We start from the raw sequence: 113,942 nt of genomic DNA on the forward strand, positions 1-113,942 counted from the left end.
ATCAGGTTGATGCCCACAAGGCTTGCGATGAGGTAATTGATCACCGGGGCGCCGAGCGGATTTCCTTGCGCAAGCAGCGGAATACCGGTGCCGATCAGAGCCGCGAGAACCCCTGAGACCACGCCCGCGATGAGCGCGAGATACCACCGGCCGTAGGCGCCGACCCAGGCGAAGACCGCAGAGAAGAGCAACACGAACAGGGTCTGAGGCACGAAGAACGCATTGACCACCGGAAAGACCGTCGGGTCGAACCCCTTGAACACGAAGAACGCGAGCAGCATCGAAACGTGCGCGATGGCGGCGATGACGAGCGCCGAAACGATCGAAGCGACAATTGTGCGGGGGCGGAACATGGCGAAACTCTCTGGTGGGGTGGTGCGGTGTGGGTGGTGCGGAGTCGGTGGTGCGGTATGGATGCTACGTACTGGGGAGTCGCGGCGAGCGCGGAACCCCGAACATCCGGTGCTCAGTGAAAGAAGTGGCGCTCGCCCGTGAAGTACATGGTCACCCCGGCGGCGGCGGCCGCCTCGATGACCTCGGGGTCGCGAACGGAGCCGCCTGGCTGAACGACTGCCCTCACTCCGGCGTCGAGCAGAACCTGAAGCCCGTCGGCGAAGGGAAAGAAGGCATCAGACGCGGCCACTGAACCGCGCGCCCGATCGCCTGCCCGAGTGACAGCGAGGTGGCAGGAATCGACTCGGTTGACCTGCCCCATACCCACGCCGACCGAGGCGCCGTGCGAGGCAAGCAGAATTGCGTTGGATTTCACCGAGCGGCACGCGATCCAGGCGAATTCCAGATCGGCGAGGGTCTTAGCGTCAGCGGCCTCGCCCGAAACCAGTTGCCAGTTCGTGGTGCTGTAGCCCGCGAACGAGTCTGACTCTTGCGCCAGCAGGCCGCCACTGATCTGCTTCAGCTCGACGGCCGGGCGCGCGTGGTCTGCCGGCAGACGGAGGATGCGCAGGTTCTTCTTGGTTTGGAGGAGCTTCAGGGCATCCGGTTCGAAATCGGGGGCGACCAGCACCTCGGTGAAGATCTCTTTCACGGTTTCGGCCATGCCGAGAGTGACCGTTCGGTTGGCGGCGATGACCCCGCCGAACGCCGAGACCGGGTCGCACTCGTGCGCACGCCGATGTGCCGATGCGATGGGGTCGAGAGCAGATGACGACGCCACGGCGATGCCGCACGGATTCGCGTGCTTGATGATGGCGACGGCGGGTGCGGCAAAATCGTACGCCGCACGAATCGCTGCGTCGGCGTCGACAAAGTTGTTGTACGACATCTCTTTGCCGTTCAACTGCTCGGCCTGAGCGATGCCACGACCGTTCGATTCGAGGTAGAGCGCAGCGGCCTGGTGCGAATTCTCGCCGTACCGCAGCGCGTGCGACAGCGAGACGCTGCGCTCGATGAGCTTCGGAAAGCCGGCCGCAGGCAGCGGAGCCGTGGGGTCGAACACTCCCTCGACGGGCAGCGAGCTTGCGCCCAGTTGCTCGGCGAACCAGGTCGCCACTGCGGTGTCGTAGGCGGCCGTGTGCGCGAACGCGGTCGCGGCGAGCTTGCGGCGAGTGGCAAGCGAGGTGCCACCAGAACTCAGCGCCTCGAGAATCTGCGGGTAGGTGCTGGGCGAAACGGCGATGGCGACGTTGGCGTGGTTCTTGGCCGATGCCCGAACCAGGGCCGGGCCGCCGATGTCGATCTGCTCGATGACGTCGTCGCCCTCTGCGCCGCTCGCCACGGTCTCGGCAAACGGGTAGAGGTTCACCACCACGAGCTGAAACGCCTGAATCTCGAGCTCTTGTAACTGCGCGATGTGCGACTCGAGTCGCAGGTCGGCGAGAATTCCGGCGTGCACCGACGGGTGCAGGGTCTTCACGCGGCCGTCGAGCGACTCGGGAAACCCGGTGATCGAGCTGACCTCGGTGACCGCGAAACCCGCGGCGGCAATGGTCTTCGCCGTCGAACCCGTCGACACGATCTCGACGCCGGATTCACTGAGCGCTGCAGCGAGCTCGATGAGGCCAGATTTGTCGCTCACCGAGACCAGTGCGCGCTTGATGGGTACGAGATCGCGGTGGTGAAACAGTGACGGGTCGTGACGGGGGCCGCTCATGATGGGTTCTCCTGGTGTTGTCTGTTGCGGGCGGGTTCGGGCAGCACGATTCGGCGCTCGGCGATGCTTTCGACGGCGCTCACGATCACGTCGCGTTCGACGATCTTGATGCGCTCGTGCAGGTCGAATTCGGTGTCACCGGCCAGAATGGGCACCACGCGCTGCACGAGTACGGGGCCGGTGTCGACGCCCTCGTCGACGATGTGAACGGTGACACCGGTTTCGGCCACACCGGCGGCCAGGGCATCCCGAACCGCGTGCGCACCCGGAAAAGCCGGCAGCAGAGCCGGGTGGGTGTTGATCAGATTGGGCGAGAGCGCCGCCACGAACCGCGGGGGCAGGATGCGCATGAAGCCGGCGCACACCACCAGGTCTGGCGACCAGGCTTCGACCTGCGCCAGCAATTCGTCGCCCCATGACGCCCTATCGGCGAACGCCGTCGGCACGACCGTGAACGACGGCACCCCGAACGCCTCGGCATGCTCGAGCCCGGGCGCGTCATTGTCTGAGCCGACGGCCACAATGCGAGCGGGAAAGTTCGCGTCTGCCGCCGCCTCGAGAAGGGCGCGGAGGTTCGACCCTCCGCCCGAGATCAGAACGACAATCGAGAGCACCATGAAAGCTTAGCGGGGCGGCGCGAGGTTCTCCTGTGAGGGGGTGTCGGCCGACTCGGTCTTATCTGCGGCGGGGCGGCGAACGCCCGGCCTCTTCGATTCTTCTGCAGGGCTGGCCGGGCTGGCCCTGCTTGGCCGCGAGCGCAATCCGTTCGCGAACAGGCCGATCGACGCGGTGACACCGAAAAGCACGAACGCCCAGAGAAAGACAGCCCCGGGGTTCGGCCCCACGTCGGCGAGGCGGCCGGGGCCCAAGGCTCCGCCCGACCAGAGCGCCACGAGGGCGAGGATGCCCGCCGCGACGGCGCCCATGCCGAAACCGGTGCCGAGCATCCGCCCGGCCTGCCGCAGCGAGAAATCACCCGGCGTTGTCACGCGCGGGCGCAGGGCAGCCGCGACGAGCAGGCCGATGACAACCGGCACCACCAGCGCCACAAAGCCGAAGGCGGCGCCGTGCGGCAGCGCGCCGAACACCGGCAGCGACGGAATGAGCCCGAGTTGAGTGCCGAGCGGTGACACCGACGAGCCTGTGCCGAGCGCGAATCCAGGGCCGAGAAGCCAGCTCATCGCCCAGATGGCCAGGTTCGGCATGAATGAGACCTGCGCCAGTGTCAGTGCAGCGCCGCCCGCTGCGCCCGACTGCAGCGATTCGTAGAGAGAAATCACGGTGGAGTAGTTGACGAGAAGCAACAGCGCGACGGCGAGCGCACCGAGCGCGACCATCGCGGCCGCGATGATGGCCCCCCCGCGCAGCGCGACGGCGATGAGATTGCGGGCCTCGTCAGAAAGCCTGTCGGTCATGCCGAGAATCGCGTCAGCGAGGGGAGCATTCACTCGCACGAGCGTGCTCCATGCCCCGATGACCGCCCCCACCCCGTAGAGCACGGGCAAGAGAATGACCGTCTGCCAGAACGAGGCAGCGGCCGTCGATGACTGGGCGCTCGCCCAGATCAGGGCGGCGAGAATGCCGACGGTCACGATGCCGGTAACGGTACCCAGAACCGGATGCGGCGACTGGCCGAGACGGAGGCCGGAGCGCCGGCCCAAGAACACGGTGAGCAAGGCGAAACCGAGCGGAGCGATGCCGATGACGAAGGGAACCGCGGCCTGTTCGAGTCCGAGCTGCGCAGCGGTTTGGGGGTCGAGGGAGATCATCAGGTCGACACCGTTGCCGAGCATCCAGAAGTCTGCTGCGGCGCGCCAGAAGGCGGTCCAGTCAACGGCGAGATCGAATTGCACGGCCCAGAGAATGGTGAGCATCACGAGCGGAATGCCGAGGCCGATGGCGACCGAGAGCAGGGCGTCGAGTGCCGCCAAGAGGGCGGTAGTGGGTCTATTCATCAGTGCACAGTGATTTTCAGAATGATGACGATGACGCCGAGAAAACCGGTGACGAGAGAACCGAGTAGGCGAACCCACCAGACACTCCCCCGGTCAGCAAAGGCGAACCAGCCGAGGGCTCCGAGCAGAAAGACCGGAAGCCAGAGCGAGACCTGATATGCGGCACTCTCATCCATGATTCCCAAGGCACCCAGGAGAAGAAAAAGGCATGGGACTATGGCCGCATACAGCAATCCGGCTGCGGTGCGAAGGCTGTGCTTGAACGAGTCGGTCATGGGCAGACCGATCGATTTCGGTGTGCCGTAGTGAGCGATGCTCTCGGCGAAGACGTGGGCGATCCAGAACGCCAATACTGTGCCGACGGCGGTGATCAGCACGTCGAGATCGCTCTCGTCGTAGTGCGCGGTGCCGATGATGGCGCTGACCAGCAGGGTGCCGTAAATCGCCTGCGGAGTGACGATGGCCAAGCGAAAACGGCGCCACCGCGAGAGTTCCCCGGTGTCGCTTGTCGCCTCGGCAAAGGGCGCGTCAGCGCTCACGCGTCGTCTCCGATCATCATCACTACAAACGTAACGGCCCTCCACCGAAATGGAGGGCCGTTACCCGGGGGCGTCGAAACACCGCCGCTGAAATGGCAGTTCTGACGGGTTGAGTGGATGATCGTGCATCCGCTCAGCCCGTCGAGTACTACAGGGCCAAGTACACTTCCCGCAGCAGCGCGGCGGTCTCGCTCGGCGTTTTGCCGACCTTGACGCCGGCCGCCTCGAGGGCTTCTTTCTTGCCCTGAGCGGTACCCGCACCGTCAGAGACGATGGCGCCAGCGTGGCCCATGGTCTTGCCTTCGGGCGCGGTGAAGCCGGCGACGTACGCGACGACGGGCTTCGTGAGGTTGGCCTTGATGAAGTCGGCCGCACGCTCTTCGGCATCGCCGCCGATCTCACCGATCATGACGATGGCCTTCGTCTCGGGGTCGGCCTCGAACGCCGCGAGAGCGTCGATGTGCGTCGTGCCGATGATGGGGTCGCCGCCGATGCCGATGGCGGTCGAGAAGCCGAGGTCACGCAACTCGTACATCATCTGGTAGGTCAGGGTGCCCGACTTCGACACCAGGCCGATGGGGCCAGGGCCGGTGATGTTCGAGGGAATGATGCCCGCGTTCGACTTCGAGGGCGAGATGATGCCGGGGCAGTTCGGCCCGATGATGCGGGTGACGTTGCCCTTCTTCTTGGCCTCGGCCCAGAAGATGGCCGAGTCGTGCACCGGAATGCCCTCGGTGATGACCACGGCAGTGCCGATCTCGGCCTCGACCGCTTCGAGCACGGCGTCTTTGGCGAACGCCGGTGGCACGAAGATGACCGACACGTCAGCGCCGGTCTCCTTCATGGCGTCAGCAACGCTGCCGAAGATCGGCAGGGTGTGGCCCTCGATCTCAACGGTGGTGCCCGCCTTTCGCGGGTTCACCCCGCCGACGATCTGCGAGCCCGAGGCCAGCATGCGGCCGGCGTGTTTGGTGCCTTCAGAGCCGGTGAGGCCCTGAACGATGATCTTGGAGTTCTCGTCGAGAAAAATCGACATTCTTGTTCTCTTTCTACTTCTGCGTCAGTTTCAGGTGTGCGGGCACTTACGCAGCAGCGTGAGCGAGTTCGGCGGCCTTGTCGGCGGCCTCGTCCATGGTGTCGACCACGGTCACCAGCGGGTGGTTCGCTTCGGCCAGAATCGCGCGGCCTTCAACGACGTTGTTGCCGTCAAGACGCACCACGAGGGGCTTCGAGGCGTCGTCGCCCAGCGTCTCGAGCGCGCCGACGATTCCGTTGGCGACGGCGTCACACGCCGTGATGCCACCGAACACGTTGACGAAGACGCTCTTCACCTGCGGGTCGTTCAGAATCACGTCGAGACCTGCAGCCATGACCGCAGCAGATGCTCCGCCACCGATGTCGAGGAAGTTTGCCGGCTTCACGCCACCGTGGCGTTCGCCCGCGTACGACACCACGTCGAGCGTCGACATCACGAGGCCCGCACCGTTGCCGATGATGCCCACTTCACCGTCGAGCTTGACGTAGTTGAGGTGCGACTCCTTGGCCTTCGCCTCGAGCGGGTCGACTGCGCCTTGGTCGACGAGTGCCTCGTGACCCGCGTGACGGTAGTCTGCGTTCTCGTCGAGCGAGACCTTGCCGTCGAGCGCGATAATGTCGCCCTCTTCAGTGAGCACGAGCGGGTTGACCTCGACGAGCGTCGCGTCTTCGCCCACGAAAACATCCCACAGCTTCACGATGACGGGAGCGACCTTCGGAACGAGGTCGGCGGGAAAGTTCGCGGCAGTCGCGATGGCGGCGGCGGTCTCTTCAGAGATGCCCTCCAGCGGGTTCACTTCGATGCGCGCCAGCGCCTCGGGGCGTTCGACCGCGAGCTGCTCGATCTCCATGCCGCCTTCGTAGCTGGTCATCGAGAGAAAGGTGCGGTTCGAACGATCGAGAAGCACTGAGAAGTAGAACTCCTGCGCGATGCGAGCACCGCCGGCCACCATGACGCGCTTGACGACGTGGCCCTTGATGTCGAGGCCGAGAATCGACTTCGCAGCTTCTTCGGCGTCTTCTGGCGTCTTGGCTACCTTGACGCCGCCGGCCTTGCCTCGGCCGCCGACCTTGACCTGAGCCTTCACGACGGTAACGCCACCGAGCTTCTCGGCGGCGGCCTTCACCTCTTCGGGAGTATCAGCGATGATGCCGGGCAGAACCGGAACGCCATAGCTCTCGAACAGGTCTCTGGCCTGATATTCAAATAGATCCACGCTTGCTCATCCCATCCGCGCACAGCCGCAGCGTGCGCGTTGCCTGGTTTTTTGTAAAAACGATAGCCGGATGTCTTCGCTCCATGTGTCTTGAGATCGAGACATCTAGACCGTCAGACAGCCTACTCTCCACAGGTGAGTCCCTTTCGCAGCTCTGCACAATTGCGGGCCTTCTGCGGGTTCCGGATGCCCGTGGCTTTCATTCTGGTGACATGAAACGACTCGTCAACCTCTGTATCGCCGCCCTCGCCACCCTCGGCGTCATGGCCGCCGTGCTTTTTGCCGCCCCCGCCGCCCTTGCCCTTGCTGTTGTGGAGCATGCCTACGGGCACCTCTCCGAGACCGATGGGCGATGGCTGGGCTCACACCGGCTCGAAGACGGCAATCTCGGCCTCTGTCTTCAGCTCACCAAAGCGCCGCCCGAAGGCAGCAACATCACCTACGTTCCGGGCGCCGGCCTCAACTGGTACAGCACCGACGATTCGGCTCGATTGGCCTATCTCGGCCGGCAGTGGCTCCTCACCCACGACGCCAACGAGGCGTCGGCCGCACAGCTCGCGGCATGGACCATCACCGGGCTGAACGGGCACGACGACGCGTTTTACGCTCAACGCGCCAACGGCGACGCCGCGGCGGTGCTCGCCAGGGCGCGGGCGATGCGCACCGAGATCGACGGCCCGAACGGCGCCTCGAGATCGGTCACGGCGACTGTAGCGTTCGCCGACATCGCGGGTAACGGCGGGGCGGGGGCCACCGTGCAGAGCGATCTCTTCGTCGACTTTCTGGCCGGCGGCGTCACCCGGTTGCCAGCGGGTCTTCACCCCGGTTTCATCACCCTCACCGGAGCCACCTTCGACGACGGTTCGGTCGAACGGGTGGTGACGAACGGCGAATCGCTCGCCGTGCATCCGACGGCCGGCACCCCGACCTCGCACGTCACCGCGAAAGCGGAGTTCGGGGGTCTGCCCTACGGCAACGGTTTCTGGGCGGCCGAGGCTCCGAGCACCGTGCAGACCCTTCTGGTGCCGCAACCGGCGCTCGCCGTCGCCTCGGCGACGGCGAGCGCCGACGTCAACACAGACGCGCCGTTCTCCCCCGCGGTGGCCACGCTGACAAGCTCGCAGACGGCGTCGCCCGGCGCCGCCATTCACGACAGCCTCGACCTTTCGCTTGCAACCCCACCCACTGACCAGCCGAAGGTCGCTGCTGAGCAACCGATGGTAGCTGCTGAGCAGTCGACTGGCGCTTCGAGCCCCGAAATCGCAGTCGGTGACACTTCGAGCCCCTGGCCGGCGAGCGACGATACCTCGCAGCCGCTCGCCGCGTCTCCGGCCCTAGACCCTCTGGGCGCATCGCCGGCCACTGACTCTCTCGGCGGGTGGGGCACGTACACATCCGCCGATGGCCAGACTCTGCCGATTCCCGTCACGATTCGGAGCACGCTTCTCGGGCCGTTCGCTTCGCAGCCGACGCCTGCCGCACAGGCACCCGACGGATCGGATGTGGTATGCCGCGTCGAGACTGTTGCAGACGCCGGCCCCGGCTCCTATTCCACGCCCGATTGTGTGGTGACAGCCGCGGGATTTTACGTGTGGACGGAGACCATCGACCCGGCTGATACCCCGCTCGAGAAGGGTGGCGCACGGGTGAAACCGTGGGCATCGCCGTTCGGTACCGCAACCGAAGTCACCCTCGTGACAGCTCCGCCTCCCCCGCCGCCCTCGACGACTCCTCCGACACCCACCGCGCCGCCCACGGAGTCGACGCCGCCGCCCGCTCCCCCCGTCGTCACCCCAACACGTACGGCCGTGGCTCTCCCGCACGATCTCGCGTCGACCGGTGCGGAGGGTGTGCCGTGGTGGGTGGTGTGGGCGATCGGAGCCCTGATCGCAGCGGGCATCGCCACCCGTCTAGTGTCGAAGCATGAGCGTTTTCACCGACGTCGCCGCTGAGGGCATTCTGCTGGCCGGCGGCGGGCGAGCGATTCTCTTGCAGATCGCCGACCCCGCCGTCGGCGCGGGCGTCGCCGCACACAGCGACTTCGCTAACCGCCCGCTCGAGCGATTCGCGAACACCGTGACCTACGCCTATTCCACCGTCTTCGCTACCCCGGCTGAGCTCGCCGCGGTCGTGCGCCGCGTCAACGCCGCCCACGGCCCGGTGCACAGCACACCCCACATCCACGGCCCGGCGCGCAGCACACCCCACATCCACGGCCCGGCGCACAGCACACCCCACATCGAAGCGCCCGAGCCGACGCTCGGCACGACAGACGCCACTGCCACTGGCGTCGCGGGCGACAAGTCCGCTCCGCATGCCATCGAGGCCGACAGCTCGGCTCGCACCGACGCGGCGGGCGACACCGTGGCGTACAACGCGTTCGAGCCCGGCGCGCAGCTCTGGGTCGCCGCGACCCTCTACCAGTCGGCGATCACCGTGTACGAAAAGGTCTTCGGGCCGCTCGCCGACGCAGATGCCGAGGAGGTCTACCAGCAATACGCGGTACTCGGCACCGCGCTGCAGGTTCCCGCGGGCAGCTGGCCTGCCGACCGAGAGCACTTCGCCACCTACTGGTCCGACTCGATGGCCCGGCTGGAGGTCAGTGACGACGCGAGGCGCGTCGCGAGCGACCTGCTCCACCCTCGAACGGCTCCACTCATGCTGCGCTTGGTTTTGCCGGTGGTTCGTCTCGTTACCGCGGGCCTTCTCAGCCCAGAGCTGCGCAGGGCATTCGTCTTACCGTGGAGCCCTCGCCATCAGCGTCGATTCGACCGCCTGTTCGCGGCCACTGCCGTCATCTACCCTCGCCTACCCAGGGTGGTGCGCACGCTGCCGAAACGCCATTACCTCAGTGCCCTTCGGCGCTCGCTCACTGAGCACTAGCTGCGAGCTGCGACCCGCCGAACGCGCGGCCCTCTTCCACCTGGCGAGGCGCGCGACCTCTCAACGACCGCCGCGGCGCGTGTGGCGCGCGACCTCTCAACAACCACCGCGGCGCGTTTGGCACGCCACTCATCAACAACCACCGCGGCGCGTGTAGCGCGCCACTCATCGACCGCCGCCGTGCATCCGCTCGCGGGTCAGATCTTCTCGATAGGAGCGATCTTGATCAGCAGCTTCTTCGAACCCGCCGCGTCAAACGCCACGTGCGCCACACGTTTCGTGCCTTCACCCGTGACCGCGCTCACACGCCCCTCACCGAAATCGGCGTGCCGAATTCGGTCGCCCGCTTGCAACTCGAGGTCACCGTTGTCTCGCACCTGCGCGGTGACCCGGTTGGGCCACTCCACCTTGGCGCGGGGCAGCCCCGCACGGTCTTGGTCTCTGAACGAGAGCGAATCGCCCGAACGAATGGCACTGCGCGAGTTGTACGAACCCCCGCCGGGCCGGTTCGAGTTCAGCGCCCGGGGCTGCGTGCCACCGCGCGAATTGGCCATGCCCGGCGACTGCTTCCAGTCGATCAGCTCGGCCGGAATCTCTTGCAGATACCGACTCGGCATAGCAACGGCCGTCTCGCCGAACTGCGCCCTGGTCATGGCCAGCGAGAGGTAGAGCCGCCGCCTGGCCCTCGTAATGCCCACGTAGAACAGCCGCCGCTCTTCGGCGGGGCCGCCCGGCTCCGACGCCGACATGCGGTGCGGCAGCAGGTCTTCTTCGACCCCAGTGAGAAAAACCGCCTCGTATTCGAGCCCCTTGGCGGTGTGCAGCGTCATGAGCGACACCGTTCCGCTCGAGTCGTCGAGTTCATCCACTGCAGCCACCAGCGAAACCTCGGTCAAGAAGTCGAGCAGGCCGCCCTCGGGGTTGTTCTTCTGAAACTCCTTGGTGACCGCCACGAGCTCTTCGACGTTCTCAGCCCGTGCTTCGTCTTGCGGGTCACGGCCCGCTCGCAGGGTCTGAACGTATTTGCTGCGCTCGAGCAGCAGAGTGAGAATCTCTGAGACCGTCGCCGCGCCGTCTTCGCGCTCAGGGTCGAGCATCTCCGTCGCCAGGTCGAGCAGGTCGGCCAGGTCGAGAATGGCGCCGGTCACTTTCGGGCCGAGCCCCAGTTCGTTGGCGCGCCGCATCGCGTCTCGGTAGCTGATGTCGTTGTTCTCGGCGAACACCGCGAGCGCCGTCTCGGTGGCGGGCCCGATGCCGCGTTTGGGCGTATTGAGAATGCGCCGCAGGGCGAGGGCATCGCGCGGGTTCGCGACCGCGATGAGGTAGGCCAGAACGTCCTTGATCTCGGCGCGCTCGTAGAACCGCGTGCCACCGAGCACTCGATACGGCACCGCCGACCTGATAAAGATCTCTTCGAGCGCTCTGGTCTGTGCGTTGGTGCGGTAGAACACCGCGATGTCTTTGTAGGCCGTTCCCGAATCGCGTAGCTTCGCTATTTCGTCGGCCACGAACTGCGCCTCGTCGTGCCCGCTGTACCCCGTGAAGCCGGTGATCTTGTCGCCGTCGCCGATGTCGGTCCAGAGTTTTTTGTCTTTGCGGTCGAAATTGTTCTGAATCACCGCGTTGGCGGCGGCGAGGATGTTCTGGGTCGAACGGTAGTTCTGCTCGAGCAACACAACAGTGGCACCCGGAAAGTCGCGTTCGAACTCGACGATATTGCGAACATCCGCACCCCGAAAGGCGTAAATGGACTGGTCTGAATCGCCGACCACCGTGAGCGACGCCCCCGGCAGCCCCGCCGTTCGGTGACCCGAACTCGCAGCCTCTGCTTTGTTGGCCTCGGGCACCGGCCGGGTCAACTCGTGAATCAGCGCGTATTGCGCGTGGTTCGTGTCTTGGTATTCGTCGACCAGAATGTGCCGAAAACGCCGTCGATAGTGCTCGGCAACGTGCGGAAATGCCCGAAACAGGTACACCGTCTGCCCGATGAGGTCGTCGAAGTCGAAAGCGTTCGCCGCGTTCAGGCTGCGCGTGTACTGCCGAAAGATCTGCACGAACAGCTCTTCTTGCGGGTCGTTGAAATTCGCCGTGCGCGCATAACTATCGGCGTCGGCCAGCTCGTTCTTGAGCTTCGAGATCTTGCCCGCGACTCCGGCCACGGTGAACCCGTAGGTGTCTGCCTGCAGATCTTTGATGATGCGCTTGATGAGTGTGCGCGAATCGTGCGAGTCGTAAATAGTGAAGCTCTTCGTGAACCCGAAGTTCTCGGCCTCGCGGCGCAGAATTCGAACGCACGCGGAGTGAAAAGTGGAGATCCACATGCCCTCGGCCACCTGCCCGAGCAGCGCGCCCACCCGTTCGCGCATCTCGGCAGCAGCCTTGTTCGTGAAGGTGATGGCCAGAATCTGGCTCGGCCACGCCTCGCGGCTCTCGATCAGGCTGGCGATGCGGTGTGTCAGCACGCGGGTCTTGCCCGAGCCTGCTCCGGCGACGATGAGCAACGCGGGGCCACGGTACTCGACGGCCGTGCGCTGCTCGGGGTTCAGCCCGGCGAGCAGCGGATCTTCGTCGACTCCGCCGTCACGGGGGCCGCCGTCACGCCCGTCGGAATGGTGGCCGTCTAAAATGATCGGCACACTCGACGGCCGGCCCGCGCCAGCGCGCACGGCGGTTCGATCGTGTGATTCGTTGAGCGTGGTCATGTGGCCTCAATTCTACCCGCCGCCCCCGACACCGGCCCTCAGCTGAGACCATCCTCTGCAGGCACTCTCTCAGTGCTCGGCCAATTCGCCGCGCACGGCGACCGCGACATCAGGATGATCGGCGAATACTCCGTCGACCCCGCTCGCCATGATCGCCCCGAACTCCGCCTGCCACCCTCCCCACGCCGCCGGGTCGGCGCCCACCCGAAACCGTTTGTCGAGAAACTCGTTCTCTGGTCGCAGAGTCCAGGTGAACACTCTCAGCCCGGCGTCATGCGCGTGCCCAACGAGCGCGTGCCCCACGAGAGAGTCGCCGGCGTCGCTCGCGCCAGCGGAACCCGACGCGTCGGCCGCCGCTGGCGAGTCGCCTCTAGCCAGCAGAAGCGACTTCGGCACGCTGATGCCATCGAACCCCTCGGCCGCCACCTCAGCGACCCCCTCCCGCGTCAGATACGACGCATAGCCGCGGGCACCATCGCCCTCCTCGGCAACGAGATCGGCCGGCGCACCCGTCTCCTCGACCAGCAACACGCTCGCGCCCCAAACCCCGAGCGCGCGAACCCGCTTGAGCGCCGTGGGCTCGAAACTCTCCACCACGAGTCGGCCATCACCCCCGTTCCACCCCGCCGCGCTAACCTCGGCCGCGAACAATTCGGCAAGCGGCAAGCCGAGGCGCCCGAAGTAGTGGGCGTGCTTCAGTTCGGCGACGATTCCGAGCGGCCGCTGCCGGGCATCCGTCGCCCGATCGACCAACGCGAAAAGGTCAGCGAGCCGCAGAATACCGAACTGCCCGTCGAAGGCGGCACTCGAAGGCCGTAGGGCAGGCAGTCGTTCGACGCAGCGCAACGTCTGCAACTCGGCCCAGGTGAAGTCTTCGGTGAACCACCCCGTGAGCGCCTCTCCGTCGACGGTCTTGGTGGTGCGGCGGGCTTCGAACTCCGGATGCCCGGCCACGTCTGTCGTGCCCGAAATCTCGTTCTCGTGGCGAACGACGAGCACCCCATCGCGCGTCGCCACCACGTCGGGCTCCACGAAATCGGCCCCGAGTTCGAACGCGAGTTTGTAGGCTGGCGCCGTGTGCTCGGGGCGGTAGCCACTCGCACCTCGGTGCCCGATGACGAGGGGCCGCGCATCCACTCGCCCGACTATCGACGACCCTGAATCACCCACGCCAACAGCCTACGGCGAGCCCCAGCGAGGGCACAGGTGGCTCATTGTTAACGTTCGCGAACATCCAGCCAACACCTGGATTTCGCCGGTAGGTTTGTAGCACACGGTTTTACTGACACGAGGACTCCATGGCTATCGAGAACCCCGCATTTTCGCGTAACCCCGCCTTCAGCGGCAAAGCGCCGACCACACCGGTGGCGCCGATTTCGGCTGACGGCCTGCAGCAGATGTACGACGCCCCTGCGGCCACACCGTCACAGACCGGGCGCATCAGCTACGACGACGTGATCGTGAAGACCGCGCTGAACTTCGTGGTGCTCGTCGCTTTCGCTGCGGTCGGCTGGAACATTCCCGCCCTCGCGCTGCCCGCCGCGCTGCTCGGCTTCGGGCTGGCCATGATCAACATCTTCAAGAAGCAGCCGTCACCGCCGCTGATTCTGCTGTACTCGGCGCTCGAGGGCCTCTTCATCGGCGCCATTTCGGGCGTGTTCGAAGCTCGCTACCCGGGCGTGGTCGTTCAGGCCGTCATCGCCACCATCTGCGTGTTCGCGGTGACGCTCGTGCTCTTCGCATTCGGCAAGGTTCGCGCCTCGAAGCGTGCTACGAAGATCTTCTTGATCGCCATGGTCGGCTACATCGTGTTCTCGCTGGTCAACGTCGTGCTGATGCTGACCGGCCTCAACTCGAACGCGTTCGGGCTGTCGAGCGCCACGATCTTCGGTATTCCGCTCGGCCTCATCTTGGGGGTGTTCGTCACGATTCTCGCGGCCTACTCGCTGGTGCTCGACTTCGACCAGATTCAGCGGGCCGTCAAGGCCGGCGCCCCGCGCAACCAGAGCTGGTCGGCAGCGTTCGGCCTCGTGGTGACGGTCGTGTGGCTCTACCTCGAGCTGCTGCGCATGTTCGCCATCGTGCGCAATTAGCCCTCACTCAGATCACAAAAATCGCCCCAAACTTCGTTTTTTGGGGCGTTTTTTGTGATCCCTGCGGCATGCGGCGGGCAGGCCAGACGCGGTCAGTCGGTGATCGCCGCCGCGAACTGGGCGTTGTAGAGGTTCGCGTAGGCGCCCCCCGCGGCGAGCAGCGACTCGTGCGTGCCCTGCTCCACGATGTGCCCCGACTCCATCACGAGAATCAGGTGGGCATCCCGAATCGTCGACAGACGGTGCGCGATCACGAAGCTCGTGCGATCTGCTCGCAGCGCCGACATCGCCCGCTGCACCAGAACCTCGGTGCGCGTGTCGACCGATGACGTCGCCTCATCGAGAATCAGCACCGACGGCTTCGCCAAGAACGCCCGAGCGATGGTGATGAGTTGCTTCTCACCGGCCGAAACGTTGTCTGCCTCGTCGTTCAGCACCGTGTCGTAGCCGTCGGGCAGCGAGTGCACGAACCGGTCGACGTAGGTCGCCTGTGCCGCCGCGAGAATCTCTTCTTCGGTCGCAGACGGGTTTCCGTAGGCGATGTTGTCGTGAATCGTGCCGCCGAACAGCCAGGTGTCTTGCAGCACCATTCCGGTGCGGCTGCGCAGATCATCCCGAGTCATCGTTGAAATGTCGGTTCCGTCGAGAGTGATGCGACCGCCGTCGAGCTCATAGAACCGCATGATCAGGTTGACCAGCGTGGTCTTGCCCGCCCCCGTCGGCCCCACGATCGCCACGGTCTGCCCCGGCAACGCGGTGAGCGAGAGGTTCTCGATGAGCGGCTTGTCGGGGCTGTAGCTGAACGACACGTTCTCGAAGACCAGGCGGCCTTCGTCGTCGGCCGGAGTCGCGGCAGGCGATGGGTCGGGCGACTGGTCGTCGGCATCGAGCAGCTCGAAGACCCGCTCGGCCGAGGCCACGCCAGACTGCAGCACGTTCGCCATCGACCCCAGTTGCGTGAGCGGCTGCGTGAACTGCCGCGAGTACTGGATGAACGCCTGAACGTCTCCGAGACTGAGCGACCCACTGGCGACCATCAGCCCGCCGACGACGGCGATGGCGACGTACACGAGGTTTCCGACGAACATCATGGCCGGCATGATGATGCCCGACACGAACTGCGCGCCGAAGCTGGCCGTGAAGAGTTCGTCGTTCTTCTGCCGAAACACCTCGTTGATCTCGCGGTGACGCCCGAAGACCTTCACCAGGGCATGCCCGGTGTAACTTTCTTCGATCTGCGCGTTGAGTGTTCCGGTGTGAGTCCACTGCGCCACGAAGAGCTTCTGCGAACGCCGGGCCACCACCGTGGTGATGACGAGCGTCAGCGGAATCGTGACGAGCGCAATGAGCGCCAAGAGCGGCGAGATGATGAACATCATCGTGATGACACCGATCACCGTGAGCAGTGACGTCATGATTTGCGAGAGCGACTGCTGCAGGCTCTGCGAGATGTTGTCGATGTCGTTCGTGACGCGGCTGAGCAGCTCACCGCGCGGCATGCGGTCGAAGTAGCCCAGCGGCAGCCGGTTGATCTTCTCTTCGACGTCTTCACGCAACCGGTACACCGTGCGCTGCACCACACCGTTGAGCAAGTACGACTGCATCCAGCTGAACACCGACGAGAACACGTAGATGGCCAGAACCACCAGCAGAATCATGCCGAGCTGGGTGAAGTCGATGCCCTGACCGGGGGTGAAGGTGACGCTCTTCAGCAGGTCTGCCTGTTGCGACTGCCCGGCTGCATCCAGCCCGGCGATCGCCTGCGCCTGTGTGGTTCCTGTCGGAAACTGCTTCGACAGGATGCCCGCGAAGATCACATTCGTGGCATTGCCAAGCATCTTCGGCCCCAACACCGACAACGTCACGCTCACCACGGCGAGCAGCGTCACCACCACAATCAGCATGCGCTCGGGGCGGAGTCGGCCGATCAGCCGCTTCGCACTCGGCCCGAAGGCCTTCGACTTCTCGGCCGGCATGCCTGCCCCGCCGAACGGGCCACCACCGCCAGGCCCGCGCCTCGCGGGCGGGCGCGGTACGGCCGGAGCCTTTTCAATGGGCTGCGCTTCGTCGCTCATGCTGCCTCCTCGGCTGTGAGCTGCGATTCCACGATCTCTCGGTAGGTTTCGCTTCTGTCGAGCAATTCACTGTGGGTGCCGCGATCGACGATGATTCCGTCTTCGAGCACGAGTATCTGGTCGGCGTCGATGATCGTCGATACGCGCTGGGCGACCACGATCATGGTTGCGCCCTGAACGTCACGCCTCAGAGCTCGCCTCAGCCGGGCATCCGTCGCCAGATCGAGAGCAGAGAAGGAGTCGTCGAACACGTAGATCTCGGGGCGTTTGACCAGCGCTCTGGCGATGGCCAGACGTTGCCGTTGACCGCCCGAGACGTTCGTGCCGCCTTGGGCGATGGGCGACTCGAGCCCGAGCTCCATCTCTGACACGAAGTCGCGGGCCTGCGCGGTCTCGAGAGCTGCCCAGAGCTGCTCGTCGGTCGCATCGGGCTTGCCGTAGCGCAGATTGCTCGCGACGGTGCCCGAAAAGAGATAGGGCTTCTGCGGCACCAGACCGATGCGCCCCCAGAGCAGATCGGGGTCGAGATCGCGCACGTTGATGCCGTCGATGCGCACCTCGCCTTCGGTCGCGTCGAACAGGCGCGGCAGCAAGTTGACGAGTGACGTCTTGCCTGAACCGGTACTGCCGATGATGGCCGTGGTCTTGCCCGGCTCGGCTACGAAGGTCAGGTTGCGCAGCACGGGAAAGTCGGCACCCGGGTAGGCGAAGCTCGCATTGTCGAGCTCGATCAGCCCGTGCTCGCTCAGGTGCGTGACGGGCGCACTCGGCATGACCACCGACGAAGGCGTCTGCAGTACCTCGGTGATGCGGTCAGCGCAGACGGATGCCCGGGGAATCAGAATCGCCATGAACGTCGCCATCATCACGGCCATCAGAATCTGCACCAAATATGTCAGAAACGCCGTCAGCGTGCCGATCTGCATCGACCCGTCGTTGATGCGGAACGCGCCGAACCAGAGCACGGCCACGCTCGACACATTCATCACCAAGAGCACGGTCGGAAACATCAGCGCGAAGAGCCGCCCGGCCCGCAGCGCGGTGTCGGTCACCTCGCGGTTGGCCACGGCGAACCGATCGGTCTCGATGCGCTCACGAACAAAAGCCCGAACGACGCGGATGCCCGTCAACTGCTCGCGCAACACCCCGTTCACCTTGTCGATGCGCTTCTGCATCAGGCGGAACAACGGCACCATGCGAACCACGATCAGCGCGAGCACAACCAGCAGCACCGGCACCGCGACCGCGATGATGCCCGAGAGCGGCACATCGAGCGAGAGCGCCATGATGATGCCGCCGATGGCCAGAATCGGCGCGCTGACAAGCAATGTGCAGGTCAGCAGCACGAGCATCTGCACCTGCTGCACATCGTTCGTCGAGCGCGTGATCAGCGACGGAGCCCCGAACTGCGACACCTCGCGCTCAGAGAACTCGCCCACGTGAGTGAACACCGCGAGCCGCAGATCACGGCCGAGAGCCATGGCGAGCTTCGCGCCGAAGTACACCGCGATGATGGCGCACACCACCTGCGCGAGCGTGATCATCAGCATCAGCCCGCCGATGCTCAGAATGTAGCCGGTGTTGCCGGTGGCGACGCCGTTGTCGATGATGTCGGCGTTGAGAGTCGGCAGATAGAGCGAGGCGATGGCCTGCGCCAGCTGGAAAACGACGACCCCCACAATGAGCCGCCAATGCGGCTTCACATAGGTGCCGATGAGGCGAAGGAGTTTCATGCGTGGCCTTCTTTCATGATGCCGTGCAAAACGAAATCGGTGAGAGTGTCGGTGTCGATGGGCGAATCGCCGATGACGTGGGGCAGCGACGCCGAAAGCGCCACCATGCGAACGAACTGCGAAATCCGCTCGCCTGTGAACCGGAGCTGTGCTTCTTCGCCGTCGAGCAGATCGACGACGCGCAGCACAAAGTCGCTATTGGCACTGTGTTGGGGTTTTTGTCCGGCCAGGCCCAGCGCGTTCATCAATTGAAATATCGTCACGAAACGATTGTGCATCAACTCGATGAGCCTCCGCACCTTCGCTTCGAGCGGCAGCGTGCGGTCGATCGCCCGCATGTCACGCCTGAACGGCTCCGGATCGAGGTGAGCCTGAACCGCCGCGTCGATCAGCTTCTCTTTGTCACCGAACGCCCTGAAGATGGTGCCCTCGGCGATTCCGGCCGCCGCGGCGATCTGCGCGCTGGTCACCTGACGCCCATGCTCCATGAGCAGCGGCGTCACAGCCGCGATGATGGATGCCCGGCGATCCTCCACCGGCATGGGGCTGGCCCGCCCACTCTTCACCGCCGCCTGCGCCTCAGAAATCGCCATGCCGACACTGTAACTGAGTGAGCACTCACTCAGCAATAGGTGGAGATCTCCATTTCACTCACAAGCACCTTATTCGGCGGAATGAGGTGCTTCTGAGTCACATGGATTGGACGCGTGAGCGCCTACTCCCACTCGATGGTGCCCGGCGGCTTCGACGTCACGTCGAGCACGACGCGGTTTACGCCGGCGACCTCGTTCGTGATGCGGTTCGAGATGCGCGCCAAAAGGTCGTACGGCAGGCGCGTCCAGTCGGCCGTCATGGCGTCTTCAGAAGAAACAGGCCGCAAGACGATCGGATGCCCGTAGGTACGCCCATCGCCCTGAACCCCCACCGATCGAACGTCGGCGAGCAGCACCACGGGGCACTGCCAGATCTCGCCGTCGAGCCCCGCGGCGGTGAGCTCGGCCCGCACAATCGCGTCGGCCGCCCGCAGCAGCTCCAGCCGCTCGAACGTCACCTCGCCCACGATTCGAATTCCGAGCCCTGGCCCGGGGAACGGCTGACGCCCCACGATGACCTCGGGCAGCCCGAGCTGACGCCCAATGGCCCGCACCTCGTCTTTGAAGAGTGTGCGCAGCGGCTCGACGAGCGCGAACTGCAGATCTTCGGGCAGCCCGCCCACGTTGTGGTGGCTCTTGATGTTCGCGGTGCCGGTTCCGCCGCCCGACTCCACGACATCGGGGTAGAGCGTACCCTGCACGAGAAACTTCACCGGCTCACTCGCCGCGTCGGCCGCGGCCTCGAGAACGAGCGCCTCGGCTGCCCCTTCGAAGCTCCTGATGAACTCGCGCCCGATGATCTTGCGCTTCTGCTCGGGGTCGGTGACGCCGGCGAGAGCGTCGAGAAACTGCTCACGGGCATCCACTGTCACCAGGCGAACGCCGGTTGCAGCAACGTAGTCTTCTTCGACCTGACGGCGCTCGTCGGCGCGCAGCAGCCCATGGTCGACGAAAACGCAGGTGAGCTGGTCACCCACCGCTTCGTGCACCAGCGCGGCGGCTACCGCCGAGTCGACCCCGCCCGAGAGCCCGCAGATGACCTTGCCCGAACCCACCTGCGCACGAATCGCGGCGACCTGGTCGGCAATCACGTTGCCGCTGTTCCAGTCGGCCGGTATGCCTGCAGCGGTATGTAAGAAGTTCTCGAGCACGTTCTGCCCGAACTGGGTGTGCTTCACTTCCGGGTGCCACTGCACACCGTACTGCTGCTTCGCGTCGTTCGCGAACGCGGCAACGGGGGTGGATGCACTGCTCGCCACCACCGTGAAACCCTCGGGTGCCTTCGAAACCTGGTCACCGTGGCTCATCCACACCGTCTGGTCGACGGGCTGGCCGCCGAGCAGCACTCCCCCGTCGCCCGTAACCGCCATGTCGGTGGCGCCGTATTCACGCAGCCCGCTGTGCGCCACCTCACCGCCGAGGGTCTGCGCCATCACCTGAAAGCCGTAACAGATGCCGAGCACCGGAACACCGAGGTCGAAAATCGCGGGGTCGAGCCCAGGCGCGCCCTCTTCGTACACGCTCGACGGGCCGCCGCTCAGCACGATTCCCACCGGCGACTTTGCCGCAACCTCGGCCGCGGTGATGTTGCTCGGCACGATCTCGCTGTAGACGCTCGCCTCGCGCACGCGTCGCGCGATCAACTGCGCGTACTGCGCACCGAAGTCGACGACCAGAACCGGGCGAGCGGGCGACGCGGGCGCTGAAACTGACGCTGACGCTGACGGAGAAACTGACGCTGACGGGTTACTGATGGGTTGCCTCCGCGGTTCGGGTTACAACGGCAGCCTCACGGCCAGCCAGGTACGCCCTGATCTCGCGCGCCGTGCGGCCCTCGAGAAAGAACGAAAGAAACGGAATGACGCCGCCGAGAGCCAGCAGCAAGAAGCGGTTGAAGCCCCACCGCATGCGAGACCAGACCTGAAAGCACGAGAACAGGTACACCACGTAGAACCAGCCGTGCACGATGAGGATGCCCGTAGAAAGGTTCACACTGGTCACCGTGCCAACCGGCACGAACGCCAAGAACCCTTGCGGGCCGCCCAGCTCGACCTCGACGCCGATGGGGGTGTACTTCAGAATCATCTCGAGGCACAGCAGCAGCAGCAAGGTTCCGGTGATGATGGCGCAGACCTGGTAGAACTTCAGGGCCGAGCGAATGCGCGGAAAGTCCTTCTGTTTCGGCTCGAGGGGCATGACGTTATTCTACCTTTCGCAATGGTTCAGCTCTTCGCAGAACCCGGGCCAGGGGCGGCATACGCCTCTTCGAGTTCGGCCTCTTCTGTTTCGCGCTCCCACTCGTCTTTCACCAGTCGGTACCAGAAGAAAATGGCCGCGAGCGCGAAGATGACCCATTCGATGGCGTAGAAGATGTTCAGCCAGTTGAGCTGTGTGGTGCGCTGCGGTACCGGCGAGTCGATGGTCGTCAACCCGGCGATGGGCGTCTTTGCCACAACGTAGCCGCCGAACACAGTGTCGGTGTCGGAATAGTCTTTCCACGTGTTGATCTGCTCGGCCACCGACATGCCCGACGGCACGTAGGCCGACGAGGTCTTGCCCTGCGGGTCAGCCGGGCTCGTGCCGTCGGGGCCGACGTACCGGCCCACGAACGGTTCTGAGACGAACGTCGACGTCGCGTTCAGCTGATCGACCACAGACTCGGCTTGCGAGAGAGTGGATGCCCAGCCGAGCGCCACCGCAGCGTTGGTCGACGACGCCGAGCCTTGGGCCACATCGAGCTGGAGCCGGCCGACCACCCAGTACCCCTCGACCCCGCCGTTCAACCGCGACGAGACGATGGAGAAATCGGGGGCCACGAGCGAGCCCGTCGCACTGACCATCTGCCCGTCTTGATCTTCATACGTCGGGCCGCCCGCCGTTGCGAGTTGGGTCAGCGGTTCGACGGTTTCGGTGGTGGCGCTCAGGCTCGGCCCGTTAGAGGTGACGGCGCGCGAGAGTTGCCACTGCCCGAGAGCCGCGAAGATAGCCGCGATGACAAGCGCGAGAATCAGCGCCCGAATCCATTTCGGCCGCCGCATCACACTGAAGATGGTCAATACTCGTCGTCTTTCGCACTGGCGTCGATCTGGTCGGACTGGCTGTTCGCCTGCTCCACAACCCGATCAACATACTCCTTGGTAGCTGGGTTCTCGCCGGGTTCGAGCCCCGCGGTAGCCGCTTCGACGAGCGCGATCTCTTCGGTGCGCATCGCATCACGCGGCCGTGCCCCATCTCGTGCAGCGGCAGCGCGCTTCTTTTTCTTCGTTCCGAGCAGAATTCCGCCGATTTTGTCTGAATTCGACGCGATAATCGGCCCTACAACCGCCATCACCAGCACATAAAGCCCGGCGAACGACTGTATTCGGGGGTCGAGCCCCGCCGCGAGTGCCAGGGTCGCCAAGATGAGAGCAAACTCACCTCGGTTCTGCAGAATCACCGTGGCATTGATTCCCGCCTGCACCCCGAGCCCGTTGAGTTTCGCGACGAACTGGCCGGCGAGGATGTTCAGAACCATCGTCATGACCACGGCGCCGAGCACCGGCCAGATGACCTCGGGAAAGGTCGCCGGGTTCAGCGCGAGCCCGAAGTTCAAGAAGAAGAAAGCGCCGAACACGTCACGCAACGGAATCGCGATGGTCTCGATCTTGTTGCGGTACCGGGTCGCACCCAGCACAAGGCCGATCAAGAACGCCCCGATCGCATCCGTCACACCGAGAATCTCGCCAATGCCACCGAACATGATGGCCAGGCCGAAGAACAGAATCGTGAACAGCTCGTCGTCTTTGGTTCGAAAGAATCGAGACACGACCCGGCCCCCGAAACGGGCGACCGCGAACATCGTCACCAAGAACAAGAAGGCGATGCCGAGCTTCAGAATCACCGGCCAGATGGCAGTTTCGCCGCTCAACACGACCGAGACGATGGCCAGGTAGATGGCGATGAAGATGTCTTCGACCACCGTCACACCCAGAATCATGGGTGTCTCGGGGTTGGCGAGGCGGTTCAGCTCGATCAGCAGCTTCGTCACGATAGCGCTCGACGACGTGGCCGTGATGCCCGCGATGATCAGCGCTTCACGGGTGCCCCAACCCACCATGAAGCCGAACGCGAACCCCGCGATCATATTGATGGCGATGTACGAGCCGCCCGAAATGATCAGTTTGCCCGCGTTGGAGAAGAACTCGTCTTGATCGAACTCCAGCCCCAGGCTGAAGAGCAGCATGATGAGCCCGAACACCGCGATGAGCGCAATGTACGAGTTGTTGTTGAAGTCGATGGGAAAGAGGTTGAAGTGCGGGCTCGCTAGAAGCCCGACCACCATGTAGATGGGAATCGCCGGCAAGCCGATCATCTTGCCGAGTCGGCCTAGAACATAGGCGATGACGAAGAGGATGCCCAGAACAAGCAGGTCTGGGCCGAGGTGAACGACCCCGCCAGAATCAGTCGCGGCCGCAAGTGCGGTCAGCATCGCCTACCCCCCGGGTGGCGCGTCGACAGCGCTCTTGGTCTTGTAGTGGCCGGTGCGAAAGAAGTTGAACACTTTCGCCACCTTTTCGGGTGAACCGGCGACCACGAGCGTGTCACCGGGAAAGACCTTGAAGTCTGAGGCCGGGGCCGGGTTGGCCGATTCGCCGCGCACGACGGCGACCACAGTGACACCCACGACTCCGCGGTCAGCCGGGTCGCCGAGTTCTTGACCGGCGATGTGGTCTTCATAGTCGACCGTGAACCAGTCGATGCTGAGCCCGGGAATCTGGTCGAGTGCGGTCAGCGACTCGGTGATCTGCGTGCCGCCGAGCAGTTCGGCGAGAGTGCGGGCCTCGTCTTCGCTGAGCCTCAGCGATACCTTGTTCGATTCGGCACCGTCTTCTTCATCGGCGAACGTGATGAGGTCGCTGTGGCCCGAGCGATGAGCGATGACGCCGACCTTGCCGCCATCGTCTGTCACAAAGGTGTGCAACACACCCACCCCGGGCAGTTTGACCCGTCGTACATCAACCATGACTGATCTCCCTGACTGTGCTCATACCGATTGTGCTCATGCGTGATTTTCTGCCCTTCTATTCTACCTGAGGGCTTTCACACACCACCCGGCTGATGATCAGCCGGAACAGCTATCGAACAGCAACTAGCGCGAAGCGTACGGCGCCACAACGACCTCGATGCGCTGAAACTCTTTGAGGTCGCTGTAGCCGGTGGTCGCCATCGAGCGTCGCAGCGCTCCGATGAGATTCGCGGTGCCGTCGGCCACGGGTGACGGGCCGAAGAGAATCTGCTCGAGCGGCGCAACAGCACCCACGTGAACGCGGTTGCCGCGAGGCAGTTGGGAGTGGTGTGCTTCGGGGCCCCAGTGGTAACCGCCACCCGGAGCATCCGTCGCCCGGGCCAGCGCAGTGCCGAGCATCACGGCATCGGCGCCAACCGAGATGGCCTTGACGATGTCGCCCGAGGTGCCGAGGCCCCCGTCGGCGATGACGTGCACGTAGCGGCCGCCCGACTCGTCGAGGTAGTCACGGCGGGCTCCGGCGACGTCTGCCACCGCGGTGGCCATGGGCGCGTGGATGCCCAGGGTGGCGCGCGTGGTCGAAGCCGCACCCCCGCCGAAGCCCACAAGCACCCCGGCAGCACCGGTTCGCATCAAGTGCAGCGCCGCGGTATACGTGGCAGCCCCGCCCACGATGACGGGAACGTCGAGTTCGTAGATGAACTTCTTGAGGTTCAGCGGCTCGACGGTCTTCGACACGTGTTCAGCTGAAACGGTGGTGCCGCGAATGAAGAACAGGTCGACGCCGGCGGCGACCACTGTTTCATACAGCTCTTGGGTGCGCTGGGGTGAGAGCGCGCCGGCGACGGTGACACCGGATGCCCGAATCTCTGCCAGGCGTGCGGTCACCAGCTCGGGCTTGATGGGCTCGGCGTAGATCTGCTGCATGCGAACCGTCGCGCTTTCGGCCGGCAGCTGCTGAATCTCGGTGAGCAGGGGCTCGGGGTCTTCGTATCTGGTCCAGAGGCCCTCGAGGTCGAGCACGCCGAGGCCGCCGTGGCGACCCATGGCGATGGCGGTTGCGGGCGAGACCACCGAGTCCATCGGGGCGGCGAGCACCGGAATCTGAAACTGGTAGGCGTCGATCGCCCAGCTCACCGACACGTCTTGGGGGTCACGCGTTCGCCGAGACGGAACCACTGCGATGTCGTCGAACGCGTAAACCCTACGGCCTCGTTTCGAGCGGCCGATTTCTCTTTCCATACTCACCCGCCAATACTACCGGCGGGCGAGTGACACTCGATTTCTAGCGGCGGTAGTTGGGGGCTTCGACGACCATCTGAATGTCGTGCGGGTGCGACTCTTTGAGCCCGGCAGCGGTGATTCGCACGAACTTGCCGCGCGCTTTGAGTTCGTCGACCGAACGTGCGCCCACGTAGAACATCGACTGGCGAAGGCCGCCGAGCAGCTGGTAGGCCACGTTCGAGAGCGCCCCGCGGTAGGGCACCTGGCCCTCGATACCCTCGGGAATGAGTTTGTCATCGCTCGGCACATCGGCCTGAAAGTAGCGGTCTTTCGAGTACGACGTCTTTTCGCCGCGCGTCTGCAGCGCACCGAGCGAACCCATGCCCCGGTAGCTCTTGAATTGCTTACCGTTGACGAACACCAGGTCACCCGGGCTCTCGTCGCAGCCGGCCAGCAGTGAGCCGAGCATCACGGTGTCGGCCCCAGCGACCAGAGCCTTCGCGATGTCACCCGAATACTGCAAGCCGCCGTCGGCGATCACCGGGGTGCCGCTTTCGCGCGCAGCGAGCGATGCTTCGTAGACCGCAGTGACCTGCGGAACCCCGACCCCTGCAACCACGCGGGTAGTACAGATCGAGCCGGGCCCGACCCCCACCTTGATGGCGTCGACGCCGGCATCGATGAGCGATTGCGCTCCCGACCGCGTTGCGACATTGCCACCGATGATGTCGACACCGGATGCCGCGGGCTCAGCCTTCAGGCGACGAACGATGTCGAGCACGCCCGCACTGTCACCATTGGCGGTGTCGACCACCAAGACGTCGACACCGGCATCCACCAGAGTCATCGCGCGCTCCCACGCATCACCGAAGAACCCGATGGCCGCGCCCACACGCAGGCGGCCCTCTTCGTCTTTGGTGGCGTTCGGGTACTTCTCGCTCTTGTCGAAGTCTTTCACCGTGATGAGGCCGCGCAGCTTGCCCGCCGCGTCGACCAGGGGAAGCTTCTCGATCTTGTACTGGGCGAAAATGGCCACGGCGCCGTCGGGGTCGATTCCGACTGGTGCGGTGATGAGCGGAGCCTTCGTCATGACGTCGGCGACGCGAGTGGTGCTCTTCTCCCACGACGACACGAAACGCATGTCGCGGTTGGTGATGATGCCCACCAACACGCCCGACTCGTCGATAACGGGCAAACCCGAGACGCGGAATTGCGCACACAGCAGATCTGCCTCGGCAACGGTGGCATCAGCGGTGGTGGTGACCGGGTTCGTGATCATGCCCGACTCGCTGCGCTTGACCGTGTCGACGTTGGCCGCCTGGTCTTCGATAGACAGGTTGCGGTGGATGACCCCGAACCCGCCTTGCCGCGCCATGGCTATGGCCATGCGGGCCTCCGTCACCGTATCCATCGCCGATGAAAGCAGCGGTGCAGAGAGTGAGATGCGCTTGGTCAGACGCGACGTCGTGTCTGCTTCACTCGGGATGACGTCGGTGTGGCCGGGCAGCAGCATCACGTCGTCGTAGGTGAGCCCGATGAATCCGAACGGGTCGTTCTGTTCCATGTAATTTCTCTCTCCGCGCGCATCTTAACTACCGTGACAATTCTAACGGCGTGAACCGGCCTCATATTCCGTAGCCGTCTGAAACACGACCGTCACAAACGCCTTATAACGTAAGCTCACTTGCAACTCGAAGCACCCAACGTTGTGTGCTCGCTCCCGGAGGTTATGACTTGACGACACTCGTAGTGCCGCGAAGGCCCGACGGCCGCGCCAGACTGTGGCGCCTTGCTGCCACGATCATGCTGGCCATCGTCGCCATAGTGCTGATGGTAAGCCTCGGCTCGTCTTCTGCCCAAGCGGCCACCAGTGACCCGACCCCGGCGGCCACCGCCTCCGCCACGGCGGCGTGTGCGACCGATGCGGCTACCGGCTGCCTTCAGGGCACCATCAAGCTGCCCAGTGGCGACCCTGCTGTCGGCATCAAACTCGCCATCAAGGGCGGCAACCTCGACACCACCATCAGCACAGGCGCTGACGGAAAGTGGAGTCAAGCCATCACCGTTGCCGGGCCATACACGATCACCGTCGACACCACCTCGATTCCCGATGGTGCTGTGCTCGACTCGGCGGCCAAGAACCCCGCGACTGTGACGGGCGCGCTGAACAAGAACACCGGCTTCGTCTTCAAGATCGTCGGGGGCACCACGGCCGCCGACGGAACGACCACTCAGACGCCCGACACCGACACCGGCACGGGCATCACGTTCGACCGGTTCGCCCAACAGTTCGCGTCGGGCATCCGCCTCGGCCTGCTGCTGGCCCTCGCCGCGGTGGGGTTGTCGCTGATCTTCGGAACAACAGGCCTCTCGAACTTCGCCCACGGCGAGCAGGTGACACTCGGCGGGTTGCTGGCGTACCTGTTCGCGAACGTGCTCGGCCTGAACCTCATACTCGCGGCCATCATTTCGGTGGTCATCTGTGCGGCCACGGGGTATTTTCAAGACGCCTTGATCTGGAAGCCGCTGCGGCGGCGGGGTATTGGCACGACACAGCTGATGATCGTGACCATCGGGCTCTCGATCGCGTTGCAGTACACCTACCAATACTTCTTGGGAGCATCCACTGTTCGCATCGACCAGGCGAACCCGGTCACGGTCGATCTGGGGCCGGTGACGCTGTCGCAACAGTCGCTCATTTCGATGGGTATCGCGGTGATCGTGATCGCGCTCGTCGGGTGGGTTCTGGTGCGCACGAGAATCGGGCGGGCCACGCGTGCGGTGTCTGACAACCCCGCGCTGGCCGCCGCCTCTGGTATCGACGTCGACCGCATCATCAGACTCGTCTGGACCTCGGCGACCGCCCTTGCGGGGCTCTCTGGTGTGCTTCTCGGGCTCGTGCTGAACGGCGTGAACTGGCAGACCGGCCTGCAACTGCTGCTGCTGATGTTCGCCGCGATCACCCTCGGTGGCCTCGGCACGGCATTCGGCGCACTCGCCGGCGCCATGATCATCGGCCTCGTCGTCGAGCTGACGAACCTGGTGCTGCCGGGTGACTTCAAATACGCGACCGCACTCGTCATCTTGATTCTCGTACTACTCGTCAGGCCGCAGGGTATCTTCGGGCGCCGAGAGCGCATCGGTTAGAAGGGCTCGATCATGGATCAACTACTGCAAACGCTTTTTGCCATTCTCAACTCGGCCATCTCGCCGCAGACCGCTGCGCTCGCCATTGCGGCCATCGGGCTCAACATTCACTTCGGTTACACGGGCCTGCTGAACTTCGGGCAGGCCGGGTTCATGCTGATCGGGGCATATGGCTTCGCCATCTCGATCATCGCCGGGCTGCCCATCATTGTCGCCATCATCATCGCGCTCGTCGCGGCGCTGCTGTTCGCACTGATTCTGGGCATTCCGACGCTGAAGCTGCGTGGCGACTACCTCGCCATCGTGACGCTCTCAGCCGCTGAGATCGTGCGGATGATCGGGCGGTCGTCACTGCTCACCAACTTCACCGGCGGGTCGAACGGCATCACCGGCAACGAGTACCGCGGGCCCTTCACCGACCTTTCGTTCTTCGGAAACGGGCAGCTCGACCTCGGCCCGTTCAAGTACGACCTCACCGGCTCCAACGGCTGGTGGTTCATCGCCACCGCGTGGGTCATCGTGGGGCTGCTCTGCTTGTTCGTCTGGGCGATCATGCGGAGCCCGTGGGGCCGTGTACTGCGGGGCATCCGTGAAGACGAAGACGCTGTGCGCGCTCTCGGAAAGAATGTCTACAGCTACAAGATGCAGGCGCTGATTCTCGGCGGTGTGATTGGTGCGATCGCGGGCATCGTGTTCATTCTGCCCTCCTCGCTGCAGCCCGACAGCATGGGCCGCTCAGAGACCTACTTCATCTTCACAGCATTGCTGTTGGGTGGTGCCGCCACGGTCTTCGGGCCGGTTCTCGGCGCTATCGTGTTCTTCGCGATTCGGCTCTTCGTTCAAGGAATCGCGGGCCAGTTCATTCCCTCGTCGATCATGAACGGCCAGCAGACGGAGCAGTTCGCGTGGATCGTGATCGGTGTGATGCTCATGCTGGTCGTCATCTTCAGACCGCAAGGTATTCTCGGCAACAAGAAGGAGCTGAGCTTCGATGTCAAGTGATGTGCCCACCACAACCAGCACCATCACCGAAGCCGGCGCGGCCGCCAAGGCCAGCGTTGCAGGGGTCGACGCGGTGCCCGGCGTTTCGAAGCCCGACCCGATTCTGACGGTCGACCACATCAAGCGGCGCTTCGGCGGAATGACCGCCGTCGACGTGAACCACCTCGAAGTGCAGCGCGGCATCATCACCGCGTTGATCGGGCCGAACGGGGCCGGCAAGACCACGTTCTTCAACCTCATCACGGGCTTCGACAAGCCGAGTTCGGCGCCCCGGCTCATCGGTGGCCCGAAGGCCGGTGAGGCTGCAAAGACGACCTTCAACGGCAACGACGTGGGCAACACCGGCGCGACAAAGGTCGCCAAGCTGGGCATGGTTCGCACCTTTCAGCTCACCAAGGCGCTATCGAAGCTCACGGTCATCGAGAACATGCGGCTCGGTGCGAGAGACCAGCCCGGCGAGAACCTATTCGTCTCCGTGATCAAGCCGCTGTGGGCCAAGCGCGAGGCAGAGATCACGGCCAAAGCCGAAGAGCTGCTCGCCCGATTCAAACTGCTCGAGAAGCGCGACGATATGGCCGGCAGCCTCTCCGGCGGCCAGAAGAAGCTGCTCGAAATGGCTCGTGCACTGATGAGCGACCCGGTCATGATCATGCTCGACGAGCCGATGGCCGGGGTCAACCCGGCGCTCACGCAGTCACTGCTGGGGCACATCCAGGCGCTTCGAGACGAAGGGATGACCGTGCTCTTCGTCGAGCACGACATGCACATGGTGCGGCACATCTCCGACTGGGTGGTGGTGATGGCAGAGGGCAAGGTCGTTGCCGAAGGCCCGTCGGGCACTGTAATGGATGACCCCGCCGTCATCGACGCTTACCTCGGCGCTCACCACAACACCGACCTCGGCGACGACTCACTACTGACCGATGAGGTCGCCGAAGAGCTCGCGGCCGAAGTGCAGAACGAAAAGCTCACGGAAGGTGAGACCACAGCATGACCGACACACTCTCCGCCGCAGGCGGAACCGAAACCCGGGTTCCGGTGATGCAGGCGACCGATCTGGTGGCCGGTTACCTGCCCGGCATCAACATTCTGAACGGTTGCAACCTCGATGTGTATCCCGGTGAGCTGATCGGCATCATCGGCCCGAACGGCGCCGGCAAGTCGACCCTGCTGAAGGCCTTGTTCGGTCTCGTCAACGTGCGCTCGGGCTCGGTCACGCTCAAGGGCGAGAACATCACGGGGCACAAGGCGAACAAGCTCGTGCAGGCCGGCGTGGGCTTCGTGCCGCAGAACAACAACGTGTTTCCCTCGCTGACCATCGAAGAGAACCTGCAGATGGGGCTGTTCTTGCGGCCCAAGCTGCTGAAAGAGCGCCTCGCGGCCATCTTCGACATCTTCCCTGTGCTGGCCGACCGCCGCACGCAGCGGGCCGGTTCGCTCTCAGGGGGCGAACGACAGTCGGTTGCCATGGCCCGGGCCCTCATGATGGATCCGTCGGTGCTGCTGCTCGACGAGCCCTCCGCCGGCCTTTCCCCCGTGCGGCAAGATGAGACGTTCATCCGCACCCGCCGCATCAACAAGACCGGCGTCTCCATCATCATGGTGGAACAGAACGCCCGCCGCTGCCTGCAGATCTGCGACCGCGGCTACGTGCTCGACCAGGGCCGTAACGCCTACACCGGCACCGGTCGCGAGCTCGCAGACGACCCCAAGGTCATCGAGCTCTACCTCGGCACCCTGGCCAAAGACGTCGAGGCCGAGTCGGGACCCGAGGCCCCCGGCGCCATCTAGCTCCACGCCCCACCCCGCTCGTTCGAAAGGCCCCGCGCCCCGGTCATCCGGTGGTCTCGGGGCCTTATGCATGTCGGTGAGGTCGCTCTGATGCAGGTGCGGCAGCCACGCCGGCCTCAGCTGCGGCGCAACGACCGCACCAACGACGAAGCCCCCACACCGGATGACCGGGCGGGGGCTTCGGGGTGAGGCGAGTGCCTCAGGCGTTACGACCTAGTAGGAGGTCTGGCCTTCGATAGCCGACTGGAACTGTGGAACGTTGTTCGCGTCGAACTTGTAGATGCCGATGAAGGCGCTCGAGGGCTCGTTGTGCGAGTTGAGCGGCCCGATTCCGGACTGGCCGGTGTACTGAATCTCGGTACCTGCCGTGACTAGCGGAGCACACTCGGCGTATGACGAGCACTTCGTGCCGCCGTTCGCGCCAGAGACAGCCCCGAGCTGCTTGTTCAGGTCAGCAGAGACATTCGACTTGGCCTTCAGGGCCGCCAGAGCGGTCAAGATGGTCGCGTCATATGACTCGGGGGCGTACGAGAAGTCAGTCAGATCGGCATTCTCAGCGCCCTTGTACCATGACACCAGCTGGGACTGGAAATCGGTGCTCGGGTGAGCGCCAGGAATGGTGCCCTGAGCTCCGTTCAGCGTTCCGGGCTGGAAGTCCTTGCTGTAGTCGGCAGTGTTGCCGTCTGAGAAGTAGGTCTTCGACATGTTCCAGCCTTGAGCGACGAGCTCGGGCACGATCGACTTGGTCTCATCGAATGCGAGAACGACGATCGCGTCGGGCTTGGTGGCCAGTGCAGCCGTGACCTCAGCCGAGAACGTGGTCTGGCCGGGAGGGAACTCCTGGCCGGCGCTAGTGGCACCGTAAACAACTGATCCGCCTGCAGCTTCGATGCTCTTCTGGGTGAAGTCACGAAGACCTGTGCCGTAGGAGTCGTTGAACACGATGAAGGCGACCTTCGAGTTACCGTCACCGGTGATCAGCGAACCGAGCGCCGAACCCTGAACCGAGTCTGGCGGGGCGGTGCGGAAGTAGTACGGACCGTACCCAGAGAGCTTGGCCGAGGTGTTGGCCGGCGAGATCTGCGTGATGTTCGCTGACGCGAAGGCGTCGACGACGTTCAGCGAAACACTCGACGAAGCAGCACCGATGGCGACCGACGGCTTGGCCGTGATCAGCTTCTGGGCCGAAGCGGTCGAAACGCTCAGGTCGGTGGAGTCACCCGAGTCGGTGGCGAGAATACACGCCTGCTTGCCGGCCACACCGCCGGCAGCGTTGATGTCTGAGACCGCGAGGCCGACACCAGCCTGCTCCGGCGGGTTGAGGTAGGCAAGGCTACCGGTGATGGGGAGGATGGTACCAACGACCAGGTTGTTCGATGTTGTCGCATCACTCGCGCAGTCTGCCTCAGAGGCAGAAGCCGACGATGACGCCGACGAAGACGGAGTTGAGCTGCCACCGGAGGCGCAGCCAGAGAGCATGACGGCAATGATGCCTGCTCCAGCCACGATCGTCGTCCGGAGGGCATACTTGGATTTGATCATCCTGTGAACCCTTTCATTGTGCTCGCGAGCCTGGAGCCTCCGGGCGGAGACCCCCTCGCGTTCAATAGGTTCAAACCTAGGGTTTCTATGTTTCGAACGTGTTTTCTGTGTGTGCCGTGCGAATATCGTTAGCAATTCGTAACCCGGTATTTTGTCAGGTTCAGTCGCCGCTGAGAGTGCGAATGAGCTCTTAAACGCCGAACGGCCTGGGCACCGAAGCCCAGGCCGTTCGAAAAGCGGGTGTTAGCGAACGATCACAGCAAGAACGTCGCGAGCAGAGAGCACGAGGTACTCTTCGCCGTTGTACTTGACCTCGGTTCCGCCGTACTTCGAGTACAGAACCTTGTCGCCAACCGAAACGTCGAGAGGCACGCGGTTGCCGTTGTCGTCGATGCGGCCGGGGCCGACGGCTTCGACGACACCCTCTTGGGGCTTCTCTTTCGCGGTGTCAGGAATGACCAGACCAGACGCGGTGGTCGTTTCTGCTTCGACCTGCTTGATAACGATGCGATCCTCGAGCGGCTTGATGGAGACCGACACAGTTGACCTCTTCTTTCTTCGGTTCAAAAGTCATTTTTGGCACACTCACACTGAGAGTGCTAACTCGAGTTTAGGGGTTGAATTGGCACTCGGTCAACCTGAGTGCCAACGCGTGACGAGCCGCTCGCACCGCGCCTCGCGTCTAAACTGACCGCATGGAGCGAACCGACCTTGAACAGCTGATGACAGCAGAGGGTCTGCGCCTACTCGACTCGTTGCCGCCCTACACGAACGGTTCGAACATCGTTCGTTCGGTCGCCGCGTTACGCAAAGAAGGGTACTCGGCCGCACTGGTGGGCGCGGTGATGACCCAGGCGCGACTGCGCGCCAAGGCCAGGTCGAAGTTCGGCGAGTTCGCCGAGCGGATGCTCTTCACCGAGTCAGGGCTCGAACAGGCGACCCGGCTGAGCGTTGCTGCTTTGCACGCCGGCCGCTTTCGTTCGGCGGGCGTCACCCGGGTGGCCGACCTCGGCTGCGGTATCGGCGCCGACGCACTCGCCCTTGCCGCCCTCGACCTCAGCGTGACCGCCGTCGACCGCGACGAGGTCACAGCCGCCATCGCGGCCTACAACCTCGCTCCGTTTCCCACCGCCGATGTGGTGCACGGCGACGCCCTGACGTTCGACCTGGGCAGCGTGGATGCCCTCTATTTCGACCCCGCACGAAGAACCGAGGGGCACACGAACACCTCGCGCATCACCGACCCCGCCGATTTCAGCCCGAACCTCGATTTCGTTTTCGCGGCCGCGCGCGAACGCCCGACCGGAGTGAAACTCGGCCCCGGCCTCGACCGCGAGCTACTGCCGGCCGACGCCGAAGCGCAATGGATCTCGGTCGACGGGCAGGTAGTCGAGACGGGGTTGTGGTTCGGCGCGGTGGCCCGGCCGGGCATCCATCGCGCCGCTCTCGTGCTGCGGGGCACCGAACGAAACGAAATGACTGCGGCAGCCGACAGCGATGATGTAGAACCGGGGCCGCTCGGCGGCTACCTCTACGAACCCGACGGCAGCGTCATTCGGGCACGACTCATCGGCGACCTCGCCCGAACACTCGGCGCCCACCTGGTGTCGGCGCAGATCGCCTACGTGACTTCAGACACGCTCGTCGAAACGCCGTTCGCGTCGGCGTTTCGCGTGCGAGAGGTGTTCGCCTACAACGTCAGCAGTCTCAAGCGTGAGCTTCGAGCCCGCCGCATCGGCAGCCTCGAGATCAAGAAGCGAGGAGTCGACGTCGACCCGGCTGCGCTGCGACCGAAGCTCGCACTTCAGGGCCCAGAGAAGGCGACGCTCTTCATCACCCGCAGCGAAGGCAAGCACGTGGCGATTCTGGCCGACCGCCTGAGCTGAGGCGCGCTGGGGCGGCGACCGCAGGGCGACCGCCTGAGCTGAGTCGCGCTGCGGCGGCGACCGCAGGGCGCGCGATTCGCTGCCGGGCTTCGACCGCAGCACCGCCGTGGCGCGCGCTGCCCGCTGCGCGTCGCGTCGCGCGATCGACGCCTTAACTGCAAGGTGGCGCGAGGCCGAAGTCCCGCGCCACCTAGCGTGAATCTCTGTCGAATCAGTAGTTGTAGCTGTACGACGTGTTGATCTGCGCGATCACGAAGATGATGAACGCGATGATGAGGATGATCGACAGCGCGATTCCGGCGAACCCCGTGATGATGCCGGTGAGCCAGAAGCCTCGAGCGGCAGGCTCCCTGCGGCGACCGATGAAGCCAAGCACGATGCCCGCCACCGAGAAGATGAAACCACCGATGCCCCAGCTGAAGATGGAGATCACAAGGCCGAGAATGCCCGCGACCAGCGCGATGATGCTGAGCACGGGTGACCGCGTTCCGACGGGAGCGGCGTAACCGGCTGCAGGAGCACCGTACTGCGGCGCACCGTACTGGGGCGCGCCGTAACCGGGCGCCGCAGGCGGCGCGGGCGGAGGCGCGCCGTAGTTCGGCGCCGGCGGAGCGGCCGCGTAGTTCGGGGCCGGAGCGACGGGCGGAGCGGCGTAGCCGGGCGCCGGAGGCGCGGGCGGAGCCGGCGCGACGGGCGGAGCCACCGGAGGAACGGGAGCCGCAGGCGCAGCCGGAGCGGCCGGCGGAGCGGTGGGCGGCACGGGTGGAGCGACCGGAGGGGCTGCAGGAGCCGCGGGCGGCGCAGTCGGAGGAAGGTTCGGCTCGGGCGTAGCCGGAGGCGTGTCAGAGCCCGCGGGCGGCGAGGCGAGCGGAGCAGAATCTGGCAGACGCTCGGGTGTGTCGTCGCTTGATGGTGTGTTGGGATCGGTCATGATGACCCTTCCTTCCGATTGTTCGGTCTGAGGTGCGCTGAACTATCACCGAGCCTAGCGATGCAGCCACCCCCAGCGGCACCCCTTTGCCGAGCGATTACTGACTAGTAGGTGGTAACTGTCGTAGCGCTAGCCAAGAGAGCGACCCAGACGATAATGAGAATCACTCCCAGAATCAGCTCGATGAAACCGATCACGATGCCCGCGATGGCAAGCCCGCGACCACCTTCGCCGGTTCGCTTGATCTGGCTGAGCGCAATAAAGCCGATCACGATGCCGACGACGGTGAAGCCGACGATCGACACCACCAGCGAGACGATGGCGAGAATGTTGGTTCGGGGTGCGACGGGGCTCGGTGCGGCGCCGTACGGGGCGGGGCTGGTCATGAGGCAGTGCTCCATTCGAGAGATCAAAGACGCGCTGCCCATAGTGGCAGCGTACGTGACGAAGTGTCAACGACAATTACTACCATAGCTGATGATTCATCACCTTATCTGCGTCGAAATGTGACGCTACCGCACCTGAATCTCGGTGACAGGCAAGGTCGAATCGGCGCCGAAGTCGAGCGCCGAGGGAGCATGCCCGCGCATGATCAGCTGCGCGCCCAGCGCCGCTATCATCGCCCCATTGTCGGTGCAGAGGGCCAAGGGCGGAATACGCAGGGTCACCCCGGCGAGCGCCGCTCGCTCTTCGGCGAGCGCCCGAACACGGGCATTCGCAACGACCCCGCCACCGAGCAACAGCCGAGGAACACCCCGATCGGCGCACGCGGCGAGCGCTTTCGTGATCAGTACATCGGCAACTGCCTCGCGAAAGCTCGCCGCCACATCGGCGAGCGGAATCTCTTCACCTCGGTCACTTCTGGCCTCGACCCAGCGCGCGACCGACGTTTTCAGCCCCGAGAACGAGAAGTCGTAGCGGTGCGCGGCCATGTCTTTCGGCTGGCTGAGCCCACGCGGAAAACGGATGGCTTTCGGGTTACCCCCCACTGCCACACGGTCGATGTGTGGGCCGCCCGGGTACGGCAACCCCAGTACGCGCGCGACCTTGTCGAAAGCCTCTCCCGCTGCGTCGTCGATGGTCTCACCGAGCAACTCGACGTCGCTCACCAGATCGCGAACGTAGAGCAACGACGTGTGCCCGCCCGACACCAGCAGGGCGATGGTGGGGTATTCCAGTGGCTCCGAATCGGGAGAGACGAGGTCGACACCGACGTGACCCACGAGATGGTTCACCGCATAAAGCGGCTTTCCAGTGGCAATCGCCAGGCCTTTGGCGGCAGCGACACCCACCATGAGTGCGCCCGAGAGCCCTGGCCCTGACGTCACGGCGATTGCGTCGATGTCGGCGAAGCTCAGCTGCGCTTCGCCGAGGGCAGCGTGGATGGTCGGGGTGAGCGCCTCGAGGTGCGCACGCGCCGCGATCTCGGGCACGACTCCCCCGTACCGCGCGTGCTCGTCCATCGATGAGGCGATTGCGTTCGCCAGAAGCGTTGTGCCCCGCACGATGCCGATACCCGTCTCGTCGCACGAGGTCTCGATGCCGAGCACCACGGGTCGGCGGAGCGCTTCGCCGGTCAGGCCAGCGGCCGCGGCGGGTGGGCTGACGGTACTCATGAGAGCGGCTCCCGGGTCTGAAGTTCGAGCCGCATGACCACGGCGTCGACGTTGTCGGGCTGGTAGTAACCGCGGCGAATACCAATGGAGTGGAATCCGAGTGTCTCGTAGAGGTGCTGGGCGCCCGGGTTGTCGGCGCGAACCTCCAAGAACACGCGACGAGCTCCGCGACGAGCCGCCTCAATGATCAGCGTGGTCATGAGCGTTCGGCCGAGGCCGTGCCGCCTGGCATCCGGAGCGACGGCGATGGTCTGAATGTCGGCGTCGGCGGCTCCCTGAGTGCTGAGCAGACCGGCGTAGCCGCCCAGCGGGGCGTCTGGATGCTCGGGATGCTCGGCCACGAGGTAGTAGCAGTGCTTCTGAGCGAGGTCGGCACGCATCATCGCGGGGCTCCAGGCGTCGGTGCTGAAGGTACTCGTTTCGAGCGCCATTATCGCGTCGAGGTCTGCGGGTCCGGCGACGCGCAGCGCCCATTCTGTAGCGTGGAGGTCGCTCATCGCTGCGTCACCCGCTTCACGCCGGTGCTCAGCGTCACGTCGGGTGAACGCAGGTAGAGCGCCTGGTCGGCGGCGAAGGGGGCGCCCGTGCGCAGCATCTCGAGGGCGACCTGGCCGAGGGCGCCAGCCGAGACGTGAGCCGCATCGAGGGTTGCCGCGTGAACGTGCGGCAGGGCATCCGGTTTCGCGAGCCCCGGGCCGTCGATGCGCACGGGCGTCTGCCCCGAGAGATCGAACAGCGACCAATACACCTCACGGCGGCGGGCGTCTGAGACCACCAGCACCTCTCCCGTTCGCCCGGCGCCCTGGGCGGCGAAGGCAATGGCGTCATGGCTCACCACGCGAAGCACCGGCAGGCCGAGCCCGAGGGCGAAGGCGTTCGCTGCGGCGATACCGACTCGCAGGCCGGTGAATGGCCCGGGGCCCATTCCGGCGACGACACCGGTCAGCTGCTGCGGGCGAATGGATGCCTCGGCCAGCGCCTGCTCGATCAGCCGGCCGATCACCTCCGCATGTTTCATGGTGTCGAACCCGTTGGCTTCGCTGAGCACGACGGCGCGGTGCGGGGTGGCCTCGGTCACCGCGGCGGGGTGGTGGGCCCCGGCGGTCACTGTGCTGGCGGCCGTGGCCGACGACGCCACCTCGCGAGGCTCGCGGTAGTCGCCCTCGACGACGGCCACGCTGGTGCCTGCCGAGGTGTCGATGGCGAGCAGCAGCTCGCGGCGGTCGCTCATCGGTCTCCTCCGTTCTGCGCCGTGCGGCGGTAGAGGGTGACGCGTCGCGGTTCGACGGGTTCGTCGGCGCCGACGGTCTCTTCGGTGTCGACCGACGCGCCAGTGCCGCCCGGCTCGTCTGCCGCGAGCGAAGGGTCGGCGTCGGCGTGGTCAGAGCGTGTAGCCGGTTCGTCGGGGGCGGCTGCGCCGACGGCCACCTCGCCGCGAGGCCGCTCGATCACGAGTTCGAGGTAGTCGTCGACGATCGACTCCACCATGCCCGAGCCCCACTCCACCACCACGATCGAGCCGGCGAAGTCGATGTCGAGGTCGTCGAGTTCGGCCGCGCTGGCGAGCCGATAGGCGTCGACGTGCACGAGGGGCACACCGGTAGCGGCGTTCGGGTGGGTGCGCGCCAGTACGAAGGTGGGGCTCGTGACAGAGCCGCGAACTCCGAGGCCGGCGCCGAGACCCCTTGTGAAGGTGGTTTTGCCCGCACCGAGCTCACCGGTTAAGACGAGCACGTCACCTGCCCGAAGCCGCCGGGCGAAATCTACGCCGAACTGGTGCATCGCGTCGGGGTCGCCGATCATCCACTGCCCGACGACGCCGCCGCCGTCACCGACAGCGCCGCCAGCGCCGCCAGTGCCGACAACCACATCGTCGCGCACCACCCGAGCAGCGTCGACGTCGCCGGCGAGCGTTGCGTCAGACACGTACAAGCGCTCGACCCGCGGGCCCACCCGCGCCACTATTTCGTCGCCGATGGTGCGCGCGTACCCGGCCCACTCTTCTGCGGTCGGAATACTTTCTGGGCTACCGGCCGCCGCGCCCGTTCCGCCCGGCACACGGCCCTCGCCGAACAACACCACCTCGTCGCCGAGCGCAATCGCGGCGTCGCGGACGTCGACCACGAACTGATCCATCGCGATGCGGCCCACGATGGGGTACCGGTGCCCGTCGATCCACACCTCGGCGCCGTGACCGTTCGCCGCCCGCGGAACCCCGTCGGCATACCCCAGCGCAACCAGCACCAGCGTCGTGGGCCGCTCGGTGCGAAAGTCGAATCCGTACGACACGCCCTGACCGGCCGGCACGCGCTTGACCGAAACCACCGGCGCGACGAGGGTCATCACAGGGCGAAGGCCGAGCTCGAGAGCCGATTCGTCGTCGAATGGCGTCACACCATACGCAGCAATTCCGAATCGCACCATGTCGAGCCGGGCCTCAGGCATGCGAATGCCGGCCGAACTCGCCGCGAGGTGTACCTGCACGAACCGCGCGCCAAGCCCCTCGGCCACCTCGACAGCCGCCCGCAATTCACCCAGCGCGACGGCGTCATCGGCCGGAGACGCATCAGCCAGATGCGACCAGGCCGCGTGCAGCTTAACCACGCCGGCAGCGTCTGCGGCGAGCGCGGCACGAACCAGCCCCGGCCACTGCTCAGCGCTTGCGCCGTTGCGGTGCAGCCCGGTATCGATCTTGAGGTGCACGCGCGGGGCGACGGATGCCCGGGCCGCGGCAATGGCCTCGAGCTGCCACTCGGCCGAAATGCCCAGGTCGATGTCGGCCTCGGCGGCGTCGCCGAAGCGGGCGTCGGGCGCGTGCATCCACGCGAAAATGGGTGCCGTAACGCCTGCCTCTCGCAGCACCAGCGCCGCCGGAATGTCGAGCACGGCAAGCGACGACGCCCCCGCCTCGAGGGCCGCGAAAGCCATCGGCACCATGCCGTGCCCGTAGGCGTCGGCCTTGACGGCGAGCATCGTCTCAGCCGGCGTCGCCAGCGAACTCAGCACGCGCACGTTGTGCCGAAACGCGTCGAGGTTGATGAGCGCCTGTCGGCGCGGTGCGTCGGAGGGCGCGTGCGTGGTAGCCGCGTCTCCACCAGCCGCATGCCCGATGACCGCACCGTCTCCACCAGCCGCGTGCCCGATCGCCACGCCGTCGTGTGCCACACCGCCGCTCATGCGAGATACCGCCGCTCGAATCGCGGCCCGATGCGCGTCACGATCTCGTAGTTGATCGTCTCGGCGGCCTCGGCCCACTCCTCCACTGCGGGGTACCCCTCCGCGGGGTCGCCGAACAGCACCACGCGGTCGCCCACCTCCACAGCATCGTCGTGCATGTCGACCACGAACTGGTCCATGGCGATGCGCCCCGTCACCGTGTAAGTGTTGCCGTTGATCCACACCGGCGCCCGGTTCGAGCCCAGCCGCGGAATACCGTCGGCATACCCCAGCCCCACGAGCGCCAACGTCGATTCCGTCGTCGTGCGGTAGGTGTAGCCGTACGAAACACCACTCTCGGGCGGCACACGCTTCACCGCGATCACCCGCCCCTCGAGCGTCATCGCCGGCCGCAGCCCCAGCTCGGCCGAGGTCACCCCGTCGAACGGCGACAGCCCATACAGACCGATGCCCAGCCTGACGAGCGACAACCGCGTCTCGGCGAGCCGCAGCGCAGCAGCCGTTGCGGCGAGATGGATGATCGCCGGGTTCAACCCCGCGCCCCGCGCCTGCTCGACCGCACTTTCGAATCTCGCCAACTGCTCGAGATCGTCATCATCACTGGCATTCGACAGGTGGCTGAAGATTCCCACCACGCTCAAGACGCCGCCTGCCTCGAGCTCGGCCGCACGCGCAAAAACGGCCACCCAATCAGCTTCAACCGCGCCGTTGCGGCCGAGGCCGGTGTCGACCTTGATCTGCACCCGCGCCGGAGTCGCCGCGTGGTCGTCTCGCGTCTGCCGCCCCACCGCGGGCGTTTCTGCGGGTTCGCTGCCACTCGGTCGCCCGGCCAGCGCCTCGGCTCCATCGATGACGGCGTCGCCCGCGACCCGCCGCGCGGCGCCTGCGACAGCGTCGAGTTGTGCCACCGAGCTCACACCCACGTCGATTCCGTAACGAATCGCCACGTCGAAGTACGCCTCGGGCCCGTGCAACCACGCGAGAATCGGCTCGGTGAGGCCCGCTTCGCGCAAGGCAACACCCTCATCGACGTCTGCGACGCCCAGCCACGTCGCCCCGGCGGTAACCGCGGCGCGCGCGATCTCCGCAGCACCGTGCCCATAGCCGCCTGCCTTGACGACTGCCATGACGTCGGCGTCGCCGACCACGGCTTTCACCGCCAAAACATTGTGCCGCACTGCGGCGAGATCGATGGTCGCCAGTCGCAACGGATGCTCGCTCATACGTCACCCCGGGCATCCACTGCCCCGCCACCCGCACCACGCCGCCCCGCGTGCCGCGCAACTTCGCCCGGCCCCTCGGCCACCACGAACGCGCACGCCGAGTCGCCATCGTGACTCAGCGACAGATGCAGAATCGAGATTCCGTGCAACGCCACCTTCTCGGCAGCCTGACCCGCCAGCAGAAACGACGGACGCCCGTGTTCGTTCGACACGACCTCAACGTCGTGCCAGCGAAACCCGGTGGAGTCACCCACGGCCTTCACCAGCGCCTCTTTCGCCGCGAACCGCGCCGCTAACGACCGCACCGACAGGTCGCGTTCGCTCAGAGCGAACAGCCGCTCCTTGAGCGCCGGCGTGCGCTGCAGAACGCGCCGAAACCGGGGAACGTCGACGATGTCGACGCCGACTCCCACAATCATGAGCGCCGCCTACTCGACCGTGACCGATTTAGCGAGGTTTCGAGGCTGGTCGACGTCGAGCCCCTTCGCCGTGGCCAGTTCCATCGCGAAGATCTGCAACGGCACCACCGCCAGCAGCGGCTCGAACAACGCCCCCGCCAGCGGAATGGGAATCACCTCGTCGGCAAACGGCAACACAGCGGCGTCACCCTGCTCCGCCACGGCCAGAATGCGCGCCCCACGAGCGCGAATCTCCTGAATGTTCGAGACCACCTTCGCGTGCAGCGAATTCGGGTCGCGCGGGCTCGGCACCACCACGAAAACCGGCTGGCCCGGCTCGATCAGCGCGATCGGCCCGTGCTTCAGCTCGCCGGCCGCAAACCCTTCGGCGTGGATGTACGCCAGCTCTTTCAGCTTCAAAGCCCCTTCGAGCGCCACCGGGTACCCCACATGCCGCCCCAAGAACAGCACAGCCCGGCTGTCAGACATCCACTTCGCCAGATCACGGATACGGGTCGATGTCTTCAGCACCTTCTCGAGCTTCGCCGGAATCGCCGACAGCTCCTTCAGAGCGCCACGAACCTCGGCCGGCATCAGCGTCTCGCGAACCTGCGCAAGATACAGCCCGAAAAGGTAGAGCGCTGCGATCTGCGCCACGAACGCCTTCGTCGACGCGACCGCAACCTCAGGCCCGGCGTGCGTATAGATGACGGCGTCAGACTCGCGCGCGATGGTCGCACCCTGCGTGTTGCAGATCGAGAGCGTCTTCGCTCCCGCCTCGATGGCGTACTTCACTGCCATGAGGGTGTCCATCGTCTCGCCCGACTGACTGATCGATACCACGAGGGTGGTCGGGGTGATGATGGGATCGCTGTACCTGAACTCGTGCGAGAGCTGCACTTCGACAGGAATGCGAGCCCACTTCTCGATGGCGTATTTGCCGAGCATCCCGGCGTAACTGGCCGTGCCGCAGGCGATGATGATGATGCGATCGACCTCACCCAGGTGTGCGGCGAGGTCGCCGAGGTCGGGCAGCACTACGGCGCCGTCGACGATGCGGGTGCGCAGGGTGTTGGCCACGGCCTCGGGCTGCTCGCTGATCTCTTTCGCCATGAAGCTCGACCAGCCGCCCTTTTCGGCCGCCTTCGCATCCCACGAGACATGGAATTCGCTGGTCGGCACGACGGTGCCGAAGAAATCGGTCACGAGCACCGAGATAGGCGTGATGGTCACGATCTGGTCTTGGCCGATGGCCACCGCGCGCTGAGTGTGCTCGACGAAGGCTGCCACGTCAGAACCGAGAAAGTTCTCGCCGTCGCCCAGCCCGATGACGAGCGGCGAGTTGCGGCGCGCGCCGACCACCACTCCCGGCTCGTCGCGGTGCAGCGCGAGTAATGTGAATGCCCCCTCGAGCCGCACCACCACGCGGGCGAGCGCAGCCGCCAGCCCGTCACCCGCGGCGTACTCGTCGCCCAGAAGTTTCGCCGCCACCTCGGTGTCGGTTTCGCTCTCGAATGTGTACCCCTTGGCCACGAGTTCGGCCTTCAGCTCAGAGAAGTTCTCGATGATGCCGTTGTGGATGACCGCGAGTTTGCCATCTCGGCTGAGATGCGGGTGCGCGTTGCCATCGGTCGGGCCCCCGTGCGTCGCCCAACGCGTATGACCGATGCCCGTCGACCCGTTCTGCAGCTCGTCAGCCGCGAGGTTGTCGACCAGAACGGCCAGCTTGCCAGCGCGTTTACGCGTCACCAGTTCACCGTCTTCGGTGATGATCGCCACCCCCGCGGAGTCGTACCCGCGGTACTCCAATCGGCGAAGGCCGCCGAGCAGAACCTCCAGGCTTTGAGGTCGACCGACGTAGCCTACGATTCCACACATGAATTCGATTTTATAGGTGCCACCTGTGCGCCCGGCGCGAGGGCGCACCAGCGGGGCTCAGACGTGGGGCAGAATAGAAGACCTATGGCTGATTCCGCATCGATTCCGGTAGGGGGTCAGACCAGCCCGTTCGTTGAGATCGACCGTGCCGAATGGGCCGCCCTGGCGCCGGCCACGCCGCATCCGCTTCTCGAAACCGAAATCGTGCAACTTCGCGGTCTCGGCGAGCCGCTCGACATGACCGAGGTCGCCGAGGTCTACCTGCCGCTCAGCCGGCTGCTGAATCTCTATGCCGCTGGTCACCACAACCTGCACCGCTCGACCAGCGATTTTCTTGGCGAGAAGGCGCGCAGCACCCCCTTCGTCATCGGCGTGGCCGGCTCGGTGGCGGTGGGCAAGTCAACCATCGCCCGGCTGCTGCGCGAGTTGCTCGCGCGGTGGGAAGACACCCCGCGCGTCGAACTGGTCACCACTGACGGCTTTCTGCTGCCGAACGCAGAACTGGCACGCCGCGGCATCATGGACCGCAAGGGCTTTCCCGAGAGCTACGACCGCCGCGCGCTGCTGCGCTTCGTGAGCGCCATCAAGAGCGGGGTGCCCGAAGTGCGCGCGCCGTTCTACTCCCACCTCAGCTACGACATCGTCTCAGACGCTCAAATCGTGGTGCGCCAGCCCGACATTCTCATCGTCGAGGGCCTGAATGTATTGCAGCCGCCGGCGCCCGGCCATCGGCTCGCGGTCAGCGATCTGTTCGATTTCACGGTCTATGTCGATGCCCGCACCCGCGACATCGCCCGGTGGTACGAAGAACGGTTTCTGAAGCTGCAGCGCGGCGCCTTCGCCAACCCGAGTTCATACTTTCACCGCTATGCGAGCCTCACCGAAGACGAAGCGCGCGCCACGGCCGCCTCGATCTGGGCCTCGATCAACCAGCCGAACCTGGTGCAGAATATTCTGCCCACACGTTCGCGCGCCACACTCGTCTTACGCAAAGACTCGAATCACACCGTCAAACGCGTGCTGCTGCGCAAACTCTAACGCGCCCGTGGGGTCGGGGTCGTGCGTTGACGTCGCCCGTCGGGGTCGTGCGTCAGCTCGCGGCGGGAGCCAGCGCGAGCCGCTCTCGCACGACGTCGGCCAACCGGCCCGCGATGCGGTCGGCTGTCGCCTGGTCGGTGGCCTCGACCATGACGCGCACCAAGGGCTCGGTTCCGGATGCCCGTAAGAGCACTCGGCCAGAATCCCCCAACTCGAGCTCGGCTTCGGCCACCGCCTCGGCCAGCACCTCGTCGGTGCCCACCGCCTCGCGGTCGACTCCGCGCACGTTCAGCAGAATCTGCGGATACACGACCATCACCGACGCCAGCTCGGCAAGCGTCTTACCGGTCGCCGCCATCTGGCTCACCAACTGCAGCCCGGTGAGAATGCCGTCGCCCGTGGTGGCGTAGTCGCCGAAGATGATGTGGCCCGATTGTTCGCCGCCCAGGTTGTACCCGTTGGCGTTGATCGCCTCGAGCACATAGCGGTCTCCGACGCGGGTTTCGAGCATCCGAATGCCCTTCGCCGCCATGGCGACGCGAAGCCCCAGGTTGCTCATGACGGTCGCCACGAGGGTTCGGTCTTTGAGTTCGCCACGCTCATCGAGGGCAGTGGCGAGAATGGCCATGATCTGGTCGCCGTCGACGATCGTTCCGGTGTGGTCGACGGCCAGGCAGCGGTCGGCGTCGCCGTCGTGCGCAATGCCGACGTCTGCACCCAATTCGAGCACGGTGTCGATGAGCGCCTGCATGTGGGTCGACCCCACGCCGTCGTTGATGTTGTCGCCGTCTGGGTCATTGCCCATGACTGTGACAGTTGCGCCGGCAACCGTGAAAACCTCGGGTGATACACCCGCCGCGGCTCCGTGAGCACAGTCGAGCACGACGTGGATGCCCTCGAGCGAGTGCGGCAACGTGCCCAACAGGTGCACCACGTAGCGGTCTTCGGCGTCAGAGAATCGTCTGATACGACCGACGTCTGCGCCGAGCGGAACCAGAAACGGCTCGGCGAGGGCTGCCTCGATCTGCTCCTCGATGTCGTCGTCGAGCTTTTTGCCGCCGCGCGCGAAGAACTTGATGCCGTTGTCAGGCGCGGGGTTGTGCGATGCCGAAATCATGCAGCCGAAATCGGCATCGAAATCTGCCACCAGATAGGCGGCCGCCGGCGTGGGTATCACTCCGGCGTCGTACACATCGACGCCCGAACTGGCAAAGCCGGCCGCGACCGCTGCGGCGATGAAATCACCGGAGGTACGCGGGTCTCTGGCGAGAACCGCGACGGGTCTGCGGCCGGCTGAGCGTGCCGGGGCACCGAGCACCACAGCGGCGGCCTGAGCTACGCGAAGGGCCAGGTCTGCCGTGACATCCCTGTTCGCGAGCCCACGCACACCGTCGGTGCCGAAAAGGCGAACCATATGTGCAGTCTAAGTGCGCTGTATGGTTAGCGCTTGGAGAACTGCGGAGCCTTACGGGCCTTTTTGAGGCCGGCCTTCTTGCGCTCTTTGACGCGTGCGTCGCGGCTCAAGAAGCCCGCCTTCTTCAGCGTGGCGCGGTTGTTCTCTTCGTCGATTTCGTTCAGCGCGCGAGCGATGCCGAGGCGCAGTGCGCCGGCCTGGCCCGAGGGGCCGCCGCCCGAGATCTTCGCGATGACGTCGTAGCTGCCGAGCAGGTCGAGCAGCTTGAACGGGTCGTTGATCAGCTGCTGGTGCAGCTTGTTCGGAAAGAAGTTCTCGAACTCACGGCCGTTCACCACGATGGTGCCGGAGCCGGGGGTGAGACGCACGCGGGCGATGGCCTGCTTGCGACGACCGACGGCCGCGCCGCCGACGCTCAGCACGGGGCGAGCAGCCTTCGGGGTCTCGACGGTGGGGGTTTCGGTCGAGTAGCTCTCGGGAGCTACGTCAATCTGGTCTGCGATCTTCGCCACTTTGGTTACGAATCCTTTGTCTAAAGTCTGTATGACCGGCGGGCGCTACTGCGCGACCTGGTCGAAGGTGTAGGGAACGGGCTGCTGAGCAGCGTGAGGGTGCTCAGCACCGGCGTACACCTTGAGCTTGGTCAGCTGCGAGCGGCCGATCGAGTTCTTCGGCAGCATGCCGCGAATCGCCTTTTCGACGGCGCGGGTGGGGTTCTTCTCCAGCAGCTCGGCGTAGGTCACAGCCGAGAGGCCGCCCGGGTAACCCGAGTGGCGGTAGGCCTTCTTCTGCAGTGCCTTCGAGCCGGTCAGTGCGACCTTCTCGGCGTTGATGATGATAACGAAGTCGCCGCCGTCGAGGTGCGGGCTGAAGGTGGGCTTGTTCTTGCCACGGAGAATGATGGCGGCGTGGCTGGCCAGGCGGCCGAGCACGACGTCAGTCGCATCGATGATGACCCAGTTGCGAACGAGCTCGCTCGCCTTGGGGGAATAGGTACGCGTCACAGTAGTAGTGCTTTCTTGTCGAAATGAGGTGTTCGTGAAATCCCGCTCCGTTGGTTATTCCTCGGGCAAGAAGCTCGGGAACCGCCGGTGGAGGGCTCAACTTCGGGTGGCACAGATTGCTGTCGCACACCAAAGAACGAGACTAGCCTATTTCGGCCCGGCTCGCCAGTTGAGCCGCAAGGGCTTCACGGCTACGGCGCGCCCTGGTCTCTTGAGCGCGCTGGGCCAGCCCCGCGGCATCCGGGTAGCCCACCTGCATCAGCGTGAGCCCCCGTGCCGGCATCACCTTGAAGGCGCTCGTACGGTCGAGCCTGTCACGCAGCGCCACAACCTCGGCAACCGTGAGCCGACCTTCACCCACGGCCACCGAAGCACCCACGAGCGCTCGCACCATGCTGTGGCAGAACGCATCGGCTCGAACATCCACCGCCACAACGCCATCGTCGTCGCGGCTCCACGACAGATGCTGCAGGGTGCGGATGGTCGTGGCGAAAGCCCGAGGCTTGCAGAACGCTGCCCAGTCGTGCAGGCCGAGCAACTCGTTCGACACCTGCTGCATGGCAATGAGGTCGAGGGGCTTGGTCGTCCACGCGGTCGTGCGCCGCGTCAGCGGGTCTCGGGCGAGCAGAGTGTCGGCGATGCGATATTCGTAGCGCCGCCAGAGAGCCGAGAATCGCGCATCGAATCCGTCGTCTGCTACCGAGGTCTGCCGCACCACGATGTCGTTCGACGCCCCGAGCATGCCGTTCACGCTCAATGCGATGCGGCTCACCGCCACCTTCGAGGCCTGCGCTGCGGTCAGATCGAGATGCGCCACTTGACCGCGGGCGTGCACACCAGCATCCGTTCGGCCTGCGACCACCAGGTTCGGCAGCTCGCCCAGGCTGGAATACAAGGCGACAAGCGCCTTCTCGATCTCGCCCTGCACTGTGCGAAGGCCCGGCTGCCTCGCCCAGCCGGCGAACGCCGTGCCGTCATAAGCGATGTCGAATCGCACCCGCACCCGCGTCACCACACACTCCTTGCTCAGTTCGCGGCAGCCACCGCACCTTCGTCAATGAACGTCTCGAAAATGCGAGACGCAAAGTCATCGGTGTCGACAGTACCAAGACCGAGCAGCGTTTCGGTGCGCAGGATGCCCGGCAGAGCTGGCACGCGGTCGAGAATCAATTCACGGAGATGAGTCTGGTCGCTGATGCGAAAGCGAGCGATGAGGTCGAAGCGACCTGTCACAATGGTCAGCTGCTCGAGCTCCACGATCTCGCTCAGTGCGTCGAGAACCTCTTGCCTGCTCTGACCGGGCCGCAGTGTCAAATTCACCACCGCCACAACACCGAGGCCGAGGCGCGACCAGTCGATCGCCACCGAATACTGCTTGATGACGCCCGTACGCTCGAAGCGAGCGAGTCGCTCAGCCACGGCGGGCGGCGACATTCCCACCTTGCGGCTCAGCGCACGCTGCGACTGGCGCGAGTCGACAGCGAGCTCGCGCAGCAGCGCAATGTCTTTGCTGTCGAGGTCAACCTCGGGCTCGTCGAACGTGGCGCCGACATAGGCTGAAAACGGACTGCGTTTCTTCATCAATACTCCACACAATTGACCCCTAGAATTACAATTGTGAGTATATCTTACTTATCAGTATAAAAGAGAACCCCGGCACTCCTTCTGTGAAATACCGGGGTTCTTCTTTGGTTTAGCGTTCGAGCTACTTATCGTCGGCCTTCTCAGCAGCTTCGGTCTCAACCTCGTCAGCAGCGGCGCTGGGCTCTTCGGCCTCAACCGGCTCGCTGGTTTCGACTGCGTCGGTCTCCTCGACGGGAACCGAGGTCTCGGCTTCCGTCTCATCGGCCTCGGGCTCGTCGGCAGCATCGGCCGCGGGCTCCGTAGCCGCGGCAGGCGCAGCGACCGTACGGGTCGAGCGAACCTTCGGGGTCACTGGCTCGAGAACGAGCTCGATCTGAACCATCGAAGCATTGTCGCCCTTACGGAAGCCGAGCTTCGTGATGCGGGTGTACCCGCCCTCACGCTCGGCGACCAGAGGCGCGATCTCGGTGAAGAGCTCGTGCACAACGGTCTTGTCGCCGATGGTCGCGAGAACGCGACGACGAGCGTGCAGGTCGCCGCGCTTGGCGAACGTGATGAGCCGCTCGGCTACCGGGCGAAGGCGCTTGGCCTTCGTCTCGGTGGTCTTGATGCTCTTGTGCGTGAACAGGGCTGCTGCCAGGTTGGCGAGCATGAGGCGCTCGTGCGCCGGCCCACCGCCGAGACGAGGCCCTTTAGTTGGGGTTGGCATGTCTTTTCTCCAGTAAGTGCGATGAAATCAGTGCGGTCGCCCGCGCAGAATTCGTAAAGGGTTAGATGTTCTCGTCGTCGTAGCCGCCGTAGAAGTGTGCACCGTCGAAGCCGGGCACCGTGTCTTTCAGCGAGAGGCCAAGCTCGACGAGCTTGTCTTTGACTTCATCGACCGACTTCTGGCCGAAGTTGCGAATGTTCATGAGCTGCGTCTCCGACAGCGCTACGAGCTCGCTGACGGTGTTGATGCCCTCACGCTTGAGGCAGTTGTACGAACGAACCGACAGGTCGAGGTCTTCGATCGGCACGGCGAGTTCGCTCGAGAGAACGGCGTCGACCGGCGCGGGGCCGATCTCGATGCCCTCTGCGGCGGTGTTGAGCTCGCGAGCAAGGCCGAACAGCTCGGTCAGTGTACGACCGGCAGATGCGATGGCGTCGCGCGGCGTAATGGCCGGCTTCGTCTCGACGTCGACGACCAGGCGGTCGAAGTCGGTGCGCTCACCGGCACGAGTGGCCTCGACGCGGTAGGTGACCTTCAGAACGGGCGAGTAGATCGAGTCGATCGGAATCTGACCGGCTTCGCTGAACTCGCTGCGGTTCTGCGTCGACGACACGTAACCGCGACCGCGCTCGATGATGAGCTCGAGCTCGAACTTCGCCTTGTCGTTGAGCGTGGCGATGACCAGCTCGGGGTTGTGAATCTCGACGCCGGCAGGCGCAGAGATGTCAGCAGCCGTGACCTGGCCCGAAGCGTGCTTACGCAGGTAAGCCGTGATGGGTTCGTCATGCTCGCTCGAAACGACGAGGCCCTTGATGTTCAAGATGATCTCGGTGACATCTTCTTTGACACCAGGAATGGTGCTGAACTCGTGCAGCACGCCGTCGAGGCGGATGCTCGTGACAGCCGCTCCCGGAATGCTCGAGAGCAGGGTGCGGCGAAGTGAGTTACCGAGGGTGTAACCGAAACCGGGCTCCAGCGGTTCGATGACGAACCGTGAACGGAACTCCGAGATGTTCTCTTCGGTGAGCGTTGGACGCTGTGCAATAAGCACTGTGGATTCCTTTCGGCTAAGTGTCCGCTATATGACACTTGCGATGTAGAGATAGTGAATTTTCAAAGTGAACGGCCTAAGCGGCGCGACGCGCACAGGCGTCACGCCGCTAGGGCAAGAAAGGAATGGAACTACACGCGGCGGCGCTTGGGGGGGCGGCACCCGTTGTGCGCCTGCGGGGTCACGTCGTTGATCGAGCCGACCTCGAGGCCAGCGGCCTGAAGCGAACGGATCGCGGTCTCGCGGCCTGAACCCGGGCCCTTGACGAAGACGTCGACCTTCTTGACGCCCTGCTCCTGCGCCTGGCGAGCAGCAGACTCGGCCGACAGCTGTGCGGCGAAAGGGGTCGACTTACGCGAACCCTTGAAGCCGACGGTGCCTGACGAGGCCCAGCTCAACACGGCGCCCGAAGGGTCGGTGATGGTCACGATGGTGTTGTTGAACGTCGACTTGATGTGAGCCTGGCCCACGGGAACGTTCTTCTTCTCTTTACGCCGCGGCTTACGAGCGGCCGATTTTGGTGCTGCCATTGTTTTCTCCTAAAAACGTCTATGGCGATGCCTGCTTGGGGGCGCTAGGCCCGCAAGTGTTGGCTATCGGGCCTTCTTCTTGCCTGCAACGGTGCGCTTCGGGCCCTTGCGGGTACGAGCGTTGGTCTTGGTGCGCTGCCCGTGAACGGGCAGGCCGCGACGGTGACGAATACCCTGGTAGCTGCCGATCTCGACCTTGCGGCGAATGTCGGCTGCGACCTCACGACGAAGGTCACCTTCAACCTTGTAGGTACCTTCGATGTGCTCACGCAGAGCGAGCAGCTGCTCGTCGGTGAGGTCTTTGACGCGGGTGTCGCCATCGATTGCGGTGTCAGCGAGAGTCTGAAGAGCCCTCGTGTGGCCGACGCCGTAGATGTAAGTCAGTGCGACCTCCACGCGCTTGTCGCGTGGAATGTCTACTCCTGCAATACGTGCCATGGTGGCATGTCTCCTGTAGATGAGTGGAGGTGTGGGGCAAGACCTGTGCTGCGGCCTCCAACCGCAGGTGTCCCCCGGCGAAACTCGCGTTCCGCCGGGTTCTGGCCTTGCTATCTAGCTTTCGATATTCAGTTAGAAATAATTTCTGCTTAGCCCTGGCGTTGCTTGTGGCGCGGGTTCGACTTGCAGATGACCATCACGTTGCCATTGCGGCGAATGACGCGGCAGTGCTCGCAGATGGGCTTGACGCTGGGGTTGACCTTCATGATTGTTCCTTTTTCGCTGTCTTCGTACCCGCCAGATGTGGCGGGCCGTTACTTCTCAGCGATCATTACGTGTAGCGGCGGTTTACTTGTAGCGGTAAACAATGCGACCACGGGTGAGGTCGTAGGGGCTGAGCTCTACGATCACGCGGTCTTCTGGAAGAATGCGAATGTAGTGCTGTCGCATCTTGCCCGAAATGTGGGCAAGAACTTTGTGTCCGTTGGTCAACTCGACGCGAAACATCGCGTTGGGAAGAGCCTCGACCACTGCGCCCTCGATCTCGATGACACCGTCTTTTTTGGCCATAACTCACTGTCTGTATAATGCTGCGTTGTAATGATTGCTGGTCGTGCGTTTGTTTTCTCGGTGTGAATTGGCGCGCTGAACACGCTCGAAACACCAAAGATCGAGCTTAGCACAATCTAGGTGTATATTGTGCCGCGCGGGTGAGTGGATGCTCGCGCGAACCTAGCGCTCGTTGACCACCGAGAGCAGGGCGAAGACCGCCTCATCGCTCGGCGCATGACGCACCTTCTCCACCAGTTCGGCGTCGCTGAAGATGTCGGTCAGCCGCGCCAGAATCTGGGCCGTGCCCTCTTCATCACTCGCGATCGCCACAACGAAGCGAACCTCGTTGCCGCCCCAATCGACCGGCTTCGAATAGCGCACCATCGAGATACCGGGTGTCAGAACAGCGGCCGCCGACTCGGCTCCGCCTCGTGGTGCGGCGAAGAAGTTGCCGACGTAACTCGACTCCGATTCTTCGCGCGCGAGCATCGACGTCAGGTAGTCGTTGGTCACGGCTCCCGCAGCCAGCAAGAGTTCGTTCGCCTCAGAGATCGCATCGTCTCTCGTTGAAGCACTGCCATTGATCTTGATCGATGTCTGGCTCAAAACGTCGTCGCTCATACCCACCAGCCTACGCCGCGCTGAGCCCGACGTTCACGCGATCGGAACCGGCGTCACACCGAGGGCGCGCAGCCCCGCGGCACCACCATCGGCGGCCGTCAGCACCCAAATGCCATCGCGATGCACGGCCACCGAGTGCTCCCAATGCGCGGCCATGCTCCCGTCGGCCGTCGACACCGTCCATTCGTCGTCGCCCACCACGGTATCGATTCCGCCGGCCGTGATCATCGGTTCGATGGCGACAACGAGCCCCGGTTTCACGTCGGGCCCCTTTGCGCGCACCCGATAGTTGAAGACCGGCGGTTCTTCGTGCATGCTCCGGCCGATGCCGTGGCCGATGTAGTCAGTGAGAATGCCGTATTCGCCCTGCGACTCCACATATTCTTCGATTGCCGCGCCCACCTCGTTGAGGTGCCGTGCCACTGCAAGTCTGGCGATCCCTCGCCACATCGACGCTTCTGTAACGTCAGCGAGTCGCTGGCGCTCAGCCACCAGCTCGGGTCGATCGGGGTCAGGCACCACGATGGTGATCGCCGAGTCGCCGCTCCAACCGCCTACGTCAGCGCCCGAATCGATCGAGACGATGTCGCCAGCCGCAATCACACGTTCGCCCGGGATGCCGTGCACCACTTCGTCGTTCACCGACGAGCAGACGGTGTGCCGATACCCGGGCACCATCTGAAAGTTCGACACTCCCCCGTGAGCGCGAATCGCGGCGTCTGCGATGTCATTGAGCTGCCTCGTTGTGATGCCGGGGCGAATGGCCGCACGAACGGCCTCGAGCGACGCGAGCGTGGCAAGGCCAGGAGCCAGCATCAGCCGGAGTTCGGCAGGGGTCTTGTAGAAGTCTTTGCGGGCCACGTCAGCTGGCGAGAAGGGCGATGCCACGGGCATCGAGAGCCCCGGTGATGCGCGCCGTCACGTCGTCGACCGAACCGAGACCGTCGACCTCGACCACTAGGCCGCGGTCGCTGTAGATCTCGATCAGCGGGGCCGTCTGCTCGGCGTACACGTCGAGTCGGTGACGAATCACGTCTTCGGTGTCATCGCTTCGACCCTGCTCGAGTGCGCGTTTCGACAGGCGCTTCACGATCTCATCTGAATCGGCGACGAGCAGCACGACGACGTCGAGTTCGTGGCCCGTGCCAGCCAGAATGTCGTCGAGCTCAGCCACCTGCGCCGCAGTACGCGGGTACCCGTCGAGCAGAAACCCGTTGTCGACGTCAGGCTCATTCAAGCGGCTTCGAACCAGGTCGTTCGTCAGGCTGTCGGGAACGTACTTTCCTGCATTCATGAACTCTGCAGCTTTCAGACCGAGTTCGGTGCCGTTCTGAACGTTCGATCTAAAGATGTCGCCGGTCGAGATTGCCGGCACGTTGCAGGCCTGCGACAGCCGCACAGCCTGGGTGCCTTTGCCGGCGCCGGGTGGACCAATCAGCAGGAGTCGTGTCAACGCAGAAGCCCTTCGTAATGGCGTTGCTGGAGTTGCGAGTCTATCTGCTTCACGGTCTCGAGCCCGACACCCACAATGATGAGGATCGATGCGCCACCGAACGGGAAGTTCTGGTTGGCACCGACCAGCACGAACGCGATCAGCGGAATCAGCGCGATGAGGCCGAGGTAGATAGCGCCCGCAAGGGTGATACGGGTCAGAACGTAGTCGAGGTACTGCGCAGTCGGCCGGCCGGCACGGATGCCCGGAATGAAGCCGCCGTACTTCTTCATGTTGTCGGCAACCTCTTCGGGGTTGAAGGTGATGGCCACGTAGAAGTACGTGAACCCCACGATCAGCAAGAAGTACAGCAACATATACAGCGGGTGATTGCCGCTGGTGAGGTAGTTCGTGACCCAGGTGACCCAGGCAGCCGGCTCTTGGCCCGCCTTCGGCTGGTTGAACTGCGCGATGAGCGCAGGCAGGTACAACAGCGACGACGCGAAGATCACGGGCACCACGCCGGCCATATTGACCTTGATGGGTATGTAGGTGTTGTTGCCGCCGTAGGTTCGCCTGCCCACCATGCGTTTGGCGTATTGCACAGGTATTCGGCGCTGCGATTGTTCGACGAAGACCACCGCCGCCATGATGGCGACGCCGATCACAATGACGATGGCGAGCACCTCCCAGCCCTGCTGCTGCTGAATGGCAACCAGCGAACCCGGAAAGCGGGCGGCGATCGAGGTGAAGATGAGCAGCGACATACCGTTGCCGATGCCGCGCTCGGTCACGAGCTCACCCATCCACATGATGAGGCCGGTACCGGCGGTCATCGTGATCACCATCAGCAGAATCGCATACCAGGCATCGTTCGTGATGAGCTGCGTGCACTGCGTCGTGGTGCTCGTACCGAACAGGGCGCCGCTTCGCGCCACGGTGATGAGGGTGGTCGACTGCAGCACGCCGAGGGCGATGGTGAGGTAACGGGTGTACTGAGTGAGGCGGCTTTGGCCGGCCTGACCCTCTTTGTACAGTGTTTCGAAGTGCGGAATGACCACACGCAGCAGTTGCACGATGATCGACGCCGTGATGTAAGGCATGATGCCCAGGGCGAAAATCGAGAGTTGCAACAGCGCGCCACCGCTGAACAGGTTGACGAGCTCATAGAGCCCCGACGTGTTCTGGTTCGCGGCTAGACAGGCCTGCACGTTGCCGAAGTCGACAAAGGGCGCGGGAATGAACGACCCGAGCCTGAACAGCGCGACGATGCCGAGCGTGAACAGAATTTTCCGGCGGAGATCCGGAGTACGGAAGATCCTGCCGACGGCTCTAAACAAAAAACGGCCTCCTGCTAGGTAAAAACGAGACTTGCGCGGGCACAGTCATCGCAGGAAGTAATTCCCACGAAGACTCTACTCGAACTCGCCGGGCCGGGAGGCCAAAGGGCGGCTGCCAGAAAGACAGCCGCCCCCGCGACGAGCATGCAGCGTTACTTGACGGAGCCACCTGCGGCGACGATCTTCTGCTCGGCAGAGCCGGAGACCTTGTCGACGGTGACGTTCAGCTTGACCGCAATATCCCCATTGCCGAGAACTTTGACCTTCTCGTTGTTACGAACGGCACCCTTCGAGACGAGGTCGGCAATCGTGACCTCACCCCCTGACGGGTATAACTCGGCCAGACGGTCGAGGTTCACAACCTGGTACTCGATTTTGAACGGGTTCTTGAACCCGCGCAGCTTCGGTGTGCGCATGTGCTGCGGCATCTGGCCACCCTCGAACCCGAGACGCACGTTGTAGCGCGCCTTCGTGCCCTTGGTGCCACGACCCGCGGTCTTACCCTTCGAGCCTTCGCCACGGCCGACGCGCGTACGCGCCTTCTTCGAACCCGCGGCGGGGCGAAGGTGGTGCACCTTCAGAACCTGCTCACGAGCTTCGGCCGGCTCGGCCTTCGCCTTCGCAGGCTTGGTCTCCGTCACGGTCTCAGCCTTGGCAGCCTTCGCGGCAGCGGCCTTGGGAGCAGCAGCCTTCGGGGCCTTCGCGGCGGGGGCGTCGGTCGAAGCCTCAGCCTTCGCTGCAGCAGCCTTGGGGGCCTTTGCAGCAGCGGTCTCAGTCTTCGGCGCAGCCTTCGCCTTGGGAGCAGCGTCAGCCTTGGGCGCTGCCTTGGTGGCAGGCGCCTTCTTCGGCGCTACCTCGGTAGCGTCGTTCTTCTCGTCAGTCATTAGTCAATCTCCTCGACTTTGACCAGGTGAGCGACGTGGCGCACATAGCCACGGTTCTGCGAGTTGTCTTCACGCACGACGAACTGGCCGATGCGGTGAAGACCGAGGCTACGCAGGGTATCGCGCTGGTCTTGCTTTTCGCTGATCTTGGACTTGATCTGCGTGATCTTGAGGCTCGTAGCCATTACGCACCTGCCTTTGCGAGGGCCGCCGCAGCATCTGCGTCAGCCTGGGCACGCAACAGACGAGCCGGCACAACCTGCTCGAGAGTCAGGCCACGGCGTGCTGCCACGGCGCGAGGCTCTTCGAGTTGCTTGAGGGCTTCGACGGTCGCGTGAACGATGTTGATGGTGTTCGACGACCCGAGCGACTTGCTCAAAACGTCGTGGATGCCCGCACACTCCAGCACCGCGCGAACGGGGCCACCGGCGATAACACCGGTACCCGCAGCAGCGGGGCGAAGAAGCACAACACCGGCAGCCGCCTCACCCTGAACGGGGTGCGGAATGGTGTTGGCGACGCGGGGAACGCGGAAGAAGTTCTTCTTGGCCTCTTCGACGCCCTTCGAGATTGCGGTCGGCACCTCACGGGCCTTGCCGTACCCGACACCTACCAGACCGTTGCCGTCACCGACGACGACGAGAGCGGTGAAGCTGAAGCGACGACCACCCTTCACCACCTTCGAGACGCGGTTGATGGTGACAACACGCTCGAGAAACTGGCTCTTCTCAGAGTCACGTGACCCGCGGTCTTTGTTGGGGTTGCGCTCGCGGCCACCACGACGAGCCTCGCGAGGCTCGTTCTGGGCTGCGGGAGCTTCGGTTGTGGTCGCTTCGGCCGTGGTGGCCGCTGCGGTCGTAGCTTCTGCCACGTCAGCTTCCTTTGCTTTTTCGTCACTCACAGGTCAAGTCCACCTTCTCGAGCGCCTTCGGCGACTGCCGCCACGCGCCCGGCGTAGCGGTTACCACCGCGGTCAAATACGACTGCTTCGATGCCAGCAGCCTTGGCGCGCTCGGCGACGAGCTCTCCCACTTTGTGGGCCTTGGCCGACTTGTCACCCTCGAAGGTGCGCAGGTCAGCTTCGAGCGTCGACGCCGAAGCGACGGTGAAACCCTTGCTGTCGTCGACGACCTGAACGAATACGTGACGGGCCGAGCGGGTGACCACCAGGCGGGGGCGAACCTCCGTGCCGACGACCTTCTTGCGAAGGCGGTCGTGGCGACGACCGCGTGCTGCGGCCTTGCTCTTGCCTCTAGTTCCTGTAGCCATGATTACTTACCGCTCTTTCCGGCCTTGCGACGAACGACCTCGCCGGCGTAGCGCACACCCTTGCCCTTATAAGGCTCAGGCTTGCGCAACTTACGAATGTTGGCAGCTACTTCGCCCACAGCCTGCTTGTCGATACCGCTGACAGTGAGCTTGTTGACGCCCTCGACCGTGAAGCTGATGCCCGCGGGCGGCTCGACGGTGATGGAGTGTGAGTAGCCGAGTGCGAACTCGATGTTCGCGCCCTTGGCGGCCACGCGGTAACCGGTACCGACAACCTCGAGGCCCTTGGTGTAGCCCTCAGTGACGCCGATGATCTGGTTCGCGATGAGCGTGCGGGTCAGGCCGTGCAGCGAACGCGATTCGCGCTCGTCGTCGGGGCGGGTGACTAGAATCTGGCCGTCTTCGATCTTCGCCTCGATGGGGGCCTTGACGGTGAGCGCGAGCTCGCCCTTCGGGCCCTTCACCTTAACGTCTTGACCGTTGATGGTGATGTCGACTCCAGCAGGAATCTCGATCGGTAGTCTTCCAATACGTGACATCAGTGATCACCACACGTAGGCGAGAACTTCTCCGCCCACGCCTTTCTGTGAGGCCTGTCGGTCGGTCAGAAGACCTGACGACGTCGAAAGAATTGCTACTCCGAGGCCACCCAGAACGGTGGGAATCTCGGTGGACTTCGCGTAGACGCGAAGGCCGGGCTTCGAAACGCGCTTGATGCCCGCGATGGAGCGCTCACGGTTCGGCCCGAACTTGAGTGACAGGGTCAGCGTCTGACCGACGGCAGCGTCTTTGACGTGCCACTCGGAGATGTAACCCTCGCTCTTCAGAATGTCGGCGATGTGCGACTTGAGCTTGCTGTGCGGCATCGACACGGTTTCGTGGAATGCCGAGTTAGCGTTGCGCAGTCTGGTCAGCATGTCTGCGACCGGATCTGTCATTGTCATTGGAGTGTTGCCCTTCTGGCCTGGTTTCGACACCCTTTTCGAGGATGCCGACCTGTGGTCTCTGCCAAGCTCAGCCGAATTGCTGAGCTTGGTTTACTGCTGTTCTGACTAGGCGTTGTCTGCCGTGCGGAACGGGAAGCCGAGCGCCTTGAGCAGCGCGCGACCCTCGTCATCGTTCTTTGCAGTGGTCACGACAGTGATGTCGAAACCGCGAACGCGGTCGATCTTGTCTTGATCGATCTCGTGGAACATCGACTGCTCTGTGAGACCGAACGTGTAGTTGCCCTGGCCGTCGAACTGGCGGTCGGAGAGACCACGGAAGTCGCGGATACGGGGAAGAGCGAGAGAGAGCAACCGGTCGAGGAACTCCCAGGCACGGTCGCCGCGAAGCGTCACGTGGGCGCCGATGGGCTGGCCCTCACGGAGCTTGAACTGGGCGATCGACTTGCGGGCCTTCGTGACCTGCGGCTTCTGACCGGTGATGGCGGTCAAGTCTTTGACGGCGCCATCGATGATCTTGCCGTCACGGGCTGCCTCACCGACACCGGTGTTCACGACGACCTTGATGAGGCCCGGAACCTGGTGGATGTTCGTGAAGCTGAAGTCTTTGGTGAGCTGGGGAATGATCTCAGCCTTGTACTTCTGCTTAAGGCGCGGCTGGATTTTGCCAGTCGGCGCTGCAGTTACTGTGTCAGTCATTAGAGGTCCTTGCCGCTTTTCTTGGCGTAGCGAACGCGAACGTTCTTGGTGACGCCGTCTTTGGTGACCTGCTCGACGCGAAAGCCGACGCGAGTGGGCTTCTTGGTCTCGGGGTCGATGAGCGCAACGTTCGACACGTGAATCGGGGCCTCGACGGTCTCGATGCCACCGGTCTTGGTGCCGCGCTGGGTCTGGCCGACGCGCACGTGCTTCTTGACGTAGTTCACGCCTTCGACGATGACGCGGTTCTTTGAGGCCAAAACCTCGATGACGCGACCCTGCTTGCCGCGGTCTCCGCCACGCTCTTGGGTTGCGCCTGAGATGACCTGAACCAGGTCACCCTTCTTGATGTTCGCCATGATTAGATAACCTCCGGTGCCAGCGAGATGATCCGCATGAATGCAGCGTCGCGCAGCTCACGACCGACAGGGCCGAACACGCGGGTGCCGCGTGGCTCCTTGTCGTTCGCGCGCAAGATCACGGCAGCGTTCTCATCGAACTTGATGTACGAGCCGTCAGAACGACGGGTCTCTTTCTTGGTGCGAACGATGACGGCCTTGACGACCTCACCCTTCTTCACGGTGCCGCCGGGAATGGCGTCTTTGACGGTGGCGACGATGATGTCACCGAGGCCGGCGTAACGGCGACCTGAACCACCGAGTACACGGATGGTCAGCAGCTCTTTGGCGCCGGTGTTGTCGGCGACCTTGAGCCGGGATTCCTGCTGAATCACTTCTACTCCTTACGTAAGCAAGCGCGCGGGGCGCTTACTTGGCCTTTTCGAGAATCTCGACCAGGCGCCAGCGCTTGGTAGCGCTGAGCGGACGGGTCTCAGAAATGAGCACCAGGTCGCCGATACCGGCGGTGCCGGCCTCGTCGTGCGCCTTCACCTTGGAGGTGCGGCGAATGACCTTGCCATACAGCGGGTGCTTCACGCGGTCTTCGACCTCGACGACGATGGTCTTCTCCATCTTGTCGCTGGTGACGTAGCCACGACGGGTCTTGCGGTAACCGCGCTCGTGATCGGGCGCAGCTACGGTTTCGACTGACGCAGCGGTTGCTGCTTCTGCCTTAGCCATTACTTGGCCTCCTCGGTTGCTTCTGGTGCTTCGGTTGCCTCAGCTTCTGGCGCCTCTTCAACAGGAGCGGCCTTCGCCTTGCGGGTCTTCTTGGGTGCTGCCTCTACTGGTGCGACCTCAACGGCGACAGGCGTGGCACGGATGCCCAGCTCGCGCTCGCGAACGATCGTGTAGATGCGTGCAATGTCGCGCTTCACGGCGCGCAGGCGGCCGTGGCTCTCGAGCTGGCCGGTGGCCGACTGGAAGCGCAAGTTGAACAGCTCTTCCTTGGCCTTGCGCAGCTCTTCTGCGAGACGTGAATCTTCGAATGTGTCGAGCTCGATGGGAGTGAGCTCTTTAGAACCGATCGCCATTATGCGTCGCCCTCCTCGCGCTTGATGATGCGTGCCTTCAAAGGCAATTTGTGAATTGCACGGGTGAGCGCCTCACGAGCGACGACGTCAGAGACACCGGAGAGCTCGAAGAGAACGCGACCTGGCTTGACGTTCGCGATCCACCACTCCGGGCTACCCTTACCAGAACCCATGCGGGTTTCGGCCGGCTTCTTGGTCAGCGGGCGGTCGGGGTAGATGTTGATCCACACCTTTCCGCCGCGCTTGATGTGACGCGTCATGGCGATACGAGCTGACTCGATCTGGCGGTTCGTCACGTAAGCCGGGGTGAGGGCCTGAATGCCCCACTCGCCGAATGACACAGTGGTGCCACCGGTTGCCTGGCCGCTACGGCCGGGGTGGTGCTGCTTGCGGTGCTTGACTCTGCGTGGAATCAACATAGTTAGGCCTCAACTCCTGCAGCTGCCACGGGAGCGGCGTCTGCCTTGGGCGCACTGGTCGTGCCCGCGTTACGACGGGGGCGGTCGCCACCGTCGCGGCGGTCGTCACGACGCTCGGGGCGCGTTGACTTCTGGTTGGCCTGCTCACGAGCAAGCTCCTTGTTGGTGATGTCGCCCTTGTAGATCCAGACCTTCACACCGATGCGACCGAACGTGGTCTTCGCCTCGTAGAAGCCGTAGTCGATGTTCGCGCGCAGGGTGTGCAGGGGCACACGGCCTTCACGGTAGAACTCCGAACGGCTCATCTCCGCGCCGCCGAGGCGGCCAGAGACCTGGATGCGAACACCCTTGACACTCGGCGTGCGCTGGGCGCCCTGCAGGCCCTTGCGCATTGCGCGGCGGAACGCCACACGTGCACTGAGCTGCTCGGCGATGCCCTGGGCAACAAGCTGAGCTTCGGCCTCGGGGTTCTTCACCTCGAGAATGTTGAGCTGAATCTGCTTCTTCGTGAGCTTCTCGAGGTCGGCACGAATGCGCTCGGCCTCGGCTCCGCGGCGACCGATCACGATGCCCGGGCGGGCGGTGTGAATGTCGACACGAACGCGGTCACGGGTGCGCTCGATCTCGATGCGGGCGACGCCTGCACGGTCGAGTGACTTCGTGAGAAGGTTGCGAATCTTGACGTCTTCGGCGACGAAGTCGCTGTAACGCTGACCTACCTTGGTGCTGTCAGAGAACCAACGCGACACGTGGTCGGTCGTGATGCCCAGACGGAAACCGTAGGGGTTTACTTTCTGGCCCATTACTTCTTTCCTGCCTTCTTGGAACCCTGAGCTGTGACGCCGGCCTCATCGGGCGTGGCGAGCACGATGGTGATGTGGCTGGTGCGCTTCAGAATCTGGAATGCGCGTCCCTGTGCACGGGGCTGGAAGCGCTTGAGGGTCGTTCCCTCATCGACGAAAGCCGTCGCGACGAACAGGTCTTGCTCGTCGAGGTAGCTGTTGTCTTTGTCGGCCTTGACCTTCGCGTTCGCGATTGCAGACTCGACGAGCTTGTAGACAGGCTCGCTCGCGCCCTGCGGGGCGAACTTCAGAATTGCCAGGGCCTCCATGGCCTGCTTGCCGCGAATCAAGTTGACGACGCGACGAGCTTTCATGGGGGTGACGCGGATGTGACGCACGCGTGCGATCGACTCCACCATTTCTCTCCTCCTTTTCGCCACCGCGTTAGCGGCGACGACCCTTCTTGTCGTCTTTCACGTGGCCGCGGAAGGTACGCGTCGGCGAAAACTCGCCGAGCTTGTGACCGACCATGGTCTCTGTGATGAACACGGGAATGTGCTTGCGACCGTCGTGAACGGCGATCGTGTGACCCAGCATTGCTGGGATGATCATCGACCGGCGTGACCAGGTCTTGATGACGTTCTTCGAACCAGCTTCGTTCTGTACGACAACCTTGCGGAGCAGGTGGTCATCAACGAAGGGGCCCTTCTTGAGACTGCGTGGCATCTTCTCGACTCCTACTTACGCTTCTTGCCGACGTTGCGGCGACGAACGATGAGCTTGTCGCTCTCTTTGTTGGGGTGGCGGGTGCGGCCCTCTTTTTGACCCCACGGGCTGACCGGGTGACGACCACCGGAGGTCTTGCCCTCACCACCACCGTGCGGGTGGTCGACAGGGTTCATTGCGACACCACGAACGGTGGGGCGAACGCCGAGCCAGCGTTTACGGCCGGCCTTGCCCCAGTTGATGTTGGACTGCTCGGCGTTGCCGACCTCGCCGATCGTTGCGCGGCAGCGGGCATCCACATTGCGGATCTCACCAGACGGCAGACGAAGCTGTGCGTAGGGGCCGTCTTTTGCGACGAGGCGAACGGATGCACCGGCTGAACGTGCCATTTTGGCGCCTCCCCCCGGCTTCAGTTCGATCGCGTGAATGACGGTACCAACGGGGATGTTCTTCAGCGGCAGGTTGTTGCCCGGCTTGATGTCAGCCCCGGCACCCGACTCGATGATGTCACCCTGCGACAGCTTGTTCGGAGCGATGATGTAACGCTTGGTGCCATCGACGAAGTGCAGCAGCGCGATGCGCGCCGTGCGGTTCGGGTCGTACTCGATCTCGGCGACACGGGCGTTGACGCCGTCTTTGTCATTGCGACGGAAGTCGATGACGCGATACTGGCGCTTGTGGCCACCACCGATGTGACGGGTCGTGATGCGGCCGGCGTTGTTACGGCCACCGGTCTTGGGCAGCGGGCGAAGCAGCGACTTCTCAGGCGTGGTGCGGGTGATCTCTGCAAAGTCTGCAACTGAAGAACCGCGACGACCGGGGGTAGTCGGCTTGTATTTGCGAATAGCCATGTTTTTATCCTCTGGATTCCGACTTAGCCAACAGCCGTGAAGATGTCGATGGTGCCGGACTTGAGGGTGACAATGGCACGCTTGGTGTCTTTGCGCTTGCCCAGCCCGAACTTGGTGCGGCGGGTCTTGCCGATCTTGTTCATCGTGTTGACCGAGTTGACCTCGACGCCGAAGATCTTCTCAATGGCGAGCTTGATCTCGGTCTTGTTCGAAGTGGGCGAGACGATGAAAGTGTACTTACCCTCGTCGATCAGGCTGTAGCTCTTCTCGGAGACGACCGGCGAGATGATGATGTCGCGGGGGTCTTTGTTGTTGCCGCTCATGCTGCAACCTCCTCAGTAGTCTTCGTCTTCGACGAGATGAAGCCGTCGATCGCACCCTTGGTGAAGACGATGTCGTCGCTCACCAGCACGTCGTAAGCGTTCAGCTGGTCATAGGTCAAAACGTGAACCTCGGGAACGTTGCGAACGCTCTTCACGGCGATGTCGTCGCCGCGCTCGACGACCACGAGAACGTGCTTCGAGGTTGCGATCTGCTCGAGCAAGGCGATGGCCGTCTTGGTCGAGGGCACAGGGCCGAGGGTGAGCGAGTCGACAACGTGAACGCGGCTGCCACGGGCACGGTCAGAAAGTGAACCCAGCAGTGCTGCCGCGATCATCTTCTTGGGGGTGCGCTGGTCGTAGCTGCGCGGGGTCGGGCCGTGCACGATGCCACCACCGGTCATCTGAGGAGCGCGAATCGAGCCCTGACGAGCGCGACCGGTTCCTTTCTGCTTGAACGGCTTGCGGCCGGCACCAGAAACCTCGCCACGGCGCTTGACCTTGGAGGTACCCTGGCGTGCCGCGGCGAGCTGCGCCACGACGACCTGGTGGATGAGCGGAATGTTGGTCTGCACATCGAAGAGCTCTGCGGGCAGCTCGACAGAGCCTGCCTTCTTGCCCTGAGCGTCGATGATGTCGACAGTGGTTACGTCAGCCATGAGCTACGCCCCCTTTACAGCGGTACGAACGAAAACGAGACGGCCACGGCCGCCGGGAACGGCGCCCTTGACCAAGATGAGGTTCTTCTCGGCGTCGACCGAGTGCACGACGAGGTTAAGCACGGTGACGCGCTCGCCACCCATGCGGCCTGCCATGCGCATGCCCTTGAAGACACGGCTGGGAGTCGACGAAGCACCGATTGAACCGGGCTTGCGGTGGTTGCGGTGCGAACCGTGCGACGACGACACACCCTTGAAGTTGTGACGCTTCATGACACCGGCGAAGCCCTTGCCCTTGCTGGTGCCGACCACGTCGACCTTCTTGCCTGCCTCGAACACACCGTCAACGGTGAGCTCTTGGCCGAGCGTGTACTCGGAGGCGTCAGCGGTGCGAATCTCGGTCACGTGACGGCGAGGCGTGACGCCTGCCTTGTCGAAGTGACCGGTCAGCGGCTGGGTGACCTTACGGGGGTCGATCTGGCCCGCCGCGATCTGAACGGCCTCGTAGCCGTCGATCTCAGGGGTACGAATCTGGGTGACGACGTTCGGCGTGATCTGCACGACGGTCACAGGAATGAGACGGTTGTTCTCATCCCACACCTGGGTCATGCCGAGCTTGATGCCGAGCAGGCCCTTTGAAGTCTTAGTTGAAGTAGCCATGATCCCTACAGCTTGATCTCGATGTTGACATCGGCCGGAAGGTCGAGGCGCATGAGCGAGTCGACAGCCTTGGGCGTCGGGTCGATGATGTCGATGAGGCGCTTGTGGGTGCGCTTCTCGAAGTGCTCGAAGCTGTCTTTGTACTTGTGCGGCGAACGGATGACCGCAATGACGTTCTTCTCGGTCGGCAGCGGCACGGGGCCGACTACGGTCGCACCCGCACGGGTTACTGTGTCGACGATCTTTCGCGCCGAGCTGTCGATGACCTCATGGTCATACGACTTAAGTCGAATGCGGATCTTTTGTCCCGCCATGTGTGACTCACTCTCTTGTCTTGCGTCGTACCCCACCAGGTGAGTTTCACCGGAGTTGCATTGGACGCGCTTAGAACACTGTTCTTCTGTCAAATCCCTACCCGCGCCCGCACACATTTCTGGCACGATGTGACCGCGCAGAAATCAACGCGATTTCGAGAGGGGATTGTGAAGCTTGAAACACTCTGTTCTGCTACCCGCGGCCTAGCCCTACAAGATCAAGGACCTATAGCTATGCACTGCCTGGTAGTGATGCGAGCCAGCCCGTGTGTTGACACAGAACTACCCGAATTACTGAACTAGAAGAGTCTGCCACACCTGAGGGGGTTCGTGCAACCCGGGCGTGTCGCGGCGGCGTGTCGCGCCAGCACTGGGATGCGGGCCTGTGATGAGCCTACGCGAGCACGACCCCGGCGCGCGCCCTGATTCGCCAATCGACGAGCCCGAGCACGCCCACCACAACAGCCAAAATCGCCACGAGAGGTGCCACCACGTCGACCGAAGCGGCGAGCCCGAGCCCGGTGGCGAGCACTCCGGCACCCACCGAGGTCGCTGCCTGAAACACGTAGGCGAAAAGGTACAGGGTCGAGAGCGTAGCCCCACGGTGTTCGGGCGCCGTCACCCGCCCGATGAGCTGCAACCCGCCCATGAAGGCGAGTGAGTACCCGATTCCGCCCACCACGCACCAGATCAGCACGAGCGCCACCGAACCCGAACTCGCCACGAGCTCGAGCAGGGCGAGACCGGCGACCGTGATGATGGCGCCGACAATGACCGCCAGATGAGCGTGGATGCGCTGCAGCACAATCGCGGTGGTGCCGATCATGATGGAGGAGACCGCTAGAAGAGCGCCGATGACGAGGAGGTTGGTGGTGCCGGTCAGATCCTTCGCGAACGATGAACCGAGGGAGAGAAAAACTGAGCCGACGGCGAAAGCAAGCGACACGGCGAGGGTGGCGAGCACAAACACGCGAACACTGCCGCGCGGCACACGGATCGATTGCGGGCGCCAGGCGGCACGGGCATCCGGAGCCGCCTGGGGCATCAGGTAGACCGCGGCGAACACGACCACACTGAGCACCGAGAGCACGATGAAACTCAGCTGCTCGGGCCACGGCGCGTACTGCGCAAGGGTGCCCGAGACGATGAGCGCGAGGGTCAGACCGAGGGCAGTGGATGCTGTGGTCAGCGAACTGGCCAGGCGGGGGTTCGACGAGGTGTTGTTCTCGACGAGGGATGCACTGGCCGCGCCGAGGGCGAAGGCGGTTCCGGCGCCCTGCAGCACCCGGCCCACGTAGAGCCAGCCCACGTCGAGGGCGAACACGAACAGTGCGCCCGAAACGAAGATGAGCGTGATGCCGATGAGCATGGCGCGGCGGCGGCCGATGGCGTCGGAGATGTTGCCGAAGAGGAGCAATCCGATGAGGAGAGCGACGGGATAGGTCGCGAAGACGGTGGTGATGACGATCGACGAGAGGTGCCATTCGCCCGCGTAGGTCGGGTAGAGAACCGACGGCGCACCGCTCGACCAGAGGCAGAGGGCGAGTACGGCTGCCGAGGCCCAAAAGCTGCCGCGGCGCGCGAACCGGCGAGGGGAAAGTGTCATGGCAGGAGCCTATGCCTCTCAGTTTGAATTGCCAATCTAGGTGACTGGTTCTATCCTTAAGGCGTGGTCACGTCAACGAATTCCCGCTCGAAGAACGAACATCACTGCTCCATTCACCGCAGCCTCGATCTGGTCGGTGAGAAGTGGTCGCTGCTGATCGTTCGTAATGCGCTGCGCGGGCAGACCCGATTCTCAGAGTTTCGCGACAGTCTCGGGGTGCCGAGCGACGTTCTGGCCGCGCGGCTGGCGTCGCTGGTCGAGGCAGGTGTGCTCGAGCGGCGGGCCTACCGCGAGCCGGGAGCGCGCGAGCGCTTCAGCTACCACCTCACCGCAGAGGGTGCGGCGCTGAAGACAGTACTCATTGCGCTGCAAGAATGGGGCGACGAATTCACTCCGAACGCCGGTGGCCGCGTGTCGCTGACCCGCGACACGGCCACCGGGCAGCATGCGTCGCTCGCGTTCGTGGGCGACGACGGCGCGGTGCTCGACCCCGCGACGATCGCGCTCGTGCCTGGCCCGGCGGCACCTGCCGCCTGGTGACGCAGGCTGCCACTTCTGCCCCAGCCTGCTTCCCTGCCGGGGGTCGCTAGCGCCGTCAGCGCCGCCGCGCATGCTCGCGTGGGTACTCGTGAGTCCGCTGCGTCGTTGTGAGGCCGGTCTAGCGGGCTCAACACGACCGGACGGGCTCACAGTGAGCTACGGGGTCGGGATGCCCGGGGTTCGCCGAGCATCCTGAATCAGCTGAGCAGCCAGCCGTTCTCTTCGGCGATGCGCACGGCCTCGGCGCGACTGCGGGCGGCCGTCTTGCCGATGGCGCTCGAGAGGTAGTTGCGCACCGTGCCCTCGGAGAGAAACAGGTCGCGCGCGATGTCTGCCACGCTTCCGCCGCGCTGAGCGGCACGCAGAATGTCGGATTCGCGCGCCGAAAGCGGGTTGTCGCCTGAGGCCAGCGATTCGGCGGCGAGCGCAGGGTCGACCACGCGAAGGCCTGCGTGCACCCGGCGCACCGCTTCGGCGAGTTGCCTCGCGGGCGTGTCTTTGACGACGAAACCGCTGGCGCCTGCCGCCATCGCTCGCTTGAGGTACCCGGGCCGGCCGAACGTCGTGACGATGAGCACTCTGCATCCGGGGAGTGCCTGACGCAGTTGCGCCGCGACCGTAATGCCGTCGAGACCCGGCATCTCCACGTCGAGAAGCGCTACATCGGGGCGATGTTCGAGAGCCAGCGCGAGAACCTCGTCACCGCGCTCAGCCTCGGCCACGACGTGCAGGTCGGGCTCGAGGTCGAGCAAGGCGATCAGGGCGCCTCGAACGAGGGCCTGATCATCCGCTACCAGGAGGCGGATCGGCGCCGAGTCGCGGCCGCCCGCAGCCGCACTCGTGCCGCCACTGTCAGAACTCATGCCGTCACCGTCAGCGCTCAGAGGGTCAGCGCTCGTGCCGTCACGGCTGCCGCTCATGCCGGCACCGTCAGCGTCGGCGCTCATGCCGTCACCGTCAACACAAAACCGCCAGCGGGCGTTACCTCGACCGCCATCGACCCGCCGGCGGCAGTCACTCGCTCGGCCAACCCGTTCAACCCGTTTCCTCTCGTCGGCCAGGCCGAATGCTCAACCTCGTTGCCGCCGCACCCGTCATCGGCAATGGCGATCGAATGCGGCTCGAGGGTGATGGCGCAGCGCCCCGCGCCCGAATGCCGAATGACGTTCGTCACGCCCTCCCGCACCACCCACGCGAAAAGTCGGCTCGTCTCCCCCGGCACGTTCTCGATGTTGTTCGGCAACTCGGCCTCGATACCCGCACTATTGAGTGCCGCACGGGCACCCGACAACTCGGCTGCAAGGCTGACGCCGCGGTATCCCGTCACCGTTGCACGCACATCGGCGAGCGCACCACGGGCGAGGCGCTCGATGTCGGCGACCTCTGTCTCAGCCCGCTCGGGATGATCGGCAATGAGTCTCTGCGCCAGCTCGGCCTTCACGGTGATGACCGTGAGCGAATGCCCGAGAATGTCGTGAATGTCACGGGCGACGCGGCCGCGCTCGTGCTCTACCGCGAGCCGAGCGTTCTCGGCCTGAGAGTCGCGCAGACGGCGCACCAGCTGGAGCTGCCGGGCGAAGGCAGACATCATCATGGCGACAGAGAACGTGATGAGCGGCAGGTAGGTGGCGTTGTCGACCGAATCGACCACCGAGATCACCGCAAAGCTCAGCAGCGAGATGGCTCCGGCGAAAGCGGCGACCACTCTGATCGAGGGCCCTGCCATGGCGAAGGCGATTGCGACGAACACCCAGAGGCTCGTCACCGCGTCGCCGAGGAACGGAATGAACAGGAGTGTCGTGACGAAGAAGGCAGACCCGGCGACAACCGTCGCCCGAGCGCTGCGACCCCAGAACAGTGGAGGGCCCACTACGTAGATCGCCGCCCAAGCGATGAGCAGCCCTTGACCGAGAAGCTCGGCCCAGAATGCGAGTCCGCCGCTCCACAGCACGGCAATCGGAAAGGCGAGCCAGACGAGCCCGACCAGCGAGCCGAGATACCAGCGCCGGGCATTCTGGCGCGATAATGCCTCGATCCATCGGCCCCACATGCTCACGGCGGTCAGACCCGCTTCGTGTCGCGGCGGAACATGCGCGCGGCGAGCAGGCCGAAGATGATGCCCCAGGCGAGCACGTTCACGAGGGCCCACCAGTCGAACCCGTTGCCGAGCAGCGGGGTGCGGGCGATTGCGCCGACGCCGTACGCCGGCGTGAACTTCGCGATGTCTTGAAGCACCTGAGGCAAGACCTCCAACGGCACGAAAAGCCCACCGAAGAGAGCGAGAAATGCGAGCAGCGGCCCGAGAATCTGCATCACGTTCTCCGACGGCACGAGGTAGCCAACGAAGAGCCCGAGGGTCGCGAACACCATCGAGCCCACCCACGCCACGAGGCCGGAGAGAATCCACACCTGCCACGGCATCGTGATGCCCATGATCGCGCCGACCACGAACACGGCAACCACCGCGATCAGACCGAGAAACATCGCCGAGAGCATCTTGATGGTGATGTAGGCCGCCGGGCGCAGTGGCGTCAGGCGCAGCTGTCTGCTCCAACCCTGCGCACGTTCGACGGCGACCATTCCGCCGCCACTTGTGGCCGCGAGCATCGCGCCGTAGACCGCGAACGAGATCATGACGTAGGCCGCGTAGGAGTAGCCCGTGTTGCCGAGCGGCTGATCTTTGTTCGGCAGCGCGAACAGCAGCAGAAACGCCACCGGCATGACGATGGTGAAGATGAGCGTGCGGCGGTTGCGCAGAATCCGCCTGATCTCGAGAGCGAGAAAGGTGAAGTTGAACCCGCCGAACGGGGGGATGCGCCGCTGTATGCGACTGCGATCGGTGGGTGAAGCGACGGAGGTCATGAGATGCCTTTCGACGAGGTGAGGGCGAGAAATGCGTCTTCGAGGTTGTGCGAGGTGATTTCGAGGTCACGGGCATCCGTCGCCGTGAGCAGATAGCGAGCCACGGCATCGGAGTCAGACGCGTGAATCAGCACCCCGTCGCCGCGTTCTTCGATGGAGTCGACGCCGGGCACGGCGGTCAGGGCTTCGCGGTCGAGATGGGTGACGGTTGCGCGAACGGTGCGGCCCGAGGCGAGGTTCTTGATCTCGGCGGCGGTGCCGTCGGCCACGATCTCGCCCTCGCGAATGAGCACGATTCGGTCGGCGTAGGCGTCGGCCTCTTCGAGATAGTGCGTGGCGAAGATCACCGTGCGGCCCGTAGCGGCGTCTTTGCGAATGGCGTTCCAGAAGTCGCGGCGACCCTCGACGTCCATGCCCGTGGTCGGCTCGTCGAGAATGAGCAGGTCGGGGTCGGGCAGAAGCGCGAGGGCGAATCGCAGGCGCTGCTGCTGGCCGCCCGAGCACTTACCCACCCGGCGGTCGCCGATGTTCAGGATGCCCGCACGTTCGAGAACCTCGTCGGCGGGCCTCGCGCCAGGGAAGAGTGTCGCCGTGAGCACGACGGTTTCTCGCACCGTCAGATCGCGCAGCAATCCGCCGGTCTGCATGACCGCGGCCACCTGGCCCCTGGAAATGGCGACATGGGGAGCCATGCCGTAGATGGTGACCTCGCCCGCGTCAGGCTTACTGAGGCCGAGAATCATGTCGACCGTGCTCGTCTTGCCGGCGCCGTTGGGGCCGAGAAAGGCCACCACCTCGCCGGGCTTGACGCTCAGGTCGAGGTTCTTGACGGCCTGCACCTTGCCGAAGCTCTTAGTGAGCCCACGGAGGGCGACGGCGTCGTTCTTCGTGCCTGCGTCGACCCTCGGGTCGCTGAGTGTTGTGTGTGCCATGCAACGATCATCGCGCGTTTGAGTCGCTGGCGCTCGGGGCTACCGTCACTGTTTCGGCATGACATTTGTCACGGCCGCGGTGGCCTGCTCGAGAGAACCCGTTACAGACGAGAGAAGGCGGGGCAACTCGTTCTCTCGTCTGCAGGGGCTTCTCTCGTCTCACTCGAAGAGCAGGTTGCGCAATTCGGTTTCGGCCGACGCAAGCCGGGCCGGGTCGATGGTGATGCCCTCGGTGAACTTGTCGACGATGCGCGGGTCGACGTAGCTCGTACGCGCAATGGTGGGGGTATTGCTGAGCACGGCTGCCGCATCGCGCATACTCTGCGCGATGACTCGCTTGCGTTTGAACTCTGAGCTCTGCGGGCCGGCCTTCGCCAGGCTGACGGCTGCCGCGAGTGTTCCGTGCAGGGTGCGAAAGTCTTTCGCGGTGAAGTCTCCCCCGGTCTGCTCGCGTACGTAGGCGTTGATCTCGGCGGCATCGAGTGGATGCCAGCGTGCCGCACTCCTGGGCGCTGCCTTGAACGCAAGCAGGTGGGCGTTCGGGCCCCGCCGCTTGAGCCCGGCGATCACGCGGGCGAGTTCGGCATCGCGAATGTCGCTCTCCCACGGCTGCCCGCTCTTCGCCGGAAACTTCAGACGCACGTCGTTACCGCTCACCGTGACGTGGGCGCAGAGCAGCGTTGAGAGGCCGAAACTGCCGTGCTGTTCTGCGTAGCGTTCGCTGCCGACCCGGAGTGAGCCCTGGTCGAGCATCCGAAATGCCGCGGCCGACGCCCGCTCGCGGTCAGGATGCTCGTGCCTGAGGTCACGGGTGACCTTGCCGCGTGCCGTGGGCAGTGCTTCTGCGAGCATCAGCGCCCGATCGAATTTGATGCGGTCTTTCTGCTCGCGCCAGGTGGGGTGGTAGATGTACTGCCGCCGACCCGCGGCGTCGATGCCCGTCGCCTGAATGTGGCCGTTGATGTAGGGAGCGATCCACACGTCGTTCCAGGCGGGTGGAATGGCGAGGTGCTCAATGCGCGCCCGCAGTTCTGCGTCTCGCAGCACCTCCCCCTCGGGGTCTTTGTACGTGAACCCCGTACCCGCGCGAACCCTGCGATACCCCTCACCAGCGACGTTGCTGCGCCTGAGTCTCACCATGCCTTCACGTTACCGGGCCAGCACCGCTCGCAGCGGGGCCTTGACGCAGCGCCTGAACTGCCCGCCCGCTCAGCGCATCGACACAATCGGCTCGGGTTCAAGACGACCGCGATGCGGCGAGCAGGCTGGAAAGCGATCGACTCACCTCGGCGGCCTCGCGCTTCGATCCGATGTGCTGGAGAACCCGCTGCGCCTCGTGGAGGTCGGCGACACCCAGCTGCACCTGGCCGAATCGGAAGTGCGCCCTTCCGGCCCTCTCGAGAGCGAACGCGAGTGCGCAACGCGACTCTGCGCGCGCCTCTTCAGTTGGCGCGCAGCGAGCGACGCGGGCGTCAGACACCGCGCCCTCGAGAACGGCAACGCTCCTCGGATCGCGTCTACGCAGCAGGTTCGATCCTGCCGTCAAACCTGTTCGTGCAGCACCGTTGAATACCTCGACCATGCGAAAGGAATCGATTGCAGCCGACCACGCTTCGAGTGCACACTCGAAATGCCCGAGGCGGTACCGAGCTGCGCCGAGCACTTCAAGCGCCAAGCCTGCGATACCTCCAGCAGACATGGCTCGCGCCGAATCGAGAGCCTCCTCGGCATCTCGGCAGGAAGCTGTTAGCTCACCGAGCTGAATGTAGTAGACGGCGCGCGTCAACACCGCCATCACCGGCATCACCTCCTCAGCCAACTCGCCGAGAGCCGCTTCGAGAACTTCACGGATGACTCTCGTTGCGTCGTCTTGCTGGCCGCGCGCCAACATCGAATGTGCCGTTGCCATCTCGCTCATTGGTGGTGCTCCCTCTGTGTTATTCGGCTCCGGCGGTCTCGGCCCCTACGAGTGAGCCCGTCGCGTTGTTTCGAGCCCGCTAGAACGGGCTCAACTCGAAGTAGTGGGCTCATGATCGGCCGCGATTGCGTGAACGGAAGGGCAACCCCGCAGCAGACAGCAGAGCGACGAGACGGCCAGGCTCCTGCAACTCGCGCCAACCCCAGCGAACGACCCGATTTCCCTCGGCGCGCAGGTGGTCTTCGCGCCGCTTCTCTTCGTAGACGACCTCGCCCGGATCACGGCCGGCGAGCAGCTCATCTTTGAGATACTTGCCGCGACCGTCGAACTCGCCGATCAGCCTGCACTCGGGCCACTCGAAATCGGTGAAGTACCTGCCGCCGTCGGGATTCGGATGCTCGGTCTGCAGTTGGGGCTGAACGAAGCCGTGCTCGAAAATCGCTATGCGACTGAGCGTCTCTCCTGGGTTAGCCGAACTACCGGCGGCGAATTCCACAACGCGCAAAGCTCGGGCTGCCCCGTGCCGCGACGAATTGAGAGCTTCGATGAGCTGCGTCTTCGTGACGCGACCTTCGTCGAGGCCGCGACGAGTATTGAGGGCAGCGTCGACCGCAACGACCGCATGCCCGAACGACTGTGTACGGGCGATATTTATCAGCGTTCGAGCGGGACTCGTCAGCTCGATGCTGGCCCTCACTGCAACGTCGGCTTCGTCGAGGATCTCGCGGTGAAATCGAATTCCGTACTTGCTATGCGCGCCCAGCTGCGGGGGAACGATCACGTGCACGTCGACCGGCCAGGCACTGACTCGTGGATAGCCCCACAGAGCGGCCGCCGAGCTGTAACCTAGCACCGGAGGGGCGCCGCGCGTTCGCACCACCGCGTGCACGCGCAGGAGATAGCGTTCTGCTGGGCTTGCTTCGCGCCAGCATTCAGCGTCGATGTACACGCCGCGGCGGAGGCGCAAGCGCTGACCGGTTTTCACTGAGCGATGGAGGCGGTGGGCATCCATGTCCATCGAACCGGGCGCCCCCACGACGAGCATCTCGGGCAATTGGGTTTCGAAAGTAATCACGTTTGCAGTGTGCGGCAGCAGCCCCAACCGAAACACTCCGCACGGCCCGACTGTGGATAAGAAGCGCCATTCGCGAACTGTGCAGAACGAGATGGCTCGCAGGCGCATGGCCCGACCACCCGCCTCATCTGCTCGCCCGCACGCCCACGCCGGTGAGACCGTTGCAGCGTTGTGAGACCGGTGCACGAGGCTCAAAACGCCGCGACAGGCTCAAACCCCAGAGCCTGAGACGGGCAGGAACGACGAAGGGCCGCACCCCCGGAGGAGTGCGGCCCTTCTTGAGCTACATGAGCCGATAGTGACGCCCGAGAGGGCGAACCATGAGCGCTGGCGCTACTTCGTGACCTTGGTCACCGTTCCGGCGCCGACGGTGCGGCCACCCTCACGGATGGCGAAGCCGAGGCCCTCCTCCATAGCGATGGGCTGAATGAGCTCAACGCTGATGTCGGTGGTGTCGCCGGGCATGACCATCTCGGTGCCCTCTGGCAGCGTGATGACGCCGGTGACGTCGGTGGTACGGAAGTAGAACTGCGGGCGGTAGTTCGTGTAGAACGGGTTGTGACGGCCACCCTCGTCTTTCGACAGGATGTACGCGGTGCCCTCGAAGCCGGTGTGCGGGGTGACCGAACCGGGCTTGACGACGACCTGGCCGCGCTCGACGTCTTCGCGCTTGGTGCCACGAAGAAGCAGACCACAGTTCTCGCCGGCCCATGCCTCGTCGAGCTGCTTGTGGAACATCTCGATACCGGTGACCGTGGTCTTCTGCGTCGGGCGGATGCCGACGATCTCGACCTCGGAGTTGATCGCGAGGGTTCCGCGCTCGGCGCGGCCGGTGACGACGGTTCCACGACCGGTGATCGTGAACACATCCTCGATCGGCATGAGGAAGGGCTTGTCTTTGTCGCGGATCGGGTCAGGAATCGACTCGTCAACCGCATCCATCAGCTCGACGATCTTCTCGGTCCACTCCGGGTCGCCCTCGAGCGCCTTGAGAGCGGAAACACGGATGACCGGGGCGTTGTCGCCGTCGAAGTTCTGGCTCGAGAGCAGCTCACGAACCTCGAGCTCAACGAGCTCAAGAATCTCTTCGTCGTCAACCGCATCGCTCTTGTTCAGGGCGACGAGGAGGTAAGGAACGCCGACCTGGCGAGCGAGCAGAACGTGCTCACGCGTCTGGGCCATGGGGCCGTCGGTGGCGGCGACGACGAGAATCGCGCCATCCATCTGAGCAGCACCGGTGATCATGTTCTTGATGTAGTCGGCGTGGCCGGGGGCATCGACGTGAGCGTAGTGACGCTTCGGGGTCTCGTACTCGATGTGCGAGATGTTGATCGTGATTCCACGTTGCTTCTCTTCGGGCGCAGAGTCGATCTGGTCGAAGTTGAAGGTCTTGTTGGACTCCGGGTACTTCTCGGAAAGGACCTTGGAAATGGCCGCAGTGAGCGTGGTCTTTCCGTGGTCGACGTGACCGATTGTTCCGATGTTTACGTGCGGCTTGGTCCGCTCGAACTTGGCCTTAGCCACTGGGTCCTCCTCAGGACTTCAATGTAGAGGCCTGATCGTTCAGGCTTCTACGGGGGGATTTCTCTATTTTACGTGTTTGGGCAACCGCAATAGTGTAGCTGATTTGCTCGCGGGTAAGGCGAACAGATCAGCGCACGCTACTCGCCCTTGTTCTTCTGAATGATCTCGTCTGCAACGGCTTTCGGCACCTCAGCGTAGCTGTCGAAAGTCATCGAGTACACGGCACGGCCCGAGGTCTTCGACCGCAGGTCGCCGACATAACCGAACATCTCAGAGAGAGGAACGTTCGCGCGGATGACCTTGACGCCAGTCGCGTCTTCCATCGACTGGATCTGGCCACGGCGGCTGTTCAGGTCGCCGATGACGTCACCCATGTAATCTTCGGGCGTACGAACTTCGACGGCCATCAGCGGCTCGAGCAGAACGGGCTGCGCCTTGCGAGCCGCCTCCTTGAACGCCATGGTGCCGGCGATCTTGAACGCCATTTCTGACGAGTCGACGTCGTGTGCAGCGCCATCCAGCAGGATGCCCTTCACACCGACCATCGGATAACCGGCGAGCACGCCGACGGCCATTGCCGCCTGGAAGCCCTGGTCGACCGAGGGAATGTACTCGCGAGGAACGCGACCACCCGAGACCTTGTTCTCGAATTCGTAGATCTTCTCGGCCGTCACTTCGAGCGGCTCGATGGAGATCTGGATCTTCGCGAACTGACCCGAACCACCGGTCTGCTTCTTGTGCGTGTAGTCGTGCTTCTCGACGGTGCGACGAATCGTCTCGCGGTAGGCCACCTGGGGCTTACCGACGTTCGCCTCGACGTTGAACTCACGACGCATGCGGTCGACCAAGATGTCGAGGTGAAGCTCACCCATACCCTTGATGACCGTCTGGCCGGTGTCTTGATTCTGCTCGGTGCGGAAGGTCGGGTCTTCTTCGGCCAGCTTCTGGATGGCCAGACCCAACTTCTCCTGGTCGGCCTTGGTCTTCGGCTCGATGGCAACCTCGATGACGGGCTCAGGGAACGTCATCGACTCCAGCACGACGGGGTGCGCCGGGTCAGCCAGGGTGTCACCGGTGGTGGTGTCTTTCAGGCCGATGACCGCGTAGATGTGACCGGCGGTCACCGAGTCGACAGGGTTCTCTTTGTTGGCGTGCATCTGGAAGATCTTGCCGATGCGCTCTTTTTTACCCTTGGTGGCGTTGATGATCTGCGCACCGGAGTTGACGTGACCCGAGTAGACCCGGATGTAGGTCAGACGACCGAAGAACGGGTGAACCGCGACCTTGAACGCGAGAGCCGCGAACGGGTCCGTCGAGTTGGCGCCGCGCGAGATGATGATCTCTTCGTCGCGCACGTCGTGGCCCTCAACGTTCGGAACGTCGAGCGGGCTCGGCAGGTAGTCGACAACAGCATCGAGCATCGGCTGCACACCGCGGTTCTTGAACGCAGAACCGCAGAGCACCGGGTAGATTTCGCTGTTGACGGTGAGCTTGCGGATGGCCGCCTTGATCTCTGCGACAGAGAAGTCGGTGTCACCGACGAGGTAACGCTCGAGCAGCTCGTCGCTAGTCTCGGCGACGACCTCGATGAGCTTCTCGCGGTACTCCGCGGCCTGCTCTTTGAGGTCTTCCGGGATCTCTTCGATGTCGTACTTCGCGCCGAGCTCGACGTCACCCTTGGAGTCACCGCGCCAGGTCAGCGCGCGCATCTCGACCAGGTCGACGACACCCTCGAAGCTCGACTCAGCGCCGATGGGCAGCTGAATGACCAGCGGGCGAGCGCCGAGGCGCTTCACGATGGTGTCGACGGTGAAGTAGAAGTCGGCACCCAACTTGTCCATCTTGTTGACGAAGCAGATGCGGGGCACGTCGTACTTGTCGGCCTGGCGCCAGACGGTCTCCGACTGGGGCTCGACGCCCTCTTTACCGTCGAAAACGGCGACAGCTCCATCGAGAACGCGCAGCGAACGCTCGACCTCGACCGTGAAGTCGACGTGGCCGGGGGTGTCGATGATGTTGATCTGGTGGTTGTTCCAGAAGCACGTCGTGGCAGCAGACGTGATGGTGATGCCGCGCTCTTGCTCTTGCGCCATCCAGTCCATCGTGGCAGCGCCGTCGTGAACTTCACCGATCTTGTGAGTGATGCCCGTGTAGAACAGGATGCGCTCGGTTGTGGTGGTCTTGCCAGCATCGATGTGGGCCATGATGCCGATGTTGCGGACCTTGTTCAGGTCGGTAAGCACGTCCTGTGCCACGGATTTCCTCCGATATGTGTTGCTTCAAAAGTTGAGGCGCTGAGGCTACTCGCAGGGAGTGGCCCGGGGCCCGAGACGGGCCCCGGCGCTGGCGTCGCGGCGAGGGCCAGAAATGGCCCTCGCTTATAGCTCCAGCGCGCCAGCAAGCTGGTAAATCTGCGATTTACCAGCGGTAGTGCGCGAAGGCCTTGTTCGACTCGGCCATCTTGTGAGTGTCTTCACGACGCTTCACAGCGGCGCCGAGACCGTTCGATGCATCGAGAATCTCGTTGGTGAGACGCTCGGTCATGGTCTTCTCGCGACGACCCTTCGCGTAGGTGGTGAGCCAGCGCAGTGCAAGGGTGTTGGCGCGGTGAGGCTTGACCTCGACGGGCACCTGGTACGTCGAGCCACCGACACGGCGGCTTTTGACCTCGATGGTCGGGCGCACGTTGTCGAGCGCCTTCTTAAGTGTTACAACAGCGTCGGCACCGTTTTTATTCGATACACCCTCGAGTGCGTCGTAGACGATGCGCTCGGCGAGGCCCTTCTTGCCATCAAGAAGAATCTTGTTGACGAGCTGGCTGACGATGGGTGCGCCGTAGACGGGGTCTGCGACGACGGGGCGCTTGGGAGCGGGACCTTTACGAGGCATTACTTCTTCTCCATCTTCGCGCCGTAGCGGCTGCGAGCCTGCTTGCGGTTCTTGACGGCCTGGGTGTCGAGGGCGCCGCGAACGATCTTGTAACGAACACCGGGCAGGTCTTTCACACGACCGCCGCGCACGAGCACCATCGAGTGCTCTTGCAGGTTGTGGCCTTCGCCGGGAATGTAGGCGGTGACCTCGGTGCCGTTGGAGAGCTTGACACGGGCGACCTTGCGCAGAGCCGAGTTCGGCTTCTTGGGCGTGGTGGTGTACACACGGGTGCACACGCCGCGCTGCTGCGGGTTGGACTTGAGAGCAGGCGCTTTGGTCTTCGTGACCTTGCGCGTTCGGCCCTTTCGGACCAACTGCTGAATGGTAGGCACTACGTAACTCCTTGTGTTTACTGCACGGTGACAGTTGTTGCTGATTCGCATTCGAACGCAAATCTTTTGAACGCGGACCTACTTGCGAGCCAGGGCGGTTCGTCGGGGGTAGGTATGCCGTGGGGGCCGACTGTTCACGAGAACAGTGAAACCCTGCTTTGTATGATCAGGCGTAGCGCGGCGCCACGTTACATGGCACGAGCGCACGACAAAGCGCACACCCAGAGAATATTACGCGGTAAAGAGGCCTCGGTCAAATGGCCGGATACGTGGCAACCGGGCTCTCAGCGACCTTTCGATCGTACTCTTCGCGCTCGGCGAGGTTCTTCGCCTTGAGCTTGCGGCCGCGCGACGCGATCCAGGCGCCGATCCAGATGGGCACCTCGCGCGCGACGATCGCCGCGGCGAGGGTCAACGGATCCATCACGAGACCACGCACGAACGTCAGGGCATCGGCCTGAGAGAAGTTCCAGGCCTGAACCGCGAGCAGTGCGCCGAGGATGGCCGCGCCGTAGACGATGACTGCCACAATGAATCCGCCCAGCACGTAGGCCCACCAGCCGGCGCGATTCACGATGAGAACCACGAGAATGAGGGCGATCGCGAAGAAGATCACCGGCACGTAGAAGGCGGGGCTGCCGACGAAATCGCCGATGACAGTGCCCAAGCGGTTGGCCGGCACGGTGAAGGCGAGGATGACCGCCGCGACCGCTGCGAACACCACTGCATAGGCGACAGCGCCGGTGAGCGCGATGAGTGTGCCGACGCCACGATTGCTGTGTTTCTTCGGGGGCGTGAGCACGGGCACCACGATGGCGGTGGGCGCGCCGTAGCCCGCGGGCGGGTAGGCGCCGGCGGGGGCTGCCGCGGGTGGATAGCTGCCCGGCGGGTAGGTTGCGGGCGGGTAGGCCCCGGGCGTCCCTGGCTCGGCGACAGGCGCCGCCGGGTTCGCCGCGGCCTGGGCGACCCCGGCTGCCACTGCCCCCGTGGCAACGGCTGCCGCGGCAGCGGGAACTGAATCGAACCCCGCCTCGGACGTCGCCGTCGGCGCTGACTCCTGGCCAGGCGCGACGTAGGGTGCGGGGGTAGTGAAGGCGGCAGCGGGGTAGGCAATGGGTTCGTCTGTAGGCGCGACCGGGGCTGCGCCCTCGACTGACGATGCGACCGACTCTGCTTCGCCGGGTGCGTCAGCGGGAGTTGCTGCCGGCTCTGGCTCGGGGGCGGCGGTCGCTTCTGCGTCGGACGAAACGAACGGGCGGTGCTCGGTCGCTGCGGACTCGGGAGCGGCGGTCGCTTCTGCGTCGGACGAAACGAACGGGCGGTGCTCGGTCGCTGCGGACTCGGGAGCGGCGGGTTCAGGCGAGACGAGGGGCTCCCGCTCGGGGGCTGCTGGCTCGGAGGCTGCGGACTCGGAGGCGGCGGGTTCGGGTGAGACGAGCGGCTCCCGCCCGGAGGCTGCCGGCTCGGAGGCGGCAGACTCGGTCGCTGCGGGCTCGGCGTCGGAGAAGAGGGGCCCAGCGGAGTCGTGACCGGCGAAAGGCTCGCTGGGGGCAACGGGTTCGCTGGCGGCAATCGGCTCGCTGGGCGCGACGGGCTCGCTCGCTGCGGCCGGCTCGTACGGGGGCACGCCCTGGTCGTCTGGGTGTCGCTCGTCGCTCATGTTGATGCTGCTCCTTCACGGGCCGAGACGCTCACCGGCCTGGTTGGCCGTGCGCCGCAGTGGCCGCACTGTCACGGCGAGTTCGCCGCAGCCACACTCTAACAATCTCCCTAGCAAAACTGAGGGAACTCGGGCGGGAGTCGGCGGTGTGCCGTGCGGGGCCAGTTCAGGCGCGGACACCGGCGCGGATACGGGTGAGAGTGCGGCCGCCGCGCCAGTAGAATTCGGTCGATGACATCGTTTCCCTCGTGCCGGCTGGTTCCCAGCGGACTGCTGGCCGAGATCAGGCCCGACGAGCTGCAATTCGCACGCAAGGGCACCGCCCAGCTCGGGCTAGCGGGCCTCAGCACACTGCTGCCGAGCATCCCGCAGCAGGCAGCCGGTCTGCCCGAAGTGAGCCCGCCCGAAGCCGGTCTGCCCGAAGTAGGCCCGCCCGATAGAGCTCTGCCCGAAGAGGAGGGCGACGGATTCACCCTCTACATCGGCGGAGAGCCGCAGTCGCACGTGTTCACCCGGCACCAGACGCACCTGCTCTTCGACTACCTGCAGCGCATCGCGAACATCGTCGACCTCTTTTTGCGCGCGGGCGAGCCGATCGTGGCGCTACACCTCGGGGCGGGCGCCCTGACTCTGCCGCGCTACATCGCCCTGACTCGGCCCGATTCGCACCAGTTCGTGCTCGAGTCGGAAGAAAACCTGCTCGACTTCGTCACGACGAATCTGCCGCTGCCGCCCGGTACCGAGTTCACGGTGCGCACTGATGACGCCCGGCGCGGCCTGCCGTGGGCTGCATCGTTCGGGCCCTTCGACCTGATCGTGCTCGATGCGTACTCGGGATCATCCACTCCCCCGCACCTCACGACACTCGAGTTCTATCGGCAGCTGGCCGCGCTGTTGACGCCGGCCGGCGTGCTCCTGATCAACGTCGCCGACGACGCGGGGCTCGCACTCGTCCGCGCCCAGACGGCGACGCTCGCGGCCACGCTGCCCACGGTGTTCGTGCTCGGTTCGAAAGACCTGACCGTGGGGCTGGGCGAGGGCAATGCCGTTCTGGTCGGGTCGCCGGCCCCGGGCATCCTTGGCCTCGTGCCGCGGCTGGCCGCCGAGGGCCCGCACCCGAACGGGATGGTTCTGCCCGCAGAGTTGGCGGCGTTCATCGGCGATGCAATGGTGGTGACGGATGCCCGAGTCTGAGCCAGGCGGCGAGCATCCGTTGCCGGCCGCTGCCCGGGTCGTGGTGATCGGTGCCGGCCAAGCCGGGCTCTCGGTGGCCTACCAGCTGCAACGCAGGGGCCTGCGTGCAGGCGTGGATCTCGTCATCGTCGATCGAGGGCCCGGCGCGGGGGGCGCCTGGCAGTTTCGCTGGGAGTCGCTGCGGCTGGGCACAGCTCACCAAGTGAGCGATCTGCCCGCCATGCGAGACCTGGGCATCAGCTTCGAAACCGCGGACCAGAGCGGCGCGGCGCGCGACGTGGTTGCCGAATACTACGAGCGGTACGAAGAGCATTTCGGTCTGCGCGTTTATCGGCCGGTGGAGGTGATCTCGGTGCGGGAGCTGGCCGAAGGAGGCGATCTCGGCGTGACCACGTCTCTCGGCGAGTTGCGAACCGAGATCGTGGTGAACGCGAGCGGAACCTGGGCTACGCCGTTCCGGCCCCTCTACCGCGGAGCCGAGACGTTTCGCGGCGTTCAGATCGGTACACCGCAGTACCGCTCCGCACAGGATTATGCCGGCAAGCGCGTGGTGATCGTGGGCGGCGGCACGTCGGCGGTTGGCTTCGTGCTCGAACTCGAGGGGGTGGCTGCCAGCACGGTATGGGTGACGCGGCGGACCGTGCTGTTCGCCGAAGAAGACGGCGCCACCGTCTCCGCAAGTCTTGAGTCGCGTCTCGCCGCCGTCAACCGACAAGACGAAGCCGCCAGCGCGGGGCGCGTGCTGCCGAGCATCAGCAGCGGAACCGGTTTGCCCGGCACGGCCAAGAATCTCGCTGCAGTCGAACGCGGTGTGCTCATCGCCCGGCCGATGTTCGACTCCATCGAGCCCGACGGCGTTCGATTCGCCGACGGGACCTTCGAACCGGCCGATGTCATCATCTGGGCGACTGGATTCAGGTCAGAGCTGGCCCATCTCGAGCCACTGAATCTGCGCGAGCAGTCTGGCGGCATTCGGGTCGAGAACGGGCGGGTCGCCCGAAACGGCCGCGTCTTTCTGGCGGGCTACGGGCCGCAGGCGTCGACCATCGGCGCCAATCGTGCAGGGCGGCTGGTCGCGATGCAGGTTCTGGATGCTCTGCGGCGGCTCGAGCATCCGCAACCAGAAGCAGACTGAACGACGAGCCGTGCGGCTCGCAGGCTCAGCCCGTGAACTTCCATAACGTGATCGTCGCTGTGCGGCCCGAAACCGGGTAACTGCGCGAGTCGACGAACGACAACTCGTCGGCGTACTCGACTCCCCAATCGACGGGCTGACAGGCGCTGTCGGTCATGACCCACTGAACGTCGGCCTCTTTCGCGTCTGTCGCGATCTGAAACCCCGACAGACGCTCATCGCTGACTCGCTCGACCGCGTCTTTATTGATTGGCCACGCCATGCCACCGTTGAACGTTGCGACAGGTGCCCCGTCGGAGACGATTTTCAGGCCTGCCATGTCGATGCACGAATCGCTGTTGAGCAATCCGGCTCCGGTCTTCGGAACCTCTTTGCCGAGTTCACCGATCGCGGCGAAGCGCGGGGTCGAGTAGTCGAGAAACGCGTGCAGGGGGTAGTCGTTTCGAAAAGTACGGAAATCTGACAGAGATACGACCGCGACCACCGCGCAGAGCAGAACGACGACGAGCGAAATGACAACGGAAACCGCCGATCGCCTCGTGCGGACCGCACGAGAGTCGGCTACGGCAGGGTCTGGGCGATGCGGCCAGCGGAGGTAGGAAACCGCCACCATCGCGGCCACGGGCACCGTGACGAAGGAGACGAGGCAGAACATGTCGAGCCAGAACCGGTACGGTTCCTGGTTCGCGCCCCACAGATCGTTGGTTGCCGTGAGTGCCCAGGCGGCGATCGCCGCGATCGGGAACGCCATCCAGAGGGTTACACGGCGGTGGATTCCGGCGGCCAGGATGCCCAAAAGCGGCAGCAGAACGGCACCTGCGGCCACGATGCCGCGCCAGTCGACCCCGAGGTCTTTCGATGAAGCAACCCGGTAGCTGAGAAACGGGTCTTTCGAGACGATTCCGAGCACGGTGGCGATCAGCTGCGGCGATGCTGCGGCGACCAAGACGATCAGAGGCAGCGCAGCACGGAGCCGAAAGCGAACGATCAGCACGATCAGACCGGGGGCTGCGGGAAGCACCCCGAAAGCGAGCGCGGCGAGCGGGCCGAAGTGCCCAGCCACGAATGGCCCGGCAAGCGCAACCACGACGATCAGCGCAAGCGAGACGACAACGAGCAACCACCGCCGTGCGTATACGAGCGCAGCAGCAGCGATCACGAACAAAGCGAGGTAGACCCCGACGAGAAACCCATACGTCTGAACGTTGGCGCTCAGCCCGATGAAGGCTGCAGAGACGCAGTAAAGTACTGTCTGGCGGGTTCTCGTGGTGACGCGCAGATAGGTCGCCAGCGCCAGCAGCAGCCCGACGGCGCAGAGCGACAGCGCTACGGTTTCACCATTCAGCGTGTAGTACACCGCGAAGGGGCCCCATAGCACGGCGTGAGAGCTGATGCTCGTGTACCAGCCGCCATTGCTCAGCTGCGTCGCGAAGGCGCCGATGATGAACGGAACCGGCGCAAGAACGGGCATCCACCACCGTCTGGTGACGAAGTAGATGGCCGTCGCTATGCTCGCCACGAGCACCATTTGCACGATGAAGCCGCCCACCGACCAGGCCTCGAGCGGGTTCAGGCCGACCCAGCGCGAGACGGTGCCGATCACGTAGTAGTAGAGATGGGGGTAGGTGTTGTTGCCCGTGTTGGTGAAGGGCTCGACGTTGGCGAGCCGCCCGTCTGCCGCGTTGGTGACCATCGACATGTACGACAGTTGATCGCCCGGAAAGTAGGAGCGGAACGAACTCCACGAGAAGTCGGGGCGCTGCCACAGGTACCCCCACTGCAGTGCGACGTGAGCCGCAACCGCACCGAGTACGGCGACACCGGCGAGAATGCGTCGCACCAGATTCGGAAGCAGAAAGCCGGTTTCGGTCGAAGCAAGTGCGCGCATGGTGGTTCTCAACCCTAGCCGAAGTCTGGCTGCGCTCCGTCTGCGGTCGCCCTGCAGCCGGCCGCGAAAAAAAGAGCCCCTCTACCGGGCGGTTTCAAGGGGTCGTTGCAACATGGTGGATGGTTAGGTAGAAAGTAGCAGGTTCCGTAAACGCTCGGCTGGGGTATCCCAGCCGAGCGTTTTGCGTGGTCGGCTGTTGAGTTCCTGCGCGACGTGTTCGAGATCTTCGATGCCGTAGGCGGTCAGGTCGGTGCCCTTCGGGAAGTACTGCCGGAGTAGCCCGTTGGTGTTCTCGTTCGACCCGCGCTGCCAGGGGCTGGCGGGGTCGCAGAAATATCAGCGATCCGCGCAGGTGTGCCGGCAGGGTACTCATCGTGGCCACGAGGCCGTCGCGGACTTCCTCGGCGGTATGGGTGCGGGGAAGGTGCACGAGCATCACGTAGCGGGTCGTGCGCTCCACCAGTGTCGCGATCGCGGACTGGTTCAGCGTGCCGGTAAGAAGGTCCCCCTCCTTACGCTGTTGATGTCGGGATTGTCGTAGTGTTCCGATGACTCTCGGGTGACGGGTATGGCTTAGATCTCCTTGCCGCCTGGACGGCTTACTGGGAATGGCCGCCCGCCGCCCGTGTGATGACTCGACCGCTGATTGAGAATTGCGACTCTGATCGCTGTGTAAGGACGTGCCGGCGTGGTTATCCGCAGGGACCATAACTCCACAACAGATAGGGAATTTCAGTGCCGAAACTCTGGGCCGGAATCGACGCCGGCAAACACGAACACCACTGCGTCGTGATCGACGATGCCGGGAAGAAGCTGCTCTCAGAACGTGTCGAAAACGACGAGGCCACCCTTCTCGAATTGATCGCCACCGCCGTTGACTTAGCAGCCGGCGAGCAGATCATATGCGCCACGGATCTCAATGCGGGCGGAGCTGCCCTGCTGATCAGCCTGCTCGCCGACAACGGCCAGCAGTTGCTTTACATCCCCGGCCGGATCATCCATCACGCCTCTGCGACCTATCCGGGGGGATGGCAAAACGGATGCCAAAGATGCTGCGATCATCGCCGACCAAGCCCGCATGCGCCGCGACTCGCAACCCGTGCGTAACGGCGACCAGATCAGCGTCGATCTGCAACTGCTGACCTCGTACCGCACCGATGTGATGTGTGGCCGGGTGCGGGTCATCAACCGGCTCCGCGCTGTGATGCTTGAGTACTTCCCTGCTCTGGAGCGGGCATTCGACTACTCCAAAAACAAAGCAGCCCTGGTAATGCTGTCGCAGTATCAGACCCCTGAGGCGCTGCGCCGCATCGGACGTAACCGGCGGCAAGCCTGGCTGAAAGCTCGCGGCTGCCGTAACAGCGCCGCGGTAGCAAGCAAAGCCATCGATGCTGCTCAAGCGCAACACACGACCCTCGCAACCCAGGCCATGGGCGCAGTCCTGGTCGGCCGCCTCGCAAGCCAGCTGCAGGCAATCGACCTCACCCTCACCGAGCTCGACAACCAGATCGCCGACCTCTTCCAGCACCACGGTGACGCCGAAATCATCGTCAGCATGCCCGGCTTCGGCCCCCTGCTTGGCGCGACTTTCCTAGCAACTACCGGCGGCACCATGGATGCCTTCGACTCAGCCGACAGACTCGCCACAGTTGCAGGGCTCGCCCCAGCACCACTGGACTCGGGACGTATCAGCGGTAACATCCACCGCCCCCGCCGCTTCAACCGGCGGCTCCTGCGAACCTGCAACCTCGCCGCCCTTTCAAGCCTGAAGAACAGCCCAGCATCCAGGACGTTCTACGACCGCAAACGACGAGAAGGCAAGAGTCACAAACAAGCCCTCCTGACCCTCGCTCGACGCCGAATCAACGTTCTCTGGGCCATGCTCCGCGACCACAAACCATACCTCGAACCCGTCGTTACGCTACTCAACGCTGCTTGACAACAGCATTGAGATTCCCAATGACCTGGAACGGCGCGGTCCTCGACCTCGGCCGGCCGGTCGGCGATCATGACCATCGGGTCAACGAACCGGGGGCGGCGCGCCTGGCCGGTGTTCTGGGGTTTGCGGCGGGTCCGCCCGGTGCGCAGCGCCGCCTGCACTTCCTTACGCAGCCCGCCGCGGGCCTGGAAGTAGAGGGCCTGGTAGATCGTCTCGGGTGACACACGCATCTCCTGATCCTCTGGATACTCCCTGATCAAACCATGACTGATATGTTCGGGAGACCAGCGGATCGCCAGTTTCTCTTTCACGAAGCTGCGCAGTGCTGGCGGGACCGCTAACTTCGAGTCCTTCGGCCGCGGTCGGCGCTGCGCTGCGACCCGGTGCGCGGCATAGGGCTCGTAGGTGCCCGTGCCTGTCGCGTTGCGACGCAACTCCCGGCGGCGACCTCCCGATCAGCTTCGCGATCGCGCGGATCGAGGCACCCGTCGCGGTGAGGTCGCGGATATTCTCCCGCTCCGGCAATGACAAGTAGCGTGCATCGATGACCGCCTCGAGTGCCGACACGGTTGCGGGTATGAACGTAGTCACCCCTCGTTTGTAGTCGATCACCCGACCATCGGGATAAATGCGGCGGTTGTTGGTCTTGCGGATGCCCTGATCCCAATCCCGAGCTGTGCGAATGCTCACACCGCTCTGACGAGCGGCCGCTGATCGGTGAACCCCGGTGCGGCGTAACGCCAGCGAAAAACCCCGCCTTCTCCTCCCTCGTGTACACACGCTTGATTCCTGAATTTCCCTTTAACGAAAACACGGCCGTTGCAACTCCCAGAACTACTGAGTGTTGCAACGACCGCTAGAACCCAAGCCGAAGCAGAGGGGCCCTTTCAGGAGTAGAACATCGCGCGTGAACGGTTAGTTGTAGGTACCCGGGGTGTAATCGTCAGAGCTGAAGCTGTCGAAGTCGACGAACGAGAGGTCGGCTTCGCTGAACACGGCGTCATCGGTGAAGATGCGGTTCGGGTAGCGCTCGGCCTTGGCCTCTTCGGTCGCCTCGACGGTGACGTTGCGGTACTTCTGCAAGCCCGTTCCGGCCGGGATGAGCTTACCGATGATGACGTTCTCCTTCAGGCCGACCAGCGGGTCGCTCTTGCCCTCCATGGCGGCCTGCGTGAGAACACGCGTGGTCTCCTGGAAGGAAGCGGCACTCAACCATGACTCGGTCGCGAGCGAAGCCTTGGTGATACCCATGACTTCTTGACGGGCCGAAGCGGTCTTGCGACCCTCGGTCAGTGCCTCGCGGTTGAGAATGTTGTAACGCTGGCGGTCGACGAGCTCACCGGGCAGCAGGTCGGTGTCACCGTGATCGACGACAGTCACCTTGCGGAGCATCTGACGAACGATGACCTCGATGTGCTTGTCGTGAATCGGTACACCCTGCGAGCGGTAGACGCCCTGAACGCCGCCGACGAGGTGCTCTTGCACGGCGCGAACGCCACGCACTCGCAGAACCTCTTTCGGGTCGATCGCGCCGACGTGCAGCTGCGTACCGAGCTCCACATGGTCGCCGTCTTCGATGAGAAGACTCGCACGCTTGAGCACCGGGTAGGCAATCGCTTCGTCGCCGTTGTCGGGCGTGAGGATCAGCTTGCGGCTGCGGTCAGTGTCTTCGATCGTGATGCGGCCAGCAGCTTCTGCGATGGGCGACGCACCCTTGGGGGTGCGGGCTTCGAAGAGCTCCTGAACGCGAGGCAGACCCTGCGTGATGTCGTCAGCCGATGCAGAACCACCCGTGTGGAAGGTACGCATGGTCAGCTGGGTGCCGGGCTCACCGATCGACTGTGCGGCGATGATGCCGACGGCCTCTCCGATGTCGACCAGCAGACCAGTAGCGAGCGAACGGCCGTAGCAGGCAGCACACACACCGACGGCCGACTCACAGGTCAGAACCGAACGAACCTTGATGTTCTCAACGCCCGCCTCGACCAGCTTGTCGATCAGCACGTCACCGATGTCTTCGCCGGCTTCGGCGACGACCGTACCCGACGCATCCACTGCATCAGCAGCGAGACTACGGGCGAACACCGAGTTCTCGACGTTCGAGTCTTTGACCAGCACACCGTTCGCGTCTTTCGCGGCGATGATGAGGTCGAGACCCTTGGTCGTGCCACAGTCGTCTTCACGAATGATGACATCCTGCGAAACGTCGACGAGTCGACGCGTCAGGTAACCCGAGTCTGCGGTACGCAGAGCTGTGTCAGCCAGACCCTTACGGGCGCCGTGGGTGGCGATGAAGTACTCGGCCACCGACAGACCTTCACGGTACGACGAGATGATCGGGCGAGGGATGATCTCACCCTTCGGGTTGTTCACCAGCCCACGCATACCGGCGATGTTACGAATCTGCAGCCAGTTACCGCGAGCTCCCGATGTCACCATGCGGTTGATCGTGTTGTCTGACGGGAAGTTCGCCTGCATCGCCTCGGCGACATCTTCGGTCGCCTTGGTCCAGATCTGAATCAGTTCCTGACGACGCTCGGCGTCGGTGGTCAGACCCTTCTCGTACTGCGACTGCACCTTGGCGGCTTGCTTCTCATAGGTGGCAACGATCTCCCGCTTGTTCGGCGGGGTCAAGATGTCAGAGAGAGCAACGGTGACACCTGAGCGGGTAGCCCAGTGGAAACCGGCGTCTTTGATGCGGTCAAGAGCTGCAGCAACTTCGACCTTCGGGTAGCGCTCGGCGAGGTCGTTGACGATCGCTGAGATCTGGCCCTTGTCGGCGACAGCCTCGACGTACGGGTAATCTTCGGGCAGCGTCTCGTTGAAGATGGCGCGACCCAGTGTCGTCTCGACCAGAGTCAGGCCTTCGGCCCGGTTCTTGTCATCGAGAACGGCACCCGCAGGAGCTTCACCCTCGGCGAACGTGATGTTCTCCAAACGGATGCGCACCTTGGCGTTCAGATCGAGCGTGTGCTGATCCATGGCCAGAATCGCCTCAGCGATGCTCGAGAAGGCACGGCCTTCGCCGGTTTCACCCTCTTTGAGCGTGGTGAGGTGGTGCAGACCGATGATGATGTCTTGTGTAGGCAACGTCACCGGGCGGCCATCCGACGGCTTCAGAATGTTGTTCGAGGCGAGCATCAGAATGCGCGCCTCGGCCTGAGCCTCGACCGAGAGCGGAAGGTGAACGGCCATCTGGTCGCCGTCGAAGTCTGCGTTGAACGCGGTGCAGACGAGCGGGTGCAGCTGGATGGCCTTACCCTCGACGAGCTGAGGCTCGAACGCCTGGATGCCCAGACGGTGAAGCGTTGGTGCGCGGTTGAGCATCACCGGACGCTCGCGGATGATCTCTTCGAGAACATCCCACACCTGGGGGCGGCTGCGCTCGACCATACGCTTCGCGGCCTTGATGTTCTGGGCGTGGCTCAGATCGATCAGGCGCTTGATGACGAACGGCTTGAACAGCTCCAGAGCCATCTGCTTGGGCAGACCGCACTGGTGGAGCTTCAGCTGCGGGCCCACGATGATGACCGAACGACCCGAGTAGTCGACGCGCTTGCCGAGCAGGTTCTGGCGGAACCGGCCCTGCTTACCCTTGAGCATGTCGGAGAGCGACTTCAGTGCGCGGTTACCGGTACCCGTGACCGGGCGGCCACGACGACCGTTGTCGAACAGAGCATCCACAGCCTCTTGCAGCATGCGCTTCTCGTTGTTCACGATGATCTCGGGAGCACCGAGGTCAAGCAGACGACGCAGGCGGTTGTTGCGGTTGATCACACGACGGTACAGGTCGTTGAGGTCGGATGTCGCGAAACGCCCACCATCCAGCTGCACCATCGGGCGAAGCTCCGGCGGGATCACGGGGACCACGTCGAGAACCATCGCGGCCGGCGAGTTGCCGGTGATCAGGAACGAGTTGACGACCCGGAGGCGCTTGATGGCGCGGATCTTCTTCTGGCCCTTGCCCTCAGAGATCTGAAGGTGCAGGGTGTCAGACTCGGTGGCCAGGTCGAAGGCCTCGAGGCGCTTCTTGATGGCCTCGGCGCCCATGTAGGCCTCGAAGTACTGGCCGTAGCGGTCTTGCAGCTCGTGGAAGACGCTGTCTTCGGGCTTGAGCTCACCGACCTTGAGGCTGCGGAAGTCTTCCCACACGCGCTCGAGCTGAGCGATCTGCTCGTCGAACGACTTGCGGGCCTGACCCATCTCCTTCTCGGCGCCGTCTTTGGTGCGGCGCTTCTGGTCGCTCTTGGCGCCTTCTGCCTCGAGGGCAGCCAGGTCGGCTTCGAGCTTGGTGAGACGGTCGGCGATGCGTGAATCACGCTGGTCGCTGAGGGCCTTGATCTCGAGCCGGAGCTCGTTCTCGAGGCCCGGCAGGTCTTCGTGACGGGCATCCACATCGACCGAGATGATCATGTAGGCCGCGAAGTAGATGACCTTCTCGAGGTCTTTCGGAGCCATGTCGAGCAGGTAGCCCAGACGGGAGGGGACTCCCTTGAAGTACCAGATGTGCGTGACGGGGGCGGCGAGTTCGATGTGGCCCATGCGCTCACGGCGCACCGACGACTTCGTGACCTCGACACCACAGCGCTCACAGACGATGCCTTTGAAGCGCACTCGCTTGTACTTACCGCACGAACACTCCCAGTCACGGGAGGGTCCGAAGATCTGTTCTCCGAAGAGACCGTCTTTCTCGGGCTTGAGCGTGCGGTAGTTGATGGTTTCGGGCTTCTTGACCTCACCGTGTGACCACTTGCGAATGTCGTCGGCCGTAGCCAGACCGATTCGCAGTTCGTCAAAAGTTGTAACGTCGAGCAATGTTTTCTTCTCTCTTGGAAAAACGTTAGCTAAAGAGGGGTGAGGGTTTAGATGTCATCAATAGATGAGTTCTCAAACCGTGTCGAGATATTGATGCCCAGTTCCTCCGCTGCGCGGAAGACCTCGTCATCGGTGTCGCGCAGGCTGACCGCGGTGCCGTCGGCAGACAACACTTCGACGTTCAGGCAGAGCGACTGCATCTCTTTGATGAGCACCTTGAAGCTCTCGGGAATACCCGGCTCCTGGATGTTCTCACCCTTGACGATCGCCTCGTACACCTTCACGCGGCCGAGAATGTCGTCAGACTTGATCGTCAGAAGCTCCTGCAGCGCGTACGCGGCACCGTAAGCCTCGAGCGCCCACACTTCCATCTCACCGAAGCGCTGGCCACCGAACTGAGCCTTACCACCCAGCGGCTGCTGCGTGATCATGGAGTACGGGCCGGTGGAGCGTGCGTGAATCTTGTCGTCGACCAAGTGGTGCAGCTTCAAGATGTACATGTAACCGACCGAGATCGGGCGCGGGAACGGCTCACCAGAGCGGCCATCGAAGAGCGTCGCCTTACCGGTGCCGTCGACCAGGCGGTCGCCGTCACGGGTGACGAGGGTCGAATCGAGCAACCCACCAATCTCTTCTTCGAGCGCACCGTCGAACACAGGCGTTGCGACCTTGGTGTTCGGAGCGGCCTCGTGCGCGGCCTCGGGAAGACGGCCGGCCCACTTATTGCCCTTGCCTTCGACCTTCCAGCCCTGCTTGGCGATCCAGCCCAAGTGAATCTCAAGCACCTGGCCGAAGTTCATGCGGCCGGGGATACCGAGCGGGTTGAGCACCACGTCGACGGGGGTACCGTCTGCGAGGAACGGCATGTCTTCGACGGGCAGGATCTTCGCGATGACGCCCTTGTTGCCGTGACGGCCGGCGAGCTTGTCACCCTCGGTGATCTTGCGCTTCTGGGCGATATAGACGACCACACGCTGGTTGACGCCCGAACCCAGTTCGTCGTCGTTCTCTGCTGAGAACTCCTTGACGGCGATGATGGTTCCGCGCTCACCGTGGGGCACCTTGAGGCTCGTGTCGCGAACTTCGCGGCTCTTCTCGTTGAAGATCGCGCGCAGCAGCCGCTCTTCGGCGCTCAGCTCGGTCTCGCCCTTCGGCGTGACCTTGCCCACGAGGATGTCGCCGGGGCGAACCTCGGCTCCGATGCGAATGATGCCCCGCTCGTCGAGGTCGGCGAGCAGCTCGGGGCTGACGTTGGGGAGGTCACGAGTGATCTCCTCTTTGCCGAGCTTCGTGTCACGGGCATCCACTTCATATTCTTCGATGTGGATGCTCGACAGCACGTCGTCTTTCACCAGGTTCTGGCTCAAGATGATGGCGTCTTCGAAGTTGTGACCCTCCCACGGCATGAATGCCACGAGCAGGTTCTTGCCGAGTGCGAGCTCGCCGTTCTCGGTGGCGGGGCCATCGGCGATGACCTCTCCGACCTCGACGCGGTCACCCTCGTTGACGATGACGCGGTGGTTGTAGCTCGTGCCCTGGTTCGAGCGGTCGAACTTGCGCAGGTAGTACTCCTGCGTTCCGCCCTCATCGAGTTGAACGCTCACGAAGTCTGCAGAGACCTCCTGAACGACACCCGCCTTGAGTGCGGTGACCACGTCACCGGCGTCGACGGCTGCGAAGCCCTCCATGCCGGTGCCGACCAGGGGGCTGTCGCTCATCAGAAGCGGAACGGCCTGGCGCTGCATGTTGGCACCCATGAGGGCGCGGTTTGCGTCGTCGTGCTCGAGGAACGGAATGAGCGATGTTGCAACCGACACCATCTGGCGTGGCGAAACATCCATGTAGCCGATGTCTTCGATGGGGAAGAGGTCGACTTCGCCACCCTTCTTACGTGCGAGCACGCGAGGGTCGGCGAAACGGGCTTCCTTGGTGAGCGGCGCGTTGGCCTGGGCCACCACGTACTCGTCTTCTTCAGACGCGGTCAGGTAGTCGATGGTCTCGGTGACCACGCCGTCGACGACGCGACGGTACGGGGTCTCGATGAAACCGAACGAGTTGATGCGCGCGAACGAGGCGAGCGAACCGATCAGACCGATGTTCGGGCCTTCAGGGGTCTCGATGGGGCACATGCGACCGTAGTGGCTGGGGTGCACGTCTCGAACCTCGACGCCGGCACGCTCACGTGACAGACCACCCGGGCCCAGCGCTGACAGGCGGCGCTTGTGGGTCAGGCCCGCGAGCGGGTTGTTCTGGTCCATGAACTGGCTGAGCTGCGACGTACCGAAGAACTCCTTGATCGCGGCGACGACGGGGCGCACGTTGATCAGGGTCTGCGGGGTGATCGCCTCGATGTCTTGCGTGGTCATACGCTCACGTACGACGCGCTCCATGCGGCTGAGCCCGGTACGAACCTGGTTCTGAATGAGCTCGCCGACGGCACGGATGCGACGGTTACCGAAGTGGTCGATGTCGTCGATGTCGAGACGGATGTCGACGGCCTTGCCGTTGCGCTTGCCCGGAAGCGTGATCTGGTTCTCGTGCAGCGCGACCAGGTACTTGATGGTGGCGATGATGTCTTCGTTCGTGAGAACGGAGTTCGAGAGCGCGGAGTCGATACCGAGCTTGCGGTTGATCTTGTAACGACCGACTTTCGCCAGGTCGTAGCGCTTGGAGTTGAAGTAGAAGTTGTCAAGAAGCGCGCGTGCAGCTTCGGCGGCAACCTGCTCACCCGGGCGGAGCTTGCGGTAGATGTCTTTCAGCGCCTCTTCTTTGGTGAGGATCGAATCCTTCTCCAAAGTGGCTTCGATGCTGGAGTAGCCCTTGAACTGCTCGAGAATCTCTTCGCTGGTGAGGCCGAGGGCCTTCAAGAAGACGGTGACGCTCTGCTTGCGCTTGCGGTCGATGCGAACGCCGACCTGATCGCGCTTGTCGATCTCGAACTCGAGCCATGCGCCACGGCTCGGAATGATGCGAGCCGAGTAGATGTCTTTGTCAGAGGTCTTCTCGAGCTGGCGGTCGAAGTAGACGCCGGGGCTCCGCACGAGCTGCGACACGACGACACGCTCGGTGCCGTTGATGATGAACGTGCCCTTTTCGGTCATCAGCGGAAAGTCGCCCATGAACACGGTCTGAGTCTTGATCTCACCGGTGAGGTGGTTCATGAACTCGGCCTCGACGTACAGCGGAGCGGCGTAGGTCTTGCCGCGCTCCTTGCACTCGTCGATGGTGTACTTCTCGGGCTCGAGGAACGGGCTCGTGAAGCTGAGCTGCATGGTCTCACCGAGGTCTTCGATGGGAGAGATCTCTTCGAAGATCTCGTCGAGACCCGAGTGCTCCGGCAGGTCTTGACGACCGACCTTCTTGGCTTCGGCTACGCGCGCTTTCCACGCGTCATCGCCGACAAGCCAGTGAAAGCTCTCGGTCTGCAATGCCAGCAGATCGGGGACAGTCAGGTTGTCTGAAATTTTGGCGAACGAGAGTCGCGATGCTCCGCGACCGTTCTTGGGTGTGGTGGTGGTTGCGTTGCTCGCAGCAGCCAAGGAAATAACCTCCGTGGACCCCGTCGGGTCTCAGTACTGGGTTTATATTGGTCGAGAACTCGCCAGACCCTCGAATAGAACCCTCATTCCCCGGAATATGGGCGAAAAGGTTCTAGAGTGATGCTGCTGAGTCTCCTGACGAAGAAGAATCAGACAGCGCGAGCCAACCGCAATATGAAGGCATAGGAGTACTGGGAGCGCAAAGAACAACTATATGCGCTTGGCGCCTGGTTGTCTAGTCTTTGCCTTGACCATTTTTGCGTTCTCGGGTATAACGCGCGGCGCTCCCCCGCCATTCCCCGGTTTTACGACCTGATCCCGATCCCGATCCCCTGCTCCAGCGATGTTCGCGTCGGCGGGTCGCACTGAGGATGACCGGCTCCACGAGTCGCCAGGCATACATGACGTGAGCGTAGGTGAGCCGGAGAGTGCGCGTTCCGTCTCGGAACAAGATCAAATTGATCTGGCGTAGCGCGCCGGAAGCGTGTTGCATGCCTCCAGAAGATCGCGTTTAGTCAGGCGCTCGGGAATCCGGCCCCGCGCCGATTTGTTCAGCGCCGAGTCGACGACGGCGATCGCCATCTCCTCGGTCATGCACTGAATACAGTCGAGTAAGACGGTCACCAGCGACTCGACGGCTGCGCGCCCCAGCCCCCGTCTGGCGGGCTCCCAGCATTCGGTGGACAACTTCTGGCCGGCTCACCCTGTGGAACGCGCAACGGAATAGTCCACGCGCACGTCGGCGTGCTGTGTGCACGCGTAGAGACGTGTGGACTAATCCGTTGCCGGAGGCCGGGGTAGGGTCGAGACGTGAGCGAAAGTAGGGGCCGGCGGCGTGATGGGGACGCCGAGCATCCGGCCGTCACGCTCAGCAACGGGTACCGCGCGGTGATCGAGGCCGACCGGCACCAGCCCGGCGCGTTCACGTTGGTGGTCGACGGAACCCCGCAGTCGCACGTGTCACTCGATGACCCGAGTTACCTTTCGTTCGAGTACGTCAGGCGCATCGGGCATGGCATCGACCTCATCGCGCCTGAGGGTGAAGCCATTACCGCGGTGCACCTCGGCGGCGGTGCGTTCACGCTGCCGAGGTACATCGCTGCGACGCGGCCCGGTTCGCGCCAGCAGGTCATCGAGCTCGAGAGCGATTTGGTCGACTTCGTTCGTGAGCATCTTGCGTTGCCGAAGGAGGCGCAGATACGTATCCGCCACGGCGATGCGAGAGCGGTGCTGGCCAAGCTGCCGCTGGGGTTGAAGTCGACGGTCGATGTTGTGGTGGTCGATGTGTTCTCCGGAGCCAGAACGCCCGCGCACGTGACGAGTATGGAGTTCTACCCGCTCGCGGCCGGGCTCTTGAAGCCCACGGGCATCATCGCCGCCAACGTGGCCGACGGGGCCGGGCTGGCCTTCGCGCGCAGTCAGGCCGCGACGCTCTCGGCGGTGTTCGCGAAAGTGGCGCTGGTGGTCGACCCACAGGTGCTGAAGTCACGACGGTTCGGCAACGTGGTGATGTTCGCTTCGGATGATCGGCTGCCGTTCGAGCGGCTGCCGAGGTTGGTGGCGAGCGACCCCGTGCCGGCCAAGGTCGTTGACGGCGCCGAGCTCAAGGCGTTCATCGCCGGAGCGCCCGTGGTCACCGATCAGACCGCGGTGCCGTCACCGCCGCCGGCGCGCAGTATCTTCCAGGTGAAGCCGGGCGCCCCGCGGGCGTGAGGTGTTCGGCGCACGGATCGGCGCGAGTATGGGCGCGCGACCAGCGTGCCTCTGCCTGCGATGAGCAGCAGAGCCGTAAACTTGGCGTGAGTTACCCTCGTGCCCCTCAATCGAGGGCTGCAGTCAGTTTCGAGTTCTGGAGCGGTTCCCCTGAGTATCATCACCGGCTACGACCCGAAGACCCTCCGCGAGACGATCGATGTACAGGCCGCTGAGTCGCGCCTGGCCGAGCTGGGCAACCTGCGTAGCCTCTCGGCGCTGAACGAGAAAGTCGAGTTGCTGCGGTTGCTCGGCCGGTCAGACGAGGCCTGGGATGTGGCGAACGAAGCCCTTCGCCAGGCGCGGTTCTCGGGCGATCGTGAGACCGCTCTTGCCGCGCGAATCCGCCGCGCCCAGGTGCAGCAGTACCAGGGAAAGTTGCAGCCCGCCCTCACCGACTTGACCATTTGCGTCGAAGAGGCGCGCGGGCACGAGTGGGGCGGCCTCGAGGCGACAGCGCTGCACAACCGCGGCAAGGTGCTCTTCGACCTGCGGGAATACAAGGATGCTCTGGCCGACTTCAAGGCCGCGGTTTTCTTGTGGGAGAAGAGCGGGGCGTCTATCGACCAACTCGAAAGCTCGATGATCGCTATCGGCGTGGTCGAGGCGTTCGTCGGCAAATAGGGCTAGCTGCGGCGCGCCCGCGGGGCCGCCTGGGTCGCGCACGTAGGGCTGGCTGCGGCGCGCGCGGGCCGCCCAAGTCGGGCACGCGGGGCGGGCTGCGGCGCGCCTGTGGATAACTTCGGGGCGCCGTCTGAGGTGTGAATTAGGCTTCGATCGTGGCTGATTTACTTCGTGTGCGCGGTTGGGCGAATGCCCTCATAGCGCTGTACCTCGACCCTGGCGTGTGGTCGTTCGGGTATGACAACGCCAAAACGCGCGCAGGCCTGTGCAACTACACCCTCAAGCGAATTACCGTTTCGCGGTATTTGGCGTCGCGGTATGAAGACGATGAGATCCACCAGATTCTGCTGCACGAAGTGGCCCATGCCGTGGCCGGATCACGTGCCGGCCACGGGCCGAAGTGGCGGGCGATCGCCGCCGAAATGGGGTACGCGGGCGGGCGACTGCACCACGGCGAGACCGCCCACGAGTTGGCGCCGTGGGTGGGTACCTGCCCGAACGGGCACGAGCACTTTCGGTACCGAAAGCCCACTCGCGACTCCGCCTGTGGCGCGTGTTCGAAGCGCTTCGACGCGCGCTACATCATCGTGTGGCGACAGCGTGTCGTCACCGCGGGCTCGCGGCGCAGGGCGGCTGCGGCCGCCGCTTCGCGATAACTGCGGGGCAGGGCTGTCGCGGCCGCTTCGCGATAGCAGCGGAGTGCCAGGCGCGCGCGGTACCCGCCACGTCGCGCTGCTCGGTCGCGCGCGCCGAGCTGGGCCACGCCGTGGCCCGGCCGCGCCGGCGCGGCGATGCGCTTGGGGTCAGTCGGTGACGTTCACCTCTTTCCAGAACGCCACGTAGTTGCTGAAGTCTTTGCCGACGCGGTCGAACGCGGTCGGGTACGGCGTGGGGTAGCTCCAGGCGCGATCTTTGAGCGTCTCGTCGCCGTCTTTCACGCTGAAGTACTGGCATTCGCCCTTCCACGGGCAGGTGTACGGCGTCGCGCTCTCGACCAGGTACTCGCTCTTCACGCTCGTCGGCGGAAAATACCAGTTGCCTTCAATGGAGATCAGATCTTCTTTGGGAGCTTCGGCAATAACGGTGCCGTTGACTACAGCTTTCATCAGGTTCCTCCGTCTACTCGCGTGGCGTGCGGCCACGAACTCGTAGCCTCAACGCGGCCACTCTTCTATGCAACCACCGAGTTCTGAGAATCGATACCGCTTGCGTCAGAAACGATCTGTGCTCCAGCTTCACCGTGCGCGGCGATCAAGGCTCGCCCTGCGATCGAGGCGCTGAAGAGGTGGCCGACCGCACGCTTGAGAGCCGTGAACGAGGCGCAGACCACCGCCGCCTCGGGCGAACTGAAGTCGATTCCGAGTGCCGCGAGCGCGTCGATGACGGATCCGGCCGCGAGAGTGTCTTCAACGCCATCACTCGCTGCGACGACGGCAACCGAAACGCGGTCACCTGCCTCGACCTGCTTTTCGAGCATCCACTTCGCCGCCGCACTGCGGTTCGTCAGGTCAGCGTGGATGATCGGCACCCCCACGAGCTCAGACCACCCGTGCGCGTGCGAGTCGTGCCCGCGGTTCGCGCTCCTGCGCCCCGTGGCCTCGTGCAGGTCGTCCGTGCCGCTCGGCTCGGGCAGGGCATCGACCCAGATGACCACGTCGGCGTACGCGCCGACGCTCTGCAACGCATCGATACCGCGGCCGAATCGCACCTGGTAGTTGGTCTGAGCGGCGAGGGGTGCTGGCGTGATCACTCGACCATCGTATTCGCGGGGCTGAACGACCTGTGCTACGGCCCGAGCCGTGGCCCGTGCGCAAGGCCGCGACAAACGGGGGCGATACCCACGAGACTGGGGGTATGAAGGTACTGCTGAAGTTCATTCTCGACTGCGAGCCCGACGCCGCCTGGCGGGCGCTGCAGAGTCCGACGGTGTTTCGCGAGGTGTCTGCTCCCCTGCTATCGGTGAAGTCGCTGGAGCCGGGCGGTTTCGAGACGGTGTGGCCTGAGGGCGAGAACCGGGTCGAGATTTCGGCGCTCGGGCTGGTTCCAGTGGGAATGCAGATCGTCGACATCGATCGAACACATACGCAGCATGAAGGGGTGCGCATCATCCACGACAAAGGTCGGGGGGTGACGGGCGCTCTGAAGATCGTGACCACCTGGGATCACCGGATGGCCGTGGCAGCCGACCCCGCCGGCACAGGTAAGACGCTGTACCGCGACCGACTGATCATGAAGGCGGGGCCGCTGACTCCCGCCGTGTGGGCCGGCCTGTGGTCGTTCTGGCAGGTGCGCGGGGTGCGGTTGCAGCAGCTGGCTCCGTCGTGGGCGTTCGACCCCGAGTTCAGCGGTGACGCGAAAGCTGCTGCCGCGAAGCGCGCTGCGGCAGAGGCGGCGCGGCACGCGGAGGAGACTCCGGCCGAGATACTGGCCGAACCGCCGACGGCCGATTCCGCTGTGCTGGGTATCGACCCCGATCTGGGAGCAGGGCAGTGAGTGCGATCGCGCGCACCGCCATCGAGGTGGCCGACTGGCGCCGGAAGGTGTTCGGCATCTACGACTCCGTTCGCGAGCGCAGCGCCACCGACGTCGTCGGAGCGCACACGTTCTGGCGCGACGAGCGTGATGCGTTGTTCGCCGAGCATCCGCAGACCCCGCTTCTGCCCGAAGACCGGGCGTCGTTCGTCGGGTTGCCCGTCGCAGACTACGACCCCGAGTGGCGGTTCGAGGTTGACCTCGTCGCCCCAGAAGAGCCGGCACGGTTCGACTTCGAGACGGGAACCGACGGGGTGGTTCCGTTCGAGTTGATTGGCCGGGCATCCATACCCCGAGTGGGCACGCTCGACGTGTGGCGGCTGCAATCGTACGGCGGCGGGCTGTTTCTGCCGGTTCGGGATGCCCTTGCCGGCCGCCCTGGCGGAACATACGGTGGCGGGCGGTACCTGCTCGACACGGTCAAGGGCGCATATCTGGGTGAAGGGGCGGCACCGGGCTCTCTGGTGCTCGATTTCAACTTCGCGTACAACCCGTCGTGTGCGTACGACCCAGCCTGGGCGTGCCCGCTGGCGCCGCTCGGCGACCGGGTCGGGATGCCGATTCCGGTGGGCGAGCTGTACCGCTGAGCCTCAGCAGATCGGGGCGAGCTGTGCCACCAGTGCCAGCAGATCGGTGCCAAGCTGCACCACTGAGTGTCGGCAGATCGGGGGCGAGCTGTGCCCCTGACCCTCGGGAGATCGAGGGCGAGCGCGCCACGACGTAGGCGCCACGACGGGGTTCGACCTGAGTGGCAGCTGACCGGGCATCCGGAGACCGCGAGCAATGCGCTAAGCTGAAAGAACTTGTGAGCGTAATTGCGCGCTCCCTGCGTCGTAGAACGCACCTCTACTCGAACACGGCCGGTAATCAGAACCAGCGTGACGGGTAAGAAAAATTCTTGCGGCGAACGGATGTGGCCACCGCCACCTTCGCCAGACTTCCACCGAAGTTCGTGTCAGTGTGCCGCAGATTCTGCGGTGCAACGGTGCGAAATGAGATTGCGCCGACGCAGCTCGCCACAGCCATGGCCTCGATCACCGAGACGCGGCTACTCACAGTCAGAACTGCGGGTTGGCGACATTCGCGTGCGATCCGCTTGGGTGGAACCGATGCCTGAAAGGCACCGAAAACCCCAATGACAATCGATTCAACACTCGAAGCACCGACTACCTCGTTCGCCGCGCTCGGCGTGCCTGCTCCCCTCGTGGCGAAGCTGGCCGCAACCGGCATCGACTCGCCGTTTCCCATTCAGGTCGACACCCTGCCCGACACCCTCGCCGGGCGCGACGTGCTCGGCCGCGGCAAGACGGGCTCGGGCAAGACCCTCGCCTTCTCGCTGCCCATGGTCGCCCGCCTCGGCGGAGCACTCGCCGGTGGCAAGCGCCGCCCGGGCCGCCCGCTCGGCCTGATTCTCGCGCCGACCCGCGAGCTCGCCACGCAGATCACCGCCGTGCTGCAGCCCCTCGCTGACGCGTACGGGCTGAAGTCGACCACCATCTTCGGTGGCGTCTCACAACAGCGCCAGGTCGCCGCGCTCAAGGCCGGCGTCGACATCGTCGTGGCCTGCCCCGGTCGCCTCGAAGACCTCATGAAGCAGGGCTTCGTGTCGCTCGATGCAGTGGAGATCACGGTTCTCGACGAAGCCGACCACATGGCTGACCTGGGCTTCTTGCCGGTGGTTACGCGCATTCTGTCGAAGACGCCCGAGAACGGGCAGCGTCTGCTGTTCTCCGCGACGCTCGACAACGGAGTAGACAAGATCGTCAACCGGTTCCTCCACAACGAGGTTCTGCACTCGGTCGACGAGGCCAACTCCCCCGTCGCCGCGATGACCCACCACGTGTTCGAGGTGAGCGATGCCGAGGCGAAGACCGCGCTCGTCAAGAAGCTCGCGTCGGGCACCGGCCGCCGCATCCTGTTCATGCGCACAAAGCACCACGCCAAGAAGCTGGCCCGTCAGCTCATCGACGCGGGCATCCCGGCCGTCGATCTGCACGGCAATCTCTCGCAGGTGGCGCGCGACCGCAACCTCGCCGCATTCAGTGCGGGCGACGTCAGCGTGCTGGTGGCGACGGATGTTGCGGCCCGCGGCGTTCACGTCGACGACATCGAACTCGTGATCCACGTCGACCCGCCGGCCGAGCACAAGGCGTACCTGCACCGTTCGGGCCGTACGGCTCGCGCCGGTAGCGCTGGCGACGTGGTGACCATCATCATCCCCGGTCAGCGCAAAGACCTCGAGCAGCTCATGCGCAAGGCTGCCATCAAGGTGACGCCCGAGCGTGTGTCGCTCGACTCGCCTTCAGTAGATGCTCTTGTGGGCGAGGTTGCCGCGTATGTGAAGCCTTCGGATGCGCCCGTCACCCTGACCGGTGGCGGCCGTTCGGGCGGCAACGGCGGTGGCGGCCAGGGTGGCCGTGGTCGTAACGGCGGCGGTGGCGGCGGCTCACGCAACGGTCAAGGCGGTGGCGGATCGCAGGGCGCGAACGCTCAGCGCAAGCGTGCCGCTCGCGATGGTTCGGGTTCGGCCGGCGGCGCTTCTGCCGGCGGATACGGGTCTGACCGGCCGCGTCGCGACCGCTCGGCACAGGGTGCCGGCGGCGGCTCGGGTTCGGCGGGCAATGCTCGCCGCGGCGGCCAGCCGTCAGGCACTCGCACCGGTGGCTCGACCGTCGCTTGGTCAAGCAACGGCGGCGGTGCGAACAACACAGGAGCCACCTCGGCCCCCCGCGCTCGCCGCGCCGCGCCGCGCCGCGCGCAGGGCTGACCTCTTCGCCTCAGGCCGAACGTGCGATCACGAAAACTCCCCCACAACCTCGGGTTTGGGGGAGTTTTTGTGATCGCGGAAGAGAGGTAGGCCGAGAGCGGATACGTTGGAGCAATGACATCTGAGCCGATACCGGTACTGCTCGACGTCGACACGGGAGTCGACGACGCGCTGGCGATTCTGTTCGCGGTGGCGCACCCGGGCATCCACTTGCTCGGAGTCAGCTGCGTCGCGGGAAACGCCGCGTTGCCGCAGGTGGTTCAGAACACGCTGAAGATGCTGGATGCCGCGGATGCCGGAGAGGTGCCGGTGGCTGGCGGGGCTCATCGTCCGCTGATCAATCCGACGCGTGATGCTTCGCATGTGCACGGTTCTGATGGGCTCGGGGGCATCGAACTGCCGCCGACGGCGCGTCAGACCTATTCGATTGGTGGCGAAGCGGTCGGAGCCATCGAGATGATGCGACGCGCTCTGCTGGCGAGCCCCGAGCCGGTGACCGTGGTGGCACTGGCGCCGCAGACGAATCTCGCGCTGTTACTGCGGGCGCATCCGGAGGTCGCCTCGAAAATCGAGCGCGTGCTGTTCATGGGTGGGTCAGCGAGCGTCGGCAACGCGACCGCGGTCGCTGAGTTCAACGTGTGGCACGACCCCGAAGCTGCGGCGATTGTGCTCGATTCGGGCGTCAAAACCTTCATGTATGGGCTCGATGTTTTCAATCGCGTGGCAGTTGAGCACGAGAAGGCGCTCGAGCTGCAGTCGAGTTCGCGCGTGGCGGAGCGAGTCGCCGGGCAGCTCATCGCGCACCGCATGGGCGTCGGGGCCGGCCGCGAGCCGGTGTACACGGGGCTGATCGGCGATGCTGGGGCGTTGTGTGCGTTGGTCGACCCGGATGCCCTGCGAACCGAGCACCTGCCCGTTTACGTTGAGCTGGCGGGCGCCTCCCGCGGGCAGACCGTGGTCGATCGTCGGGTGTACCCCGGCGAAGACTCGATGCACGGGCTGCACGCCGAGACCGGGGTGACCGAGGTGGCGCTCGAAGTGGATGCTCCGCGGTACGTCACCCTCTACCTCGAGACCATCGCGCGCCTGCCCTGACGCTGCGTAGCTGGCTCGGCCGTAGCCGTAGCCGCAGCCGCTCGCTGAGGTGTTGCTCGGCGCTCGAGTCCCGATGAGTGAGCCCACTGTGCCCATTTGAGTCTGGTCAACCGGCCTCAATTCGACGTAATGGGCTCACCGTGCGGGCGGAGCGCGCGCGGGGAGCATCGACGGGCTCGGCAGGGCGGCACCGACACCGTGTGCGACCGACCGCGCGGATGCGGGCCGGATGTGCCCGGGGCTGCGCGGGCCGGGCCGGGCTGGCACGGTACGGGCCGGATAGGCCCGGGCCGGCGGGGTGCGGGCTAGTACAGGCGGCCGACCGAGGCTAGGGCGGCGCGGAGCAGGGCGCCGCGACCGCCTTCCATTTCGGCATGGATGGCGTCACTGACCGCCTCTTGCGGGGTCATCCAGGTCAGTTCGAGGGCGTCTTGCCGGGGATCGCACGTACCCGTCACCGGAATGACGTAGGCCAGCGAAACCGCGTGCTGCCGATCATCCGTGTACGAACTGACGCCGGGTAGCGGAAAGTACTCGGCCACCGAGAACGGGATGGGGCTGGTGGGCAGCTGCGGAAAGGCCATGGGCCCGAGGTCTTTTTCGAGGTGACGGAAGAGCGCGTCACGCAGGGTTTCGCCGTACATGACGCGGCCCGAGACGATGGTGCGCGTCATGTTGCCGCTCGGCGACACGCGCAGCAGCACGCCCACCTCGGTGACCTGGCCGAGGCCGTCGACCCGCACGGGCACCGCTTCGACGTAAAGGAGGGGCAGGCGCCGCCTGATTTCGTCAAGCTCCTGGTCACTCAGCCAGCCGGGGTTCGGGTCAGGGGTGCGAACGCTCATGATCCATTCTTACCTACCGCCGCACCAGGTTCGTGCCAGGTTGATGCCAGGTTCGCGCAAGGTTCGCGCAAGGGGGGCGCAGTGTCGGTGGCATGGGTGAGGATGGGTAGATCGAAACAGACGTTCTCGCCAAGTTCTCTCCCGCCACCCGCGAGTGGTTCGGCGGGGCGTTCGCCGCGCCCACCGAGGCCCAACTGGGCGCCTGGCGGGCGGTGTCTGAGGGTTCGCACGCGCTGGTGGTGGCGCCCACCGGCTCGGGCAAAACGCTCGCGGCGTTCTTGTGGGCGATCGATCAGCTGATCAGCGCACCCCCGCCCGTGCCGAAGAAAGACGAGAACGGCAAAGACCGCCCGGTAGGCACTCGGGTGCTCTACATCTCGCCGCTCAAGGCACTGGCGGTCGACGTCGAGCGCAACCTGCGCGCGCCCCTGGTGGGCGTGACGCAGACCGCCAAGAGGCTCGGCACCGTTCCGCCGAGCATCAGCGTTGGGGTGCGCTCGGGCGACACGACGCAGAGCGATCGCCGCACCATGATCAAGAATCCGCCCGACATTCTCATCACCACGCCCGAGTCTTTATTCTTGATGCTCACCTCGGCCGCCCGCGAGACGCTCAGCTCGGTCGAGACCGTCATCATCGACGAAGTGCACGCCGTTGCGGCGACCAAACGTGGGGCGCATCTTGCGGTGAGCCTTGAACGATTGGATGCACTGCTCGAGCATCCCGCGCAGCGCATCGGCCTCTCAGCGACCGTGCGCCCGCCCGAAGAAGTGGCCCGGTTTCTCGCCGGCGGAGCCGCTGTCACCATCGTTGCCCCGGTCTCGACGAAGAAGTTCGACCTGCGCGTGGTGGTGCCCATCGAAGACATGAGCGACCTCGGGGCGGCTCCGACGCTCGAAGGCTCGGCTGCCGCCGCGACGCCGCAGCAGGGTTCGATCTGGCCGCACGTCGAAGAGAGCATTGTCGACCGGATACTGCAGCACCGGTCATCCATCGTCTTCGCGAACTCGCGGCGGCTCGCCGAGCGGCTGACCGCGCGGTTGAACGAGATCTATGCCGAGCGGCTCGGCGATCTGGAACCCGACGAGGCGGTGCTCGCGCACGCGGTGCGGCTGTCGGGCAGCGATCGCAGCCGGCCGGGCGAGGCGCGTGGTAGCGCGGGATCGGCCCGAGGCTTCGCGGGTGAGGCGGGCGGCGGCGGAATCGCGGACCGCGGCGGCGCTGCGGGTGGCGGCAGCCGCGCGAGCGGGAGCGGTGCGGGCATCCGGCGGTCACCAGCCGAGTTGATGGCGCAGAGTGGGCAGACCGAAGGGGCCGAGCCGCTCCTCGCGCGAGCGCACCACGGGTCGGTCAGCAAAGAGCAGCGCGCCATCATCGAAGACGACCTCAAGACAGGGCGGCTGCGCTGCGTGGTGGCGACCTCGAGCCTTGAGCTCGGTATCGACATGGGCGCGGTCGATCTCGTGGTGCAGGTGGAGTCGCCGCCGTCGGTGGCCAGCGGGCTGCAGCGCGTCGGGCGCGCCGGACATCAGGTGGGTGAAGTCTCGCGGGGGGTGATCTACCCTAAGCATCGGGCCGATCTGATCCATTCCGCGGTGGCGGCACAGCGCATGACCGACGGTCTCATCGAGTCGCTCGCGGTGCCGAAGAACCCGCTCGACATTCTCGCCCAGCAGACCGTCGCGGCCTGCGCGCTCGAGGCGATCGACGTCGAAGAATGGTTCGACACGGTCAAGCGCAGCGCGCCATTCTCGAGTATGCCTCGATCGGCATATGAGGCCACACTCGACCTGCTGGCCGGAAGGTACCCGTCTGACGAGTTCGCCGAGTTGCGGCCGCGCATCGTCTGGGATCGTGATGCCGGAACGATCACCGGCCGCCCCGGCGCGCAACGACTGGCCGTGACCAGCGGCGGCACCATCCCCGACCGCGGTCTCTTCGGCGTGTTCATGGTGGGCGAAACCGCGTCACGGGTCGGCGAGCTCGACGAGGAGATGGTCTACGAGTCCCGAGTCGGCGACGTGTTCGCGTTGGGGGCGACGAGCTGGCGCATCCAGGAGATCACGCACGACCAGGTTCGCGTCACTCCGGCGTTCGGCGAGCCCGGGCGGCTGCCATTCTGGCGCGGTGATGGGCTCGGCAGGCCGGCGGAACTCGGCCGCGCCATTGGTGAATTCACCCGAACGGTGAGCGGAGCATCCGCTGACCGCGCGTTGGAGATTGCCCAGAAGGCGGGGCTCGACGAGAACGCCAGCGCGAACCTGACTCAGTTCATCGGGGAGCAGCGCGAGGCGACCGGGCACGTGCCGAGCGACCAGACGCTGGTCGTCGAACGGTTTCGAGATGAACTCGGCGATTGGCGAGTGATCTTGCATTCCCCGTACGGCATGCAAGTGCATTCGCCGTGGGCTCTGGCCATCGGGGCGCGCATTCGAGAGCGGTTCGGCGTCGATGGCGGGGTTGTTGCGAGCGACGACGGCATTGTGGTGCGGCTGCCCGACACAGAGAGCGACCCGCCCGGCGCAGACCTGTTCGTGTTCAGCGCTGACGAGCTCGAGATCATCGTGACCACCGAGGTGGGTGGCTCAGCGCTGTTCGCGTCGCGGTTTCGCGAGAACGCAGCTCGGGCGCTGTTGTTGCCGCGGCAGAATCCGGGTAAGCGGTCGCCGCTCTGGCAGCAGCGGCAGCGGTCTGCCCAGTTGCTCGAGGTCGCACGGCGGTATCCGACGTTTCCGATCATTCTCGAGACCGTTCGCGAGTGCCTGCAAGACGTCTACGATCTGCCGTCGCTCAAGGCACTCGCGGGCGAGATCGAGAGCCGGCGAATTCGCATCGTCGAGACAGAGACTCCCGAGCCGTCGCCGTTCGCGCGTTCGCTGCTCTTCGGTTACGTCGCGTCATTCGTTTACGAGGGCGACAGCCCACTGGCTGAGCGGCGGGCGGCGGCTTTGTCGCTCGACCCCACGCTGCTGGCCGAACTTTTGGGGCGCGCCGAGTTGCGCGAGCTGCTCGACCCTGGCGTCATCGAACAGACCGAACGCGAGCTGCAGCGGCTCGCCCCGGGCCGAAAGGCCTCTGGCGTTGAGGGTGTCGCCGACCTGGTGCGGATGCTCGGGCCGCTCAGTGTCGCCGAAGTGGCCGAGCGACTCACCGACGGCGGCGGCGGCGAAACAGAGGGCGCGAGCGGCGCCGCCGGCGCCGTCGGCACGAATGGTCGGGCCATCGGCACGGATGGTCGGGCCATCGGTGCGGGTGACGAAGCGGGCTCGACGGGCGCAGCGGGCACGGGTGACGAAGCCGGCACGGCGGGCGCGGCCCGCTACCTGGCGCAATTGCTCGACGCGAAGCGGGTGCTTGCGGTGACCATCGCGGGCGAAGCGCGCTGGGCGGCTATCGAAGACGCAAGCCGATTGCGCGATGCGCTGGGCGTGCCGATTCCGTTCGGGGTGCCCGACGCGTTCATCGAGCCGGTCGACGACCCCCTCGGCGACTTGGTGGGCCGGTACGCGCGCACGCACGGCCCCTTCACGACGCCGGAGGTCGGCGCGAGGCTCGGGCTCGGCACGGCCGTCGTTCACGAAACGCTGAAACGTCTAGAGCAGGCGCGCCGCGTGGTGGAGGGAGAATTTCGCCCGACCGGCGATGCCTCGCCCTTCGATCACGCGGCGGCATCCAGTGAATGGTGCGACACCGAAGTGTTGCGACGGTTGCGCGCGCGCTCGCTGGCGGCGTTGCGGCACGAGGTCGAGCCCGTCGACCAGGCTGCGTTCGGGCGATTCTTGCCGGTGTGGCAGCACGTCGACGGCAACCTGCGCGGAGTCGACGGCGTGCTGACCGTAATCGAGCAGCTCGCCGGGGTTCCGGCGCCCGCATCGGCATGGGAGACACTGCTGCTGCCGTCACGCGTGAGCGACTACAGCCCCGCGATGCTCGACGAGCTCACCGCCTCGGGCGAGATCGTCTGGTCAGGCAACGGATCGCTGCCGGGCAGCGACGGCTGGGTCGCCCTGCACCTCGCCGACACGGTGCGCGTGACGCTGCCCGAGCAGGTCGAGCTCGAGCCCACCGCACTGCAGAGCGCCATACTCGACGCACTGGCCGGCGGTGGCGCCTACTTCTTTCGAAACCTCGCCGACACCGTCGGGGTGCGGATGCTCGGCGGCGGCCGACCCGATGAAGCACCCGGCGGCCATCCACTCAGCCGCCGCGGGGCGCCTTCGTCGGGTGATACGCCTACGCCTGCCACCGCGCGCACGTCGGGCGGCGCATCGAGCGAGGTCGGCGCGCCGACTCCGGGTGACGGGTCGAGTTTCGATTCGGCGCGCGCCGGTAGCGCGCCCATCGACCTCGGCAGCGCATTCTTCACCGACGAGCAACTCGTGACCGCGCTGTGGGATCTGGTGTGGGCCGGTCGCATCACTAATGACACGCTCGCGCCGCTTCGCACACTAACGGGCGGCGGCGGCAAGGGCACTGCTGCACACTCGGCGAAGCGCTCGGCACCGCGATCTCGGCTCTATCGCGGGCGCGGCTATTCGCGGCCGACCATGGCGACAAGGGTCGGGCCGCCGACCGTGGGCGGGCGCTGGTCGCTGCTGCCCCGCGCCGAATCCGACCCGACGCTGCGCGCCCACGCGATGGCGGAGTTTCTGCTCGACCGCTACGGCGTCGTCACGCGCGGCTCGGTGATGAGCGAGCACCAGCCCGGCGGATTCGCGCTGGCGTACCGGGTGCTGAGCCAGTTCGAAGAGACCGGGCGGTGCCGCCGCGGGTACTTCATCGAGGGGTTGGGTGCGGCTCAGTTCGCCACGGGCGGCACGGTCGACCGGCTGCGGTCGTTCGCGACCGACGTGCTCGGGGGGCAAACCGACACGCAAGGGGGCGGCGGGGGCGGCGGAGACGGCGACGTGGGCGGCGACGCATCCCGTAGTGGTGCTGCCGGGTTTGGCAACGCAATCCGCCGAGACCGCGCTACTGGGCGAGGCAACCGAGGTGACTCGGGCAACAGCGGCAGCCGGCGCACGCTCACGCTGGCGGCGAGCGATCCGGCGAATCCGTTCGGAGCCGCGCTGCCGTGGCCGGCGGGCGAGGGGCATCGTCCGGGGCGCAAAGCGGGGGCGCTCGTGGTGCAGGTCGACGGGCAACTCGTGCTCTACATCGAGCGCGGCGGCAAGACCGTGCTGTCGTTCAGTGACGATGAAGACGTGTTGGCTGCCGCCGCGGCATCCCTCGCCCGAGCGGTGACAACAGGCCAGGTCGACAAGCTCACCATCGAGAAGATCGACGGCGAATACTCGGTGGGCACGCCGGTGGGGCGGATGCTCGAGAGCTCTGGTTTCAACAACACCCCGCGCGGTCTGAGGTTGCGCAGTGCCTGAGGGCGACACCGTCTACCGAGCTGCGAAGCACCTCAACGACGCACTGGCGGGCAGCGTTCTGACGGGGTGCGACATTCGCGTTCCGAAGTTCGCCACGGTCGACCTCACCGGCGAGGTGGTCGACGACGTGGTCAGCCGCGGAAAACACATTCTGATGCGGGTGGGTGAGTTCAGCATCCATTCGCACCTGAAAATGGAGGGCACCTGGCACATCTACAAGCCAGAAACCCGCTGGCGCAAACCGGCCTGGCAGGCGCGAGCTGTGCTGAAGACCGCCGACTACACCGCCGTGGGCTTCGAACTCGGGCTGCTCGAAGTGCTTCGTCGCGACGACGAAGACAGCGTAGTGGGCTACCTCGGGCCCGACTTACTCGGCCCCGATTGGGGCGAAGTGGATGCGGCCGAGGCCGAGCGCCGGCTGGCACGAGAACCGGCCCGCGAAATCGACGTGGCACTGCTCGATCAGCGCAACCTCGCCGGTCTCGGCAACGTTTTCGCGAACGAACTGTGCTTTCTGCGCGGAGTGCTGCCGACGCGGCCGGTCGCCGAAGTGCCGAAGCTCGATGCGGTCGTGGCGCTCGCGCATCGACTCATCACCGCCAACCGCGACCGGGTCGAGCGCACGACCACCGGCGACACCCGCCCGGGCAAGCAGGTGTGGGTCTACAACCGCGCCGGCCAGCCCTGCCGCCGCTGCGGAACCCGGATTCTTGCGGGCAAACTCGGCGCGAACGAGCTGTCGCTGCGCGACACATACTGGTGCCCGCACTGCCAGACCTAGGGCGTGGCGTCGCGTCGCGAGCCCCGGCTCGTCAGACATGATCCTCGACGCGCGTGAACGCGGGCCGCGGGCTCGCCGGGGGTGGCCGCGCGCATGTCAGAGATACCCCGCCCGGGTATGCGCGGCTCGTCGTATTCTTGAGGGGTGATCGACGACATCAAGAAGCGCGCCCTGCACCGCACCCGCATACTCGAAGGCCAGCTGCGCGGGCTCGAGAAGGCGATCGAGAATGAAGACTATTGCATCGACATCATCACGCAGTCGCTCGCGATTCAGAAGTCGCTGGGGTCGCTGAACAAGCTCATGGTCGAGAACCACCTGAAAACGCATGTGACCGAGATGTTCGAGGCCGGTGGGGATGATCGGGCGAAAGCCATCGACGAGCTGGTGCGTATTTACGAGCTGAGTCGCAACCGGGGCGAGTGATTACGAGCGCCGGCGGGGTTACGACTGCCGAGCATCCAGAACCGCGACCTGCCGTTTGAGAGCAATGAGGCGATACGACGTTTCGGCCAGCCCGGCGATGAGCTGGCGGCCGGATGCTCGGGGCCGGGTTCGCCGGGCATCTGGTTACACTGAACTGCCGCTCTTTTCGTCAGCCTCAGAGGACTCTCGTGACCGATCAACCCCGCCGCGCAGCCATCAACGACGCCGCTGTGGTGTGGTCGATTCCGACCGAAGAACTGTCATCGCGGTTGCCGAGCAGCCCGCTCGTCATCATCATGCACGGGTACGGATCGCACGAGAACGACCTCATTTCGCTCGCGCCGCTGCTGCCTGAGGGCACCATTGCCGCTTCGCTTCGGGCGCCGCTGCTGGCGCCGCACCCCATCGAGAACGGATTCTCCTGGTTTCCGATCGGCGAGGCCGGCAACCCGCGAGTGGGCGTGGTCGATGACGCCGCTGCGTCGGTTCTCGACTGGCTCGGGCGCGTCGAGTCGAGCTACGGCACCCCGCCGAGCGTCGCGACGTTCGGGTTCTCGCAGGGCGCGGCCATGGCAGTGCACCTGCTGCGCACGGCACCGGCGCGGTTCGCGGCGGCCGTGAATCTCTCGGGATTCGTGGTGAGCGGTCAGGTGCACGGCGACCGCGAGATGCTCGAGCTGCGGCCGCCGGTGTTCTGGGGGCGCGATGTGGCCGACCCCATCATCACGAGCGATGCGATTGCGCGCACCGAGGCGTGGCTGCCCGAGCATTCGACGCTGACGGCGAACCTGTACCCGGGCATTCTGCATGGGGTGTCGCAGGAGGAGATCACCGACGTGGCGGCGTTCTTGCGGCAGCATTTGTTTGGCGACTCGCGGGGTGTGGTGGTCGCAGCGGCGTCTGACTCGGTGGCTGGGGCGGAGCCTGCGTCTGACGCGGAGCCGGCGTCTGACGCGGGGGCGGAGCCGGCGTCTAATTCGGTGCCCGCAGCGGCGTCTGGCGCGGGGGCTGAGGCGACGTCTGATTCGGTGCCCGCAGCGAACGCCGAGAACTAGGCGATCGGTGCCCCCTGAGAGCCGGAGCTGCAATGGGTAAGACCGCGAAGACGTCTGGGCCAGGGCCGACAACCGCCGCGACTGTTGCGCTGACGCGTGCCGGAATCTCGTTCACGGCGCACGCCTATCGTCATGACGACGCCGTAACAGAATTCGGTGACGAAGCCGCGCAGGCGTTGGGCATCGAAGCCAAGCGCGTGTTCAAGACGCTGATGGTCGAGACCGACGCGGGCCTGGCAATCGGAATCGTTTCGGTAGCCGACATGCTCGACCTGAAAGCGCTCGCCTCCGCCGTGGGAGCCAAACGAGCATCCATGGCCGACAAGGCGGTCGCTGAGCGCAAGAGCGGGTACGTGGTCGGTGGCATCAGCCCGTTCGGGCAGAAAACGCGACTCGCGACGGTTCTGGATGATCGTGCCGCGGGCTTCGCGACCATCTACGTTTCGGGCGGCCGGCGTGGGTTCGACATCGAGGTGACGCCCGGCGATCTCGTTGCCCTGACGGGGGCGGTTGTGGCGCCGATCCGGCGCAGTTAGGCGGTCACGTGCAGCACTCCGAGCCCGCTGATGACGCGGTGGCGGCGGTGATTGCGGCCGAGGCTTCGCTCCTCGATTCGGATGTTCGGCGTGAACGGCATCGGCTCGAAGCGCTGCTCGACGAGTCCTTCGTCGAGATCGGGCAGTCGGGGCGGCTGTGGCGGCGTGCACCGCATTAGAGCGAGCGTTCGAAGAAAACGGATCCCTCGGCGCGGCTTGCTTCGGCGAAACCGCAGCGCAGCAGAACGCGCTGCGACGCGATGTTGTCGGTTCGCGTGTCTGCCCTGATGATGCGTGCTCCGGATGCCCGGGCGACTTCTCCGAGCGCTGCGAGTGCTTCAGTGGCGAAACCCCGACCTCGCGCGCCTCTCACCAGCCCGTAACCGACCTCGACTGCTCCCTCGGCATCGGGGAAACCGGTGAATCCGATTCCGCCGACTGCGGCACCATCGGTGAGGCGGCGAATGACGTAGGGGCCGAACGGCCGGGGGTCGCCATTGGCCCGAAAGTCGTCGATGAATCGGGGCAGAATGTCGAGTTCGTCTGCGAATGGATAGCCTTCGGCCCAGTTGTCATCCGCTCTCGGGCGTCCGGCGAGCACGCGTTCGGCCTCAGCCGGCGTGTACGGGTGGAGGAGCAGGCGGCGGGTCATCGTATCCACTGCAGAAGACTACCTGGGGAGTCAGCGGACCCGGCGCGGTTTAGTAACGTGGGGGCTATGACCCCGCAACCCACGGCCACGCAGACGCAGCAGGTTTCGCGAACGATCATCTCTGGCGCATACATCGCCACGGTCGACGCCGCGGGTACCGAGCACAGCGACGGATACGCGGT

Annotated in this window: 112 protein-coding genes and 3 pseudogenes (2 of these 115 cut by a window edge); 27 read left to right on the forward strand and 88 right to left on the reverse strand. The window is 64.5% G+C overall.

Features of this window, described 5'->3' with window-relative positions; translation table 11 throughout:
- From ddaH to sucC, 7 genes are all read right to left on the reverse strand, one after another.
- Positions 1-353: the 5' end (the start) of a dimethylargininase gene (gene ddaH / locus IEX24_RS05890; protein ID WP_275411832.1), read on the reverse strand. It extends 859 nt beyond the left edge of the window; the window shows 353 of its 1,212 coding nt (coding positions 1-353); it begins with the start codon at positions 351-353; its stop codon lies beyond the left edge, outside the window.
- A 113-nt stretch (positions 354-466) separates the two neighbouring features.
- On the reverse strand, positions 467-2,110 hold the full coding sequence (purH, locus tag IEX24_RS05895; protein ID WP_188675217.1) for a bifunctional phosphoribosylaminoimidazolecarboxamide formyltransferase/IMP cyclohydrolase: 1,644 nt from the start codon (positions 2,108-2,110) through the stop codon (positions 467-469).
- On the reverse strand, positions 2,107-2,724 hold the full coding sequence (gene purN, locus IEX24_RS05900) for a phosphoribosylglycinamide formyltransferase (RefSeq protein WP_188676466.1): 618 nt from the start codon (positions 2,722-2,724) through the stop codon (positions 2,107-2,109). The genes purH and purN overlap by 4 nt, the downstream gene beginning before the upstream one ends.
- Before the next feature lie 9 nt (positions 2,725-2,733).
- Entirely contained in the window at positions 2,734-4,065 is a 1,332-nt protein-coding gene (locus IEX24_RS05905; protein WP_188675219.1) for a cell division protein PerM, read from the reverse strand.
- Positions 4,065-4,604 (reverse strand): hypothetical protein, encoded by a 540-nt coding sequence (locus IEX24_RS05910; protein WP_188675221.1) that lies wholly within the window; start codon positions 4,602-4,604, stop codon positions 4,065-4,067. The genes IEX24_RS05905 and IEX24_RS05910 overlap by 1 nt, the downstream gene beginning before the upstream one ends.
- A gap of 148 nt (positions 4,605-4,752) precedes the next feature.
- Positions 4,753-5,640, reverse strand: coding sequence for a succinate--CoA ligase subunit alpha (sucD, locus tag IEX24_RS05915; protein WP_188675224.1), 888 nt, complete (start codon positions 5,638-5,640; stop codon positions 4,753-4,755).
- A gap of 46 nt (positions 5,641-5,686) precedes the next feature.
- Complete coding sequence (gene sucC / locus IEX24_RS05920; RefSeq protein ID WP_188675226.1) at positions 5,687-6,856, reverse strand: ADP-forming succinate--CoA ligase subunit beta; 1,170 nt, start codon at positions 6,854-6,856, stop codon at positions 5,687-5,689.
- A 212-nt stretch (positions 6,857-7,068) separates the two neighbouring features.
- Here sucC and IEX24_RS05925 point away from each other — a divergent pair, with 212 nt between their 5' ends.
- Positions 7,069-8,808, forward strand: a complete 1,740-nt coding sequence (locus IEX24_RS05925) for a hypothetical protein (RefSeq protein ID WP_188675229.1) — start codon at positions 7,069-7,071, stop codon at positions 8,806-8,808.
- Positions 8,780-9,739 carry an oxygenase MpaB family protein gene (locus IEX24_RS05930; protein WP_188675233.1) on the forward strand — a complete coding sequence of 320 codons (960 nt, stop codon included), beginning with the start codon at positions 8,780-8,782 and terminating at the stop codon, positions 9,737-9,739. Before IEX24_RS05925 ends, IEX24_RS05930 begins: the two co-directional genes overlap by 29 nt.
- Positions 9,740-9,936: 197 nt before the next feature.
- On the opposite strand, the gene IEX24_RS05935 is transcribed toward IEX24_RS05930, so the two are convergent.
- Both IEX24_RS05935 and IEX24_RS05940 read right to left on the reverse strand, forming a co-directional pair.
- Positions 9,937-12,441 carry an ATP-dependent helicase gene (locus IEX24_RS05935; RefSeq protein WP_188675236.1) on the reverse strand — a complete coding sequence of 835 codons (2,505 nt, stop codon included), beginning with the start codon at positions 12,439-12,441 and terminating at the stop codon, positions 9,937-9,939.
- Positions 12,442-12,510: 69 nt separating this feature from the next.
- Entirely contained in the window at positions 12,511-13,611 is a 1,101-nt protein-coding gene (locus tag IEX24_RS05940) for a glycerophosphodiester phosphodiesterase family protein (RefSeq protein WP_229715126.1), read from the reverse strand.
- Positions 13,612-13,739: 128 nt separating this feature from the next.
- Between IEX24_RS05940 and IEX24_RS05945 the strand changes: the two genes are divergently transcribed.
- Complete coding sequence (locus IEX24_RS05945) at positions 13,740-14,534, forward strand: Bax inhibitor-1/YccA family protein (RefSeq protein ID WP_188675238.1); 795 nt, start codon at positions 13,740-13,742, stop codon at positions 14,532-14,534.
- A 92-nt stretch (positions 14,535-14,626) separates the two neighbouring features.
- On the opposite strand, the gene IEX24_RS05950 is transcribed toward IEX24_RS05945, so the two are convergent.
- The 10 genes from IEX24_RS05950 to guaB all read right to left on the reverse strand — a co-directional run bounded on the left by IEX24_RS05950 (position 14,627) and on the right by guaB (position 26,728).
- Entirely contained in the window at positions 14,627-16,609 is a 1,983-nt protein-coding gene (locus IEX24_RS05950; protein WP_188675241.1) for an ABC transporter ATP-binding protein, read from the reverse strand.
- Positions 16,606-18,342: an ABC transporter ATP-binding protein gene (locus IEX24_RS05955; protein WP_188675243.1), complete on the reverse strand. Its 1,737-nt coding sequence runs from the start codon at positions 18,340-18,342 to the stop codon at positions 16,606-16,608. Before IEX24_RS05955 ends, IEX24_RS05950 begins: the two co-directional genes overlap by 4 nt.
- The gene (locus IEX24_RS05960; protein WP_188675246.1) at positions 18,339-18,935 is read right to left on the reverse strand and encodes a TetR family transcriptional regulator; all 597 of its coding nucleotides are present in this window, start codon (positions 18,933-18,935) and stop codon (positions 18,339-18,341) included. The genes IEX24_RS05955 and IEX24_RS05960 overlap by 4 nt, the downstream gene beginning before the upstream one ends.
- A 122-nt stretch (positions 18,936-19,057) precedes the next feature.
- A complete protein-coding gene (guaA, locus tag IEX24_RS05965) occupies positions 19,058-20,611 on the reverse strand; it encodes a glutamine-hydrolyzing GMP synthase (protein ID WP_229715174.1) in 1,554 nt (517 codons plus the stop codon).
- Between the two features lie 70 nt (positions 20,612-20,681).
- Complete coding sequence (locus IEX24_RS05970; RefSeq protein ID WP_188675249.1) at positions 20,682-21,131, reverse strand: DUF3817 domain-containing protein; 450 nt, start codon at positions 21,129-21,131, stop codon at positions 20,682-20,684.
- Positions 21,132-21,157: 26 nt separating this feature from the next.
- The gene (locus IEX24_RS05975) at positions 21,158-21,991 is read right to left on the reverse strand and encodes an SURF1 family cytochrome oxidase biogenesis protein (RefSeq protein WP_188675252.1); all 834 of its coding nucleotides are present in this window, start codon (positions 21,989-21,991) and stop codon (positions 21,158-21,160) included.
- Entirely contained in the window at positions 21,988-23,403 is a 1,416-nt protein-coding gene (locus tag IEX24_RS05980; protein ID WP_188675256.1) for a cation:proton antiporter, read from the reverse strand. Before IEX24_RS05980 ends, IEX24_RS05975 begins: the two co-directional genes overlap by 4 nt.
- Positions 23,404-23,406: 3 nt before the next feature.
- Complete coding sequence (locus tag IEX24_RS05985) at positions 23,407-23,937, reverse strand: cation:proton antiporter regulatory subunit (RefSeq protein WP_188675259.1); 531 nt, start codon at positions 23,935-23,937, stop codon at positions 23,407-23,409.
- A 126-nt stretch (positions 23,938-24,063) separates the two neighbouring features.
- Positions 24,064-25,182 (reverse strand): GuaB3 family IMP dehydrogenase-related protein, encoded by a 1,119-nt coding sequence (locus IEX24_RS05990; RefSeq protein ID WP_188676475.1) that lies wholly within the window; start codon positions 25,180-25,182, stop codon positions 24,064-24,066.
- 43 nt (positions 25,183-25,225) lie between these two features.
- Positions 25,226-26,728, reverse strand: a complete 1,503-nt coding sequence (gene guaB / locus IEX24_RS05995; protein WP_188675262.1) for an IMP dehydrogenase — start codon at positions 26,726-26,728, stop codon at positions 25,226-25,228.
- 266 nt (positions 26,729-26,994) lie between these two features.
- Here guaB and IEX24_RS06000 point away from each other — a divergent pair, with 266 nt between their 5' ends.
- The 4 genes from IEX24_RS06000 to IEX24_RS06015 are packed head-to-tail and all read left to right on the forward strand — an operon-like array spanning position 26,995 to position 31,104.
- Positions 26,995-28,311 (forward strand): branched-chain amino acid ABC transporter permease, encoded by a 1,317-nt coding sequence (locus IEX24_RS06000; protein ID WP_372435705.1) that lies wholly within the window; start codon positions 26,995-26,997, stop codon positions 28,309-28,311.
- Between the two features lie 12 nt (positions 28,312-28,323).
- On the forward strand, positions 28,324-29,313 hold the full coding sequence (locus IEX24_RS06005; protein WP_188675265.1) for a branched-chain amino acid ABC transporter permease: 990 nt from the start codon (positions 28,324-28,326) through the stop codon (positions 29,311-29,313).
- Positions 29,303-30,307 (forward strand): ABC transporter ATP-binding protein, encoded by a 1,005-nt coding sequence (locus tag IEX24_RS06010; protein WP_188675268.1) that lies wholly within the window; start codon positions 29,303-29,305, stop codon positions 30,305-30,307. Before IEX24_RS06005 ends, IEX24_RS06010 begins: the two co-directional genes overlap by 11 nt.
- Positions 30,304-31,104 carry an ABC transporter ATP-binding protein gene (locus IEX24_RS06015; protein WP_188675271.1) on the forward strand — a complete coding sequence of 267 codons (801 nt, stop codon included), beginning with the start codon at positions 30,304-30,306 and terminating at the stop codon, positions 31,102-31,104. The genes IEX24_RS06010 and IEX24_RS06015 overlap by 4 nt, the downstream gene beginning before the upstream one ends.
- A gap of 213 nt (positions 31,105-31,317) precedes the next feature.
- Here the strand turns inward: IEX24_RS06015 and IEX24_RS06020 are convergent, their stop codons facing one another.
- Together IEX24_RS06020 and groES are read right to left on the reverse strand one after the other, a co-directional pair.
- On the reverse strand, positions 31,318-32,646 hold the full coding sequence (locus IEX24_RS06020; RefSeq protein WP_188675274.1) for an ABC transporter substrate-binding protein: 1,329 nt from the start codon (positions 32,644-32,646) through the stop codon (positions 31,318-31,320).
- A gap of 243 nt (positions 32,647-32,889) precedes the next feature.
- A complete protein-coding gene (groES, locus tag IEX24_RS06025) occupies positions 32,890-33,186 on the reverse strand; it encodes a co-chaperone GroES (protein ID WP_116283854.1) in 297 nt (98 codons plus the stop codon).
- 155 nt (positions 33,187-33,341) lie between these two features.
- On the opposite strand from groES, the gene IEX24_RS06030 reads away from it, so the two are divergent.
- Positions 33,342-34,532, forward strand: coding sequence for a class I SAM-dependent methyltransferase (locus IEX24_RS06030; protein WP_188675277.1), 1,191 nt, complete (start codon positions 33,342-33,344; stop codon positions 34,530-34,532).
- Positions 34,533-34,743: 211 nt separating this feature from the next.
- On the opposite strand, the gene IEX24_RS06035 is transcribed toward IEX24_RS06030, so the two are convergent.
- The 9 genes from IEX24_RS06035 to glmS form a co-directional block, all read right to left on the reverse strand.
- Positions 34,744-35,463 carry a DUF4190 domain-containing protein gene (locus tag IEX24_RS06035; RefSeq protein ID WP_229715128.1) on the reverse strand — a complete coding sequence of 240 codons (720 nt, stop codon included), beginning with the start codon at positions 35,461-35,463 and terminating at the stop codon, positions 34,744-34,746.
- A gap of 104 nt (positions 35,464-35,567) precedes the next feature.
- The gene (locus IEX24_RS06040; RefSeq protein ID WP_188675281.1) at positions 35,568-35,849 is read right to left on the reverse strand and encodes a DUF4190 domain-containing protein; all 282 of its coding nucleotides are present in this window, start codon (positions 35,847-35,849) and stop codon (positions 35,568-35,570) included.
- 126 nt (positions 35,850-35,975) lie between these two features.
- A complete protein-coding gene (gene tsaD, locus IEX24_RS06045; protein WP_188675284.1) occupies positions 35,976-37,079 on the reverse strand; it encodes a tRNA (adenosine(37)-N6)-threonylcarbamoyltransferase complex transferase subunit TsaD in 1,104 nt (367 codons plus the stop codon).
- Positions 37,076-37,576, reverse strand: a complete 501-nt coding sequence (gene rimI / locus IEX24_RS06050; protein ID WP_188675287.1) for a ribosomal protein S18-alanine N-acetyltransferase — start codon at positions 37,574-37,576, stop codon at positions 37,076-37,078. Before rimI ends, tsaD begins: the two co-directional genes overlap by 4 nt.
- Positions 37,573-38,310 (reverse strand): tRNA (adenosine(37)-N6)-threonylcarbamoyltransferase complex dimerization subunit type 1 TsaB, encoded by a 738-nt coding sequence (gene tsaB, locus IEX24_RS06055; RefSeq protein ID WP_188675290.1) that lies wholly within the window; start codon positions 38,308-38,310, stop codon positions 37,573-37,575. Before tsaB ends, rimI begins: the two co-directional genes overlap by 4 nt.
- Positions 38,307-40,256, reverse strand: a complete 1,950-nt coding sequence (gene alr / locus IEX24_RS06060) for an alanine racemase (protein WP_188675293.1) — start codon at positions 40,254-40,256, stop codon at positions 38,307-38,309. The genes tsaB and alr (IEX24_RS06060) overlap by 4 nt, the downstream gene beginning before the upstream one ends.
- Entirely contained in the window at positions 40,253-41,479 is a 1,227-nt protein-coding gene (alr, locus tag IEX24_RS06065; protein WP_188675295.1) for an alanine racemase, read from the reverse strand. The genes alr (IEX24_RS06060) and alr (IEX24_RS06065) overlap by 4 nt, the downstream gene beginning before the upstream one ends.
- Positions 41,476-41,898 (reverse strand): holo-ACP synthase, encoded by a 423-nt coding sequence (locus IEX24_RS06070; RefSeq protein WP_188675298.1) that lies wholly within the window; start codon positions 41,896-41,898, stop codon positions 41,476-41,478. The genes alr (IEX24_RS06065) and IEX24_RS06070 overlap by 4 nt, the downstream gene beginning before the upstream one ends.
- A gap of 9 nt (positions 41,899-41,907) precedes the next feature.
- A complete protein-coding gene (gene glmS, locus IEX24_RS06075; RefSeq protein ID WP_188675301.1) occupies positions 41,908-43,755 on the reverse strand; it encodes a glutamine--fructose-6-phosphate transaminase (isomerizing) in 1,848 nt (615 codons plus the stop codon).
- 84 nt (positions 43,756-43,839) lie between these two features.
- On the opposite strand from glmS, the gene coaA reads away from it, so the two are divergent.
- Entirely contained in the window at positions 43,840-44,793 is a 954-nt protein-coding gene (coaA, locus tag IEX24_RS06080; protein ID WP_188675304.1) for a type I pantothenate kinase, read from the forward strand.
- 52 nt (positions 44,794-44,845) lie between these two features.
- On the opposite strand, the gene glmM is transcribed toward coaA, so the two are convergent.
- The 36 genes from glmM to IEX24_RS06260 form a co-directional block, all read right to left on the reverse strand.
- Positions 44,846-46,207 (reverse strand): phosphoglucosamine mutase, encoded by a 1,362-nt coding sequence (gene glmM / locus IEX24_RS06085; RefSeq protein WP_188675307.1) that lies wholly within the window; start codon positions 46,205-46,207, stop codon positions 44,846-44,848.
- Positions 46,208-46,233: 26 nt separating this feature from the next.
- Complete coding sequence (gene rpsI, locus IEX24_RS06090; RefSeq protein ID WP_188675320.1) at positions 46,234-46,719, reverse strand: 30S ribosomal protein S9; 486 nt, start codon at positions 46,717-46,719, stop codon at positions 46,234-46,236.
- A 45-nt stretch (positions 46,720-46,764) separates the two neighbouring features.
- Positions 46,765-47,211 carry a 50S ribosomal protein L13 gene (gene rplM / locus IEX24_RS06095; protein ID WP_188675323.1) on the reverse strand — a complete coding sequence of 149 codons (447 nt, stop codon included), beginning with the start codon at positions 47,209-47,211 and terminating at the stop codon, positions 46,765-46,767.
- Between the two features lie 142 nt (positions 47,212-47,353).
- Entirely contained in the window at positions 47,354-48,214 is an 861-nt protein-coding gene (gene truA / locus IEX24_RS06100; RefSeq protein ID WP_188676484.1) for a tRNA pseudouridine(38-40) synthase TruA, read from the reverse strand.
- A 23-nt stretch (positions 48,215-48,237) separates the two neighbouring features.
- A complete protein-coding gene (locus tag IEX24_RS06105; RefSeq protein ID WP_188675326.1) occupies positions 48,238-48,792 on the reverse strand; it encodes an Lrp/AsnC family transcriptional regulator in 555 nt (184 codons plus the stop codon).
- Between the two features lie 124 nt (positions 48,793-48,916).
- Positions 48,917-49,504 carry a 50S ribosomal protein L17 gene (gene rplQ / locus IEX24_RS06110; protein ID WP_188675329.1) on the reverse strand — a complete coding sequence of 196 codons (588 nt, stop codon included), beginning with the start codon at positions 49,502-49,504 and terminating at the stop codon, positions 48,917-48,919.
- A gap of 61 nt (positions 49,505-49,565) precedes the next feature.
- Complete coding sequence (locus IEX24_RS06115; RefSeq protein WP_116283869.1) at positions 49,566-50,555, reverse strand: DNA-directed RNA polymerase subunit alpha; 990 nt, start codon at positions 50,553-50,555, stop codon at positions 49,566-49,568.
- Between the two features lie 131 nt (positions 50,556-50,686).
- Entirely contained in the window at positions 50,687-51,085 is a 399-nt protein-coding gene (rpsK, locus tag IEX24_RS06120) for a 30S ribosomal protein S11 (RefSeq protein WP_136641125.1), read from the reverse strand.
- A 63-nt stretch (positions 51,086-51,148) separates the two neighbouring features.
- A complete protein-coding gene (gene rpsM, locus IEX24_RS06125) occupies positions 51,149-51,523 on the reverse strand; it encodes a 30S ribosomal protein S13 (RefSeq protein WP_188675332.1) in 375 nt (124 codons plus the stop codon).
- A gap of 149 nt (positions 51,524-51,672) precedes the next feature.
- A complete protein-coding gene (rpmJ, locus tag IEX24_RS06130; RefSeq protein ID WP_104242511.1) occupies positions 51,673-51,789 on the reverse strand; it encodes a 50S ribosomal protein L36 in 117 nt (38 codons plus the stop codon).
- Between the two features lie 82 nt (positions 51,790-51,871).
- Positions 51,872-52,093: a translation initiation factor IF-1 gene (gene infA, locus IEX24_RS06135; protein WP_022883252.1), complete on the reverse strand. Its 222-nt coding sequence runs from the start codon at positions 52,091-52,093 to the stop codon at positions 51,872-51,874.
- A 162-nt stretch (positions 52,094-52,255) separates the two neighbouring features.
- The gene (locus tag IEX24_RS06140; RefSeq protein WP_188675335.1) at positions 52,256-52,696 is read right to left on the reverse strand and encodes a PTS mannitol transporter subunit IIA; all 441 of its coding nucleotides are present in this window, start codon (positions 52,694-52,696) and stop codon (positions 52,256-52,258) included.
- A 33-nt stretch (positions 52,697-52,729) separates the two neighbouring features.
- Entirely contained in the window at positions 52,730-53,590 is an 861-nt protein-coding gene (gene map / locus IEX24_RS06145) for a type I methionyl aminopeptidase (protein ID WP_229715129.1), read from the reverse strand.
- Complete coding sequence (locus IEX24_RS06150; RefSeq protein ID WP_188675338.1) at positions 53,559-54,149, reverse strand: adenylate kinase; 591 nt, start codon at positions 54,147-54,149, stop codon at positions 53,559-53,561. The genes map and IEX24_RS06150 overlap by 32 nt, the downstream gene beginning before the upstream one ends.
- Positions 54,146-55,468 carry a preprotein translocase subunit SecY gene (secY, locus tag IEX24_RS06155; RefSeq protein WP_188675341.1) on the reverse strand — a complete coding sequence of 441 codons (1,323 nt, stop codon included), beginning with the start codon at positions 55,466-55,468 and terminating at the stop codon, positions 54,146-54,148. The genes IEX24_RS06150 and secY overlap by 4 nt, the downstream gene beginning before the upstream one ends.
- Before the next feature lie 152 nt (positions 55,469-55,620).
- Entirely contained in the window at positions 55,621-56,352 is a 732-nt protein-coding gene (rplO, locus tag IEX24_RS19515; protein ID WP_229715130.1) for a 50S ribosomal protein L15, read from the reverse strand.
- Positions 56,352-56,537: a 50S ribosomal protein L30 gene (rpmD, locus tag IEX24_RS06165; RefSeq protein ID WP_104242488.1), complete on the reverse strand. Its 186-nt coding sequence runs from the start codon at positions 56,535-56,537 to the stop codon at positions 56,352-56,354. Before rpmD ends, rplO begins: the two co-directional genes overlap by 1 nt.
- On the reverse strand, positions 56,537-57,223 hold the full coding sequence (gene rpsE / locus IEX24_RS06170; protein WP_188675344.1) for a 30S ribosomal protein S5: 687 nt from the start codon (positions 57,221-57,223) through the stop codon (positions 56,537-56,539). The genes rpmD and rpsE overlap by 1 nt, the downstream gene beginning before the upstream one ends.
- 26 nt (positions 57,224-57,249) lie before the next feature.
- Positions 57,250-57,621 carry a 50S ribosomal protein L18 gene (gene rplR, locus IEX24_RS06175; RefSeq protein ID WP_188675347.1) on the reverse strand — a complete coding sequence of 124 codons (372 nt, stop codon included), beginning with the start codon at positions 57,619-57,621 and terminating at the stop codon, positions 57,250-57,252.
- 2 nt (positions 57,622-57,623) lie between these two features.
- On the reverse strand, positions 57,624-58,160 hold the full coding sequence (rplF, locus tag IEX24_RS06180) for a 50S ribosomal protein L6 (protein ID WP_188675350.1): 537 nt from the start codon (positions 58,158-58,160) through the stop codon (positions 57,624-57,626).
- Positions 58,161-58,166: 6 nt separating this feature from the next.
- The gene (rpsH, locus tag IEX24_RS06185; RefSeq protein WP_188675353.1) at positions 58,167-58,565 is read right to left on the reverse strand and encodes a 30S ribosomal protein S8; all 399 of its coding nucleotides are present in this window, start codon (positions 58,563-58,565) and stop codon (positions 58,167-58,169) included.
- A gap of 108 nt (positions 58,566-58,673) precedes the next feature.
- Complete coding sequence (gene rplE / locus IEX24_RS06190; protein ID WP_188675356.1) at positions 58,674-59,264, reverse strand: 50S ribosomal protein L5; 591 nt, start codon at positions 59,262-59,264, stop codon at positions 58,674-58,676.
- Positions 59,264-59,623, reverse strand: coding sequence for a 50S ribosomal protein L24 (gene rplX / locus IEX24_RS06195; protein ID WP_188675358.1), 360 nt, complete (start codon positions 59,621-59,623; stop codon positions 59,264-59,266). The genes rplE and rplX overlap by 1 nt, the downstream gene beginning before the upstream one ends.
- A 2-nt stretch (positions 59,624-59,625) precedes the next feature.
- Positions 59,626-59,997: a 50S ribosomal protein L14 gene (gene rplN / locus IEX24_RS06200; protein WP_188675361.1), complete on the reverse strand. Its 372-nt coding sequence runs from the start codon at positions 59,995-59,997 to the stop codon at positions 59,626-59,628.
- A gap of 34 nt (positions 59,998-60,031) precedes the next feature.
- Positions 60,032-60,343: a 30S ribosomal protein S17 gene (gene rpsQ, locus IEX24_RS06205; protein ID WP_188675364.1), complete on the reverse strand. Its 312-nt coding sequence runs from the start codon at positions 60,341-60,343 to the stop codon at positions 60,032-60,034.
- On the reverse strand, positions 60,343-60,696 hold the full coding sequence (rpmC, locus tag IEX24_RS06210; RefSeq protein WP_188675367.1) for a 50S ribosomal protein L29: 354 nt from the start codon (positions 60,694-60,696) through the stop codon (positions 60,343-60,345). The genes rpsQ and rpmC overlap by 1 nt, the downstream gene beginning before the upstream one ends.
- On the reverse strand, positions 60,696-61,115 hold the full coding sequence (gene rplP / locus IEX24_RS06215; RefSeq protein WP_136641104.1) for a 50S ribosomal protein L16: 420 nt from the start codon (positions 61,113-61,115) through the stop codon (positions 60,696-60,698). The genes rpmC and rplP overlap by 1 nt, the downstream gene beginning before the upstream one ends.
- Positions 61,116-61,117: 2 nt before the next feature.
- Positions 61,118-61,918: a 30S ribosomal protein S3 gene (gene rpsC / locus IEX24_RS06220; protein WP_188675370.1), complete on the reverse strand. Its 801-nt coding sequence runs from the start codon at positions 61,916-61,918 to the stop codon at positions 61,118-61,120.
- A complete protein-coding gene (gene rplV / locus IEX24_RS06225; protein ID WP_188675373.1) occupies positions 61,918-62,316 on the reverse strand; it encodes a 50S ribosomal protein L22 in 399 nt (132 codons plus the stop codon). The genes rpsC and rplV overlap by 1 nt, the downstream gene beginning before the upstream one ends.
- A gap of 25 nt (positions 62,317-62,341) precedes the next feature.
- Positions 62,342-62,623 carry a 30S ribosomal protein S19 gene (rpsS, locus tag IEX24_RS06230; RefSeq protein ID WP_104242462.1) on the reverse strand — a complete coding sequence of 94 codons (282 nt, stop codon included), beginning with the start codon at positions 62,621-62,623 and terminating at the stop codon, positions 62,342-62,344.
- An 11-nt stretch (positions 62,624-62,634) separates the two neighbouring features.
- On the reverse strand, positions 62,635-63,474 hold the full coding sequence (rplB, locus tag IEX24_RS06235) for a 50S ribosomal protein L2 (RefSeq protein WP_188675376.1): 840 nt from the start codon (positions 63,472-63,474) through the stop codon (positions 62,635-62,637).
- Positions 63,475-63,497: 23 nt separating this feature from the next.
- Positions 63,498-63,797: a 50S ribosomal protein L23 gene (gene rplW / locus IEX24_RS06240; protein WP_188675379.1), complete on the reverse strand. Its 300-nt coding sequence runs from the start codon at positions 63,795-63,797 to the stop codon at positions 63,498-63,500.
- Entirely contained in the window at positions 63,794-64,453 is a 660-nt protein-coding gene (gene rplD, locus IEX24_RS06245; RefSeq protein WP_188675382.1) for a 50S ribosomal protein L4, read from the reverse strand. Before rplD ends, rplW begins: the two co-directional genes overlap by 4 nt.
- Positions 64,454-64,456: 3 nt before the next feature.
- The gene (gene rplC, locus IEX24_RS06250) at positions 64,457-65,113 is read right to left on the reverse strand and encodes a 50S ribosomal protein L3 (RefSeq protein ID WP_188675385.1); all 657 of its coding nucleotides are present in this window, start codon (positions 65,111-65,113) and stop codon (positions 64,457-64,459) included.
- 5 nt (positions 65,114-65,118) lie between these two features.
- Positions 65,119-65,427: a 30S ribosomal protein S10 gene (gene rpsJ, locus IEX24_RS06255; RefSeq protein ID WP_104242452.1), complete on the reverse strand. Its 309-nt coding sequence runs from the start codon at positions 65,425-65,427 to the stop codon at positions 65,119-65,121.
- Positions 65,428-65,821: 394 nt separating this feature from the next.
- Entirely contained in the window at positions 65,822-67,033 is a 1,212-nt protein-coding gene (locus IEX24_RS06260) for an MFS transporter (protein ID WP_188675389.1), read from the reverse strand.
- Positions 67,034-67,096: 63 nt separating this feature from the next.
- On the opposite strand from IEX24_RS06260, the gene IEX24_RS06265 reads away from it, so the two are divergent.
- Positions 67,097-67,573, forward strand: coding sequence for a winged helix-turn-helix transcriptional regulator (locus IEX24_RS06265; protein ID WP_229715131.1), 477 nt, complete (start codon positions 67,097-67,099; stop codon positions 67,571-67,573).
- A 197-nt stretch (positions 67,574-67,770) separates the two neighbouring features.
- Here the strand turns inward: IEX24_RS06265 and IEX24_RS06270 are convergent, their stop codons facing one another.
- The 12 genes from IEX24_RS06270 to IEX24_RS06325 form a co-directional block, all read right to left on the reverse strand.
- The gene (locus tag IEX24_RS06270) at positions 67,771-68,436 is read right to left on the reverse strand and encodes a response regulator transcription factor (RefSeq protein ID WP_188676494.1); all 666 of its coding nucleotides are present in this window, start codon (positions 68,434-68,436) and stop codon (positions 67,771-67,773) included.
- Between the two features lie 80 nt (positions 68,437-68,516).
- Positions 68,517-69,623 (reverse strand): sensor histidine kinase, encoded by a 1,107-nt coding sequence (locus tag IEX24_RS06275; protein ID WP_188676497.1) that lies wholly within the window; start codon positions 69,621-69,623, stop codon positions 68,517-68,519.
- An 11-nt stretch (positions 69,624-69,634) separates the two neighbouring features.
- Complete coding sequence (locus IEX24_RS06280) at positions 69,635-70,435, reverse strand: ABC transporter permease (RefSeq protein WP_188675392.1); 801 nt, start codon at positions 70,433-70,435, stop codon at positions 69,635-69,637.
- Complete coding sequence (locus tag IEX24_RS06285; RefSeq protein WP_188675395.1) at positions 70,432-71,367, reverse strand: ABC transporter ATP-binding protein; 936 nt, start codon at positions 71,365-71,367, stop codon at positions 70,432-70,434. Before IEX24_RS06285 ends, IEX24_RS06280 begins: the two co-directional genes overlap by 4 nt.
- Before the next feature lie 159 nt (positions 71,368-71,526).
- Positions 71,527-72,507: a DNA topoisomerase IB gene (locus IEX24_RS06290; RefSeq protein WP_188675398.1), complete on the reverse strand. Its 981-nt coding sequence runs from the start codon at positions 72,505-72,507 to the stop codon at positions 71,527-71,529.
- A 97-nt stretch (positions 72,508-72,604) separates the two neighbouring features.
- Positions 72,605-73,285: a hypothetical protein gene (locus IEX24_RS06295; protein WP_188675401.1), complete on the reverse strand. Its 681-nt coding sequence runs from the start codon at positions 73,283-73,285 to the stop codon at positions 72,605-72,607.
- Between the two features lie 109 nt (positions 73,286-73,394).
- Positions 73,395-74,360, reverse strand: coding sequence for a hypothetical protein (locus IEX24_RS06300; RefSeq protein WP_188675404.1), 966 nt, complete (start codon positions 74,358-74,360; stop codon positions 73,395-73,397).
- A 333-nt stretch (positions 74,361-74,693) separates the two neighbouring features.
- A complete protein-coding gene (gene tuf / locus IEX24_RS06305; RefSeq protein WP_188675408.1) occupies positions 74,694-75,884 on the reverse strand; it encodes an elongation factor Tu in 1,191 nt (396 codons plus the stop codon).
- Between the two features lie 137 nt (positions 75,885-76,021).
- Positions 76,022-78,139 (reverse strand): elongation factor G, encoded by a 2,118-nt coding sequence (fusA, locus tag IEX24_RS06310; protein ID WP_188675411.1) that lies wholly within the window; start codon positions 78,137-78,139, stop codon positions 76,022-76,024.
- Between the two features lie 163 nt (positions 78,140-78,302).
- Positions 78,303-78,773, reverse strand: coding sequence for a 30S ribosomal protein S7 (gene rpsG, locus IEX24_RS06315; RefSeq protein WP_188675414.1), 471 nt, complete (start codon positions 78,771-78,773; stop codon positions 78,303-78,305).
- Positions 78,773-79,147 carry a 30S ribosomal protein S12 gene (rpsL, locus tag IEX24_RS06320; RefSeq protein ID WP_104242432.1) on the reverse strand — a complete coding sequence of 125 codons (375 nt, stop codon included), beginning with the start codon at positions 79,145-79,147 and terminating at the stop codon, positions 78,773-78,775. The genes rpsG and rpsL overlap by 1 nt, the downstream gene beginning before the upstream one ends.
- Positions 79,148-79,400: 253 nt before the next feature.
- On the reverse strand, positions 79,401-80,807 hold the full coding sequence (locus IEX24_RS06325; RefSeq protein WP_188675416.1) for a DUF2062 domain-containing protein: 1,407 nt from the start codon (positions 80,805-80,807) through the stop codon (positions 79,401-79,403).
- Between the two features lie 231 nt (positions 80,808-81,038).
- Between IEX24_RS06325 and IEX24_RS06330 the strand changes: the two genes are divergently transcribed.
- Positions 81,039-82,001 (forward strand): spermidine synthase, encoded by a 963-nt coding sequence (locus IEX24_RS06330; protein ID WP_188675419.1) that lies wholly within the window; start codon positions 81,039-81,041, stop codon positions 81,999-82,001.
- Positions 81,988-83,136, forward strand: coding sequence for an FAD-dependent oxidoreductase (locus IEX24_RS06335; protein ID WP_188675422.1), 1,149 nt, complete (start codon positions 81,988-81,990; stop codon positions 83,134-83,136). The genes IEX24_RS06330 and IEX24_RS06335 overlap by 14 nt, the downstream gene beginning before the upstream one ends.
- 25 nt (positions 83,137-83,161) lie before the next feature.
- On the opposite strand, the gene IEX24_RS06340 is transcribed toward IEX24_RS06335, so the two are convergent.
- The gene (locus IEX24_RS06340) at positions 83,162-85,024 is read right to left on the reverse strand and encodes a hypothetical protein (protein ID WP_188675425.1); all 1,863 of its coding nucleotides are present in this window, start codon (positions 85,022-85,024) and stop codon (positions 83,162-83,164) included.
- A gap of 123 nt (positions 85,025-85,147) precedes the next feature.
- A pseudogene (locus IEX24_RS06345) lies at positions 85,148-85,535 on the reverse strand (IS30 family transposase); the annotation flags it as partial.
- Between the two features lie 224 nt (positions 85,536-85,759).
- Here IEX24_RS06345 and IEX24_RS06350 point away from each other — a divergent pair.
- Positions 85,760-86,963 (forward strand): annotated as a pseudogene (locus IEX24_RS06350) (IS110 family RNA-guided transposase).
- A 14-nt stretch (positions 86,964-86,977) separates the two neighbouring features.
- On the opposite strand, the pseudogene IEX24_RS20130 reads toward IEX24_RS06350, so the two are convergent.
- The 4 genes and pseudogenes from IEX24_RS20130 to IEX24_RS06375 form a co-directional block, all read right to left on the reverse strand.
- Positions 86,978-87,707, reverse strand: a pseudogene (locus IEX24_RS20130) (IS30 family transposase); the annotation flags it as partial.
- Between the two features lie 171 nt (positions 87,708-87,878).
- The gene (locus IEX24_RS06365; RefSeq protein ID WP_188675432.1) at positions 87,879-91,778 is read right to left on the reverse strand and encodes a DNA-directed RNA polymerase subunit beta'; all 3,900 of its coding nucleotides are present in this window, start codon (positions 91,776-91,778) and stop codon (positions 87,879-87,881) included.
- Between the two features lie 47 nt (positions 91,779-91,825).
- Complete coding sequence (gene rpoB / locus IEX24_RS06370) at positions 91,826-95,317, reverse strand: DNA-directed RNA polymerase subunit beta (protein ID WP_188675435.1); 3,492 nt, start codon at positions 95,315-95,317, stop codon at positions 91,826-91,828.
- A gap of 453 nt (positions 95,318-95,770) precedes the next feature.
- On the reverse strand, positions 95,771-95,911 hold the full coding sequence (locus tag IEX24_RS06375; protein WP_188675438.1) for a hypothetical protein: 141 nt from the start codon (positions 95,909-95,911) through the stop codon (positions 95,771-95,773).
- Between the two features lie 216 nt (positions 95,912-96,127).
- On the opposite strand from IEX24_RS06375, the gene IEX24_RS06380 reads away from it, so the two are divergent.
- The 3 genes from IEX24_RS06380 to IEX24_RS06390 all read left to right on the forward strand — a co-directional run bounded on the left by IEX24_RS06380 (position 96,128) and on the right by IEX24_RS06390 (position 98,349).
- Positions 96,128-97,030 carry a spermidine synthase gene (locus IEX24_RS06380; protein ID WP_188675441.1) on the forward strand — a complete coding sequence of 301 codons (903 nt, stop codon included), beginning with the start codon at positions 96,128-96,130 and terminating at the stop codon, positions 97,028-97,030.
- Positions 97,031-97,129: 99 nt separating this feature from the next.
- Positions 97,130-97,693, forward strand: coding sequence for a hypothetical protein (locus tag IEX24_RS06385; protein ID WP_229715132.1), 564 nt, complete (start codon positions 97,130-97,132; stop codon positions 97,691-97,693).
- 155 nt (positions 97,694-97,848) lie between these two features.
- Positions 97,849-98,349, forward strand: coding sequence for a SprT-like domain-containing protein (locus IEX24_RS06390; protein ID WP_188675444.1), 501 nt, complete (start codon positions 97,849-97,851; stop codon positions 98,347-98,349).
- Positions 98,350-98,496: 147 nt separating this feature from the next.
- Here IEX24_RS06390 and IEX24_RS06395 read toward each other — a convergent pair whose 3' ends face one another.
- Positions 98,497-98,799 carry a DUF427 domain-containing protein gene (locus IEX24_RS06395; protein WP_188675446.1) on the reverse strand — a complete coding sequence of 101 codons (303 nt, stop codon included), beginning with the start codon at positions 98,797-98,799 and terminating at the stop codon, positions 98,497-98,499.
- Positions 98,800-98,864: 65 nt separating this feature from the next.
- Positions 98,865-99,443, reverse strand: coding sequence for a hypothetical protein (locus tag IEX24_RS06400; RefSeq protein ID WP_188675449.1), 579 nt, complete (start codon positions 99,441-99,443; stop codon positions 98,865-98,867).
- 104 nt (positions 99,444-99,547) lie between these two features.
- On the opposite strand from IEX24_RS06400, the gene IEX24_RS06405 reads away from it, so the two are divergent.
- The 4 genes from IEX24_RS06405 to IEX24_RS06420 all read left to right on the forward strand — a co-directional run bounded on the left by IEX24_RS06405 (position 99,548) and on the right by IEX24_RS06420 (position 104,087).
- Positions 99,548-100,186: a hypothetical protein gene (locus IEX24_RS06405; RefSeq protein WP_203585880.1), complete on the forward strand. Its 639-nt coding sequence runs from the start codon at positions 99,548-99,550 to the stop codon at positions 100,184-100,186.
- On the forward strand, positions 100,183-100,812 hold the full coding sequence (locus IEX24_RS06410; protein ID WP_229715133.1) for a DUF1684 domain-containing protein: 630 nt from the start codon (positions 100,183-100,185) through the stop codon (positions 100,810-100,812). The genes IEX24_RS06405 and IEX24_RS06410 overlap by 4 nt, the downstream gene beginning before the upstream one ends.
- A 548-nt stretch (positions 100,813-101,360) precedes the next feature.
- On the forward strand, positions 101,361-102,992 hold the full coding sequence (locus IEX24_RS06415) for a DEAD/DEAH box helicase (RefSeq protein ID WP_188675452.1): 1,632 nt from the start codon (positions 101,361-101,363) through the stop codon (positions 102,990-102,992).
- A 114-nt stretch (positions 102,993-103,106) separates the two neighbouring features.
- Positions 103,107-104,087, forward strand: a complete 981-nt coding sequence (locus IEX24_RS06420) for a nucleoside hydrolase (RefSeq protein WP_188675455.1) — start codon at positions 103,107-103,109, stop codon at positions 104,085-104,087.
- Positions 104,088-104,392: 305 nt separating this feature from the next.
- Here the strand turns inward: IEX24_RS06420 and IEX24_RS06425 are convergent, their stop codons facing one another.
- The gene (locus IEX24_RS06425; protein ID WP_188675458.1) at positions 104,393-104,932 is read right to left on the reverse strand and encodes an NUDIX hydrolase family protein; all 540 of its coding nucleotides are present in this window, start codon (positions 104,930-104,932) and stop codon (positions 104,393-104,395) included.
- Between the two features lie 110 nt (positions 104,933-105,042).
- Here IEX24_RS06425 and IEX24_RS06430 point away from each other — a divergent pair, with 110 nt between their 5' ends.
- The 6 genes from IEX24_RS06430 (at position 105,043) to IEX24_RS06455 (ending at position 113,287) form a co-directional block, all read left to right on the forward strand.
- The gene (locus IEX24_RS06430; protein ID WP_188676507.1) at positions 105,043-110,310 is read left to right on the forward strand and encodes an Lhr family helicase; all 5,268 of its coding nucleotides are present in this window, start codon (positions 105,043-105,045) and stop codon (positions 110,308-110,310) included.
- A complete protein-coding gene (locus tag IEX24_RS06435) occupies positions 110,303-111,091 on the forward strand; it encodes a DNA-formamidopyrimidine glycosylase family protein (protein ID WP_188675460.1) in 789 nt (262 codons plus the stop codon). Before IEX24_RS06430 ends, IEX24_RS06435 begins: the two co-directional genes overlap by 8 nt.
- Positions 111,092-111,235: 144 nt before the next feature.
- Complete coding sequence (locus IEX24_RS06440) at positions 111,236-111,517, forward strand: metal-sensitive transcriptional regulator (protein WP_188675463.1); 282 nt, start codon at positions 111,236-111,238, stop codon at positions 111,515-111,517.
- A gap of 188 nt (positions 111,518-111,705) precedes the next feature.
- Positions 111,706-112,572, forward strand: coding sequence for an alpha/beta hydrolase (locus IEX24_RS06445; RefSeq protein ID WP_229715134.1), 867 nt, complete (start codon positions 111,706-111,708; stop codon positions 112,570-112,572).
- A gap of 32 nt (positions 112,573-112,604) precedes the next feature.
- Positions 112,605-113,108 (forward strand): Cys-tRNA(Pro) deacylase, encoded by a 504-nt coding sequence (gene ybaK, locus IEX24_RS06450; RefSeq protein WP_188675469.1) that lies wholly within the window; start codon positions 112,605-112,607, stop codon positions 113,106-113,108.
- Positions 113,109-113,116: 8 nt separating this feature from the next.
- Positions 113,117-113,287, forward strand: a complete 171-nt coding sequence (locus IEX24_RS06455) for a hypothetical protein (protein WP_188675472.1) — start codon at positions 113,117-113,119, stop codon at positions 113,285-113,287.
- Here IEX24_RS06455 and IEX24_RS06460 read toward each other — a convergent pair.
- On the reverse strand, positions 113,284-113,760 hold the full coding sequence (locus IEX24_RS06460; RefSeq protein ID WP_203585917.1) for a GNAT family N-acetyltransferase: 477 nt from the start codon (positions 113,758-113,760) through the stop codon (positions 113,284-113,286). The genes IEX24_RS06455 and IEX24_RS06460 overlap by 4 nt on opposite strands.
- A gap of 66 nt (positions 113,761-113,826) precedes the next feature.
- On the opposite strand from IEX24_RS06460, the gene IEX24_RS06465 reads away from it, so the two are divergent.
- Positions 113,827-113,942 carry the beginning of an 8-oxoguanine deaminase gene (locus IEX24_RS06465; RefSeq protein WP_203585879.1) on the forward strand. It continues 1,453 nt past the right edge of the window, so only the first 116 of its 1,569 coding nucleotides appear in the window; the start codon lies at positions 113,827-113,829; the stop codon falls past the right edge of the window.

This window comes from Subtercola lobariae (genome assembly GCF_014640255.1).
Lineage (GTDB): Bacteria > Actinomycetota > Actinomycetes > Actinomycetales > Microbacteriaceae > Subtercola > Subtercola lobariae.

Coding starts and splice junctions, on each gene's coding strand:
- purH (WP_188675217.1), bottom strand. CDS start 2,110: ATGAGCGGCCCCCGTCACGACCCGTCACTGTTTCACCACCGCGATCTC.
- IEX24_RS05905 (WP_188675219.1), bottom strand. CDS start 4,065: ATGAATAGACCCACTACCGCCCTCTTGGCGGCACTCGACGCCCTGCTC.
- sucD (WP_188675224.1), bottom strand. CDS start 5,640: ATGTCGATTTTTCTCGACGAGAACTCCAAGATCATCGTTCAGGGCCTC.
- IEX24_RS05925 (WP_188675229.1), top strand. CDS start 7,069: ATGAAACGACTCGTCAACCTCTGTATCGCCGCCCTCGCCACCCTCGGC.
- IEX24_RS05930 (WP_188675233.1), top strand. CDS start 8,780: ATGAGCGTTTTCACCGACGTCGCCGCTGAGGGCATTCTGCTGGCCGGC.
- IEX24_RS05935 (WP_188675236.1), bottom strand. CDS start 12,441: ATGACCACGCTCAACGAATCACACGATCGAACCGCCGTGCGCGCTGGC.
- IEX24_RS05945 (WP_188675238.1), top strand. CDS start 13,740: ATGGCTATCGAGAACCCCGCATTTTCGCGTAACCCCGCCTTCAGCGGC.
- IEX24_RS05950 (WP_188675241.1), bottom strand. CDS start 16,609: ATGAGCGACGAAGCGCAGCCCATTGAAAAGGCTCCGGCCGTACCGCGC.
- IEX24_RS05955 (WP_188675243.1), bottom strand. CDS start 18,342: ATGAAACTCCTTCGCCTCATCGGCACCTATGTGAAGCCGCATTGGCGG.
- IEX24_RS05960 (WP_188675246.1), bottom strand. CDS start 18,935: ATGGCGATTTCTGAGGCGCAGGCGGCGGTGAAGAGTGGGCGGGCCAGC.
- IEX24_RS05970 (WP_188675249.1), bottom strand. CDS start 21,131: ATGCCCCTCGAGCCGAAACAGAAGGACTTTCCGCGCATTCGCTCGGCC.
- IEX24_RS05980 (WP_188675256.1), bottom strand. CDS start 23,403: ATGCTGACCGCACTTGCGGCCGCGACTGATTCTGGCGGGGTCGTTCAC.
- IEX24_RS05985 (WP_188675259.1), bottom strand. CDS start 23,937: ATGGTTGATGTACGACGGGTCAAACTGCCCGGGGTGGGTGTGTTGCAC.
- IEX24_RS05990 (WP_188676475.1), bottom strand. CDS start 25,182: ATGGAAAGAGAAATCGGCCGCTCGAAACGAGGCCGTAGGGTTTACGCG.
- guaB (WP_188675262.1), bottom strand. CDS start 26,728: ATGGAACAGAACGACCCGTTCGGATTCATCGGGCTCACCTACGACGAC.
- IEX24_RS06000 (WP_372435705.1), top strand. CDS start 26,995: ATGGTAAGCCTCGGCTCGTCTTCTGCCCAAGCGGCCACCAGTGACCCG.
- IEX24_RS06005 (WP_188675265.1), top strand. CDS start 28,324: ATGGATCAACTACTGCAAACGCTTTTTGCCATTCTCAACTCGGCCATC.
- IEX24_RS06010 (WP_188675268.1), top strand. CDS start 29,303: ATGTCAAGTGATGTGCCCACCACAACCAGCACCATCACCGAAGCCGGC.
- IEX24_RS06015 (WP_188675271.1), top strand. CDS start 30,304: ATGACCGACACACTCTCCGCCGCAGGCGGAACCGAAACCCGGGTTCCG.
- IEX24_RS06020 (WP_188675274.1), bottom strand. CDS start 32,646: ATGATCAAATCCAAGTATGCCCTCCGGACGACGATCGTGGCTGGAGCA.
- IEX24_RS06030 (WP_188675277.1), top strand. CDS start 33,342: ATGGAGCGAACCGACCTTGAACAGCTGATGACAGCAGAGGGTCTGCGC.
- IEX24_RS06035 (WP_229715128.1), bottom strand. CDS start 35,463: ATGACCGATCCCAACACACCATCAAGCGACGACACACCCGAGCGTCTG.
- IEX24_RS06040 (WP_188675281.1), bottom strand. CDS start 35,849: ATGACCAGCCCCGCCCCGTACGGCGCCGCACCGAGCCCCGTCGCACCC.
- tsaD (WP_188675284.1), bottom strand. CDS start 37,079: ATGAGTACCGTCAGCCCACCCGCCGCGGCCGCTGGCCTGACCGGCGAA.
- rimI (WP_188675287.1), bottom strand. CDS start 37,576: ATGAGCGACCTCCACGCTACAGAATGGGCGCTGCGCGTCGCCGGACCC.
- tsaB (WP_188675290.1), bottom strand. CDS start 38,310: ATGAGCGACCGCCGCGAGCTGCTGCTCGCCATCGACACCTCGGCAGGC.
- alr (WP_188675293.1), bottom strand. CDS start 40,256: ATGAGCGGCGGTGTGGCACACGACGGCGTGGCGATCGGGCACGCGGCT.
- alr (WP_188675295.1), bottom strand. CDS start 41,479: ATGAGCGAGCATCCGTTGCGACTGGCGACCATCGATCTCGCCGCAGTG.
- IEX24_RS06070 (WP_188675298.1), bottom strand. CDS start 41,898: ATGATTGTGGGAGTCGGCGTCGACATCGTCGACGTTCCCCGGTTTCGG.
- glmS (WP_188675301.1), bottom strand. CDS start 43,755: ATGTGTGGAATCGTAGGCTACGTCGGTCGACCTCAAAGCCTGGAGGTT.
- coaA (WP_188675304.1), top strand. CDS start 43,840: ATGGCTGATTCCGCATCGATTCCGGTAGGGGGTCAGACCAGCCCGTTC.
- glmM (WP_188675307.1), bottom strand. CDS start 46,207: ATGGTTCGCCTTTTCGGCACCGACGGTGTGCGTGGGCTCGCGAACAGG.
- IEX24_RS06105 (WP_188675326.1), bottom strand. CDS start 48,792: ATGAAGAAACGCAGTCCGTTTTCAGCCTATGTCGGCGCCACGTTCGAC.
- rplQ (WP_188675329.1), bottom strand. CDS start 49,504: ATGCCAACCCCAACTAAAGGGCCTCGTCTCGGCGGTGGGCCGGCGCAC.
- rpsK (WP_136641125.1), bottom strand. CDS start 51,085: ATGGCAGCACCAAAATCGGCCGCTCGTAAGCCGCGGCGTAAAGAGAAG.
- rpsM (WP_188675332.1), bottom strand. CDS start 51,523: ATGGCACGTATTGCAGGAGTAGACATTCCACGCGACAAGCGCGTGGAG.
- rpmJ (WP_104242511.1), bottom strand. CDS start 51,789: ATGAAGGTCAACCCCAGCGTCAAGCCCATCTGCGAGCACTGCCGCGTC.
- infA (WP_022883252.1), bottom strand. CDS start 52,093: ATGGCCAAAAAAGACGGTGTCATCGAGATCGAGGGCGCAGTGGTCGAG.
- IEX24_RS06140 (WP_188675335.1), bottom strand. CDS start 52,696: ATGAGCGACGACGTTTTGAGCCAGACATCGATCAAGATCAATGGCAGT.
- map (WP_229715129.1), bottom strand. CDS start 53,590: ATGCCCGTGGCATCGCCCTTCTCGCCAGCTGACGTGGCCCGCAAAGAC.
- rplO (WP_229715130.1), bottom strand. CDS start 56,352: ATGACTGACGAGAAGAACGACGCTACCGAGGTAGCGCCGAAGAAGGCG.
- rpmD (WP_104242488.1), bottom strand. CDS start 56,537: ATGGCTACGAGCCTCAAGATCACGCAGATCAAGTCCAAGATCAGCGAA.
- rplR (WP_188675347.1), bottom strand. CDS start 57,621: ATGGCTACAGGAACTAGAGGCAAGAGCAAGGCCGCAGCACGCGGTCGT.
- rplF (WP_188675350.1), bottom strand. CDS start 58,160: ATGTCACGTATTGGAAGACTACCGATCGAGATTCCTGCTGGAGTCGAC.
- rpsH (WP_188675353.1), bottom strand. CDS start 58,565: ATGACAATGACAGATCCGGTCGCAGACATGCTGACCAGACTGCGCAAC.
- rplE (WP_188675356.1), bottom strand. CDS start 59,264: ATGACTGACACAGTAACTGCAGCGCCGACTGGCAAAATCCAGCCGCGC.
- rplX (WP_188675358.1), bottom strand. CDS start 59,623: ATGGCGAACATCAAGAAGGGTGACCTGGTTCAGGTCATCTCAGGCGCA.
- rpsQ (WP_188675364.1), bottom strand. CDS start 60,343: ATGGCTAAGGCAGAAGCAGCAACCGCTGCGTCAGTCGAAACCGTAGCT.
- rpmC (WP_188675367.1), bottom strand. CDS start 60,696: ATGGCGATCGGTTCTAAAGAGCTCACTCCCATCGAGCTCGACACATTC.
- rplP (WP_136641104.1), bottom strand. CDS start 61,115: ATGTTGATTCCACGCAGAGTCAAGCACCGCAAGCAGCACCACCCCGGC.
- rpsC (WP_188675370.1), bottom strand. CDS start 61,918: ATGGGCCAGAAAGTAAACCCCTACGGTTTCCGTCTGGGCATCACGACC.
- rplV (WP_188675373.1), bottom strand. CDS start 62,316: ATGGTGGAGTCGATCGCACGCGTGCGTCACATCCGCGTCACCCCCATG.
- rpsS (WP_104242462.1), bottom strand. CDS start 62,623: ATGCCACGCAGTCTCAAGAAGGGCCCCTTCGTTGATGACCACCTGCTC.
- rplB (WP_188675376.1), bottom strand. CDS start 63,474: ATGGCTATTCGCAAATACAAGCCGACTACCCCCGGTCGTCGCGGTTCT.
- rplW (WP_188675379.1), bottom strand. CDS start 63,797: ATGAGCGGCAACAACAAAGACCCCCGCGACATCATCATCTCGCCGGTC.
- rplD (WP_188675382.1), bottom strand. CDS start 64,453: ATGGCTGACGTAACCACTGTCGACATCATCGACGCTCAGGGCAAGAAG.
- rplC (WP_188675385.1), bottom strand. CDS start 65,113: ATGGCTACTTCAACTAAGACTTCAAAGGGCCTGCTCGGCATCAAGCTC.
- rpsJ (WP_104242452.1), bottom strand. CDS start 65,427: ATGGCGGGACAAAAGATCCGCATTCGACTTAAGTCGTATGACCATGAG.
- IEX24_RS06260 (WP_188675389.1), bottom strand. CDS start 67,033: ATGACACTTTCCCCTCGCCGGTTCGCGCGCCGCGGCAGCTTTTGGGCC.
- IEX24_RS06270 (WP_188676494.1), bottom strand. CDS start 68,436: ATGAGTTCTGACAGTGGCGGCACGAGTGCGGCTGCGGGCGGCCGCGAC.
- IEX24_RS06275 (WP_188676497.1), bottom strand. CDS start 69,623: ATGTGGGGCCGATGGATCGAGGCATTATCGCGCCAGAATGCCCGGCGC.
- IEX24_RS06280 (WP_188675392.1), bottom strand. CDS start 70,435: ATGACCTCCGTCGCTTCACCCACCGATCGCAGTCGCATACAGCGGCGC.
- IEX24_RS06285 (WP_188675395.1), bottom strand. CDS start 71,367: ATGGCACACACAACACTCAGCGACCCGAGGGTCGACGCAGGCACGAAG.
- IEX24_RS06290 (WP_188675398.1), bottom strand. CDS start 72,507: ATGGTGAGACTCAGGCGCAGCAACGTCGCTGGTGAGGGGTATCGCAGG.
- IEX24_RS06295 (WP_188675401.1), bottom strand. CDS start 73,285: ATGAGCGAGATGGCAACGGCACATTCGATGTTGGCGCGCGGCCAGCAA.
- rpsG (WP_188675414.1), bottom strand. CDS start 78,773: ATGCCTCGTAAAGGTCCCGCTCCCAAGCGCCCCGTCGTCGCAGACCCC.
- IEX24_RS06325 (WP_188675416.1), bottom strand. CDS start 80,807: ATGAGCGACGAGCGACACCCAGACGACCAGGGCGTGCCCCCGTACGAG.
- IEX24_RS06330 (WP_188675419.1), top strand. CDS start 81,039: ATGACATCGTTTCCCTCGTGCCGGCTGGTTCCCAGCGGACTGCTGGCC.
- IEX24_RS06335 (WP_188675422.1), top strand. CDS start 81,988: ATGCCCGAGTCTGAGCCAGGCGGCGAGCATCCGTTGCCGGCCGCTGCC.
- IEX24_RS06340 (WP_188675425.1), bottom strand. CDS start 85,024: ATGCGCGCACTTGCTTCGACCGAAACCGGCTTTCTGCTTCCGAATCTG.
- IEX24_RS06375 (WP_188675438.1), bottom strand. CDS start 95,911: ATGACCGAGGAGATGGCGATCGCCGTCGTCGACTCGGCGCTGAACAAA.
- IEX24_RS06395 (WP_188675446.1), bottom strand. CDS start 98,799: ATGAAAGCTGTAGTCAACGGCACCGTTATTGCCGAAGCTCCCAAAGAA.
- IEX24_RS06405 (WP_203585880.1), top strand. CDS start 99,548: ATGAAGGTACTGCTGAAGTTCATTCTCGACTGCGAGCCCGACGCCGCC.
- IEX24_RS06415 (WP_188675452.1), top strand. CDS start 101,361: ATGACAATCGATTCAACACTCGAAGCACCGACTACCTCGTTCGCCGCG.
- IEX24_RS06420 (WP_188675455.1), top strand. CDS start 103,107: ATGACATCTGAGCCGATACCGGTACTGCTCGACGTCGACACGGGAGTC.
- IEX24_RS06425 (WP_188675458.1), bottom strand. CDS start 104,932: ATGAGCGTTCGCACCCCTGACCCGAACCCCGGCTGGCTGAGTGACCAG.
- ybaK (WP_188675469.1), top strand. CDS start 112,605: ATGGGTAAGACCGCGAAGACGTCTGGGCCAGGGCCGACAACCGCCGCG.
- IEX24_RS06460 (WP_203585917.1), bottom strand. CDS start 113,760: ATGACCCGCCGCCTGCTCCTCCACCCGTACACGCCGGCTGAGGCCGAA.